This window comes from Enterobacter sp. AG326 (assembly GCF_004362415.1).
Lineage (GTDB): Bacteria > Pseudomonadota > Gammaproteobacteria > Enterobacterales > Enterobacteriaceae > Enterobacter > Enterobacter asburiae.
Genome location: NZ_SNXG01000001.1, coordinates 1158596 through 1273938, shown reverse-complemented (window position 1 = coordinate 1273938; position 115343 = coordinate 1158596). Strand labels below are relative to the sequence as shown.

At 56.8% G+C, this 115343-nt stretch carries 104 protein-coding genes and 1 tRNA gene (2 of these 105 running past the window's edge); 76 read left to right on the top strand and 29 right to left on the bottom strand.

Annotated features, from left to right (window positions below; all coding sequences use genetic code 11):
- The 6 genes in view from prmB to DFO52_RS05955 are tightly spaced (at most 60 nt apart) and all read left to right on the top strand, a layout consistent with a single transcriptional unit that may run on beyond the window.
- Positions 1-405, top strand: partial view of a 50S ribosomal protein L3 N(5)-glutamine methyltransferase gene (prmB, locus tag DFO52_RS05980; RefSeq protein ID WP_008502612.1) — the 3' portion only. The gene continues 528 nt to the left of window position 1, outside the view; 405 of the gene's 933 nt are visible here — the last part of the coding sequence; its start codon lies beyond the left edge, outside the window; the stop codon is at positions 403-405.
- A gap of 60 nt (positions 406-465) precedes the next feature.
- On the top strand, positions 466-1551 hold the full coding sequence (aroC, locus tag DFO52_RS05975) for a chorismate synthase (protein WP_133549710.1): 1086 nt from the start codon (positions 466-468) through the stop codon (positions 1549-1551).
- 2 nt (positions 1552-1553) lie between these two features.
- Positions 1554-2378: a penicillin-insensitive murein endopeptidase gene (gene mepA / locus DFO52_RS05970; RefSeq protein WP_133549708.1), complete on the top strand. Its 825-nt coding sequence runs from the start codon at positions 1554-1556 to the stop codon at positions 2376-2378.
- A complete protein-coding gene (locus tag DFO52_RS05965; protein WP_038417370.1) occupies positions 2378-3187 on the top strand; it encodes a sulfite exporter TauE/SafE family protein in 810 nt (269 codons plus the stop codon). The genes mepA and DFO52_RS05965 overlap by 1 nt, the downstream gene beginning before the upstream one ends.
- On the top strand, positions 3187-3732 hold the full coding sequence (locus tag DFO52_RS05960; protein ID WP_029740205.1) for an elongation factor P hydroxylase: 546 nt from the start codon (positions 3187-3189) through the stop codon (positions 3730-3732). Before DFO52_RS05965 ends, DFO52_RS05960 begins: the two co-directional genes overlap by 1 nt.
- A 13-nt stretch (positions 3733-3745) precedes the next feature.
- Complete coding sequence (locus DFO52_RS05955) at positions 3746-4024, top strand: YfcL family protein (protein WP_029740204.1); 279 nt, start codon at positions 3746-3748, stop codon at positions 4022-4024.
- A gap of 57 nt (positions 4025-4081) precedes the next feature.
- Here the strand turns inward: DFO52_RS05955 and mnmC are convergent, their stop codons facing one another.
- Positions 4082-6079 (bottom strand): bifunctional tRNA (5-methylaminomethyl-2-thiouridine)(34)-methyltransferase MnmD/FAD-dependent 5-carboxymethylaminomethyl-2-thiouridine(34) oxidoreductase MnmC, encoded by a 1998-nt coding sequence (gene mnmC / locus DFO52_RS05950; protein WP_133549706.1) that lies wholly within the window; start codon positions 6077-6079, stop codon positions 4082-4084.
- Positions 6080-6237: 158 nt separating this feature from the next.
- On the opposite strand from mnmC, the gene fabB reads away from it, so the two are divergent.
- Entirely contained in the window at positions 6238-7455 is a 1218-nt protein-coding gene (fabB, locus tag DFO52_RS05945; protein ID WP_023312571.1) for a beta-ketoacyl-ACP synthase I, read from the top strand.
- A gap of 208 nt (positions 7456-7663) precedes the next feature.
- Positions 7664-8842, top strand: a complete 1179-nt coding sequence (locus DFO52_RS05940; protein ID WP_063441422.1) for an MFS transporter — start codon at positions 7664-7666, stop codon at positions 8840-8842.
- A gap of 83 nt (positions 8843-8925) precedes the next feature.
- Here DFO52_RS05940 and flk read toward each other — a convergent pair whose 3' ends face one another.
- Positions 8926-9930, bottom strand: a complete 1005-nt coding sequence (flk, locus tag DFO52_RS05930; RefSeq protein ID WP_029740201.1) for a flagella biosynthesis regulator Flk — start codon at positions 9928-9930, stop codon at positions 8926-8928.
- A gap of 113 nt (positions 9931-10043) precedes the next feature.
- On the opposite strand from flk, the gene pdxB reads away from it, so the two are divergent.
- From pdxB to hisP, 15 genes are all read left to right on the top strand, one after another.
- Complete coding sequence (gene pdxB / locus DFO52_RS05925; RefSeq protein WP_023294134.1) at positions 10044-11180, top strand: 4-phosphoerythronate dehydrogenase PdxB; 1137 nt, start codon at positions 10044-10046, stop codon at positions 11178-11180.
- 67 nt (positions 11181-11247) lie between these two features.
- Positions 11248-12261 (top strand): aspartate-semialdehyde dehydrogenase, encoded by a 1014-nt coding sequence (locus tag DFO52_RS05920; RefSeq protein ID WP_039263237.1) that lies wholly within the window; start codon positions 11248-11250, stop codon positions 12259-12261.
- A complete protein-coding gene (truA, locus tag DFO52_RS05915; RefSeq protein WP_133549704.1) occupies positions 12261-13073 on the top strand; it encodes a tRNA pseudouridine(38-40) synthase TruA in 813 nt (270 codons plus the stop codon). Before DFO52_RS05920 ends, truA begins: the two co-directional genes overlap by 1 nt.
- Positions 13074-13101: 28 nt before the next feature.
- Positions 13102-13761, top strand: coding sequence for a DedA family protein (locus DFO52_RS05910; protein ID WP_133549702.1), 660 nt, complete (start codon positions 13102-13104; stop codon positions 13759-13761).
- Between the two features lie 154 nt (positions 13762-13915).
- Positions 13916-14821 (top strand): acetyl-CoA carboxylase, carboxyltransferase subunit beta, encoded by a 906-nt coding sequence (gene accD / locus DFO52_RS05905; protein ID WP_023336427.1) that lies wholly within the window; start codon positions 13916-13918, stop codon positions 14819-14821.
- 70 nt (positions 14822-14891) lie between these two features.
- Entirely contained in the window at positions 14892-16160 is a 1269-nt protein-coding gene (gene folC, locus DFO52_RS05900; RefSeq protein ID WP_133549700.1) for a bifunctional tetrahydrofolate synthase/dihydrofolate synthase, read from the top strand.
- Complete coding sequence (gene dedD, locus DFO52_RS05895) at positions 16150-16842, top strand: cell division protein DedD (protein WP_047647187.1); 693 nt, start codon at positions 16150-16152, stop codon at positions 16840-16842. The genes folC and dedD overlap by 11 nt, the downstream gene beginning before the upstream one ends.
- A gap of 165 nt (positions 16843-17007) precedes the next feature.
- Entirely contained in the window at positions 17008-17496 is a 489-nt protein-coding gene (gene cvpA / locus DFO52_RS05890) for a colicin V production protein (protein ID WP_000262116.1), read from the top strand.
- Positions 17497-17529: 33 nt separating this feature from the next.
- A complete protein-coding gene (purF, locus tag DFO52_RS05885) occupies positions 17530-19047 on the top strand; it encodes an amidophosphoribosyltransferase (protein ID WP_024908947.1) in 1518 nt (505 codons plus the stop codon).
- Positions 19048-19136: 89 nt separating this feature from the next.
- Positions 19137-19706 (top strand): UbiX family flavin prenyltransferase, encoded by a 570-nt coding sequence (locus tag DFO52_RS05880; protein ID WP_133549698.1) that lies wholly within the window; start codon positions 19137-19139, stop codon positions 19704-19706.
- A 291-nt stretch (positions 19707-19997) separates the two neighbouring features.
- Positions 19998-20780 carry a lysine/arginine/ornithine ABC transporter substrate-binding protein ArgT gene (argT, locus tag DFO52_RS05875; protein WP_023312560.1) on the top strand — a complete coding sequence of 261 codons (783 nt, stop codon included), beginning with the start codon at positions 19998-20000 and terminating at the stop codon, positions 20778-20780.
- Between the two features lie 226 nt (positions 20781-21006).
- Positions 21007-21789: a histidine ABC transporter substrate-binding protein HisJ gene (gene hisJ, locus DFO52_RS05870; RefSeq protein ID WP_023336423.1), complete on the top strand. Its 783-nt coding sequence runs from the start codon at positions 21007-21009 to the stop codon at positions 21787-21789.
- An 88-nt stretch (positions 21790-21877) separates the two neighbouring features.
- Positions 21878-22564 carry a histidine ABC transporter permease HisQ gene (locus DFO52_RS05865; protein ID WP_014832782.1) on the top strand — a complete coding sequence of 229 codons (687 nt, stop codon included), beginning with the start codon at positions 21878-21880 and terminating at the stop codon, positions 22562-22564.
- Positions 22561-23277: an ABC transporter permease gene (locus DFO52_RS05860; protein ID WP_133549696.1), complete on the top strand. Its 717-nt coding sequence runs from the start codon at positions 22561-22563 to the stop codon at positions 23275-23277. Before DFO52_RS05865 ends, DFO52_RS05860 begins: the two co-directional genes overlap by 4 nt.
- Positions 23278-23285: 8 nt before the next feature.
- Positions 23286-24059 carry a histidine ABC transporter ATP-binding protein HisP gene (gene hisP / locus DFO52_RS05855; RefSeq protein ID WP_023312558.1) on the top strand — a complete coding sequence of 258 codons (774 nt, stop codon included), beginning with the start codon at positions 23286-23288 and terminating at the stop codon, positions 24057-24059.
- 48 nt (positions 24060-24107) lie between these two features.
- Here hisP and DFO52_RS05850 read toward each other — a convergent pair whose 3' ends face one another.
- The 4 genes from DFO52_RS05850 to yfcG all read right to left on the bottom strand — a co-directional run bounded on the left by DFO52_RS05850 (position 24108) and on the right by yfcG (position 26642).
- Entirely contained in the window at positions 24108-24617 is a 510-nt protein-coding gene (locus tag DFO52_RS05850) for a GNAT family N-acetyltransferase (RefSeq protein ID WP_133549694.1), read from the bottom strand.
- Positions 24618-24661: 44 nt separating this feature from the next.
- Positions 24662-25555 carry a TIGR01777 family oxidoreductase gene (locus DFO52_RS05845; RefSeq protein WP_033146089.1) on the bottom strand — a complete coding sequence of 298 codons (894 nt, stop codon included), beginning with the start codon at positions 25553-25555 and terminating at the stop codon, positions 24662-24664.
- 13 nt (positions 25556-25568) lie between these two features.
- Positions 25569-25937: a dihydroneopterin triphosphate 2'-epimerase gene (gene folX / locus DFO52_RS05840; protein ID WP_023336419.1), complete on the bottom strand. Its 369-nt coding sequence runs from the start codon at positions 25935-25937 to the stop codon at positions 25569-25571.
- A 75-nt stretch (positions 25938-26012) separates the two neighbouring features.
- Positions 26013-26642, bottom strand: a complete 630-nt coding sequence (gene yfcG, locus DFO52_RS05835; protein ID WP_029741922.1) for a GSH-dependent disulfide bond oxidoreductase — start codon at positions 26640-26642, stop codon at positions 26013-26015.
- 140 nt (positions 26643-26782) lie between these two features.
- On the opposite strand from yfcG, the gene yfcF reads away from it, so the two are divergent.
- The 3 genes from yfcF to yfcD are packed head-to-tail and all read left to right on the top strand — an operon-like array spanning position 26783 to position 28645.
- Complete coding sequence (yfcF, locus tag DFO52_RS05830) at positions 26783-27427, top strand: glutathione transferase (protein WP_133549692.1); 645 nt, start codon at positions 26783-26785, stop codon at positions 27425-27427.
- 56 nt (positions 27428-27483) lie between these two features.
- The gene (gene yfcE, locus DFO52_RS05825; RefSeq protein WP_047647195.1) at positions 27484-28035 is read left to right on the top strand and encodes a phosphodiesterase; all 552 of its coding nucleotides are present in this window, start codon (positions 27484-27486) and stop codon (positions 28033-28035) included.
- 55 nt (positions 28036-28090) lie between these two features.
- A complete protein-coding gene (yfcD, locus tag DFO52_RS05820) occupies positions 28091-28645 on the top strand; it encodes an NUDIX hydrolase YfcD (protein ID WP_023312551.1) in 555 nt (184 codons plus the stop codon).
- Between the two features lie 3 nt (positions 28646-28648).
- Here the strand turns inward: yfcD and DFO52_RS05815 are convergent, their stop codons facing one another.
- Positions 28649-29668 carry a LacI family DNA-binding transcriptional regulator gene (locus DFO52_RS05815; RefSeq protein ID WP_029741925.1) on the bottom strand — a complete coding sequence of 340 codons (1020 nt, stop codon included), beginning with the start codon at positions 29666-29668 and terminating at the stop codon, positions 28649-28651.
- 235 nt (positions 29669-29903) lie between these two features.
- On the opposite strand from DFO52_RS05815, the gene DFO52_RS05810 reads away from it, so the two are divergent.
- The 5 genes from DFO52_RS05810 (at position 29904) to DFO52_RS05790 (ending at position 33886) form a co-directional block, all read left to right on the top strand.
- Entirely contained in the window at positions 29904-30347 is a 444-nt protein-coding gene (locus tag DFO52_RS05810) for a PTS sugar transporter subunit IIA (protein WP_133549690.1), read from the top strand.
- 80 nt (positions 30348-30427) lie between these two features.
- On the top strand, positions 30428-30700 hold the full coding sequence (locus DFO52_RS05805; protein ID WP_003861447.1) for a PTS sugar transporter subunit IIB: 273 nt from the start codon (positions 30428-30430) through the stop codon (positions 30698-30700).
- A 21-nt stretch (positions 30701-30721) separates the two neighbouring features.
- The gene (locus DFO52_RS05800) at positions 30722-32113 is read left to right on the top strand and encodes a PTS ascorbate transporter subunit IIC (RefSeq protein ID WP_133549688.1); all 1392 of its coding nucleotides are present in this window, start codon (positions 30722-30724) and stop codon (positions 32111-32113) included.
- Positions 32110-32940: a transketolase gene (locus DFO52_RS05795; RefSeq protein ID WP_133549686.1), complete on the top strand. Its 831-nt coding sequence runs from the start codon at positions 32110-32112 to the stop codon at positions 32938-32940. The genes DFO52_RS05800 and DFO52_RS05795 overlap by 4 nt, the downstream gene beginning before the upstream one ends.
- Positions 32933-33886 carry a transketolase family protein gene (locus DFO52_RS05790; protein WP_121931906.1) on the top strand — a complete coding sequence of 318 codons (954 nt, stop codon included), beginning with the start codon at positions 32933-32935 and terminating at the stop codon, positions 33884-33886. The genes DFO52_RS05795 and DFO52_RS05790 overlap by 8 nt, the downstream gene beginning before the upstream one ends.
- 72 nt (positions 33887-33958) lie before the next feature.
- Here the strand turns inward: DFO52_RS05790 and pta are convergent, their stop codons facing one another.
- Together pta and ackA are read right to left on the bottom strand one after the other, a co-directional pair.
- Positions 33959-36100: a phosphate acetyltransferase gene (gene pta / locus DFO52_RS05785; RefSeq protein WP_023312545.1), complete on the bottom strand. Its 2142-nt coding sequence runs from the start codon at positions 36098-36100 to the stop codon at positions 33959-33961.
- Positions 36101-36176: 76 nt separating this feature from the next.
- On the bottom strand, positions 36177-37379 hold the full coding sequence (ackA, locus tag DFO52_RS05780; protein ID WP_133549684.1) for an acetate kinase: 1203 nt from the start codon (positions 37377-37379) through the stop codon (positions 36177-36179).
- A gap of 337 nt (positions 37380-37716) precedes the next feature.
- On the opposite strand from ackA, the gene yfbV reads away from it, so the two are divergent.
- The 4 genes from yfbV to DFO52_RS05760 all read left to right on the top strand — a co-directional run bounded on the left by yfbV (position 37717) and on the right by DFO52_RS05760 (position 41338).
- The gene (gene yfbV / locus DFO52_RS05775) at positions 37717-38172 is read left to right on the top strand and encodes a terminus macrodomain insulation protein YfbV (RefSeq protein WP_133549682.1); all 456 of its coding nucleotides are present in this window, start codon (positions 37717-37719) and stop codon (positions 38170-38172) included.
- A gap of 92 nt (positions 38173-38264) precedes the next feature.
- On the top strand, positions 38265-38759 hold the full coding sequence (locus tag DFO52_RS05770; protein ID WP_023312542.1) for a YfbU family protein: 495 nt from the start codon (positions 38265-38267) through the stop codon (positions 38757-38759).
- 11 nt (positions 38760-38770) lie between these two features.
- Entirely contained in the window at positions 38771-39430 is a 660-nt protein-coding gene (locus tag DFO52_RS05765) for a sugar phosphatase (RefSeq protein WP_045402709.1), read from the top strand.
- Between the two features lie 75 nt (positions 39431-39505).
- Positions 39506-41338, top strand: a complete 1833-nt coding sequence (locus DFO52_RS05760; protein WP_063145417.1) for an SLC13 family permease — start codon at positions 39506-39508, stop codon at positions 41336-41338.
- An 81-nt stretch (positions 41339-41419) separates the two neighbouring features.
- Here DFO52_RS05760 and yfbR read toward each other — a convergent pair whose 3' ends face one another.
- Complete coding sequence (gene yfbR, locus DFO52_RS05755; RefSeq protein WP_029741932.1) at positions 41420-42019, bottom strand: 5'-deoxynucleotidase; 600 nt, start codon at positions 42017-42019, stop codon at positions 41420-41422.
- Between the two features lie 94 nt (positions 42020-42113).
- A complete protein-coding gene (gene alaA, locus DFO52_RS05750; protein WP_008500204.1) occupies positions 42114-43328 on the bottom strand; it encodes an alanine transaminase AlaA in 1215 nt (404 codons plus the stop codon).
- A gap of 937 nt (positions 43329-44265) precedes the next feature.
- Here alaA and lrhA point away from each other — a divergent pair.
- The 14 genes from lrhA to nuoN all read left to right on the top strand — a co-directional run bounded on the left by lrhA (position 44266) and on the right by nuoN (position 60776).
- The gene (gene lrhA / locus DFO52_RS05745) at positions 44266-45204 is read left to right on the top strand and encodes a transcriptional regulator LrhA (protein ID WP_029741933.1); all 939 of its coding nucleotides are present in this window, start codon (positions 44266-44268) and stop codon (positions 45202-45204) included.
- Between the two features lie 631 nt (positions 45205-45835).
- Positions 45836-46276, top strand: coding sequence for an NADH-quinone oxidoreductase subunit NuoA (gene nuoA / locus DFO52_RS05740; protein WP_014171000.1), 441 nt, complete (start codon positions 45836-45838; stop codon positions 46274-46276).
- A 15-nt stretch (positions 46277-46291) separates the two neighbouring features.
- Entirely contained in the window at positions 46292-46966 is a 675-nt protein-coding gene (gene nuoB / locus DFO52_RS05735) for an NADH-quinone oxidoreductase subunit NuoB (protein WP_003861482.1), read from the top strand.
- Positions 46967-47055: 89 nt separating this feature from the next.
- Positions 47056-48858, top strand: a complete 1803-nt coding sequence (gene nuoC / locus DFO52_RS05730; protein ID WP_023312537.1) for an NADH-quinone oxidoreductase subunit C/D — start codon at positions 47056-47058, stop codon at positions 48856-48858.
- A 2-nt stretch (positions 48859-48860) separates the two neighbouring features.
- Positions 48861-49361, top strand: a complete 501-nt coding sequence (gene nuoE, locus DFO52_RS05725; protein ID WP_006176513.1) for an NADH-quinone oxidoreductase subunit NuoE — start codon at positions 48861-48863, stop codon at positions 49359-49361.
- Positions 49358-50695 carry an NADH-quinone oxidoreductase subunit NuoF gene (gene nuoF, locus DFO52_RS05720; RefSeq protein WP_023312536.1) on the top strand — a complete coding sequence of 446 codons (1338 nt, stop codon included), beginning with the start codon at positions 49358-49360 and terminating at the stop codon, positions 50693-50695. The genes nuoE and nuoF overlap by 4 nt, the downstream gene beginning before the upstream one ends.
- A 55-nt stretch (positions 50696-50750) precedes the next feature.
- Entirely contained in the window at positions 50751-53474 is a 2724-nt protein-coding gene (nuoG, locus tag DFO52_RS05715) for an NADH-quinone oxidoreductase subunit NuoG (protein ID WP_133549680.1), read from the top strand.
- Positions 53471-54448, top strand: a complete 978-nt coding sequence (gene nuoH / locus DFO52_RS05710) for an NADH-quinone oxidoreductase subunit NuoH (RefSeq protein WP_008500211.1) — start codon at positions 53471-53473, stop codon at positions 54446-54448. The genes nuoG and nuoH overlap by 4 nt, the downstream gene beginning before the upstream one ends.
- A 13-nt stretch (positions 54449-54461) precedes the next feature.
- Positions 54462-55004 (top strand): NADH-quinone oxidoreductase subunit NuoI, encoded by a 543-nt coding sequence (gene nuoI / locus DFO52_RS05705; protein WP_003861491.1) that lies wholly within the window; start codon positions 54462-54464, stop codon positions 55002-55004.
- A 10-nt stretch (positions 55005-55014) separates the two neighbouring features.
- On the top strand, positions 55015-55569 hold the full coding sequence (gene nuoJ / locus DFO52_RS05700; protein WP_029741935.1) for an NADH-quinone oxidoreductase subunit J: 555 nt from the start codon (positions 55015-55017) through the stop codon (positions 55567-55569).
- Entirely contained in the window at positions 55566-55868 is a 303-nt protein-coding gene (gene nuoK / locus DFO52_RS05695) for an NADH-quinone oxidoreductase subunit NuoK (RefSeq protein ID WP_003861496.1), read from the top strand. Before nuoJ ends, nuoK begins: the two co-directional genes overlap by 4 nt.
- The gene (gene nuoL / locus DFO52_RS05690) at positions 55865-57706 is read left to right on the top strand and encodes an NADH-quinone oxidoreductase subunit L (protein WP_133549678.1); all 1842 of its coding nucleotides are present in this window, start codon (positions 55865-55867) and stop codon (positions 57704-57706) included. The genes nuoK and nuoL overlap by 4 nt, the downstream gene beginning before the upstream one ends.
- Positions 57707-57782: 76 nt before the next feature.
- Entirely contained in the window at positions 57783-59312 is a 1530-nt protein-coding gene (gene nuoM, locus DFO52_RS05685) for an NADH-quinone oxidoreductase subunit M (RefSeq protein ID WP_023312532.1), read from the top strand.
- 6 nt (positions 59313-59318) lie between these two features.
- A complete protein-coding gene (nuoN, locus tag DFO52_RS05680; protein WP_029740937.1) occupies positions 59319-60776 on the top strand; it encodes an NADH-quinone oxidoreductase subunit NuoN in 1458 nt (485 codons plus the stop codon).
- Between the two features lie 93 nt (positions 60777-60869).
- On the opposite strand, the gene DFO52_RS05675 is transcribed toward nuoN, so the two are convergent.
- Both DFO52_RS05675 and rbn read right to left on the bottom strand, forming a co-directional pair.
- On the bottom strand, positions 60870-61874 hold the full coding sequence (locus DFO52_RS05675) for a chemotaxis protein (RefSeq protein ID WP_033146077.1): 1005 nt from the start codon (positions 61872-61874) through the stop codon (positions 60870-60872).
- A gap of 64 nt (positions 61875-61938) precedes the next feature.
- On the bottom strand, positions 61939-62856 hold the full coding sequence (gene rbn, locus DFO52_RS05670) for a ribonuclease BN (RefSeq protein ID WP_133549676.1): 918 nt from the start codon (positions 62854-62856) through the stop codon (positions 61939-61941).
- 71 nt (positions 62857-62927) lie between these two features.
- Here rbn and DFO52_RS05665 point away from each other — a divergent pair, with 71 nt between their 5' ends.
- The 10 genes from DFO52_RS05665 (at position 62928) to DFO52_RS05620 (ending at position 72806) form a co-directional block, all read left to right on the top strand.
- On the top strand, positions 62928-63389 hold the full coding sequence (locus DFO52_RS05665; RefSeq protein ID WP_133549674.1) for a GNAT family N-acetyltransferase: 462 nt from the start codon (positions 62928-62930) through the stop codon (positions 63387-63389).
- Positions 63390-63442: 53 nt separating this feature from the next.
- The gene (elaB, locus tag DFO52_RS05660) at positions 63443-63748 is read left to right on the top strand and encodes a stress response protein ElaB (RefSeq protein WP_008500219.1); all 306 of its coding nucleotides are present in this window, start codon (positions 63443-63445) and stop codon (positions 63746-63748) included.
- Between the two features lie 96 nt (positions 63749-63844).
- Complete coding sequence (gene menF, locus DFO52_RS05655) at positions 63845-65140, top strand: isochorismate synthase MenF (RefSeq protein ID WP_133549672.1); 1296 nt, start codon at positions 63845-63847, stop codon at positions 65138-65140.
- An 88-nt stretch (positions 65141-65228) separates the two neighbouring features.
- The gene (gene menD, locus DFO52_RS05650; RefSeq protein WP_133549670.1) at positions 65229-66899 is read left to right on the top strand and encodes a 2-succinyl-5-enolpyruvyl-6-hydroxy-3-cyclohexene-1-carboxylic-acid synthase; all 1671 of its coding nucleotides are present in this window, start codon (positions 65229-65231) and stop codon (positions 66897-66899) included.
- Positions 66896-67672, top strand: coding sequence for a 2-succinyl-6-hydroxy-2,4-cyclohexadiene-1-carboxylate synthase (menH, locus tag DFO52_RS05645; protein WP_133549668.1), 777 nt, complete (start codon positions 66896-66898; stop codon positions 67670-67672). The genes menD and menH overlap by 4 nt, the downstream gene beginning before the upstream one ends.
- Positions 67669-68526 (top strand): 1,4-dihydroxy-2-naphthoyl-CoA synthase, encoded by an 858-nt coding sequence (menB, locus tag DFO52_RS05640; protein WP_029740930.1) that lies wholly within the window; start codon positions 67669-67671, stop codon positions 68524-68526. Before menH ends, menB begins: the two co-directional genes overlap by 4 nt.
- Entirely contained in the window at positions 68526-69491 is a 966-nt protein-coding gene (gene menC / locus DFO52_RS05635; protein WP_133549666.1) for an o-succinylbenzoate synthase, read from the top strand. Before menB ends, menC begins: the two co-directional genes overlap by 1 nt.
- A complete protein-coding gene (gene menE, locus DFO52_RS05630; protein ID WP_133549664.1) occupies positions 69488-70849 on the top strand; it encodes an o-succinylbenzoate--CoA ligase in 1362 nt (453 codons plus the stop codon). The genes menC and menE overlap by 4 nt, the downstream gene beginning before the upstream one ends.
- A gap of 124 nt (positions 70850-70973) precedes the next feature.
- Positions 70974-71513, top strand: coding sequence for a YfaZ family outer membrane protein (locus DFO52_RS05625; protein ID WP_029740927.1), 540 nt, complete (start codon positions 70974-70976; stop codon positions 71511-71513).
- Positions 71514-71606: 93 nt separating this feature from the next.
- Entirely contained in the window at positions 71607-72806 is a 1200-nt protein-coding gene (locus DFO52_RS05620; protein WP_133549662.1) for a nicotinamide mononucleotide deamidase-related protein YfaY, read from the top strand.
- Positions 72807-72839: 33 nt separating this feature from the next.
- On the opposite strand, the gene glpC is transcribed toward DFO52_RS05620, so the two are convergent.
- Genes glpC through glpA form a run of 3 tightly spaced genes read right to left on the bottom strand, consistent with a single transcriptional unit; the run spans position 72840 to position 76862 of the window.
- Positions 72840-74030, bottom strand: a complete 1191-nt coding sequence (glpC, locus tag DFO52_RS05615) for an anaerobic glycerol-3-phosphate dehydrogenase subunit GlpC (RefSeq protein ID WP_121931916.1) — start codon at positions 74028-74030, stop codon at positions 72840-72842.
- Positions 74027-75244, bottom strand: coding sequence for a glycerol-3-phosphate dehydrogenase subunit GlpB (gene glpB / locus DFO52_RS05610; RefSeq protein WP_133549660.1), 1218 nt, complete (start codon positions 75242-75244; stop codon positions 74027-74029). Before glpB ends, glpC begins: the two co-directional genes overlap by 4 nt.
- Entirely contained in the window at positions 75234-76862 is a 1629-nt protein-coding gene (glpA, locus tag DFO52_RS05605) for an anaerobic glycerol-3-phosphate dehydrogenase subunit A (RefSeq protein ID WP_133549658.1), read from the bottom strand. The genes glpB and glpA overlap by 11 nt, the downstream gene beginning before the upstream one ends.
- A gap of 252 nt (positions 76863-77114) precedes the next feature.
- Between glpA and glpT the strand changes: the two genes are divergently transcribed.
- The gene (gene glpT, locus DFO52_RS05600) at positions 77115-78467 is read left to right on the top strand and encodes a glycerol-3-phosphate transporter (RefSeq protein ID WP_133549656.1); all 1353 of its coding nucleotides are present in this window, start codon (positions 77115-77117) and stop codon (positions 78465-78467) included.
- Between the two features lie 11 nt (positions 78468-78478).
- The gene (gene glpQ, locus DFO52_RS05595) at positions 78479-79537 is read left to right on the top strand and encodes a glycerophosphodiester phosphodiesterase (RefSeq protein WP_133549654.1); all 1059 of its coding nucleotides are present in this window, start codon (positions 78479-78481) and stop codon (positions 79535-79537) included.
- Positions 79538-79642: 105 nt separating this feature from the next.
- Here glpQ and yfaE read toward each other — a convergent pair whose 3' ends face one another.
- The 4 genes from yfaE to ubiG form a co-directional block, all read right to left on the bottom strand.
- A complete protein-coding gene (gene yfaE, locus DFO52_RS05590; RefSeq protein ID WP_023294104.1) occupies positions 79643-79897 on the bottom strand; it encodes a class I ribonucleotide reductase maintenance protein YfaE in 255 nt (84 codons plus the stop codon).
- Positions 79897-81027 (bottom strand): class Ia ribonucleoside-diphosphate reductase subunit beta, encoded by a 1131-nt coding sequence (nrdB, locus tag DFO52_RS05585; RefSeq protein ID WP_029740920.1) that lies wholly within the window; start codon positions 81025-81027, stop codon positions 79897-79899. The genes yfaE and nrdB overlap by 1 nt, the downstream gene beginning before the upstream one ends.
- A 49-nt stretch (positions 81028-81076) precedes the next feature.
- A complete protein-coding gene (gene nrdA / locus DFO52_RS05580) occupies positions 81077-83362 on the bottom strand; it encodes a class 1a ribonucleoside-diphosphate reductase subunit alpha (RefSeq protein ID WP_023312513.1) in 2286 nt (761 codons plus the stop codon).
- Between the two features lie 347 nt (positions 83363-83709).
- The gene (ubiG, locus tag DFO52_RS05575; protein ID WP_029740919.1) at positions 83710-84438 is read right to left on the bottom strand and encodes a bifunctional 2-polyprenyl-6-hydroxyphenol methylase/3-demethylubiquinol 3-O-methyltransferase UbiG; all 729 of its coding nucleotides are present in this window, start codon (positions 84436-84438) and stop codon (positions 83710-83712) included.
- Between the two features lie 146 nt (positions 84439-84584).
- Here ubiG and gyrA point away from each other — a divergent pair, with 146 nt between their 5' ends.
- A complete protein-coding gene (gene gyrA / locus DFO52_RS05570) occupies positions 84585-87221 on the top strand; it encodes a DNA topoisomerase (ATP-hydrolyzing) subunit A (RefSeq protein WP_029740918.1) in 2637 nt (878 codons plus the stop codon).
- Positions 87222-87356: 135 nt separating this feature from the next.
- The gene (gene rcsC, locus DFO52_RS05565) at positions 87357-90203 is read left to right on the top strand and encodes a two-component system sensor histidine kinase RcsC (protein ID WP_133549652.1); all 2847 of its coding nucleotides are present in this window, start codon (positions 87357-87359) and stop codon (positions 90201-90203) included.
- Positions 90204-90292: 89 nt separating this feature from the next.
- Here rcsC and rcsB read toward each other — a convergent pair whose 3' ends face one another.
- Together rcsB and rcsD are read right to left on the bottom strand one after the other, a co-directional pair.
- The gene (gene rcsB, locus DFO52_RS05560) at positions 90293-90943 is read right to left on the bottom strand and encodes a response regulator transcription factor RcsB (protein ID WP_003859405.1); all 651 of its coding nucleotides are present in this window, start codon (positions 90941-90943) and stop codon (positions 90293-90295) included.
- A 16-nt stretch (positions 90944-90959) separates the two neighbouring features.
- Positions 90960-93632 carry a phosphotransferase RcsD gene (gene rcsD / locus DFO52_RS05555; protein ID WP_058841535.1) on the bottom strand — a complete coding sequence of 891 codons (2673 nt, stop codon included), beginning with the start codon at positions 93630-93632 and terminating at the stop codon, positions 90960-90962.
- Positions 93633-94374: 742 nt separating this feature from the next.
- Between rcsD and DFO52_RS05545 the strand changes: the two genes are divergently transcribed.
- The 6 genes from DFO52_RS05545 to mgtE all read left to right on the top strand — a co-directional run bounded on the left by DFO52_RS05545 (position 94375) and on the right by mgtE (position 101745).
- On the top strand, positions 94375-95490 hold the full coding sequence (locus tag DFO52_RS05545; RefSeq protein WP_047647228.1) for a porin OmpC: 1116 nt from the start codon (positions 94375-94377) through the stop codon (positions 95488-95490).
- A gap of 114 nt (positions 95491-95604) precedes the next feature.
- Entirely contained in the window at positions 95605-96660 is a 1056-nt protein-coding gene (apbE, locus tag DFO52_RS05540) for an FAD:protein FMN transferase ApbE (protein ID WP_133549648.1), read from the top strand.
- 72 nt (positions 96661-96732) lie between these two features.
- Positions 96733-97791, top strand: a complete 1059-nt coding sequence (gene ada / locus DFO52_RS05535) for a bifunctional DNA-binding transcriptional regulator/O6-methylguanine-DNA methyltransferase Ada (protein WP_133549646.1) — start codon at positions 96733-96735, stop codon at positions 97789-97791.
- Positions 97791-98447: a DNA oxidative demethylase AlkB gene (gene alkB / locus DFO52_RS05530; protein WP_133549644.1), complete on the top strand. Its 657-nt coding sequence runs from the start codon at positions 97791-97793 to the stop codon at positions 98445-98447. Before ada ends, alkB begins: the two co-directional genes overlap by 1 nt.
- A gap of 69 nt (positions 98448-98516) precedes the next feature.
- Positions 98517-100160: a multidrug ABC transporter permease/ATP-binding protein gene (locus tag DFO52_RS05525; RefSeq protein ID WP_059347832.1), complete on the top strand. Its 1644-nt coding sequence runs from the start codon at positions 98517-98519 to the stop codon at positions 100158-100160.
- Between the two features lie 148 nt (positions 100161-100308).
- A complete protein-coding gene (gene mgtE, locus DFO52_RS05520) occupies positions 100309-101745 on the top strand; it encodes a magnesium transporter (RefSeq protein ID WP_023312503.1) in 1437 nt (478 codons plus the stop codon).
- On the opposite strand, the gene DFO52_RS05515 is transcribed toward mgtE, so the two are convergent.
- Positions 101708-102997 (bottom strand): SulP family inorganic anion transporter, encoded by a 1290-nt coding sequence (locus tag DFO52_RS05515; protein WP_133549642.1) that lies wholly within the window; start codon positions 102995-102997, stop codon positions 101708-101710. The genes mgtE and DFO52_RS05515 overlap by 38 nt on opposite strands.
- Before the next feature lie 187 nt (positions 102998-103184).
- On the opposite strand from DFO52_RS05515, the gene mqo reads away from it, so the two are divergent.
- Complete coding sequence (mqo, locus tag DFO52_RS05510; protein WP_032646585.1) at positions 103185-104834, top strand: malate dehydrogenase (quinone); 1650 nt, start codon at positions 103185-103187, stop codon at positions 104832-104834.
- Positions 104835-104968: 134 nt separating this feature from the next.
- Here mqo and eco read toward each other — a convergent pair whose 3' ends face one another.
- Positions 104969-105472, bottom strand: a complete 504-nt coding sequence (eco, locus tag DFO52_RS05505) for a serine protease inhibitor ecotin (protein ID WP_029740951.1) — start codon at positions 105470-105472, stop codon at positions 104969-104971.
- Positions 105473-105681: 209 nt separating this feature from the next.
- On the opposite strand from eco, the gene DFO52_RS05500 reads away from it, so the two are divergent.
- Both DFO52_RS05500 and DFO52_RS05495 read left to right on the top strand, forming a co-directional pair.
- Positions 105682-105942: a DUF2534 family protein gene (locus DFO52_RS05500; protein ID WP_008500962.1), complete on the top strand. Its 261-nt coding sequence runs from the start codon at positions 105682-105684 to the stop codon at positions 105940-105942.
- A 138-nt stretch (positions 105943-106080) separates the two neighbouring features.
- Positions 106081-107268, top strand: a complete 1188-nt coding sequence (locus DFO52_RS05495; RefSeq protein ID WP_133549640.1) for an MFS transporter — start codon at positions 106081-106083, stop codon at positions 107266-107268.
- A 35-nt stretch (positions 107269-107303) separates the two neighbouring features.
- Here DFO52_RS05495 and DFO52_RS05490 read toward each other — a convergent pair.
- From DFO52_RS05490 to DFO52_RS05480, 3 genes are all read right to left on the bottom strand, one after another.
- A tRNA-Pro gene (locus DFO52_RS05490) sits at positions 107304-107380 on the bottom strand.
- 72 nt (positions 107381-107452) lie between these two features.
- Positions 107453-109213, bottom strand: coding sequence for an LPS biosynthesis-modulating metalloenzyme YejM (gene yejM, locus DFO52_RS05485; RefSeq protein ID WP_029740953.1), 1761 nt, complete (start codon positions 109211-109213; stop codon positions 107453-107455).
- Between the two features lie 19 nt (positions 109214-109232).
- The gene (locus DFO52_RS05480) at positions 109233-109460 is read right to left on the bottom strand and encodes a YejL family protein (protein WP_008500958.1); all 228 of its coding nucleotides are present in this window, start codon (positions 109458-109460) and stop codon (positions 109233-109235) included.
- 134 nt (positions 109461-109594) lie between these two features.
- On the opposite strand from DFO52_RS05480, the gene yejK reads away from it, so the two are divergent.
- Positions 109595-110602: a nucleoid-associated protein YejK gene (yejK, locus tag DFO52_RS05475; RefSeq protein ID WP_029740954.1), complete on the top strand. Its 1008-nt coding sequence runs from the start codon at positions 109595-109597 to the stop codon at positions 110600-110602.
- 51 nt (positions 110603-110653) lie between these two features.
- Here yejK and rplY read toward each other — a convergent pair whose 3' ends face one another.
- Both rplY and DFO52_RS05465 read right to left on the bottom strand, forming a co-directional pair.
- A complete protein-coding gene (gene rplY / locus DFO52_RS05470) occupies positions 110654-110938 on the bottom strand; it encodes a 50S ribosomal protein L25 (protein WP_029740955.1) in 285 nt (94 codons plus the stop codon).
- 125 nt (positions 110939-111063) lie between these two features.
- A complete protein-coding gene (locus DFO52_RS05465) occupies positions 111064-112824 on the bottom strand; it encodes a DEAD/DEAH box helicase (protein WP_133549638.1) in 1761 nt (586 codons plus the stop codon).
- Between the two features lie 152 nt (positions 112825-112976).
- Here DFO52_RS05465 and rsuA point away from each other — a divergent pair, with 152 nt between their 5' ends.
- The 3 genes from rsuA to DFO52_RS05450 all read left to right on the top strand — a co-directional run.
- Positions 112977-113684, top strand: coding sequence for a 16S rRNA pseudouridine(516) synthase RsuA (gene rsuA / locus DFO52_RS05460; RefSeq protein ID WP_029740957.1), 708 nt, complete (start codon positions 112977-112979; stop codon positions 113682-113684).
- A gap of 15 nt (positions 113685-113699) precedes the next feature.
- Positions 113700-114896 carry a Bcr/CflA family multidrug efflux MFS transporter gene (locus DFO52_RS05455; RefSeq protein ID WP_029740958.1) on the top strand — a complete coding sequence of 399 codons (1197 nt, stop codon included), beginning with the start codon at positions 113700-113702 and terminating at the stop codon, positions 114894-114896.
- 279 nt (positions 114897-115175) lie between these two features.
- A protein-coding gene (locus tag DFO52_RS05450) for a YejG family protein (protein WP_028013883.1) crosses the window boundary here: on the top strand, positions 115176-115343 show its beginning. 177 nt of this gene lie beyond the right edge of the window; 168 of the gene's 345 nt are visible here — the first part of the coding sequence; the start codon lies at positions 115176-115178; its stop codon lies beyond the right edge, outside the window.

Genomic DNA, 115343 nt, shown 5'->3' with positions numbered 1-115343 from the left:
GAAGAGCACGGCCTGATCCATCACGTTACGCCAATTCGCTCCGACCTGTTCCGCGATCTGCCGACGCTGCAGTACGATCTGATCGTCACCAACCCGCCGTACGTCGATGCGGAAGACATGTCCGATCTGCCGAACGAATACCGTCACGAGCCGGAGCTGGGTCTGGCGTCAGGCTCTGACGGCCTGAAGCTGACGCGCCGCATTCTGGCCTGCGCGCCGGATTACCTAACCGACGACGGCGTTCTGATTTGTGAAGTGGGCAACAGCATGGTACATCTGATAGAGCAGTACCCGGATGTGCCGTTCACCTGGCTTGAGTTCGACAACGGCGGTGACGGCGTCTTTATGCTGACCAAAGCGCAGCTGCTCGACGCGCGCGAACACTTCAGCATCTATAAAGATTAATCCAGCGGGCTTCGGCCCGTTTCACAACGCTCAAACACAAACAACAACATCGGAGCCGTGATGGCAGGAAACAGTATTGGACAGTTATTCCGCGTGACCACCTTTGGCGAGTCGCACGGGCTGGCGCTGGGCTGTATCGTTGATGGCGTACCGCCAGGCATCGAACTGACCGAAGCCGATTTACAGCACGACCTCGACCGCCGTCGTCCGGGCACCTCGCGCTACACCACGCAGCGTCGCGAGCCGGACCAGGTCAAAATTCTCTCCGGCGTCTTTGAAGGTCGCACCACCGGGACCAGCATCGGTCTGCTGATCGAAAACACCGATCAGCGCTCCCAGGACTACGGCGCCATCAAAGACGTCTTCCGTCCGGGCCACGCTGACTACACCTACGAACAAAAGTACGGCTTCCGCGACTATCGCGGCGGCGGACGTTCTTCCGCGCGTGAAACCGCGATGCGCGTGGCGGCAGGGGCGATTGCTAAGAAATACCTGCAGCAGAAATTTGGCATCGTTATCCGCGGCTGTCTGACCCAGATGGGCGACATTCCGCTGGCGATCAAAGACTGGGATCAGGTTGAGCAAAACCCGTTCTTCTGCGCCGATGCCGACAAGCTTGAGGCGCTGGATGAACTGATGCGTGGCCTGAAAAAAGAGGGCGACTCCATTGGCGCGAAAGTGACCGTGGTGGCCGGCGGCGTCCCGGCTGGCTGGGGCGAGCCGGTATTTGACCGTCTCGACGCTGACATTGCCCACGCGCTGATGAGCATCAACGCGGTGAAGGGCGTAGAGATTGGCGACGGCTTTGACGTGGTTCAGCTTCGCGGCAGTCAGAACCGTGACGAAATCACGAAGGCGGGCTTCCAGAGCAACCATGCGGGCGGCATCCTGGGCGGTATCAGCAGCGGGCAGCAGATTGTTGCCAATATCGCGCTGAAGCCAACTTCCAGCATTACCGTGCCGGGCCACACGATTAACCGCGATGGCGAAGAAGTTGAGATGATCACCAAAGGACGTCACGATCCGTGCGTGGGGATCCGCGCGGTGCCGATCGCAGAAGCGATGCTGGCGATCGTGCTGATGGATCACTTCCTGCGCCAGCGCGCGCAGAATGCGGATGTGACGACCACCATTCCACGCTGGTAAACATGAAAAAAACCGCAATTGCTCTGCTGGCGCTGCTTGCCAGTGGAGCCAGTCTGGCCGCGACGCCATGGCAAAAAATCACCCATCCGGTGGCGGGGAGCGCGCAGTCCATTGGCGCCTTTTCCAACGGCTGTATCGTCGGTGCCCAGGAGCTTCCTCTCCAGTCTGATACCTATCAGGTGATGCGCACCGATCAGCGACGTTATTTCGGCCACCCGGACCTGGTGCTGTTCATCCAGCGTCTGGGCAATCAGGTGCATAACCTGGGGCTGGGCACGATGCTGATTGGCGATATGGGAATGCCTGCCGGCGGTCGTTTTAACGGTGGGCACGCCAGCCACCAGACCGGACTGGATGTTGATATCTTCCTGCAGCTGCCGAAAGCGCGCTGGACCTCCGCCCAGCTGCTGAAACCGCAGGCGCTGGATCTGGTGGCGAGCGACGGTAAGCGCGTTGTGCCATCACTCTGGACGCGAGATGTTTCCAACATGATCAAGCTGGCGGCTGAAGATAACGATGTCACGCGGATTTTCGTCAACCCTGCCATCAAGCAGCAGCTCTGCCTGGATGCCGGAACCGATCGTGACTGGCTGCGCAAAGTGCGCCCGTGGTTCCAGCATCGTGCGCACATGCACGTTCGTCTGCGCTGTCCGGCGAATAGCCTGGAATGTGAAGATCAGCCGCTACCACCGCCAGGCGATGGCTGCGGTGCGGAACTGCAAAGCTGGTTTGAGCCGGCAAAACCTGGAACCTCTAAGCCTGAGAAGAAGACACCGCCTCCGTTGCCGCCTTCCTGCCAGGCGCTACTGGATGAGCATGTACTTTAATGGATAATTTCGTCGATCTGTTTATGGTGTCACCGCTGCTGCTGGTGGTGCTGTTCTTTGTGGCCATGCTGGCCGGTTTTATCGACGCGCTCGCGGGCGGCGGCGGGTTGTTAACCGTGCCCGCTCTGCTGGCGGCGGGCATGAGCCCGGCGCAGGCGCTTGCCACCAATAAGCTTCAGGCCTGCGGCGGCTCGCTCTCGGCGTCGCTCTATTTTATCCGCCGTAAGGTGGTGAGCCTGGCCGATCAGAAGCTCAATATCCTGATGACCTTTATCGGCTCCACGTCGGGCGCGCTGCTGGTTCAGCACGTGCAGTCCGATATTTTGCGCCAGATCCTGCCGATTCTGGTCATCTGCATCGGGCTTTACTTCCTGCTGATGCCAAAGCTCGGTGAAGAAGACCGCCAGCGTCGCCTGTACGGCCTACCGTTTGCCCTTATTGCCGGTGGCAGCGTGGGTTTTTACGACGGTTTCTTCGGGCCGGGGGCGGGTTCATTTTATGCGCTGGCGTTCGTGACGCTGGCCGGGTTTAACCTCGCCAAATCCACCGCCCATGCCAAAGTGCTCAACGCGACCTCAAACGTCGGCGGTCTGCTGCTGTTTATCATCGGCGGTAAGGTCATCTGGGCAACCGGATTTGTGATGATGGCAGGGCAGTTCCTGGGCGCGCGCGCGGGCTCGCGACTGGTGTTAAGCAAAGGACAAAAACTTATTCGCCCGATGATCGTCATCGTCTCGGCCGTAATGAGCGCCAAACTTCTTTATGACAGCCATGGACAGGAGATCCTCACCTGGTTGGGGATGCACTAATGAACAGTACGCATAAATACGAACAGCTGATTGAGATTTTCGACGGCTGTTTTGCTGACGATTTTAATACCCGTCTGATTAAAGGCGACGACGAACCGATCTATCTTCCTGCTGATGAAGAGGTTCCGTATAACCGCATCGTCTTTGCCCACGGCTTTTATGCCAGCGGCTTGCACGAGATTTCGCACTGGTGCATTGCGGGGAAAGCGCGGCGCGAGCTGGTGGACTTCGGTTACTGGTACTGCCCCGACGGACGTGATGCCGCCACTCAGGGCCAGTTTGAAGATGTGGAAGTGAAGCCGCAGGCGCTGGAATGGCTATTCTGCGTCGCGGCGGGTTTCCCGTTCAACGTCAGCTGTGACAACCTCGAAGGCGACTTCGAGCCGGACCGTATCGTCTTCCAGCGCCGCGTTCACGCGCAGGTGATGGAATATCTTGAGAAAGGCATCCCGGAACGTCCGGCACGCCTGATCGAGGCCTTACAGAATTATTACCACACGCCGGTTATCACGGCGGAATGCTTCCCTTGGCCGGAAGATCTTTAACAGAGGAAAGAAGATGATCGCAGAATTTGAATCACGCATTCTGGCGTTAATTGATGACATGGTGGAACACGCCAGTGATGATGAGCTGTTCGCCAGCGGTTATCTGCGTGGTCACCTGACGCTCGCGGTAGCCGAGCTGGAAGCGGGGGACGATCACTCTGCCGACGCCGTTCACGCTGAAGTCACTCGCAGCCTGGAAAAAGCCATTCTGGCCGGGGAGCTCTCTCCGCGCGACCAGTCGCTGGTGCTGGGCATGTGGGACACTTTGTTCCAGCAGGCTAAAGCGAAGTAAGTGTTTCCTCCCCTCTCCCTGTGGGAGAGGGTTAGGGTGAGGGCACCAGACCGCACCCTACTTGACCTTCTTCCCCTTCAGCAGTTTCCGTACCCACAATCGATTCGGATTCAGCCCTGCAAGCGTAACCCTGTCCAGCGGAATCGGCTCGTCGCTCATTTGCGCGGCTAACACTTCCGCCAGCAGCGGTGCGGAACACAGCCCGCGAGACCCTAATCCACCCAGCATATACAGCTCAGGATAAACCGGCGCGCTTACCGCGTTATCCCGGTTATCAGCAAGATCCTGATAGGCCTCAAGCGTCGCGTCGTAGTCAGGCACATTTCCCGCCATCGGCAGATGATCGCGGGTGGCACAGCGCACGCCGCAGCGCGCGTTACCCTCGCTGACGTCAACCTCTTTCGCCCACGCCGCATCCGGGAAACAGTCAATCAGGCGCTGGCGGTTCTGCGCCTGATCCGCGTCGCTGTAGCGCATATCCGCTTCGCCACGATGGTAGCTGGCCCCGATGCAGTGATGGCCGTTAGACGGATTTTGCGGCGTAAGATAGCCGTCATAGCACAGCACCTGACGCAGTTTGCTCAGTTCAGACGCGGAAGGAATATGGCTTACCTGGCCGCCGACCGGATAAACCGGCAACGTCTCTGTCTGGATAAACTGGCTGATGTTATGCCCGTTTGCCAGCACAACGCTGGCATGGCTCGCCTCTTTGCCATCAGCAAAACGCAGATTCCAGCGTTCTGTCCGGCTCAACGATTCAACCTTGTGAGCATAATGCGCCGTCAGCCCGCGCGACTGCGCCAGGGCAATGGCTGCGGCGGTCAGTTCAGCCGGACACAGCCAGCCGCCGAGCGGATACTGAATGCCCCCACAGCCGGTTTCAACGCCAGCGGTGTCTGCCACCTCTTGCGCACTTACCGCACGGGCAATCTCGTCAGGCAGACCCAGCGACAGCATCTGCGTGATTTTTTGCTGGCTCTTTTCATCCCAGCCGAGCTGCGTCACGCCGCACCAGTCATGGTCGAACGCCACCGGCACGGCGTCGTACAGGCGACGGGCGAAGGTAAATGCCGCCGGGAAAAACCGGAACAGGGCCGGGTCGTGCGCGCTTAAAAGCGGATAGAGCGCTCCCTGGCGGTTGCCGGACGCGCCGCTTGCTGGCGCGTCGTCAGCACAGTAGAGCGTGACCTGCCAGCCGCGGTGGAGAAGCGCGAGGGACAGCAGGGCGCTGGCAATCCCCCCGCCGACTATCGCTACCTCACGTGATGCGCTGGCGCGGCGCGCAAACCAGGGCGCCTGTGCGGGAACGTCCAGCGTCTGCTCCATTCTGCCGACCAGCATGTCGCGCTTGCGGCCAAAGCCTTTGGTTTTCTGCATGGTAAAGCCCGCCTCCTGGAGTCCGCGACGGACAAAGCCTGCCGAGGTGAAGGTGGCAAGCGTTGCGCCCGGGCGCGCCAGCCGCGCCATCGCGCTAAACAGATGCTGGCTCCACATGTCCGGGTTTTTGGCGGGGGCAAAGCCGTCAAGGAACCACGCGTCCACCGTCTGATTCATCGAATCGTCGAGCGTATCGGTCAGGTCATTGATGTCGCCAAGCCATAAATCCAGCGTCACGCGTCCGCCGTCCAGAATCAGACGATGGCAGCCGCCGATGTGGGGCGGCCACTGCGCCTGAAGCTGCTCCGCCCAGGCGGCAAGCTCTGGCCAGCGCTGATGAGCGAGCCGCAGATCGTGCGCGGTGAGCGGGAATTTTTCAAAACTGATGAAATGTAATCTTTGTAGCGTAGCCTCAGGGTGGGCAGCGTGAAACTGGTCAAACGCCTGCCAGAGGGTCAGAAAATTGAGCCCGGTGCCGAATCCGCTTTCCGCGACCACAAACAGGCTCCGCGGATGCTCCGGGAAGCGGGTGCTGAGCTGGTTTCCGTCGAGGAAAACATAGCGAGTTTCTTCGAGTCCGTTATCATTAGAAAAATAGACGTCATCAAAATCTCGGGAAACAGGTGTACCCTCAGCGTTGAATTCGAGGTTGGCGGGTTGTATAGCGTTTTGTTTCACGTAAGTTACTCGTCTGACAGGCAGTGGCACGATCTTAACGATGTGAGTCCATCGGTGCAAATTTCCGCAGAAAATGTCTGATCGGACTTGTTCGGCGTACAAGTGTACGCTATTGTGCGACTCGAAACTTACTATAGTGCGACTTACAGAGGTATTGAATGAAACGTGCAGTGATTACTGGCCTGGGCATTGTTTCCAGCATCGGTAATAACCAGCAGGAAGTCCTGGCATCTCTGCGTGAAGGACGCTCCGGGATCACTTTCTCTGAAGAGTTTAAAGATTCAGGTATGCGTAGCCACGTATGGGGTAACGTCAAACTGGACACCACCGGTTTGATTGACCGCAAAGTGGTTCGTTTCATGAACGATGCCTCTATTTATGCTTATCTCTCCATGCAGGAAGCGATCAAAGATTCCGGCCTGAGTGAAGAGGTTTATCAGAACAACCCGCGCGTGGGTCTGATCGCCGGCTCCGGCGGCTCATCAAAAGCGCAGGTATTCGGCGCTGACGCAATGCGTAGCCCGCGTGGTCTGAAAGCAGTAGGTCCGTACGTGGTCACCAAAGCCATGGGTTCTGCGGTTTCCGCGTGCCTGGCGACCCCATTCAAAATCCACGGTGTGAACTACTCCATCAGCTCCGCGTGTGCGACTTCCGCACACTGTATCGGTAATGCTGTTGAGCAGATCCAACTGGGTAAACAGGACATCGTATTTGCTGGCGGCGGCGAAGAGCTGGGCTGGGAAATGGCCTGTGAATTCGACGCGATGGGCGCACTGTCCACCAAGTACAATGAAACCCCGGATAAAGCCTCCCGTACCTATGATGCGCACCGTGACGGTTTCGTTATCGCGGGCGGCGGCGGTATGGTTGTGGTTGAAGAGCTGGAGCATGCCCTGGCACGTGGCGCGCACATCTACGCTGAAATCGTGGGCTACGGTGCAACGTCTGACGGCGCCGACATGGTTGCGCCATCCGGCGAAGGCGCGGTGCGCTGCATGAAGATGGCGATGCACGGCGTTGACACCCCAATCGACTACCTGAACTCCCACGGTACCTCTACTCCGGTAGGCGACGTGAAAGAGCTGGGTGCGATCCGTGAAGTCTTCGGCGACAACAGCCCGGCGATCTCCGCGACCAAAGCCATGACCGGTCACTCTCTGGGTGCGGCTGGCGTGCAGGAAGCGATCTACTCTCTGCTGATGCTGGAAAACGGCTTTATCGCGCCAAGCATCAACATTGATGAGATGGACGAGCAGGCTGCTGGCCTGAACATCGTGACCAAACCAATGGACGCGACGCTGACCACAGTCATGTCAAACAGCTTCGGCTTCGGTGGCACCAACGCCACGCTGGTTATGCGTAAGCTGAAAGCATAAGTTTTACGTTTGATTCCGGAAGGGAGCCATAAGGCTCCCTTTTTTTATGCATTGACAAGCGGCTGATCTCACAGGCAAACTTCACCACTCAACATTATCCTCACGATAATGCGTAAGCGTTTAACGTCAACCAACGCACCTTAATCCTGATTATCAGGTAGAGGGGGCGTGGCATTTCCCCGCCTTACTCTTCATTTCGGAGTAAAGCATGACTGCAGTAACTCAAACAGAAACAACCCCTTCAGCGAACGTCTCGCTGTTCCGTATCGCTTTCGCGGTATTTCTGACCTATATGACCGTTGGCCTGCCGCTGCCGGTGATCCCGCTGTTCGTTCATCAGGAGCTGGGCTATGGCAACACCATGGTCGGCATTGCCGTGGGCATTCAGTTTTTAGCCACGGTATTGACCCGCGGTTACGCCGGACGGCTGGCGGATCAGCACGGTGCAAAACGTTCGGCGTTACAGGGGATGTTTGCCTGTGGGCTGGCGGGCGGCGCATGGCTGCTGGCTGCTCTCCTGCCCGTAGACGCCGCGTATAAATTTGCGCTGCTGGTGCTGGGCCGTTTAATCCTTGGCTTTGGTGAAAGCCAGCTGCTGACCGGTACCCTGACCTGGGGAATGGGGCTGGTGGGGCCAGCACGCTCCGGCAAGGTGATGTCCTGGAACGGCATGGCCATCTATGGCGCGCTGGCCGCAGGCGCACCGCTTGGGCTGCTGATTAATAGCCAGTTTGGATTTGCGGCGCTGGCCGCAACCACGATGGTTTTACCCCTGCTGGCGTGGGCGTTTAACGGCTCGGTGCGTAAGGTGCCCGCGCACAAAGGCGAGCGGCCTTCTCTGTGGAGCGTGGTCGGCCAGATCTGGCAGCCGGGTCTTGGCCTGGCGCTGCAGGGCGTGGGTTTTGCGGTGATTGGTACCTTCGTCTCGCTCTATTTTATGAGCCGCGGCTGGGCGATGGCCGGTTTTACGCTTACCGCGTTTGGCGGCGCGTTTGTGCTGATGCGTGTCTTCTTCGGCTGGATGCCGGATCGCTTTGGCGGCGTTAAGGTGGCGGTGGCGTCGCTGGTGATAGAGACCGTGGGTCTGCTGCTGCTGTGGAATGCACCCGTGGCCTCCGTTGCGCTGCTCGGCGCGGCGCTGACCGGGTGCGGCTGTTCACTGATCTTCCCGGCGCTGGGCGTTGAAGTGGTGAAGCGCGTGGCCCCACAGGTGCGCGGTACGGCGCTGGGCGGCTATGCGGCGTTTCAGGATATCTCATACGGGGTAACCGGGCCGCTGGCAGGGGTGTTAGCCACCTCGTTTGGTTATCCGTCCGTTTTTCTGGCCGGTGCGGTTTCTGCGGTGGTGGGGATCGTGGTCACGCTGGTGGCGTTTCGCAGATCGTAGTTTTGCCCGGTGGCGCTTCGCTTACCGGGCCTACAACCGCACTAGCCGTAGGCCGGGTAAGGCGAAGCCGCCACCCGGCAGTGTTAAGCAACCAGCCAGAAAATCGCCAGCGCAATCAGTAGCGCAATAAACATCAATCCCGGACGCGCAGAGAGCGTTCTGAACGTCTCGACGACTGGCGCAAACAGCGGGCTGTAGATCGGCTGAATGTTTCTCACCTCCGGCACGCCGCCTTCGCGCTCGGCGCGGCGAACGAAGATTTGATTGAGCAGATCCTGCACCTGCGCGGTGGTCAGTACCGTTTGCGGCGTGGCCTGCCAGTTTTGCTGGGCGTAATCCCGGATGACTTCAAACTCGTGCGGCTCAAGCGGCTGCTTCAGTGCCGCCTGGACGGTATGCAGGGTAGGGGCATTCTGGGTGCTGAGCGTCTGGCGCGCCTGGAGCCAGGTCACCAGATGAGTAAACTGTTTGGCCGGGATTAACTCACCCGCCTTCACGCCGGACAGCTCCAGCATGGATTGCCAGATAAGCTTCGTCGGTTCGCCGGTGGCCGCAGCCAGCTTCGTCACCATCTGCTTGAGCGTGTTGTGCTCGGCGGGCAGCAGCGGACGCTCGGTCGCCGGGCGCACCTGAGGCTGCGGAATCGACAGCTCGTTGTTCTGCAGCAGGGTCAGCACGGTTTTGAGCTGGTCGGGCGTCAGCTGCCCCAGCGCGGTCTGACCATACTGCTGGCGAATAAAATCGCTCACCGCCTGCCGGTTATTGCCCTGGCCCAGCAGCTCCGTCAGCTGAGCGACAATCTGGCGCGTGGTATGGTTCTGCTGCGCGGTATTAATACGCTGGTTCAGGTTTTGCTCGGCCGCAGGAAAATGGCGCGACTGCAGCGGTGCGTCGTTCCTCACGCCTAAATCATGCTTTACCCCGGCCCAGACTTCCGCATTTTGCTGTGAAGTCAGCGCAATCAGGCGCGTGATCAGTCGCTCCAGCACGGTGCGCTGTTGCGTGGATAGCGGTTGTTCACCGGCAACGTTTGGCGTGACGGGGCCTTCACCCGGAGGGCGTGGCGGCGTACCTGAAATGGGCTGCATCGTCAAAAATCCTTAAAGTCAAAACTCAGCGTAAACCAGGCATACATATATGCCTGGCGGCCAGATTATGGCACACTTGGCAGGTTTTCTTCCTCTCAAACAGGTACTCAGACGTGAAAATCCTCGTTGATGAAAATATGCCTTACGCCCGTGAGCTGTTTAGCCGCCTGGGTAACGTTAAGGCTGTCCCTGGTCGCCCGATCCCGGTCAACGAACTGGATGACGCAGACGCGCTGATGGTGCGCTCGGTGACCAAAGTAAATGAGGCATTGCTCGCCGGTAAAGCGATTAAGTTTGTCGGAACCGCAACGGCAGGGACCGATCATGTGGATGATAAATGGCTGAAGCAGGCCGGAATCGGTTTTTCCGCCGCGCCGGGCTGTAACGCCATCGCCGTTGTGGAATACGTTTTCTCCTCTCTGCTGATGCTGGCCGAGCGCGACGGGTTTGCGCTGAAGGACCGCACCGTGGGGATTGTCGGCGTGGGTAACGTCGGCGGGCGCCTGCAAAAGCGCCTGGAAGCGTTAGGGATCCGCACGCTGCTGTGCGATCCGCCGCGTAAAGACAACGGCGATGACGGCGATTTCCGCTCGCTGGATGAGCTGGTCGAACAGTGTGACGTGCTGACTTTCCACACGCCGCTGTTTAAAGAGGGGCCGTACAAGTCGCTGCATCTTGCTGACGAGGCGCTGATCCGTCGTCTGAAGGCTGGCACTATTCTGATAAATGCCTGCCGTGGTCCGGTCGTAGATAACGCCGCGCTGCTGACATGTCTGAATGAAGGACAAGACCTCAGCGTGGTGCTGGACGTCTGGGAGCCGGAGCCGGATCTCAACGTTGAGCTGCTTAACAAGGTGGACGTGGGCACGGCGCATATCGCCGGTTATACCCTCGAGGGGAAAGCGCGCGGTACGACGCAGGTCTTCGAGGCCTACAGCGCTTTTATCGGCCATCCGCAGCAGGTAGCGCTCGATACCTTACTCCCCGCGCCTGAATTTGGCCGCATTACCCTGCACGGCCCGCTCGATCAGGCAACGCTGAAAAGGCTGGTGCATTTGGTGTATGATGTGCGCCGCGATGATGCGCTGCTGCGTAAAGTGGCGGGGATCCCGGGTGAGTTTGATAAGCTGCGCAAGAACTACGTTGAGCGCCGCGAATGGTCTTCCCTGTATGTGATGTGCGACGACGCGTCGGCGGCGACGCTGCTGCATAAGCTGGGATTTAACGCCGTTCATCACCCGGCGCATTAATGTCTTCTTAATGCTCCCTGTCGGATACTCCGACAGGGACGCTTTTTTATTTCTGGAGTAAACCACCATGTCTGAAGGCTGGAACATTGCCATTTTAGGTGCCACGGGTGCCGTGGGCGAAGCCCTGCTCGAAACCCTTGCTGAGCGTCAGTTCCCGGTGGGCGATATCTATGCGCTGGCCCGTACCGACAGCGCAGGTGAGCATCTGCGTTTTAACGGTAAATCCGTCATGGTCCAGGACGCGGCCGCGTTCGACTGGACGCAGGCGCAGCTGGCGTTTTTCGCCGCGGGCGCTGAAGCGACTGCTGCTTACGTTGAAGAGGCGACTAACGCTGGCTGCCTGGTGATCGACCTGAGCGGTCTGTTCTCAATGGAGCCGGATGTGCCGCTGGTGGTGCCGGACGTGAACCCGTTTGTGCTGGCTGACTACCGCAACCGTAACGTTATTGCGGTTCCGAACAGCCTGACCAGCCAGCTGCTGACCGCCCTGAAACCGCTGATCGACGACGGCGGCCTGTCGCGCATTACCGTCACCAGCCTGCTGTCGGCGTCCGCGAACGGTAAAAAGGCCGTTGACGCGCTGGCCGGGCAGAGCGCGAAGCTGCTGAACGGTATCCCGATTGACGAAGATGATTTCTTTGGCCGCCAGCTGGCGTTCAACATGCTGCCGCTGCTGCCGGACCGCGAGGGCTCCGTGCGCGAAGAGCGTCGTATCGTCGATGAAGTGCGCAAAATTTTGCAGGACGATGGCCTGATGATCTCCGCGAACGTCGTGCAGTCCCCGGTCTTCTACGGCCACGCGCAGATGGTCGGCTTTGAAGCCCTCCGTCCGCTGGCGGCAGAAGAGGCGCGCGACGCGTTTGGCCGCGGTGAAGACATCGTGCTCTCTGAAGAGAGCGAGTTCCCGACCCAGGTTGGTGATGCCACCGGCAGCGCGCATCTTTCCGTTGGCTGCGTGCGTAACGATTACGGCATGCCGGAACAGGTTCAGTTCTGGTCCGTTGCCGACAACGTCCGCTTCGGCGGCGCGCTGATGGCGGTCAAAATCGCTGAAAAACTGGTGCAGGAGTACCTGTACTGATGTCAGACGTGGAACAAAAGCCGGTCCATAGAATTGCCCTCGGAATTGAGTACGATGGCAGTAAATATTATGGCTGGCAGCGTCAGAACGAGGTGCGCAGCGTCCAGGAAAAGCTGGAAAAAGCGCTCTCTCAGGTGGCAAACGAGCCGATTAACGTCCTGTGCGCGGGACGTACGGACGCGGGTGTTCACGGTACGGGGCAGGTGGTTCACTTTGAAACCACCGCCTTGCGTAAGGATGCTGCCTGGACCCTGGGTGTAAATGCGAATTTGCCTGGTGACATTGCGGTGCGTTGGGTAAAAGCTGTGCCGGATGATTTTCACGCGCGCTTCAGCGCCACAGCGCGTCGCTACCGTTATGTCATCTACAACCAGCGCCTGCGTCCGGCGGTGTTAAGCCAGGGCGTGACGCATTTTTATGAACCGCTTGATGCGGAACGTATGCATCGCGCGGCGCAGTGTCTGATTGGTGAAAATGACTTTACGTCGTTTCGTGCGGTGCAGTGTCAGTCCCGCACGCCGTGGCGCAACGTCATGCACATAAACGTCAGCCGTTTTGGCGCGTATGTGGTGGTGGATATCAAAGCCAATGCCTTTGTACATCATATGGTTAGGAATATTGTGGGCAGCCTGATGGAAGTGGGTGCCGGACACCAGCCGGAGAGCTGGATTGCAGACCTGCTGGCAGCGAAGGACAGAACGCTTGCGGCAGCCACGGCGAAAGCGGAAGGATTGTATCTGGTCTCAGTAGACTATCCGGATCGATTTGACCTGCCGAAACCGCCAATGGGTCCGCTTTTTTTAGCGGACTAAACAAAGGTGCAATTAGGGCTTAGACAATATGGACGTAATTCGTTTTTTGATTGATTTCATTCTGCATATTGATGTTCACCTGGCGGAGCTGGTCGCGCAGTATGGCGTCTGGGTTTACGCCATTCTGTTCCTCATTCTGTTTTGTGAAACCGGTCTGGTCGTTACCCCATTCCTGCCGGGGGATTCACTGCTGTTCGTTGCCGGGGCGCTTTCGGCGTTACCCACTAACGATCTGAACGTGCATCTTATGGTTGTGCTGATGGTGATTGCCGCCATTGTCGGTGATGCGGTCAACTATACGATTGGACGGGTATTCGGTGAGCGGCTTTTCAGCAATCCTGATTCGAAAATTTTCCGCCGCAGCTATTTAGACAAAACCCATGCGTTCTATGAACGCCATGGCGGAAAAACCATTATCCTTGCGCGTTTTGTGCCTATTGTGCGCACATTTGCACCGTTTGTGGCGGGAATGGGGCATATGTCCTATCGTCATTTTGCGGCATACAACGTGATTGGCGCGCTGCTGTGGGTACTGCTGTTTACCTATGCAGGCTACCTGTTTGGCGATCTTCCGATCGTTCAGGAAAATCTTAAGTTACTGATTGTAGCGATTATTGTGCTTTCCATACTGCCGGGCGTTATCGAAATCATTCGTCACAAACGCGCGGCGGCAAATCAAGCGAAGTAAATGCACGCTGGCGGTTCGACCACTTTTTTATCCAAAGTTTCGGGCTGTTATGTTTTAATGTGCAACATTCATGGTCTGTTGGAGGCAAAAATGGCATTATTCGCCTCTTATAGCAAAACTGGCATACGACCAGGTTCAGGCAGAAAGGTTATCAATGAGCTGGATTGAACGAATTAAAAGCAACATTACCCCAACGCGCAAAGCGAGCATTCCTGAAGGGGTATGGACGAAGTGTGATAGCTGCGGTCAGGTTCTGTATCGCGCAGAGCTGGAGCGCAACCTTGAGGTGTGTCCGAAGTGTGACCACCATATGCGTATGTCGGCGCGCAACCGCCTGCATAGCCTGCTGGACGAAGGCTCTCTGGTAGAGCTGGGTAGCGAACTCGAGCCAAAAGACGTGCTGAAGTTCCGCGATTCCAAAAAATACAAAGATCGTCTGGCCTCTGCACAGAAAGAGACCGGCGAGAAAGACGCGCTGATCGTCATGAAAGGCACCCTGCACGAGATGCCGGTTGTTGCCGCTGCGTTTGAGTTCGCCTTTATGGGCGGCTCTATGGGCTCCGTGGTCGGTGCGCGCTTCGTGCGTGCCGTAGAACAGGCGCTGGAAGACAACTGTCCGCTGATCTGCTTCTCTGCCTCCGGCGGTGCACGTATGCAGGAAGCGCTGATGTCGCTGATGCAGATGGCGAAAACTTCTGCTGCGCTGGCGAAAATGCAGGAGCGCGGTCTTCCGTACATCTCCGTGCTGACCGACCCAACCATGGGCGGCGTCTCCGCGAGCTTCGCGATGCTGGGCGACCTGAACATCGCTGAGCCAAAAGCGCTGATCGGCTTTGCGGGTCCTCGCGTTATCGAGCAGACCGTTCGTGAAAAACTGCCGCCGGGCTTCCAGCGCAGTGAGTTCCTCATTGAGAAAGGCGCTATCGATATGATCGTCCGCCGTCCGGAAATGCGCCTGAAGCTGGCGAGTATCCTGGCGAAGCTGATGAATCTGCCAGCGCCGAACCCGGATGAGCCGCGCGAAGGCGTGGTGGTACCGGATCAGGAACCCGAGGCCTGATAACTGAAAAGGGCAGGGCCGGTTGGCGCTGCCCTTTTGCTTTCTAATCTGTTAATGACAACCGGGCATTATGGAAAATAAAAGCATTCCCCAAGCCACGTCGCCCCTGGCCGCGTGGCTTTCTTATCTGGAAAACCTGCACAGTAAAACCATCGATATGGGGCTTGAGCGCGTAAGCCAGGTCGCCGCGCGTCTTGATGTGCTCAAACCGGCACCTTTCGTGTTCACCGTCGCGGGTACCAACGGTAAAGGCACGACCTGCCGCACGCTGGAATCTGTCCTGATGGCCGCGGGTTACAAAGTTGGCGTGTACAGCTCTCCACACCTGGTCCGCTACACCGAGCGCGTTCGCGTGCAGAACAGCGAGCTGCCGGAATCGGCGCATACGGCGTCGTTCGCGGAAATTGAAGCCGCGCGCGGCGAGATCTCATTAACCTATTTTGAATACGGTACCCTGTCGGCGCTGTGGCTGTTCAAACAGGCGCAGCTGGATGTTGTGATCCTTGAGGTCGGCCTCGGCGGACGTCTTGATGCGACCAATATGGTGGATGCGGACGTGGCGGTGGTCACCAGCATCGCGCTGGACCATATCGACTGGCTGGGACCGGATCGTGAAAGCATTGGCCGCGAGAAGGCCGGTATTTTCCGGGCGAATAAACCCGCCGTGGTCGGCGAGCCGGACATGCCGCACACCATTGCTGACGTGGCAAACGAGAAGGGCGCGCGTCTGCTGCGCCGCGGCGTTGACTGGCAGTATGAGGTTCAGGAAAACGGCTGGCGCTTTAGCGATGCGCAGGGCGCGCTGGACAACCTGCCGCAGCCGCAGGTACCGCAGCCGAACGCGGCAACCGCGCTGGCGGCACTGCGCGCCAGCGGCCTCGTGGTCAGCGAGCGGGCGATCCGCGACGGTATTCAGAGCGCAATTCTGCCCGGGCGTTTCCAGATTGTCAGCGAGTCACCGCGCCTGATTCTGGACGTGGCGCATAACCCGCATGCTGCGGCGTATCTCGCCGGACGTCTCAAATCGTTACCAAAAACCGGGCGCGTGCTGGCGGTTATCGGTATGCTTCATGATAAAGATATCGGCGGGACGCTGGCCTGCATGGAGAGTGTGGTCGATAGCTGGTATTGTGCTCCTCTGGAGGGGCCGCGCGGCGCGACGGCTGAGCAGCTGATGGAACATCTCGGCAAAGGCGCAATCTACAGTAGCGTCGCTCAGGCCTGGCATGCCGCGATGGCGGATGCTAAACCAGAAGATACCGTGCTGGTGTGTGGGTCATTCCACACGGTGGCACATGTCATGGAAGTGATGGACGCGGGGAGAACCGGTGGCGAGTAAGTTTCAGAACCGTTTAACAGGAACCATTGTGCTGGTCGCGCTCGGGGTGATTATTCTCCCGGGTCTGCTCGACGGGCAGAAAAAGCATTATCAGGACGAGTTTGCCGCTATTCCGCTGGTGCCGAAACCGGGTGACCGCGATGAGCCGGATATGCTGCCAGCGGCGACGCAGGCGCTGCCTGCCCAGCCGCCGGAAGGTGCGGCGGAAGAGGTGCGTGCAGGCGATGCCGCCGCCCCGTCGCTCGATCCGTCACGCCTGGCGGCAGCGAGCAACAGCGATATCGATCCGGTGCCGGTAGAGCAGCCTAAACCTGTTGAAAAACCGAAGCCGGTTGAGAAGCCGCAGCCGCAGCCGAAACCGCAGCGGGATAAAGCCGCAGAGCAGCTGGCTGCCGCATCAGAAACCCCACCGCCGGCAAAACAAGACGCGGCACCGACCGGAAAAGCTTACGTTGTGCAGCTCGGCGCGCTGAAAAACGCCGATAAAGTCAACGAGGTCGTGACCAAACTGCGCAGTGCGGGATATCGTGTTTACACTTCACCTTCCACGCCGGTGCAGGGTAAAATTACCCGTATCCTCGTGGGGCCAGAAGCGTCCAAAGATAAGCTTAAAGGTTCGCTCGGTGAGCTGAAGCAGATCTCCGGCCTGAGCGGTGTGGTGATGGGCTACAGCGCGAACTAAGTACGACCTGCTCCTTAAAGAGAGAGGCGATAAGCCACAGCGTTGAACATTTTTTCAGCGCCTTTTTTATTTACGCGCGGGAAGGAAATCCCTACGCAAACGTTTTCTTTTTCTGTTAGAATTCGCCCCGAACTGGATGACAGGGCGTTAAATCGTGGGACACATATGGTCTGGATTGATTACGCCATCATTGCGGTGATTGGTTTTTCCTGTCTGGTTAGCCTGATCCGTGGCTTTGTTCGTGAAGCGTTATCGCTGGTAACCTGGGGTTGTGCTTTCTTTGTTGCCAGTCATTACTACACTTACCTGTCTGTCTGGTTCACGGGCTTTGAAGATGAACTGGTCCGAAACGGAATTGCTATCGCGGTGCTGTTTATCGCAACGCTGATTGTCGGCGCTATCGTGAATTACGTGATAGGTCAGCTGGTCGAGAAAACCGGTCTGTCAGGAACGGACAGGGTGCTCGGGATCTGTTTCGGGGCGTTACGAGGCGTGCTGATTGTGGCCGCGATCCTGTTCTTCCTGGATACCTTTACCGGGTTCTCCAAAAGCGAAGACTGGCAGAAATCGCAGCTCATTCCAGAGTTCAGCTTCATCATCAGGTGGTTCTTTGACTATCTGCAAAGCTCGTCGAGTTTTTTGCCCAGGGCATAAACCCTGAGATGTGGCTTAACGAGGAAAAGACGAATGTGCGGTATTGTCGGTATCGCCGGTTTCATGCCGGTAAACCAGTCGATTTATGACGCGTTAACGGTGCTTCAGCACCGTGGGCAGGATGCTGCGGGTATCATCACCATTGATGCAAACAACTGCTTCCGTTTACGCAAGGCAAATGGCCTGGTAAACGATGTGTTTGAAGCCCGCCATATGCAGCGTCTGCAAGGTAATATGGGGATCGGTCACGTTCGTTATCCTACTGCTGGCAGTTCCAGCGCCTCTGAGGCACAGCCTTTCTACGTCAACTCACCGTATGGCATCACCCTTGCTCATAACGGCAACCTGACCAACGCGCATGAGCTGCGTAAAAAGCTGTTCGAAGAGAAACGTCGCCACATTAACACCACCTCTGATTCTGAAATCCTGCTCAATGTGTTCGCCAGCGAGCTGGATAACTTCCGTCACTACCCGCTGGAAGCAGACAACATCTTTGCTGCCATTGCCGCGACAAACCGCCAGATCCGCGGCGCGTACGCCTGCGTAGCGATGATCATCGGTCACGGCATGGTGGCCTTCCGCGATCCAAACGGCATTCGTCCGCTGGTGCTCGGCAAACGCGACCTCGGCGATGGCCGTACCGAATATATGGTTGCCTCTGAGAGCGTGGCGCTGGATACCCTGGGCTTCGAGTTCCTGCGTGACGTTGCGCCGGGCGAAGCGGTCTATATCACCGAGAAGGGCCAGCTGTTTACCCGCCAGTGTGCCGATAACCCGGTCAGCAACCCGTGCCTGTTTGAATACGTTTACTTTGCCCGGCCAGATTCCTTCATCGACAAGATTTCCGTCTACAGCGCGCGCGTCAACATGGGCACGAAGCTGGGCGAGAAGATTGCCCGCGAGTGGGACGATCTCGACATCGACGTGGTTATTCCTATCCCGGAAACCTCCTGCGATATCGCGCTGGAGATCGCCCGAATTCTGGACAAGCCATACCGTCAGGGCTTCGTGAAGAACCGCTACGTTGGCCGCACCTTTATCATGCCGGGCCAGCATCTGCGCCGTAAGTCCGTGCGCCGCAAGCTGAACGCCAACCGCGCGGAATTCCGCGACAAGAACGTTCTGCTGGTGGATGACTCCATCGTTCGCGGCACCACCTCCGAGCAGATTATCGAGATGGCGCGCGAAGCGGGTGCGAAGAAAGTCTACCTGGCCTCTGCAGCGCCGGAGATTCGCTTCCCGAACGTGTACGGCATCGATATGCCAACCGCCAACGAGCTGATCGCTCACGGCCGTGAAGTGGATGAAATTCGCCAGATCATCGGTGCCGACGGCCTGATTTTCCAGGATCTGAACGATCTCATCGACGCGGTGCGTGCCGAGAATCCGGAAATTCAGCAGTTTGAATGCTCCGTGTTCAACGGTATTTACGTGACCAAAGACGTTGACCAGCAGTACCTCGACTATCTTGATTCGCTGCGCAACGACGATGCAAAAGCCGTTCAGATGCAGAACGATCTTGAAAGCTTAGAGATGCACAACGAAGGTTGATGCTCCGGCAGGTGAGGGCGAATGCCCTCACTTGCAACTCCCCGCAAAATCCTGCACAGTCTGCCCTGAAATCAGTAAGGGCGAAAATCATGAAACGACTCATTGTTGGGCTCAGCGGCGCCAGCGGCGCGATTTACGGCGTACGTCTGTTACAGGTTCTGCGTAACGTGGCGGAAGTCGAGACCCATCTGGTGATGAGCCAGGCGGCGCGGCAGACCCTCTCTCTGGAAACCGATCTCTCCCTGCGCGATGTTCAGGCACTGGCGGACGTGGTTCACGATGCCCGTGATATCGCCGCCAGCATCTCCTCAGGCTCGTTTAAAACGGCCGGCATGGTTATCCTGCCCTGTTCAATTAAAACGCTCTCCGGCATTGTGAACAGCTATACCGACACCCTGGTGACGCGCGCGGCGGATGTGGTGCTGAAGGAGCGTCGTCCTCTTGTACTCTGCGTGCGGGAAACGCCGCTGCACCTCGGCCATCTGCGTTTAATGACCCAGGCCGCTGAGCTTGGCGCCATCATCATGCCGCCGGTACCGGCGTTTTATCATCGCCCGTCCTCGCTGGATGACGTGATTAACCAGACCGTTAACCGCGTGCTGGATCAGTTTGACATCGACCTGCCTGAAGATCTTTTCACCCGCTGGCAAGGGGCCTGATTCTGTGCACAAACAGAGTGCATGAAAAGAGACGTTGCCCTGTTTCAGGGCAATTATGCAACGGCGATCATATCCTCGACATTTAATTCGTTTTTTCCCTTTTTCTCTTTCCGGTTCGTTCGGCAGACCTGCTATCTTTCACCATTAAGGCAATATCGCAACGTTTTATTAACATATTTAACGTCGAAGTTTTGACCAGACGGCAATGTGGCATAAGACCTGCAAGATGAAGCCTGCAACACAACACACAACACAATACATAATAAAATCACGGTACTTGAGGGTAAATGTATGAAGAAGACGGTTCTGGCTCTGTCTTTGCTCGTGGGGTTAAGTGCGGCAGCAGGTAGCTACGCAGCGCTTCCACAAACGGTTCGTATCGGTACAGACGCAACCTACGCGCCATTCTCTTCCAAGGATGCGAAAGGCGATTTCGTGGGGTTTGATATCGATCTGGGAAATGAAATGTGCAAACGCATTGCGGTGAAATGCACATGGGTGGGCAGCGACTTTGACGCGTTAATCCCGTCGCTGAAAGCCAAGAAAATCGACGCCATTATCTCTTCTCTCTCCATCACCGAAAAACGCCAGCAGGAGATTGCCTTCTCTGACAAGCTCTACGCCGCGGATTCTCGCCTGATTGCGCCAAAAGGCTCCCCGATTAAGCCAACCATCGACTCGCTGAAAGGCAAGCATGTTGGCGTGCTTCAGGGGTCGACGCAGGAAGGTTATGCCAATGCGACCTGGCGTGAGAAGGGTGTAGACGTGGTGGCTTACCAGAACCAGGATCTGATTTACTCTGACCTGGCCGCAGGCCGTCTGGATGCGGCATTCCAGGACGAAGTCGCCGCGAGTGAAGGCTTCCTGAAACAGCCTGCGGGTAAAGACTACGCCTTTGCGGGCCCGTCGGTAAAAGACAAAAAATACTTTGGTGACGGCACCGGTATTGGCCTGCGCAAGGATGATACCGAGCTGAAAGCCGCCTTCGACAAAGCCTTTGCAGAGCTGCGTAAAGACGGTACTTACGACAAACTGGCGAAGAAATACTTCGACTTCAACGTATACGGTGAATAATACCTGGCGCTAACGCACCGCAAAGGTGCGTTACGGGAGCGGTTGACTCATTACGGTGCATTTGTTGCACCGTATTGGATCGCTTTGTGCATACTTACGCATTTATAATGCAAAAATTCCCGCCTGAAGGGCATTAGTCTTTGCCTGACAGAGGGGATTGATGGCACATTAGCACCACCCCGTCGTCGTAAAAATCCCGTATGAAGACAGTTTGTTGAGGACAAATATGAAAAAACTCGTGTTGTCACTATCTCTGGTACTGGCCTTTTCCAGCGCCACCGCGGCATTCGCAGCCATTCCGCAGAAAATTCGGATTGGTACCGATCCAACCTATGCGCCGTTCGAATCGAAGAATTCAAAGGGTGAACTGGTCGGTTTTGACATCGATCTGGCCAATGAGCTGTGCAAACGCATCAAAGCACAGTGTACCTACGTTGAGAACCCGCTGGATGCGCTGATCCCGTCCCTGAAAGCGAAAAAAATCGACGTGATTATGTCCTCGCTCTCCATCACCGAAAAACGTCAGCAGGAGATTGCCTTCACCGACAAACTCTACGCGGCAGATTCACGTCTGGTAGTGGCTAAAGCTTCTGATATTCAGCCAACGCTGGAGTCCCTGAAAGGTAAACGCGTCGGCGTGCTGCAGGGCACCACGCAGGAAACCTACGGCAACGAACACTGGGCGCCGAAGGGGATTGAAATCGTCTCCTATCAGGGCCAGGAAAATATCTACGCTGACCTGACGGCAGGCCGAATTGATGCGGCATTCCAGGATGAAGTCGCGGCAAGCGAAGGCTTCCTGAAAACGCCGGTGGGTAAAGATTACAAGTTTGGCGGCCCGTCCATTAAGGACGTGAAGTTGTTTGGTGTGGGCACCGGTATGGGCCTGCGCAAAGAAGACAACGAGCTGCGTGAGGCGCTGAACAAAGCGTTTGCTGAAATGCGCGCTGACGGCACCTACGACAAGCTGGCGAAAAAGTACTTTGATTTTAATGTTTACGGCGGCTAATCGCCCCGTCAAATAACGTGCGGCCCCTCCCACGTTGGGAGGGGAAAAGACACGGTTCCACCACTCACGATACGACAGGGCTCGCGGTATGCTGTACGGATTTTCTGGCGTTATTTTACAGGGCGCGCTTGTCACCCTTGAGCTGGCTATCAGCTCCGTGGTGCTGGCGGTGCTGATAGGTCTGGCGGGCGCAGGGGCGAAGCTTTCGGCTAATAAACCGCTGGCGCTCATATTTGAAGGCTACACCACGCTTATTCGCGGCGTTCCCGATCTGGTGCTGATGCTGCTTATCTTTTACGGTCTGCAGATTGCGCTGAACAGCGTAACGGACGCGATGGGCATGGGACAAATTGATATCGACCCGATGGTGGCCGGTATTATTACCCTCGGTTTTATCTACGGTGCCTACTTCACCGAAACCTTCCGCGGTGCCTACATGGCCGTGCCGAAGGGCCACATTGAGGCGGCAACCGCATTTGGTTTTACCTCTTCACAAACGTTTCGTCGGATTATGTTCCCGGCCATGATGCGCTACGCGCTGCCGGGCATCGGTAACAACTGGCAGGTTATCCTCAAAGCGACAGCGCTGGTCTCGCTGCTCGGTCTGGAAGACGTCGTGAAAGCGACTCAGCTGGCGGGCAAGAGCACCTGGGAGCCGTTCTACTTTGCGGTGGTCTGCGGCGTGATTTATCTGGTCTTTACGACCGTCTCCAATGGTGTGCTGCTTCTGCTCGAGCGTCGCTACTCCGTGGGTGTGAAGAGGGCTGACCTGTGATTGAGATTATTCAGGAATACTGGAAATCCCTGCTGTGGACGGATGGCTACCGCTTTACCGGCGTGACGATTACGCTCTGGCTGCTGATCTCCTCCGTGGTGATGGGCGGCGTTCTGGCGGTGTTTCTTGCCATTGGCCGCGTGTCGAACAATAAATTTATCCAGTTCCCGATCTGGCTGTTTACCTACGTGTTTCGCGGTACGCCGCTGTACGTGCAGCTTCTGGTGTTCTATTCGGGGATGTATACGCTTGAGATCGTAAAAGGCACTGAGATGCTGAATGCGTTCTTCCGCAGCGGTCTGAACTGTACGGTGCTGGCGTTGACGCTCAACACCTGCGCCTATACCACCGAGATTTTCGCCGGGGCAATTCGCTCTGTCCCTTACGGTGAGATTGAAGCGGCGCGCGCGTACGGCTTTTCCTCAGTGAAGCTTTATCGCTGCATTATTCTGCCGTCGGCGCTGCGTATCGCGTTACCGGCGTACAGTAATGAAGTGATTTTGATGCTGCACTCCACCGCGCTCGCCTTTACCGCGACGGTGCCGGATCTGCTCAAAATCGCGCGCGATATTAACTCCGCGACCTATCAGCCGTTTACCGCGTTTGGCATTGCGGCGGTGCTCTATTTAATTATCTCTTATGTTCTGATTAGCCTGTTCCGTAAGGCTGAAAAACGCTGGTTGCAGCATATAAAACCTTCTTCGACGCACTGAGAAAGATGATGGCTGAGAACAAATTAAACGTTATTGATTTGCACAAACGCTACGGCGAACATGAAGTGCTGAAAGGGGTGTCGCTGCAGGCGAATGCGGGCGACGTGATCAGTATTATCGGCTCATCCGGCTCGGGTAAAAGTACCTTCCTGCGCTGCATTAACTTCCTCGAAAAGCCGAGCGAAGGTTCGATTGTGGTGAGCGGGCAGAATATTAACCTGGTCCGTGACAAAGACGGCCAGCTGAAGGTCGCGGATAAACACCAGCTGCGCCTGCTGCGCACGCGCCTGACGATGGTGTTCCAGCACTTCAACCTCTGGAGCCACATGACGGTGCTGGAGAACGTGATGGAAGCGCCGATTCAGGTGCTGGGCCTGAGCAAGCAGGAAGCCCGCGAGCGTGCGGTGAAATACCTGGCGAAAGTGGGTATCGACGAGCGCCAGCAGATGAAATACCCGGTGCATCTCTCCGGCGGTCAGCAGCAGCGCGTCTCCATCGCGCGTGCGCTGGCGATGGAACCGGAGGTGCTGCTGTTCGACGAACCGACCTCCGCGCTGGACCCTGAACTCGTTGGCGAAGTGCTGCGCATCATGCAGAAGCTGGCCGAAGAGGGCAAAACGATGGTGGTGGTGACGCACGAGATGGGCTTCGCCCGTAACGTCTCGAACCACGTGATTTTCCTGCATCAGGGGAAAATTGAAGAGCAGGGCCACCCGGACGAGGTGCTGGCGAACCCGCAAAGCCCGCGTTTGCAGCAGTTCCTGAAGGGGTCTTTGAAGTAGAGTTTGCCCTTCTCCCTCTCCCTGTGGGAGAGGGCTGGGGTGAGGGCATCAAGCCGCACCACACTCCAGCCGATACACCCAGTCGTCATAGCGCACGCCGTCAATTTCATACGCCTTTTCCAGCACCTGCGTACGCACAAACCCTGCTTTCTCCAGCACCCGCACCGAACCGCCGTTATCCGCCAGCACGTACGCGTTAATCGCTTTTACGCTGGTCTTGTTAAACGCGTAATCGCACACCGCGCGCAGCGCCTCGCTGGCAATCCCTTTTCCCTGCGCGGCAGGCACAACCGTATAGCCGATATCGGCCTCTTCACGATTCTCAGGGCTGATTTGCAGGCCAATATCGCCCAGCGGCGTACCGTCCTCCAGAGAGCGGATCACGAAGACATGCTCCGCCATCAGGCGTGCGGCAAACACGCGTCGGGTCTCTTTTTCCGGCGCGATGGCGGCCATGTAGCGCATGATGCTGCGATCTTCACGCAGCGAGCGGAAGAAGGCCCAGTCGGTGGGTTCGAAAGGAGTGAGGTGAAGCCGGGGAGTGGTGATTGTTGCCATTGTTACGCCATATCTTCGGAACATGGCCTGTCACTGTAACATATTCACCGCACCACATCCCCCAGCGCCTCTTCTAATTCATACCAGCGGAACGCAAAGCCGGCTGCTTCCAGCCGTTTTGGCAGCGCCCGCTGTCCGCCTAATACCAGCACAGACGCTTCACCCATCATCAGGCGAATGACCGTGGCAGGCACGCGCAATATCGCCGGGCGGTGCAGGGCATGCCCCAGCGCGTGGGCAAACTGTTCATTACGCACCGGATACGGCGCAACCATGTTAAACGGCCCGCGCAGATCGTTATCCAGCAGCCAGAGAATCCCATTGACCATATCGTCGATATGGATCCACGCCAGGTACTGACGACCATTGCCGATGGGGCCGCCGAGTCCGAGCCGGAAAGGGGGAAGCATCTTCGCCAGAATACCGCCTTTCGGCGCAAGCACGACGCCGGTCCGCAACAGGCAGACGCGGGTACGATCGCTCTGCGCCGCACAGGCGATACGCTCCCACTGGGCGCAGAGCTTATGGGTAAACTCGTTATGGGGCGGCTCTTCCTCGGTCACCACCACCTCGCCGAGATCGCCGTAATAGCCCACCGCTGAACCCGAAATCAGCACCGAAGGCGGCGTGTGGCTATTGCGGATCAGCTCGACCAGCTTTTCGGTAATGTTCCACCGGCTGCTGCATAACAGCTGCTTTTGCTCTTCCGTCCAGCGCTTATCGGCGATGGGTTCACCCGCGAGGTTAATAACGGCGTCGAAGCCGTCCAGATTTTGCTGCTCGGCCAGATTTTTCCAGATATCGATACCCGCCCCCAGCACCTGGCGCGCCTTCTCAGGGCTGCGCGTGACCACGGTAATGTCGTGATGCAATGCCTGCAGACGCGCAATCAGGTGACGACCAATCAGGCCTGTGCCGCCGGTCAGCAAAATCTTCATACAACCTCCAGGTTTACGCCTGGCGTCGCCAGCTTAGCGTCATGGAGACGGAATCGGCGTAGCGCAGGGCGTGAAGTTTATCGATCTCAACTTCAGCATAAGTGACCCAGTGATGTTCGCGTGCGATATCGAGCACATCCTGAGTTAATTTTTCCAGCAGAGAGAAGCGGTTATTCTCCACATACTGAATGATGTTTTTGGTGATTGTGCGGTAGTTCAGCGCGTCGTTGATGTCTTCGCTGGCCCGCGCTTTGTCTGCGGGGTAGTGAATCACCACGTTAATGACAATATCCTGACGGTTGGCGATCTCTTCCTCTTTGATACCGATGAAGGTACGCAAGCGTAAATTTTTTATACGAATAACAGCATCTGGCTGTGACATTGCAGGTCTTCTCCGTGTCAGTATTTCCCGCTCATCATACATGAGAGGCTCGCGGGCACCCAGCCTCATAGAGGGTTAAATTTGCTGGATTTTTTGCATCGCTCGCTCGGTGGCCGGGCGGGTTCGAATGCGCTCAAACCAGTTGTTCACCGCCGGGTAAGAGGCCAGGTCAATGCGGTGTTTTTCATGCGTATTCACCCACGGCCAGCAGGCGATATCGGCAATACTGTAATGATCGCCCCCGAGCCACGGCGTTTTCTCCAGCCGACGGTTCAGAACGTCATACAGCCGTTGAGTCTCAACCTGATAGCGTTCTATCGCATAAGGAATGGGCTGCGGGGCGTAAGCGGTAAAGTGATGATTTTGACCCAGCATGGGCCCCAGCCCGCTAGCCTGCCAGAAGAGCCATTGCAGGGTATGATGACGCTCTCGCAGTTCGCCGCTCAGCAGTTTGCCGGTTTTCTCCGCCAGGTAGAGCAAAATTTCGCCGGATTCAAACAGGCTCAGCGGTCTGCCTCCGTCCGCCGGCTGGTTATCGATAATGGCCGGGATTTTATTATTCGGCGAGATAGCCAGGAAGAGAGGGCTGAACTGATCGCCTTTGCTTATATCAACGCGAATGATCCTGTAATCCAGCTCGGCTTCTTCAAGAAAAAGGGTGATCTTATGGCCGTTTGGGGTAGGGGCGTAATAAAGGTCGATCATTCTCAACTCCTGTCCATGCGAATAGTGGTGCCATGACAAATGAGTATAGGTGGTTGTTGTAAATCGTGAGTTTTCATCAAGTGACAGCGAGGCAAAGAGATTATATGTTGAGTAAAAACCGATCAGCCTATGAGGATGTTATGAACCAGCCCGTCATCACGTTGTGGTCCGATGCGAATTTCTTTTCTCCCTATGTTATGAGCGTATACGTTGCGCTGGCCGAAAAAGGGCTCACTTTTACGCTGAAGACCGTCGATCTTGACGGCGGTGAACATCTCAAACCGCAGTGGCAGGGTTACGACCTGACCCGACGGGTGCCGGTGCTGGAGATTGACGGTTTTGCCCTGAGCGAATCGTCGGCGATTGATGAATATCTCGAAGATCGGTTCGCGCCGCCCGAGTGGGAGCGCATCTATCCTCACGACCTGCAAAAACGCGCGCGGGCGCGGCAGATCCAGGCGTGGCTGCGAAGCGATCTGATGCCGATTCGCGTGGAACGCGCGACGGACGTCGTGTTTGCCGGGGTCAAAAAGCCAGCGCTCAGCGCAGAAGGCCGTGAAAGCGCGCAAAAACTGATTGAAACCGCCACCTCGCTCCTCGCCCATGGCAACCCGAACCTGTTCGGCGAGTGGTGCATTGCCGACGCCGATCTGGCGTTGATGCTTAACCGCCTGATCCTCAACGGCGATGAGGTGCCGCAGCTGCTGGTGGATTATGCCGCGTTTCAGTGGCAGCGCGCCTCCGTGCAGCGCTATGTGGCACTCTCGGCCAAGCGCGCGGGCTGATAAGCCCTGACGCTTCAGGTATGATGGGGGCAGTTTGTTTTCCCGAGGAGTGACTGATGAAACTGATGTTTGCGTCGGATATCCATGGATCGCTGCCCGCTACCGAGCGTGTCCTTTCCCTGTTTGCACAAAGCGGCGCGCAGTGGCTGATTATTCTGGGGGATGTGCTCAATCACGGCCCGCGCAACGCGCTGCCGGAGGGCTACGCTCCGGCTCAGGTCGCGGAAAAGCTCAACCCGGTTGCCTCGCGCATTATCGCCGTTCGCGGCAACTGCGACAGCGAAGTGGACCAGATGCTGCTGCATTTTCCTCTTACCGCGCCATGGCAGCAGGTGCTGCTGGAACAAAGCCGCCTGTTCCTGACGCACGGGCATCTTTTTAGCCCGGATAATCTCCCGGCGCTCGCGGCTGGCGATGTCCTGGTTTACGGTCATACTCATATTCCGGTTGCTGAAAAGCGCGGTGAGATTTATCACTTCAATCCGGGTTCGGTCAGCATACCTAAAGGCGGTTATCCAGCGAGCTATGGCATGCTGGATGGAAATACCCTGCGCGTTATCGCACTTAATGATCAGCAAGTTATTGCGCAGGTAGCGATTAATCCGTAAGTTACACCTCAACTGCAAACGCGCCGAAAGAGCGCTTAGAAGAGAAGGTTTCCCGATGGTGGAGCAGAGTCATTTGGCAAGTACAGAGTGGGTTGACATTGTCAGCGAAGAGAATGAAGTGATCGCGCAGGCCAGCCGCGAACAAATGCGTGCGGAGCGTCTGCGCCACCGCGCAACGTACATCGTTGTGCATGACGGTATGGGCAAAATTCTGGTCCAGCGCCGTACGGATACCAAAGATTTTCTCCCGGGTATGCTGGATGCCACCGCAGGTGGGGTTGTCCAGGCAGATGAAGTGCTGCTGGATTCCGCGCGTCGTGAAGCGGAAGAAGAGTTAGGCATCGCCGGCGTGCCGTTTGCCGAGCACGGTCAGTTCTATTTCGAAGACGAAAACTGCCGCGTCTGGGGCGGGCTGTTTAGCTGCGTCTCCCACGGCCCGTTCGCTCTGCAGGAAGAAGAGGTGAGTGAAGTCAGCTGGATGACGCCGGAAGAGATCACCGCGCGCTGCGACGAGTTTACGCCGGATTCGTTAAAAGCGCTGGCGCTGTGGATGACCCGCAACGCCAAAAACGAATCGACCAAATCAGAAAAAGAGGAAGAGGCTGAGTAAGATTCAGCAACTCTCTCTCAGACACAGACTGGACGCGATGGGCTTTTGATCGCGCCAGTCACCGTCATTCAGACGCTCCAGCAGCGCTTTTCCGGCTTCAATTCCAATCTTACGATGCGGCACCGCCATCGTCGTCAGCGGCGGCTGACAGACGCGGCTCACGTCGCTATCGCCAAAGCCTACCACCGCCAGATCGTCCGGCACCTTGATTCGCCTGCGCTGGCACTCGTACAGCGCGCCGCATGCCAGCTCGTCAGAGACGCATACCAGCGCATCCAGCTCTGGCCATGCCAGCAAAAACTCAGGCAACTGCGCGGCACCCGTGGAGAAGCTCGGCGGCATCGCCGCGTTAATCACACGGTTCGGCGACATATGGTGGCGAAGCATGGCTTTGTACCAGCCCTGCAGATGCTGCTGGAAAATCCACTGCTCCTGGTTGGCGCACAGCAGGCCTATATTTTGGTAGCCGCGCTTAATCACCATTTCCGTGAGCTCATACATGGCCGCTACGTTATCAATCCCGATATTCATATCAATCGGGTCGGCGCGCATGGCGCCCATCTCCATCACCGGAATAGAGGCGTTTTTCAGCCAGTGGCGAACGGTGTCGGTATGTTCAACGCTGAGCAGGATAGCGGCGGCAATATTTGACGCCAGCAGCGTCTCCAGCAATTTCTCCTCCTGCTCAAGACGATGCTGGGATTCTGCCAGCATGATCTGATACCCGGCAGGCTGTAGCACCTGCTGTAGCCCGGCGAACATCTCCGAGCAGCCAGCTTCGGAGAGGTTAGGCACCACCATGGCTATCGTCCACGACGACGCCGAGGCCAGCGCGCTGGCGGCAAGATTAGGCATATAGCCCAGCTCCTGCACGGCAGCTTCAATTTTTTCTCGTAGTTTATCGGAAACCTGCTCGGGTGTGCGGAGTGCACGGGACACGGTCATCGTGCCCACACCGGCAAGCTGTGCGACATCGGCGAGTGTCACTTTACCAGTACTGCGCCGTTTTCGGGTTAGAGACATACACCTTCCTGCTGACCAGACGCGTTCTTCATTTCCTTCGCTTCACGTGACAGGCAGTATACGCCTTAAATCCCTTTTTTTGCTGTGATTTAGCGCCGTGATTGCAATTTGATAGCGCTATCACATTTCTGCATGTTAAGCATTGGTAGCGCTATCTTTGTGATCGCGATCGCAGTCATCCAGCGATGTGTTGAATAAAGTTTGCTCATCTTCAAGCGTGTAGCGGGAGTGAAAAGTGCTCAAAAAATGGATATATGATACAACCATCACGCTGCAGGATAGCGTGGAAACCTGGCCGCAGGCGCTGGAGCTGTGCGCGAAGCCGCTTCTGGATTTGCAGGTGATTGAGCCTGAATACGTCACGGCCATCATCCAGCAGCACCACACGTTAGGACCTTATTATGTGCTGGCACCGGGGCTGGCGATGCCGCATGCGCGGCCGGAGGAAGGCGCCAAAGGACTGGGGTTGTCTTTATTAAAACTAAAACAGGGCGTCTCGTTTGGTGCCGGTGAGTTTGACCCTGTCGATGTCATTATTATGCTCGCGGCACCCGACAAAAATAGCCATATTGAGATGATCTCATCGCTGGCTGAATTATTTTCCAGCGATGCAGATATGGTTGAACTGCATCAGGCGAATACCCTGGAGGAAATTAAAAAGATTATTGACCGCTTCTGATTTAATTCTTTAATCCGATTATTCACAACATTACGCGCCAGCGTGATGGGGCGTGCTCTACTCAAAATAAGGGGACAACAATGAAAATCATGGCTATTTGCGGCTCCGGCCTGGGCAGCAGTTTTATGGTCGAAATGAATATTAAAAAGGTGCTTAAAAAACTGGAGATTGAGGCTGAGGTTGAACATTCCGACCTCTCCTCGGCCACGCCGGGTGCGGCCGATCTTTTCGTGATGGCAAAAGACATTGCGGCCAGCGCCAGCGTGCCGGAAAGCCAGCTGGTGGTGATTAACAACATCATCGACATCAACGAACTTGAAGCGCAGCTGCGCGCCTGGTTCGAAAGACAATAACCCTGATAAGGCGAGGTGGATATGTTTATCCTTGAAACGCTGAATTTCGTTGTTGATATTTTAAAAGTCCCTTCGGTACTGGTCGGTTTAATTGCGCTTATTGGTCTGGTTGCGCAAAAGAAAGCCTTTTCGGACGTGGTGAAAGGAACGATTAAAACCATTCTTGGCTTTATTGTGCTGGGCGGCGGTGCAACGGTGCTGGTGGGGTCATTAAATCCTTTGGGGGGTATGTTTGAACACGCCTTTACGATTCAGGGCATTATTCCAAACAATGAAGCGATTGTGTCAATTGCGCTGGAGAAATACGGCGCAGCGACCGCCCTGATTATGGCTTTCGGCATGGTGGCGAATATTATCGTCGCGCGCTTTACCCGCCTGAAGTATATCTTCCTGACCGGGCACCACACGTTTTATATGGCGTGCATGATTGGCGTGATCCTTACGGTAGCGGGCTTTGAGGGCGTGGGTCTGGTCTTTACCGGCTCGCTGATCCTCGGCCTGATCATGGCCTTCTTCCCGGCGATTGCCCAGCGCTACATGAAGCGCATTACCGGCAACGATGAAATTGCCTTCGGCCACTTCGGCACGCTGGGCTACGTGCTGTCCGGCTGGATTGGCAGCAAGGTCGGCAAAGGCTCCCGTTCAACGGAAGAGATGAACCTGCCGAAGAACCTGAGCTTCCTGCGCGACAGCTCGATCTCCATCTCCCTGACCATGATGATTATCTACCTCATCCTGGCGGTGAGCGCCGGGCGTGAGTACGTGGAGGCCACCTTCAGCGGCGGTCAGAACTATCTGGTCTACGCCATCATCATGGCCATCACCTTCGCGGCGGGCGTGTTCATTATCCTGCAGGGCGTGCGCCTGATTCTGGCGGAGATCGTTCCGGCCTTTACCGGCTTCTCGGAAAAACTGGTGCCGAACGCGCGTCCTGCGCTGGACTGCCCGGTGGTCTATCCGTATGCGCCAAACGCGGTACTGATTGGCTTCCTGTTCAGCTTCCTCGGCGGGATTGTGGGGTTGCTCATCTGCGGTCAGTTTAGCTGGGTGCTGATCCTCCCGGGCGTCGTGCCGCACTTCTTCACCGGCGCAACGGCGGGCGTGTTCGGTAACGCCACCGGCGGACGCCGCGGGGCAATGATTGGCGCCTTTGCTAACGGCCTGCTGATCACCTTCCTGCCGGTCCTGCTGCTGCCGGTGCTGGGCGCCATTGGCTTTGCCAACACCACCTTCTCGGACGCCGACTTCGGCGCGGTCGGGATTGTCCTCGGCAACCTGGCGCGCTTCCTGTCGCCGCTTGCCATCACCGGACTGGTCGTGGCGTTGTTCTCTCTGCTGGTGGCGTACAACGTCTTCGCGAAAAACAAACCTGCAGGCGGTAACGCGCAGGAAAACACCGGAGCCAAATCATGAATGAGAAAGAGATAACCGAACTCGCGCGTCAGATCCGTCTTGAGACGCTGAAATCCCTGACGCAGCTGGGCTTTGGGCACTACGGTGGCAGTATGTCGGTGGTTGAAATCCTGGCCGTGCTGTACGGCGCGGTGATGAAAATCGACCCGGCGGATCCGGACTGGCCGGAGCGAGACTATTTTGTCCTGTCGAAAGGCCATGCGGGCCCGGCGCTCTACAGCACGCTGGCGATCAAGGGCTACTTCCCGGTGGAAGAGCTGAGCACCCTGAACCAGAACGGCACGCGCCTGCCAAGCCACCCGGACCGTCTGAAAACTCGCGGCGTGGACGCCACCACCGGTTCGCTGGGGCAGGGGATCTCCATTGCCGGCGGTATGGCGCTCTCGCACAGGCTGGCGGGGCGGCCGAATCGGGTCTTCTGCATCGTCGGTGACGGCGAGCTGAACGAGGGGCAGTGCTGGGAAGCGTTCCAGTTTATCGCCCACCATCGCCTCAACAACCTGACGGTGTTCGTGGACTGGAACAAACAGCAGCTCGACGGCGAGCTGGACGAGATCATCAGCGCGTTCGACCTGGAGGGGAAATTCCGCGCCTTTGGCTTTGACGTGGCGACGGTGAAGGGCGACGACGTTCCGGGTCTGCTGGCGGTGACGTCGCGGGTCCCGGCTGCCGATGCGCGTCCGTTAGTCGTCATCCTCGACAGCATCAAAGGGCAGGGGGTGCCGTACCTGGAGCAGCTGAGCAACTCGCACCACCTGCGATTGACCGCAGAGAGCAAAGCGGCCCTCAACGAGACGATTCGCCAACTGGAGGCTTCACATGATTAAGGTTGCACCGGCAGGACAGAAAGACGCCGTTGAGATGCGTAAGGTCTACGCGAGCTTCGTGGCAAAGCAGATTGAGGCAGGAAGCGAGATTATCGCCCTGGAAGCGGATCTGATGAGCTCGATGGCGATGGACGGCGTGGCGCGCGATTATCCGCAGCACGTGATTAACTGCGGCATTATGGAGGCCAACGTCATCGGCACCGCGGCGGGGTTGTCGCTTACCGGGCGTAAGCCGTTCGTGCATACCTTCACCGCGTTTGCCAGCCGTCGCTGCTTTGACCAGCTGTTTATGTCCCTGGACTATCAGCGCAACAACGTGAAGGTCATTGCCTCGGATGCGGGCGTGACGGCCTGCCACAACGGCGGGACGCATATGTCATTTGAGGATATGGGCATTGTGCGCGGCCTGGCGCACTCGGTGGTGCTGGAGGTGACCGACGCGGTGATGTTCGATGACGTGCTGCGCCAGCTTATCGACCTCGAAGGCTTCTACTGGGTGCGGACCATTCGTAAGCAGGCGCCGAGCGTGTATGCCCCGGGGTCAACCTTCACCATCGGCAAAGGTAACGTGCTGCGCGAAGGAACCGATATTACCCTGATTGCCAACGGCATCATGGTGGCGGAAGCGCTGGAAGCGGCGCGCCAGCTGGAGCAGGAGGGGGTAAGCGCGGCGGTCATCGACATGTTTACCCTGAAGCCTATCGACCGGATGCTGGTGAAAAACTACGCCGAGAAAACCGGACGCATCGTCACCTGTGAAAACCACAGCATTCACAACGGCCTGGGGTCGGCGGTGGCGGAAGTGCTGGTGGAAACCTGCCCGGTACCGATGCGGCGGGTGGGCGTCAAGGAGCGCTACGGCCAGGTGGGGACGCAGGATTTCCTGCAGAAGGAGTATGGCCTGACGGCACATGACATTGTGTCGGCGGCGAGAGAGCTGCTGTAAATAAAAAAGGCGACCCTTTGTGGTCGCCTTTTTGTTGCCCGGTAAGCGCTAGCGCCACCGGGCTTTTTGACATTACTGCTGCTGCGAAGACTGAATCGCGGTCAGAGCGATGGTGTAGACGATATCGTCAACCAGCGCGCCACGAGACAGGTCGTTCACAGGTTTGCGCATGCCCTGCAGCATTGGCCCGATGGAGATCAGGTCTGCTGAACGCTGCACCGCTTTGTAGGTGGTGTTACCGGTGTTCAGATCCGGGAAGATGAACACGGTAGCGCGACCTGCAACCGGCGAGTTCGGCGCTTTGGATTTCGCAACGTCGGCCATCACGGCGGCGTCATACTGCAGCGGACCGTCGATCATCAGGTCAGGACGTTTTTCCTGCGCCAGACGGGTCGCTTCACGTACTTTCTCTACGTCGCTACCTGCACCAGAGGTACCGGTGGAGTAGGAGAGCATCGCTACGCGCGGTTCGATACCGAAGGCAATCGCGGAGTCCGCGGACTGGATAGCGATTTCTGCCAGCTGCTCTGCGGTTGGATCCGGGTTGATCGCGCAGTCGCCGTAAACGTAAACCTGTTCAGGCAGCAGCATGAAGAACACGGAAGAAACCAGAGAGCTGCCCGGTGCAGTTTTGATCAGCTGCAGCGGTGGGCGGATGGTGTTCGCCGTGGTGTGAACCGCACCGGAAACCAGACCGTCAACTTCGTCCTGCTCCAGCATCAGCGTACCCAGCACCACGTTGTCTTCCAGCTGTTCGCGTGCAACGGCTTCGGTCATGCCCTTGCTCTTACGCAGCTCAACCAGACGGGCAACGTAGCTTTCGCGAACCACTTCCGGGTCAACGATTTCGATGCCAGCGCCCAGCTCAACGCCCTGAGACGCCGCAACGCGGGTGATCTCATCCGGGTTACCCAGCAGCACACAGGTCGCGATGCCGCGCTCTGCACAGATAGCAGCTGCTTTAACGGTACGTGGTTCGTCGCCTTCTGGCAGAACAACGCGTTTGCCCGCTTTACGCGCCAGCTCGGTCAGCTGGTAACGGAATGCTGGAGGAGACAGGCGGCGGCTGCGCTCGGAGGTCGCAGTCAGGGATTCGATCCAGTCTGCGTTGATGTAGCCCGCAACGTATTCCTGAACTTTCTCGATACGCTCGTGGTCATCAACCGGCACTTCCAGGTTGAAGCTCTGCAGGCTCAGGGAGGTCTGCCAGGTGTTGGTGTTCACCATGAAGACCGGCAGACCGGTAGCGAACGCGCGTTCGCACAGCTTGCTGACGCGTGGGTCCATCTCGTAGGCACCGGTCAGCAGGATCGCACCGATTTCCACGCCGTTCATCGCGGCCAGGCAGGCTGCAACCAGCACGTCAGGACGGTCTGCGGAGGTGACCAGCAGGGAACCTGCGCGGAAGTGTTCCAGCATGTGCGGAATGCTGCGCGCACAGAAGGTCACGGACTTCACGCGGCGGGTGTTGATGTCGCCTTCGTTAACGATGGTAGCGTTCAGGTGACGCGCCATATCGATTGCACGGGTGGCAATCAGATCGAAGCTCCATGGCACCGCGCCCAGTACTGGCAGCGGGCTGGATTCCTGCAGCTTAGCCGGGTCAACTTTGATGACTTTCGCTTTGGAAGAGTCGTCGAAGATCTCGGACAGGTCAGGGCGAGTACGGCCCTGCTCATCCACCGGTGCGTTCAGTTTGTTCACGATCACGCCGGTGATGTTGGTGTTTTTCGCGCCGCCGAAGCTGCTGCGCGTCAGTTCGATACGCTCGTTCAGCTGCTCTGGGGTGTCGGTGCCCTGAGACATCACGAAAACAATCTCTGCGTTCAGGGTTTTCGCGATTTCAAAGTTCAGAGACTGGGCAAACTGGTGTTTGCGCGTCGGGACCAGACCTTCAACCAGCACCACTTCCGCGTCTTGCGCGTTAGCATGGTAGTTGGCGATGATTTCTTCCATCAGCACGTCTTTCTGGTTGCTGGACAGCAGAGATTCAACGTGGCTCATCTTCAGCGGTTCAGCCGCTGGCAGATTGGAGTTCTTGCGAACGATGGTGGTGGTCTGGTCTGGCGCATCGCCACCGGCACGTGGCTGGGCGATTGGCTTAAAGACGCTCAGACGAACGCCTTTGCGTTCCATAGCACGGATAACGCCAAGGCTGACGCTGGTCAGGCCGACGCTGGTTCCGGTAGGGATCAGCATAATAGTACGGGACACGGTTTATCCTCTTTCGTTACCGCCGCGATTGGGCGGGTTACAAAACAGCACCGCCAGCATTGCTGGCGGTGTGGAATCAGGCAGTCAGGCGGTGCGCGTCTTGCGCAATGACCAGTTCTTCGTTAGTTGGGATAACGAGAGCAGGGCGGGTGCCTTCTTTGTTGATGAAGCCAGACTTGCCGAAGCGGGCAGCCAGGTTACGCTCGTGATCAACGTCGAAGCCCAGAACGCCCAGTTTGCCCAGGGACAGTTCACGAACCATTGCCGCGTTCTCACCGATACCACCGGTGAAGATAACCGCGTCCAGACGGCCTTCCATCAGCGCAGTGTAAGAGCCGATGTACTTCGCCAGACGGTGGCAGTAAACGTCCATTGCACGTTTAGCGTCTTCTTTCTCTGCGTAGTTGTCTTCAACGTAACGGCAGTCGCTGGTGACTTCGGTCAGACCCAGCAGGCCAGACTCTTTAGTCAGCATTTTGTTGATCTGGTCAACGCTCATGCCCAGGGTGTCGTGCAGGTGGAAGATGATCGCCGGGTCGATGTCACCGGAACGGGTACCCATCACCAGACCTTCCAGCGGGGTCAGACCCATAGAAGTATCAACACATTTACCGTTGCGGATAGCGGAAACAGAACCACCGTTGCCCAGGTGGCAGGTGATGATGTTCAGTTCTTCAACCGGCTTGTTCAGAACTTTTGCGGCTTCCTGAGTCACATAGAAGTGGCTGGTGCCGTGCGCGCCGTAGCGACGTACGCCGTGTTCTTTGTACAGGCTGTATGGCAGGGCATAGAGGTAAGACTCTTCCGGCATGGTCTGATGGAACGCGGTGTCGAATACGGCCACGTTTTTGTCTTTCAGATTTGGGAAGGATTTCAGCGCTTCAGCGATACCGATCAGGTGAGCCGGGTTGTGCAGCGGTGCGAAGGACGCAGAGTCCTTGATGCCCTGGATCACAGATTCGTCGATCACGACGGAGCTGGTGTATTTTTCGCCGCCGTGGACGATACGGTGACCAATCGCAGTCAGCTGAGCAGACAGTTCTGGTTTTTGTGCCAGAATAGTGTTAACGATAAAGTTCAGCGCTTCACTGTGAGCGGCGCCTGCACCTAAAGCCGCTTCTTGTTTGCTGCCGTCCATCTTCCACTTGATACGTGCTTCAGGCAGATGGAAACATTCGGCCAAACCAGAGAGGTATTCGTCACCGTTGAGCGCATCGATGATGGCGAATTTCAGTGAGGAGCTACCGCAGTTCACAACCAGTACTAACTTACTCGACATGGAAGTACCTATTATTGATACGTGGCTAAAAAAACGTCAGTGAGTCTAACAGCGTAACGCATGATGACTCAGACATTTATGATTAACATCATGCCAAACGAACATTGTGGCATGATGGAAGAAATAACTATGATTTTATGCCATTTTGCACAATTTTCAGCCAATGGCATAATATGCAATAATTTGACGAGTTAATGATTCTCGTCTAAGGCCCTATCAGGCTGGCACAGGATACCCGATACGGGGTAGAGATGACAAAATATTTTGAACGTTGTCATAGCTTGTTGTGGTTTTGCACGAAAATTTTAATTTTTATATGTGAAGTTGAGGTACAGCCATGTCGACACCAGAGAACCCGTCCCTAAATTTCTTTAGTCTGTTTCGTCGGGGACAGCATTACGCAAAGACGTGGCCGATGGAAAAGCGCCTTGCGCCGATGTTCATTGAGAATCGCACCATCCGCGCCACGCGCTATGCGATTCGCTTTATGCCGCCAGTCGCTGTCTTTACGCTGTGCTGGCAGATTGCGTTGGGCGGGCAGCTTGGCCCTGCCGTCGCGACAGCGCTCTTCGCCTTAAGCCTGCCGATGCAGGGCCTGTGGTGGTTAGGTAAACGGTCTATCACCCCACTTCCCCCTTCTATTTTACACTGGTTTTATGAAGTGCGCGGAAAACTGGAGGAGGCCGGGCAGGCGCTCGCCCCGGTTGAAGGCAAGCCGGATTACCAGGCGCTGGCGGACACGTTAAAGCGCGCTTTTAAGCAACTGGATAAAACATTCCTCGATGACTTGTGATTGATCATCGAAACGACGACGAAAAGAAGGCACAGTAACAATCAGTTACCGTGTCTTTTTTTTAAAGTGCAATGCGCTACAGGAGTCGAAAGATGGAAATGACCCATGCTCAACGTCTGATTTTGTCTAACCAGTACAAGATGATGACTATGCTTGATCCCGATAACGCTGCGCGCTACAGCCGCCTGCAAACCATCGTAGAACGCGGTTTTGGTTTGCAAATGCGCGAACTGGACCGCGAGTTTGGCGAGCTGAAAGAAGAAACCTGCCGCATCGTGATCGACATTATGGAGATGTATCACGCCCTGCACGTGTCCTGGACGAATCTCAAAGATCAGCAGTCCATTGACGAGCGCCGGGTGACCTTCTTAGGCTTTGATGCCGCAACGGAAGCGCGTTATCTGAGCTATGTTCGCTTTATGGTGAATACAGAAGGGCGCTATACCCACTTTGACGCGGGCACCCACGGCTTCAACGCGCAGACCCCAATGTGGGAGAAATATCAGCGTATGCTAAGCGCGTGGCACGCCTGCCCGCGTCAGTACCATTTAAGCAGCAACGAAATTCAACAAATCATTAATGCCTGACGGAGGTGCGTGTGCAGTGTAGAGGTTTTCTGTTTGATCTGGACGGTACGCTGGTAGATTCGCTGCCGGTTGTGGAGCGTTCGTGGTGCCATTGGGCTGACCGACATGGCATCGACCATCAGGACGTGCTGAATTTTATCCATGGCAAACAGGCCATCACCTCGCTACGGCACTTCCTGGCCGGACGCTCTGAGGACGAAATTCAGGCGGAGTTCAAATACCTGGAACACATTGAAGCCACGGATACGGACGGCATCACAGCCTTACCGGGCGCGCGCGAGCTGCTTGAGCATCTGAACGAGGCGCAGATCCCGTGGGCTATCGTTACCTCAGGCTCCATTCCCGTCGCCCACGCCCGTCATAAGGCGGCAGGTTTACCGAAACCGGAAGTGTTTATCACTGCGGAGCGCGTAAAGCGCGGTAAACCGGAACCCGACGCGTTTTTACTGGGCGCTGAACTGTTGGGCCTCGCGCCCGCAGAGTGCGTGGTGGTGGAAGATGCGGCCGCTGGCGTACTGGCCGGGCTGAACGCCGGAAGCCACGTTATCGCGGTGAATGTTCCGGCGGGATCTCCCCGCCTGGAGGAAGCAGATTTTGTGCTGGATTCACTGACGGCGCTGGCTGTTTCGAAAGCCTCTGACGGGGTTGTAACCGTCTCGCTAAAAATGTAATCACATGATATAGCCCCACATTGCTGGGGCTTTTTTATGGCAAAATTCCTCATCTCCCACTGACAAGGACATGTTGTGAACGGTGAACTGATTTGGGTCCTGAGCCTGCTTTTAATCGCCATCCTTCTTTTTGCAACGGGCAAGGTACGCATGGACGCCGTCGCCTTGTTTGTCATCGTCGCGTTTGTGCTGAGCGGTACGCTCACGCTGCCGGAAGCCTTCTCCGGGTTTAGCGATCCCAACGTTATCCTGATTGCCGCCCTGTTTATTATCGGTGATGGGCTGGTGCGTACCGGCGTGGCAACCATCATGGGGTCGTGGCTGGTGAAGGTGGCGGGCAGCAGCGAAACCAAAATGCTGATCTACCTGATGGTGACCGTCGCCGGGCTGGGGGCGTTTATGAGCTCAACGGGCGTGGTCGCAATCTTTATACCGGTGGTGCTGAGCGTCTCCATGCGGATGCAGATCTCGCCGTCGCGCCTGATGATGCCCCTGAGTTTTGCCGGTTTGATCAGCGGAATGATGACGCTGGTAGCAACGCCGCCGAACCTGGTCGTCAACAGCGAGCTTATCCGGGAAGGATTTCAGGGCTTCAGTTTTTTCAGCGTCACCCCGCTTGGGCTGGTCATTCTGGTCCTGGGCGTGGTCTACATGCTGCTGACCCGCTTTGCCCTGAAAGGTGAAAAACAGGACAAAAATAAAGAAGGGTGGAAGCGACGCACCTTCCGCGATCTGATTAAAGAGTACCGTCTCACCGGGCGCGCGCGCCGTCTGGCTATTCGCCCCGGCTCGCCGATGGTGGGACAGCGCCTGGACGACCTGAAGCTGCGTGAGCGCTATGGCGCAAACGTGATCGGCGTAGAGCGCTGGCGTCGTTTTCGCCGGGTGATCGTCAACGTCAACGGAGTGTCGGAATTCCGCGCGCGGGACGTCCTGCTGATTGATATGTCCACCGCGGACGTGGATCTGCGCGAGTTTTGCAGCGAACAGCTGCTGGAACCGATGGTGCTGCGTGGGGAGTATTTCTCCGATCAGGCGCTGGATGTCGGCATGGCCGAAGTATCACTGATCCCGGAATCGGAACTGCTGGGCAAAACCGTGCGGGAAATGGGATTCCGAACCCGTTATGGCCTGAATGTTGTGGGGCTGAAGCGCGATGGCGTGGCGATGGAAGGGGCGGTGGTGGATGAGCCGATCCTGCTGGGCGATATCTTCCTCGTTGTCGGTAACTGGAAGCTGATTAGTCAGCTCGGGCAGAAAGGGCGTGATTTTGTGGTGCTCAACATGCCTGTTGAGGAGAGCGATGCTTCCCCGGCGCACAGCCAGGCGCCCCACGCGATTTTTTGTCTGGTGCTGATGGTGGCGCTGATGCTGACCGATGAAATCCCCAATCCGGTTGCGGCAATTATCGCCTGCCTGTTGATGGGCAAATTCCGCTGCATTGACGCCGAAAGCGCGTATAAAGCCATTCACTGGCCGAGCATTATCCTCATTGTCGGGATGATGCCTTTTGCCCTGGCGCTGCAAAAAACCGGCGGGGTGGATCTGATCGTTAAAGGCTTAATGGACGTTGGCGGCGGGTATGGGCCGTACATGATGCTGGTCTGTCTGTTTATCATGTGCGCCACCATCGGTCTGTTTATCTCCAATACCGCGACGGCGGTACTGATGGCGCCGATTGCGCTGGCGATGGCCAAATCCATGGGCGTGTCGCCGTATCCTTTTGCGATGATGGTCGCAATGGCGGCCTCCGCGGCGTTTATGACGCCAGTATCTTCACCGGTGAATACGCTGGTGCTGGGGCCCGGGAATTACAGGTTCAGTGATTTCGTGAAGCTGGGCGTGCCGTTCACCGTGCTGGTGATGCTGGTATGCGTGGTGTTGATACCGGTCCTGTTCCCGTTCTGAGCATTTTGCCGGGTGGCGGCTGCGCCTTACCCGGCCAACAACCCGTAGGCCCTGCAAGCGCAGCGCCGCTGGGCAAACAGATTACAACGGTGAATCCTGGCTAATCTCATCCAGCGACAGATGGAAGCTCGGCACAAACACCTGCATAAAATAGTCCATCTCTGCGCTGCGGCGGGATTCCAGCGTTTTTTCCAGACGCGTTTTCGCCAGTAAAAATTCGTTATTCCCTGCAGACAGCTCTTCCAGACACTTCAGGTAGGCGCAGAGCGCGTCGGCCTGTTTGACCAGCGACTTTTCATCTTCCGTGTACTGATGCTCATCGATGAGCGGCTCAAAGATGTCGCGCAACTCGTCCGGCACCATGTCAATCAGCTTCTGCTGGGCAATCTTTTCGATGGCCTTGTATTCCTGCGCAATTTGCGAGTTGAAATATTTCACCGGCGTGGGCAGGTCGCCGGTCAGCACTTCCGACGCATCGTGGTACATCGCCAGCAGTGCGATGCGCTCTGGATTGACCTGGCCGTTGAATTTGCGGTTTTTAATGGCGGCCAGCGCGTGAGCGACCATCGCAACCTGCAGACTGTGCTCTGAGACATTTTCCGTGCGGACATTGCGCATCAGCGGCCAGCGATTGATGAGTTTCAGGCGGGAGAGGTGGGCGAAGAAATGACTCTGACTCATAGGTTACCTTTTGTCTTCACTGCGACAGGCGTTCATTGTGCGGGGAGGGGAGGGAAGATGCAAATCAGGCTACCGAAGTAGCCTGATTTTAAGATTACTGATGGTATCCGGACAGGAAGCGCCCGAAGCGGCTGATGGCCATTTCGAGGTCATCTTCGCGCGGCAGCGTCACGATGCGCACGTGATCCGGCCACGGCCAGTTAAACGCCGTCCCCTGAACCAGCAGCACTTTTTCCTGCAGCAGGAAATCGAGCACCATTTTCTGGTCGTCGTGAATATTAAAGCGCTTCGCGTCAATTTTCGGGAACATATAGAGCGCGCCATTCGGCTTCACGCAGGAGACGCCCGGGATATCGTTGATCAGCTCCCACGCGCGGTTGCGCTGTTCGTACAGGCGACCACCGGGAACGATGAACTCGCTAATGCTCTGATAACCGCCGAGAGCCGTCTGGATCGCGTGCTGCGCCGGAACGTTGGCACATAAACGCATGGAGGCCAGCATCTCCAGCCCTTCGATATAGCCTTTGGCGTGCTTTTTCGGACCGTTCAGTACCATCCAGCCCTGGCGGAAACCGGCCACGCGGTAGGTTTTAGACAGGCCGTTAAAGGTGACGGTCAGCAGATCCGGGGCCAGCGCAGCGATTGAGTGGTGCTGCGCCGCGTCGTACAGGATCTTGTCGTAAATTTCGTCGGCAAAGATGATCAGGTTGTGCTGGCGGGCGAGCTCGACGATCTCCATCAGCAGCTCTTTTGAGTACACTGCGCCCGTCGGGTTATTCGGGTTAATGATCACGATGCCGCGCGTGCGGGGCGTAATTTTGGCGCGAATATCATCGAGGTCCGGGAACCAGTCAGAGGACTCGTCGCAGAGATAGTGCACGGCTTTACCGCTCGACAGTGATACGGCAGCCGTCCACAGCGGATAGTCCGGCGCAGGTACCAGCATTTCGTCCCCGCTGTTCAGCAGCGCCTGCATCGCCTGCACGATCAGTTCGGAAACGCCGTTGCCGATATAGATATCTTCAACGGTAACATCACGCATACCGCGTGCCTGGTAGTGCTGCATGATGGCTTTACGTGCGGAGTAAAGTCCTTTTGAATCGCAATAGCCTTGTGCAGTAGGAAGGTTGCGGATCACATCAACCAGAATTTCATCCGGCGCTTCAAAACCAAATGGCGCAGGGTTACCGATGTTGAGTTTCAGAACCTTATTGCCTTCCTCTTCGAGGCGTTTTGCCTCTTTCAGAACCGGGCCGCGGATGTCATAACAGACGTTATCTAGCTTGCTGGATTTTTCGATAGGGGACATGAACCTTTAACCTTTTTGCTATTATTGCCACTCCCTGCCGTGGAAGTCAGCACGGAATAATGTACTCCCCCCTCGCTTCGTTTTGAAGGGTTTGCAGTAGAAGATTTTGTGTCGGGAACAAAATTCTGATAAATCTTTTTCGCTGTTCGTAAGCTTTTTCACTGTCTTAAAGTTGTGCGCATAGCATGATGACAGGTTAAATGTGCTATTCATTTGTCAAAATACTGTATATTGTGCTGATGAAAATAAGTGGTGAACCTGACAGTGGAAGCAATCACCCTGAGTGACTTTTCGTAAAACCTGAATGCTTGATACATGTTCCTGTAAAAGCGTAATGTGGCTAAAAGTTACTCATGTGAAATTAATGTTAAGTGCCATTAATGAATGGTCTTAATCTAAATTAAAATTTATTTATTATTAACCTATAAAATGCAACTTTAGTTAATTTTAATAAAATTAGTTTAGAAGCTTAACATTCTTCTTTAATCCTCAATATTGCAATAAGACTTATAAATAAAGTGGATTTGGGTTAAGATGTCTTTCAGGAAAGCAGAGAACAGATGCAAGAATTTTGTATATCTGGCACTGACTTTTCGAATTAATTGATTGTTATTGTTGGAGTTATCTCTGGCTGGAATGTGTCAAACATCTCCTGCTACGTTGACAGCGCTGCGATAAAGATGGCAGAAAAGGTGTTATACCTTTAATGTAATTTACATAAACCTGCGAACATCTAAATATCCTGAACGTTTAAGAGAATAAAAATAACGTCATGAAACGTGCTTTCTGACTGTTGATATAAAGCAGCACAATAACTATCTGTCAGGCAGTCTGCCGGGCCGGGATGCGAGGGAAAACCTTCAGAGGGAATTGCTTAACTGTTACACACAGCTTCAACCCGGGCAGCTCCGCACGAGCAACCTGAAAGTGAATAGATATGATAAATGCAAATCGTCCGATAATGAATCTCGACCTCGATCTGCTGAGAACGTTTGTTGCGGTCGCCGATCTCAACACTTTTGCAGCTGCTGCTGCCGCCGTTTGCCGAACTCAGTCCGCCGTTAGCCAGCAAATGCAGCGGCTGGAGCAGCTGGTCGGTAAAGAGCTTTTTGCACGTCACGGGCGTAATAAGCTCTTAACGGAACACGGTATTCAGCTACTGGGTTATGCCAGGAAAATTCTTCGCTTTAATGATGAAGCATGTATGTCATTAATGTTTAGCAACCTTCAAGGGGTGCTAACGTTAGGCGCATCTGATGAGTCAGCGGATACTATATTGCCGTTTCTTCTCAATCGTATTAGTTCGGTTTATCCGAAGCTTGCGCTTGACGTTAGCGTAAAACGTAATGCCTTTATGGTTGAGATGTTAAATGAGCATAAAGTCGACCTGGTGGTGACGACGCATCGTCCCGGGCAGTTTGATTGCCTGACGCTGCGCACATCGCCTACGCACTGGTATTGTGCAGCCGAGTACGTGCTGCAAAAAGGGGAGCCGGTTCCGCTGGTATTACTGGATGACCCGAGCCCGTTCCGCGATATGGTGCTCACGGCGCTGAATGAGGCCAACATTCCGTGGCGTCTGGCGTATGTGGCTTCCACGCTGCCAGCGGTTCGTGCCGCCGTGAAGGCTGGTCTGGGTGTAACGGCCCGTCCGGTAGAGATGATGAGTCCCGATCTGCGCGTCCTGGGGAAATCCGATGGTCTTCCTGCGCTGCCGGATACGGAGTATCTGCTCTGCCACAATTCGTCCAGTCATAACGAGTTGGCAAAAGTGGTGTTCGAGGCGATGGAAAACTACCATAACCCATGGCAGTTCGAGCGCGTTACCTCCGAAGGGGGGGATGATTCCCTGATCGTCGAAGGGGATTTTGAGTGATCGATAGCTCAATATTCTGGTAACAAAATGTAAGTGTAGAAAAAAGCCACTCATGTGATTTTCACATGCAGTGGCTTTTTTTAAGCAATAATACCCGCTTATGGTGCATGGATTTTCAGGATATTATATTACTTATCAATAAGATGAATGCTTTAGCTTAAAACTTGTCCATTTTCCGTTCTAACTTCATCCATATCCTTCTCATGTTAAAAAAACAGGAAATATGTTGCCGTTTTCCATGTTGAATTAACAAAAGCGTGTCGCAGATCAAGAAAATACTCCTATTTGGGGGGAGGAATCGTTGGCAAATCCTGTCAAAATAGGAGGGTTATTTTTTTTACTTCCGAAACGGACACGATTCAACAACATACATTTGACGGAAAGTCATGCACCCACCAGGGTTAAAGGGCACCAAATGTTAATGAGAATCGCTCGATGTAATTTAATGTGAAGAAACCTTTGTTAAAGTTGACAATAGGTTATAGAAAGGAGTAAAAAACCCCATCATTTTGCTGTCTACGTCTCATTTCCGACAGTTAGTGTAAGGTTATTTGTTCCTCCCCATGAATCGATGTGATGCCCATCTGCCAGCAAGAGCAGTGTCGTTGGTATCACTTTTGATGAGTAAGCAATGAGTATGTCAACATCCACAGAAGTCATCGCTCATCACTGGGCATTCGCAATCTTTCTTATTGTAGCCATTGGCCTGTGCTGCCTGATGTTAGTCGGCGGCTGGTTCCTGGGCGGTCGCGCCCGTGCAAGGCACAAAAACACACCTTTCGAATCAGGTATTGATTCAGTAGGTTCCGCTCGCTTACGCCTGTCTGCCAAGTTCTATCTGGTAGCCATGTTCTTCGTCATCTTTGACGTGGAAGCGCTTTACCTTTTCGCATGGTCAACGTCCATCCGCGAAAGTGGTTGGGTGGGCTTTGTCGAGGCCGCAATTTTCATTTTAGTGCTACTGGCCGGTCTGGTTTATCTGGTGCGTATTGGCGCGCTTGACTGGACGCCTGCGCGTTCACGTCGTGAACACATCAACCCGGAAAACAGTATCTCTAATCGTCAGCAGTAACAGCGAGGCAATAAGATGGATTATACGCTCACCCGCATAGATCCTAACGGTGAGAATGACCGTTACCCCCTGCAAAAACAGGAGATCGTAACCGACCCCCTGGAGCAAGAAGTCAATAAAAGCGTGTACATGGGCAAACTCGAACATGCCATGCACGATATGGTCAACTGGGGTCGTAAGAACTCCATCTGGCCTTACAACTTTGGCCTTTCTTGCTGCTACGTTGAAATGGTGACGTCATTCACTGCGGTGCATGACGTTGCGCGTTTTGGGGCCGAGGTACTCCGTGCTTCCCCGCGTCAGGCTGACCTGATGGTGGTTGCCGGTACGTGCTTTACCAAGATGGCACCTGTTATTCAGCGTCTTTATGACCAGATGCTGGAGCCAAAATGGGTTATCTCCATGGGCGCATGTGCAAACTCTGGCGGTATGTACGACATTTATTCCGTCGTACAGGGCGTAGATAAGTTTATTCCAGTGGATGTGTACATCCCAGGTTGTCCGCCACGTCCGGAAGCCTACATGCAGGCGCTGATGCTGCTGCAGGAATCTATCGGTAAAGAACGTCGCCCACTGTCGTGGGTTGTTGGCGATCAGGGTGTGTATCGCGCGAACATGCAGTCTGAGCGCGAGCGTAAACGTGGTGAACGTATTGCCGTCACCAACCTGCGTACGCCTGACGAAATTTAATTTGCGCCTGTAGGCCTGGAGAACACCTTCGCATATCACTACTCAAATAGCGCGAAGCCAGGCTCAACAGTCACCACGGACCATTTGCAATGGTGAACAATATGACCGACTTAACCGCGCAAGAAGCCGCCTGGCAGACCCGGGATCATCTGGATGACCCAGTCATTGGCGAACTGCGCAACCGTTTTGGGCCGGATGCCTTTACTGTTCAGGCTACCCGCACCGGGGTACCCGTTGTTTGGGTGAAGCGTGAGCAATTGCTGGAAGTTGTCGATTTCCTCAAGAAATTGCCAAAACCGTACGTCATGCTGTTTGACTTACACGGCATGGATGAACGTCTGCGTACCCACCGCCAGGGTCTCCCTGCTGCGGATTTTTCCGTTTTCTACCACCTGATCTCAATAGACCGTAATACGGATATCATGCTCAAGGTGGCATTGTCTGAAAACGACATGCATCTGCCGACGATCACCAAACTTTTCCCGAACGCGAACTGGTATGAGCGTGAAACCTGGGAAATGTTCGGCATGACCTTCGACGGCCACCCGCATCTGACGCGCATCATGATGCCGCAGACCTGGACCGGCCACCCGCTGCGTAAAGACTACCCGGCACGTGCAACCGAATTCGATCCGTTTGAGCTGACCAAAGCCAAGCAGGATCTGGAGATGGAAGCGCTGACCTTCAAGCCGGAAGACTGGGGCATGAAGCGCGGTACCGACAACGAGGACTTCATGTTCCTCAACCTCGGTCCAAACCACCCGTCTGCGCACGGTGCATTCCGTATTATTCTTCAGCTTGATGGCGAAGAGATTGTCGACTGCGTTCCTGACATCGGCTACCACCACCGTGGCGCTGAGAAGATGGGCGAGCGTCAGTCCTGGCACAGCTACATTCCGTATACCGACCGTATCGAGTACCTCGGCGGCTGCGTCAACGAAATGCCATACGTGCTGGCCGTTGAGAAACTGGCGGGTATCGTTACGCCGGATCGCGTTAACGTGATTCGCGTTATGCTGTCAGAACTGTTCCGTATCAACAGCCACCTGCTGTACATCTCCACGTTCATTCAGGACGTCGGCGCGATGACCCCGGTCTTCTTCGCCTTTACCGACCGTCAGAAAATCTACGATCTGGTGGAAGCAATTACCGGTTTCCGTATGCACCCGGCCTGGTTCCGTATCGGCGGTGTGGCACACGATCTGCCGCGCGGCTGGGACCGTCTGCTGCGTGAGTTCCTCGACTGGATGCCAAAACGTCTGGCCTCTTACGAGAAAGCCGCGTTGCGTAACACCATCCTGAAAGGCCGTTCCCAGGGCGTTGCCGCCTACGGCGCGAAAGAAGCGCTGGAGTGGGGTACGACAGGTGCAGGTCTGCGTGCGACCGGTATTGATTTCGACGTGCGTAAAGCCCGTCCTTACTCTGGCTACGAGAACTTCGACTTTGAAGTCCCGGTGGGCGGCGGTGTTTCCGACTGCTACACCCGCGTGATGCTGAAAGTAGAAGAGCTGCGCCAGAGTCTGCGCATCCTTGAGCAGTGCCTCAACAACATGCCGGAAGGCCCGTTCAAGGCGGATCACCCGCTGACGACGCCGCCACCGAAAGAGCGCACGCTGCAACATATCGAAACCCTGATCACCCACTTCCTGCAGGTTTCCTGGGGTCCGGTCATGCCGGCGCAAGAATCCTTCCAGATGATTGAAGCGACCAAGGGTATTAACAGTTACTACCTGACCAGTGACGGCAGCACCATGAGCTACCGTACCCGCGTGCGTACGCCGAGCTTTGCGCACCTGCAGCAGATCCCGTCCGCTATCCGCGGCAGTCTGGTCTCCGACCTGATTGTGTATCTGGGTAGTATCGATTTTGTTATGTCAGATGTGGACCGCTAATTATGCACGAGAATCAACAACCACAAACCGAGGCTTTTGAGCTGAGTGAAGCAGAACGTGCCGCCATCGAGCACGAGATGCACCACTACGAAGACCCGCGTGCGGCGTCCATTGAAGCGCTGAAAATCGTACAGAAACAGCGTGGTTGGGTGCCGGATGGGGCGATCTATGAGATCGCGAAAGTGCTGGGTATTCCGGCAAGTGACGTAGAAGGCGTAGCCACGTTCTACAGCCAGATCTTCCGTCAGCCGGTTGGCCGCCATGTGATCCGCTACTGTGACAGCGTTGTCTGCCACATCACCGGTTATCAGGGCATTCAGGCTGCGATTGAGAAGAAGCTCAATATCAAGCCGGGCCAGACCACGTTCGATGGACGCTTTACCCTGCTGCCAACCTGCTGCCTGGGTAACTGCGACAAGGGGCCGACCATGATGATTGATGAGGACACTCACAGCCATCTGACGCCGGAAGCGATTCCTGACCTGCTGGAGCAGTACAAATGAAAACTGTAATTCGTACTGCTGAGACGCATCCGCTGACCTGGCGTCTGCGCGATGACAAACAGCCGGTATGGCTCGACGAATACCAGAGCAAAAACGGCTATGCCGGCGCGCGTAAAGCCCTTGGCGGCATGGCGCCGGACGACATTGTTAACGCGGTGAAAGACTCCGGCCTGAAAGGGCGCGGCGGTGCGGGCTTCTCCACCGGTTTGAAGTGGAGCCTGATGCCGAAAGACGAATCCATGAACATCCGTTACCTGCTGTGTAACGCCGATGAAATGGAGCCGGGCACCTATAAAGACCGCCTGCTGATGGAACAGCTGCCGCACCTGCTGGTGGAAGGCATGCTGATCTCCGCGTTTGCGCTGAAAGCGTACCGCGGCTACATCTTCCTGCGCGGTGAGTACATCGAAGCGGCGGAAAACCTGCGTCGCGCGATTGCCGAAGCTACCGAAGCGGGCCTGCTGGGTAAAAACATCCTGGGTACCGGCTTTGACTTCGAACTGTTCGTGCACACCGGCGCAGGGCGTTATATCTGCGGTGAAGAAACCGCGCTGATTAACTCCCTTGAAGGCCGCCGCGCGAACCCGCGTTCCAAGCCACCGTTCCCGGCAAGCTCCGGCGTATGGGGTAAACCGACCTGCGTAAACAACGTTGAAACTCTGTGTAACGTTCCGGCTATCCTCGCCAACGGCGTGGAGTGGTATCAGGGCATCTCCTCAAGCAAAGATGCCGGTACCAAGCTGATGGGCTTCTCTGGTCGCGTTAAAAATCCTGGCGTCTGGGAACTGCCGTTCGGTACCACCGCACGTGAAATTCTTGAAGACTACGCTGGCGGCATGCGTGATGGCCTGAAATTCAAAGCCTGGCAGCCGGGTGGGGCAGGAACAGACTTCCTGACCGAAGCCCACCTTGACCTGCCAATGGAATTCGAAAGCATTGGTAAAGCAGGCAGCCGTTTGGGTACGGCGCTGGCGATGGCCGTCGACCACGAGATCGGCATGGTCTCGCTGGTGCGTAACCTGGAAGAGTTCTTCGCCCGCGAGTCCTGCGGCTGGTGTACACCGTGCCGTGATGGTCTGCCGTGGAGCGTGAAGATCCTGCGCGCAATCGAACGTGGCGAAGGCCAGCCTGGGGATATCGAGACGCTTGAGCAACTGTGTCGATTCTTAGGCCCGGGTAAAACCTTCTGTGCCCACGCACCGGGTGCCGTCGAACCTCTGCAGAGCGCGATCAAATATTTCCGCGACGAGTTCGAAGCAGGCATCAAGCAGCCGTTCAGCAATACCCATGCGATTAATGGGATTCAGCCGAACCTGCTTAAAGCGCGCTGGTAACGACAAGAATTTTGATTAACGCTCGGTTTCGACCGAGCCAACTGGAAGCATGCTAATGGCTACGATTCATGTAGACGGCAAAGAATACGAAGTCAACGGTGCGGACAACCTGCTGGAAGCTTGTCTGTCTCTTGGCCTCGATATTCCGTACTTTTGCTGGCATCCGGCGCTGGGCAGCGTCGGTGCTTGCCGCCAGTGTGCGGTGAAGCAATATCAAAACGCGGAAGACACGCGTGGTCGCCTGGTGATGTCCTGTATGACGCCAGCCACCGAAGGCACCTTTATTTCGATTGATGACGAAGAAGCGAAACAGTTCCGCGAAAGCGTTGTGGAATGGTTGATGACCAACCACCCGCACGACTGTCCGGTCTGTGAAGAGGGCGGTAACTGCCACCTTCAGGATATGACCGTGATGACCGGCCACAGCTTCCGTCGCTATCGCTTTACCAAGCGTACCCACCGTAACCAGGACCTGGGGCCGTTCATCTCTCACGAAATGAACCGCTGCATCGCCTGCTACCGCTGCGTGCGTTACTACAAAGACTATGCAGACGGTCAGGATCTGGGCGTATATGGCGCGCACGATAACGTCTACTTCGGTCGTCCGGAAGACGGCGTGCTGGAAAGCGAGTTCTCCGGTAACCTGGTAGAAATCTGCCCGACCGGCGTATTCACGGATAAAACCCACTCCGAGCGTTACAACCGTAAATGGGACATGCAGTTTGCGCCAAGCATCTGCCAGCAGTGTTCCCTCGGCTGTAACACCAGCCCGGGTGAGCGTTACGGCGAGCTGCGTCGTATCGAAAACCGTTACAACGGCACCGTTAACCACTACTTCCTGTGCGACCGCGGTCGTTTCGGCTATGGCTATGTGAACCTGAAAGATCGTCCGCGTCAGCCGGTTCAGCGCCGTGGCGACGACTTCATTACCCTGAACGCTGAACAGGCGATGCAGGGCGCGGCAGATATTCTGCGCCAGTCGAAGAAAGTGATCGGTATTGGCTCCCCGCGCGCCAGCATCGAAAGCAACTTCGCGCTGCGCGAGCTGGTTGGCGCGGAAAACTTCTATACCGGTATCGCTCAGGGCGAGCAGGAACGTCTGCAGCTGGTACTGAAAGTGCTGCGTGAAGGCGGTATTCATACCCCTGCGCTGCGCGAAATCGAATCTTATGATGCGGTCCTGGTGCTGGGTGAAGACCTGACGCAGACGGGCGCACGTGCGGCTCTGGCGGTTCGTCAGGCGGTGAAGGGTAAAGCACGTGAAATGGCAGCGGCGCAGAAAGTGGCTGACTGGCAGATTGCGGCGATCCTGAACATCGGCCAGCGCGCGAAGCATCCTCTGTTTGTGACCAACGTCGACAACACCCGTCTGGACGACATCGCGGCGTGGACCTACTGCGCACCGGTTGAAGATCAGGCTCGCCTCGGCTTTGCCATTGCCCACGCGCTGGACAACAGCTCGCCGGCCGTTGAGCTGGATCGTGACCTGCAGAACAAGGTCGACGTAATTGTTCAGGCCCTGGCAGGTGCGAAAAAACCTCTGATTATTTCTGGTACCAACGCCGGCAGCGCGGAGATCATTCATGCAGCAGCCAACGTTGCCAAAGCCCTGAAAGGCCGCGGTGCGGACGTCGGTGTGACCATGATTGCCCGTGCGGTGAACAGCATTGGTCTGGGTATGATCGGCGGCGGCTCGCTGGAAGCTGCGTTAAGCGAACTGGAATCCGGTGCCGCTGACGCCGTTGTGGTGCTGGAAAACGACCTGCATCGCCACGCCTCTGCCGCTCGCGTTGACGCCGCGCTCTCCAAAGCGCCGCTGGTGATGGTCATTGACCATCAGCGCACCGCGATCATGGACAAAGCGCACCTGGTGCTCTCTGCGGCAAGCTTCGCAGAAAGCGACGGTACCGTTATCAACAACGAAGGCCGCGCACAGCGTTTCTTCCAGGTTTACGACCCGGCGTACTACGACAGCAACACCGTGATGCTGGAAAGCTGGCGCTGGCTGCACTCCCTGCACAGCACCGTGCAGAGCCGTGAAGTGGACTGGACGCAACTCGACCACGTTATCGACGCGGTTGTCGAAAAACTGCCTCAGCTGGCAGGCATTAAAGATGCCGCACCTGAAGCAAGCTTCCGCATTCGCGGCCAGAAACTGGCGCGCGAACCGCACCGCTACAGCGGTCGTACCGCGATGCGCGCCAATATCAGCGTGCACGAACCGCGCCAGCCGCAGGATAAAGACACCATGTTCGCCTTCTCCATGGAAGGGAACAACCAGCCGTCTGCGCCGCGTTCGCAAATCCCATTCGCATGGGCGCCAGGCTGGAACTCCCCGCAGGCATGGAACAAGTTCCAGGCTGAAGTGGGTGGCTCCCTGCGTCACGGCGATCCGGGCGTACGTCTGATCGAAGCCTCCGAAACCGGTCTGGACTTCTTCACCACCGTACCGGCGAGCTTCCAGGCGCAGGATGGCAGCTGGCGTATCGCGCCGTACTACCATCTGTTCGGTAGCGACGAGCTGTCCCAGCGTTCACCGGTCTTCCAGACCCGCATGCCGCAGCCTTACATCAAGCTCAACCCGGCAGATGCCGCGAAGCTTGGCGTTAACGCTGGCGCAAACATTGCCTTTAGCTATGACGGCCAGACAATCAGCCTGCCGCTGATTATCTCCGAAGGTCTGACAGCAGGGCAGGTGGGTCTGCCGATGGGTATGCCTGGCATTGCGCCGGTTCTGGCGGGTGCGCGTCTTGATAATCTGCAGGAGGCAAAAGCATGAGTTGGTTAACGCCGGATCTTATCGACATCCTGCTGAGCATTCTGAAAGCGATTGTTATTCTGCTGGTGGTGGTCACCTGCGGCGCGTTCATGAGCTTTGGTGAACGTCGTCTGCTCGGTCTGTTCCAGAACCGTTACGGACCGAACCGCGTGGGCTGGGGTGGTTCACTTCAGCTGGTCGCGGACATGATCAAGATGTTCTTTAAAGAGGACTGGATCCCGCGCTTCTCGGACCGCGTGATCTTTACTCTGGCACCAATGATCGCCTTCACCTCGCTGCTGCTGGCGTTTGCTATCGTTCCGGTCAGCCCGACCTGGGTGGTTGCTGACCTGAACATCGGCATTCTGTTCTTCCTGATGATGGCAGGCCTCGCGGTTTACGCGGTGCTGTTCGCCGGCTGGTCCAGTAACAACAAATACTCGCTGCTGGGTGCGATGCGTGCTTCCGCGCAGACGCTGAGCTACGAAGTGTTCCTGGGGCTCTCCCTGATGGGCGTGGTGGCGCAGGCCGGTTCATTCAACATGACCGACATCGTCAATAACCAGGCCGACATCTGGAACGTTATTCCGCAGTTCTTTGGGTTTATTACCTTTGCAATCGCGGGCGTGGCCGTGTGTCACCGTCACCCGTTTGACCAGCCAGAAGCCGAACAGGAACTGGCCGACGGTTACCACATCGAATATTCCGGTATGAAATTCGGTCTGTTCTTTGTGGGCGAGTACATCGGTATCGTCACCATTTCCGCGTTGATGGTAACGCTGTTCTTCGGTGGCTGGCATGGCCCGTTCTTACCGCCGTTCATCTGGTTCGCGCTGAAAACCGCGTTCTTCATGATGATGTTCATTTTGATTCGCGCAGCGTTACCGCGTCCGCGTTATGACCAGGTAATGTCCTTCGGCTGGAAAGTGTGCCTGCCGCTGACGCTCGTCAACTTGTTGGTAACGGCGGCTGTCATTCTCTGGCAGCAGCCATAAGGGGCTATAGACCATGACCTTAAAAGAATTACTGGTAGGCTTCGGTACCCAGGTACGCAGTATCTGGATGATCGGCCTGCACGCGTTTGCCAAACGCGAAACCCGGATGTACCCGGAAGAGCCGGTATATCTGCCGCCGCGCTACCGTGGCCGTATCGTGCTGACGCGCGACCCGGACGGTTCCGAGCGCTGCGTTGCCTGTAACCTGTGTGCGGTAGCGTGTCCGGTAGGCTGTATCTCTCTGCAGAAAGCAGAGACGGTAGACGGCCGCTGGTACCCTGAGTTCTTCCGCATCAACTTCTCACGCTGCATCTTCTGCGGTCTGTGTGAAGAAGCGTGCCCAACCACGGCGATTCAGCTGACTCCAGACTTCGAGCTGGGTGAGTACAAGCGTCAGGACCTGGTGTACGAGAAAGAGGATCTGCTGATTTCCGGTCCGGGCAAATACCCGGAATATAACTTCTACCGGATGGCGGGTATGGCAATCGACGGCAAAGATAAGGGCGAAGCAGAGAACGAAGCTAAGCCTATCGACGTCAAGAGCCTGTTACCGTAAGGAGAGGGCAATGGAATTCGCTTTTTATATCTGTGGCCTTATCGCCATCCTGGCTACGCTACGAGTGATTACGCACACCAATCCGGTGCATGCGCTGCTGTACTTAATCATCTCGCTGCTGGCCATTTCCGGGGTGTTCTTCGCACTGGGCGCGCACTTCGCCGGTGCGCTGGAAATCATCGTCTACGCCGGGGCCATCATGGTGCTGTTCGTGTTCGTGGTGATGATGCTGAACCTGGGCGGCTCTGAAATTGAGCAGGAACGTCAGTGGTTAAAACCGCAGGTGTGGATTGGCCCGGCAATTTTGTCGGCCATCATGCTGGTGGTGATTGTTTACGCCATTCTGGGCGTAAACGATCAGGGCATCGACGGAACGCCGATTGGCGCGAAAGAGGTCGGTATTACGCTCTTTGGCCCATACGTTCTGGCGGTTGAACTGGCCTCAATGCTGCTGCTGGCAGGTCTGGTTGTTGCTTTCCACGTTGGCCGCGAAGAGCGTGTTGGCGAGGTGCTGAGCAACCGCACTGACGACCGCGCGAAAAGAAAAATGGAGGAGCGCGCATGATCCCCTTAACACATGGACTGATCCTCGCTGCGATTTTATTCGTCCTGGGTCTGACCGGTCTGGTTATCCGCCGCAATCTGCTGTTTATGCTGATCGGGCTGGAAATCATGATTAACGCCTCCGCGCTGGCCTTCGTGGTCGCCGGAAGCTACTGGGGCCAGACCGATGGTCAGGTGATGTACATTCTCGCCATCAGCCTCGCGGCTGCCGAAGCGAGTATTGGCCTGGCGCTGTTGCTGCAGCTCCATCGTCGCCGCCAGAACCTGAACATCGATTCAGTAAGTGAGTTGCGTGGATGAACATGCTTGCCTTAACCATTATTTTTCCGCTGATTGGCTTCGTGCTGCTGGCGTTTTCTCGCGGCCGCTGGTCTGAGAATCTGTCTGCGACCGTGGGCATTGGCTCCATCGGTCTGGCTGCGCTGGTGACGGCGTATGCGGGTATCGACTTCTTTAACAACGGACGCCAGCCTTTCAGCGTGCCGCTGTGGACGTGGATGTCGGTCGGTGATTTCAACATCGGCTTCAATCTGGTGCTGGACGGCCTCTCGCTGACCATGCTCTCCGTGGTTACCGGCGTTGGCTTCCTGATCCACATGTTCGCCTCCTGGTATATGCGCGGTGAAGAGGGTTACTCCCGCTTCTTCGCCTACACCAACCTGTTTATCGCCAGCATGGTGGTTCTGGTCCTGGCCGATAACCTGCTGCTGATGTATCTGGGCTGGGAAGGCGTGGGTCTGTGTTCTTACCTGCTGATCGGTTTCTACTATACCGATCCGAAGAATGGCGCAGCGGCCATGAAAGCGTTCGTCGTGACCCGCGTGGGTGACGTCTTCCTCGCTTTCGCGCTGTTCATTCTTTACAACGAACTGGGCACGCTGAACTTCCGCGAAATGGTGGAACTGGCGCCGGCGCACTTCGCCGCAGGCAACAACATGCTGTGGTGGGCTACGCTGATGCTGCTGGGTGGTGCCGTGGGTAAATCCGCGCAGCTGCCGTTGCAGACCTGGCTGGCCGACGCGATGGCGGGTCCAACCCCTGTCTCCGCGCTGATCCACGCCGCAACCATGGTAACCGCCGGTGTCTACCTGATTGCTCGTACCCATGGCCTGTTCCTGATGACTCCGGAAATTCTGCATCTGGTGGGTATCGTTGGTGCGGTCACGCTGGTGCTGGCAGGCTTTGCCGCGCTGGTGCAGACCGACATCAAACGCGTCCTCGCGTACTCCACCATGAGCCAGATTGGTTACATGTTCCTGGCGCTGGGCGTTCAGGCGTGGGACGCAGCCATTTTCCACCTGATGACGCACGCGTTCTTTAAAGCGCTGCTGTTCCTCTCATCCGGTTCCGTGATTCTGGCCTGCCATCACGAGCAGAACATCTTCAAGATGGGCGGACTGCGTAAATCCATCCCGCTGGTTTATATCTGCTTCCTGGTAGGCGGCGCGGCGCTGGCGGCACTGCCGCTGATCACCGCGGGCTTCTTCAGTAAGGACGAAATCCTTGCGGGTGCCATGGCGAATGGTCATATCAATCTGATGGTTGCGGGTCTGGTCGGTGCGTTCATGACCTCCCTGTATACCTTCCGTATGATTTTCATCGTATTCCACGGTAAAGAACAAATTCACGCTCACGCAGGGAAGGGGATCACCCACCACCTGCCGCTGATTGTGCTGCTGGTACTGTCCACCTTCGTTGGCGCGATGATTGTGCCGCCGCTGCAGGGCGTACTGCCAGACACCACCGAGCTTGAGCACGGTCGCGTTCTGACGCTTGAAATCACCTCGGGCATGGTCGCTATCGCGGGCATCCTGATCGCTGCATGGCTGTGGCTGGGCAAACGTACGCTGGTGACTGCTGTTGCCAACAGCGCGCCAGGCCGTCTGCTGGGCACCTGGTGGTACAACGCGTGGGGCTTCGACTGGCTGTACGACATGATCTTCGTTAAGCCGTTCCTGGGTATTGCGTGGCTGCTGAAGCGCGACCCGCTGAACAGCCTGATGAATATCCCGGCGATCCTTTCCCGCTTTGCAGGTAAAGGCCTGCTGTACAGCGAGAACGGTTACCTGCGCTGGTATGTGGCGTCCATGAGCATCGGTGCGGTTGTCGTGCTGGCGCTGCTGATGGTGTTGCGTTGATCGTTAAGTGAATTTTATTCGAATTCGTTGAAAATCAGGCCCCTGCTGGGGGCCTTAAAAAGGAATGTAAATCGCCATGTTACTACCCTGGCTAATATTAATTCCCTTCATCGGCGGCTTCCTGTGCTGGCAGACTGAACGCTTTGGCGTGAAGATGCCGCGCTGGATCGCGCTGATCACCATGGGATTGACGCTCGCGCTTGGCCTGCAACTGTGGTTGCAGGGCGGTTACTCACTGACCCAGTCTGCGGGCATTCCGCAGTGGCAGTCTGAGTTCATCCTGCCGTGGATCCCGCGTTTCGGCATTACGATCCACCTGGCGATTGACGGTCTGTCGCTGCTGATGGTGGTGCTGACCGGTCTGCTCGGCGTTCTGGCGGTACTTTGCTCCTGGCGAGAAATCGAAAAATACCAGGGCTTCTTCCACCTGAACCTGATGTGGATCCTGGGCGGCGTGATCGGCGTGTTCCTTGCCATCGACATGTTCCTGTTCTTCTTCTTCTGGGAGATGATGCTGGTGCCGATGTACTTCCTGATCGCGCTGTGGGGCCACAAGGCGTCCGACGGTAAAACGCGTATCACGGCGGCAACCAAGTTCTTCATCTATACCCAGGCGAGTGGTCTGGTGATGTTGATTGCCATTCTGGCGCTGGTGTTTGTTCACCACAACGCGACCGGTACCTGGACCTTCAACTACGAAGATCTGCTGAAAACGCCAATGTCCCACGGCGTTGAATACCTGCTGATGCTGGGCTTCTTCATCGCGTTCGCGGTGAAAATGCCGGTCGTTCCGCTGCACGGCTGGCTGCCAGACGCGCACTCTCAGGCACCAACGGCGGGTTCCGTTGACCTGGCGGGCATCTTGCTGAAAACGGCGGCCTACGGTCTGCTGCGTTTCGCACTTCCGCTGTTCCCGAATGCCTCCGCAGAATTCGCACCGATTGCCATGTGGCTGGGTGTGATCGGTATCTTCTACGGTGCCTGGATGGCCTTCACGCAGTACGACATCAAGCGTCTGATTGCCTACACCTCCGTTTCCCACATGGGCTTCGTGCTGATTGCTATCTACACCGGCAGCCAGCTGGCGTACCAGGGCGCGGTGATCCAGATGATTGCGCACGGTCTGTCCGCAGCCGGCCTCTTCATCCTGTGCGGTCAGCTGTATGAACGTCTGCATACCCGCGACATGCGCATGATGGGCGGTCTGTGGAGCAAAATTAAGTGGCTGCCAGCGCTGTCTATGTTCTTCGCTGTTGCCACTCTGGGGATGCCAGGTACCGGTAACTTCGTCGGCGAATTTATGATTCTGTTCGGCAGCTTCAAAGTGGTACCGGTGATTACCGTGATCTCTACCTTTGGTCTGGTGTTCGCTTCCGTGTACTCGCTGGCGATGCTGCACCGCGCTTACTTCGGTAAAGCGAAGAGCGAAATTGCTGCACAAGAACTGCCGGGGATGTCGCTGCGTGAGCTGTTCATCATCCTGCTGCTGGTCGTACTGCTGGTGCTGCTGGGCTTCTTCCCGCAGCCGATTCTGGATACCTCGCATAGCGCGATGGGTAACATCCAGCAGTGGTTTGTTAATTCTGCTTCTACTACAAGGCCGTAATTCGCCATGACAATAACTCCACAACAACTGATCGCGCTGCTACCGCTGCTGATCGTCGGATTGACGGTGGTGGTTGTGATGCTCTCCATTGCGTGGCGACGCAATCACTTCCTGAATGCCACGCTGTCGGTCATCGGCCTGAACGCCGCGTTAGTCTCTCTCTGGTTTGTTGGCCAGGGTGGGGCGATGGACGTCACCCCGCTGATGCGCGTTGACGGTTACGCCATGCTGTATACCGGTCTGGTGCTGCTGGCGAGCCTGGCAACCTGTACCTTTGCGTACCCGTGGCTCGAAGGCTACAACGACAACAAAGAAGAGTTTTACCTGCTGGTTCTGATTGCCGCGCTGGGCGGCATTCTGCTGGCGAATGCGAACCACCTGGCCGCGCTGTTCCTCGGTATTGAGCTGATCTCTCTGCCGCTGTTCGGCCTGATTGGTTACGCCTTCCGTCAGAAGCGCTCCCTGGAAGCAAGCATCAAGTACACCATTCTGTCTGCTGCTGCGTCCTCGTTCCTGCTGTTTGGTATTGCGCTGCTGTACGCACAGTCCGGTAACCTCTCTTTCATGGCGCTCGGCAAGAGCCTCGGTGACGGCATGCTGCATGAGCCGCTGCTGCTGGCTGGTCTGGGCATGATGATTGTTGGCCTCGGCTTCAAACTCTCTCTGGTGCCGTTCCACCTGTGGACGCCAGACGTATACCAGGGCGCTCCGGCTCCGGTGTCGACCTTCCTGGCGACGGCGAGCAAAATCGCTATCTTCGGTGTGGTCATGCGTCTGTTCCTGTACGCGCCGGTTGGTGACAGCGAAGCGGTTCGCGTGGTGCTGGGCATTATCGCGTTCGTCTCCATCATCTTCGGTAACCTGATGGCGCTGAGCCAGACCAACATCAAGCGTCTGCTGGGCTACTCGTCTATCTCTCATCTGGGCTACCTGATGGTGGCGCTGATTGCGCTGCAGAGCGGTGAGATGTCGATGGAAGCCGTGGGCGTGTATCTGGCCGGCTACCTGTTCAGCAGCCTCGGCGCCTTCGGCGTGGTGAGCCTGATGTCCAGCCCGTACCGTGGCCCGGATGCCGATTCACTGTTCTCCTACCGTGGTCTGTTCTGGCACCGTCCGATCCTGTCTGCGGTAATGACCGTGATGATGCTCTCTCTGGCAGGTATCCCGATGACGCTTGGCTTCATCGGTAAGTTCTACGTGCTGGCCGTCGGTGTGCAGGCGCACCTTTGGTGGCTGACTGCGGGCGTGGTTATCGGCTCCGCGATTGGTCTCTACTACTACCTGCGCGTGGCCGTGAGCCTGTACCTGAGCGCGCCTCAGCAGCTCAACCGTGATGCCCCAACCAACTGGCAGTACAGCGCCGGTGGTATCGTCGTGCTTATCTCCGCGCTGCTGGTGCTGATCTTCGGTATCTATCCGCAGCCGCTGATTGATATCGTGCAGCGAGCGATGCCGCTGATGTAAAAACAAAAAACCCGCCTCGGCGGGTTTTTTTTATGGTTTTCTCCCTCTCCCCGTGGGAGAGGGCTGGGGTGAGGGCACCAGCCCGCACCATGCTTAAGCCAGCTGCTTGCGGCTAATTAACGGCCCGTCAATCTTCTTCATCGAGCGGTCCAGCACTTCCTCAATCACCGACGATAGCTCGTTCAGCTCAAACTTCGCGACGTACCCGTCCGCCTTCACCTTGCGAATATGGTCTTCGTTGGCGTTGCCGGAAAGGGAAGAGTGGATCACTACCGGAATGTCCTTCAATATCGGGTCGGTTTTGATTTTGCGCGTCAGCGTAAAACCGTCCATCTCCGGCATTTCGAGGTCGGTCAGCACCAGAGCGATCTTATCGGTGATGGGAACCCCTTCAGCCTGGGCCTGTGCCGCCAGCACGCCGATTTTTTCCCACGCGTCTTTGCCGGTGATATGCAGCTGCGCGGGGATCTCCATCGCCTGCAGACCTTTCTCCAGCATCGAGCGCGCCACCTTGGAATCTTCCGCAACGATGGCGACAGCGCCCGGCTTGATATGGAATTTGGTGGTCTTCAGATTCGTGGCGTGCAGATCGTGATTGGCCGGGGTGATGTCATACAGGATCTGCTCAACGTCCAGCACCATCGCCAGATCGTTGGTATCGGTCTTCTCGTCAAGACACGCGATGCTGGTGATGTAGCGACCGCTGACGGCGGTTTCCGCCGCATGCACCTGCTTCCAGTCCAGACGCATGATGTTCTCAACCGATTCCACGGCAAACGCCTGCACGCTGCGCGCGTATTCGGTGATCAGCAGGATGTTCAGTCCGGTGGTAGGCTTACAGCCCGCCACGGCGGCCAGGTCAATCACCGGGATCACCTGATCGCGAATATTCACCATTCCCATCAGCGGTGACTTCATCCCAGCGGGTTTCGTGAACTCCGGCATCGGCACAATTTCACGCAGCTTAAAGACGTTAATGCCAAACAGCTCGGATTTATTTTCGTTCAGAGAGGTGCCAAGACGGAACAGCAACAGTTCAAAACGGTTCGACAGGGTCAGATTCGCCCTGTCATCAATATCTTTCTGGAAATTATCCATTCTACCCTCGAGAGAAATGCTGACCTTTTAATCGTTATCGGCATCCTGAGGGAAAAATGAAGGACTAAACGCTAACCTGAGCGAAATCTTCGGCCAGCTCACATTCCGGGAACAGCGCGCGGCACTCTGCCAGCAGGCTTGCGCATCCCCGCGCGTCGTAGCGCGAGCTGACATGGGTGACGATGAGCCGCCCTACGCCCGCGTCACGGGCAAGCTGCGCCGCCTGACGCGTGGAGCTATGGCCCCGGCTGTTGGCTTTCTCTTCCATCGCCGTTTCAAGCGTCGCTTCATGCACCATCACGTCCACGCCCTGAGCCAGCGTGAGCGCCGCCGGGCAAGGGGCAGTATCGCCAAAAATCGCCAGTTTTTTGCCGGGCTGCGGTGCGGAGAGATAATTTTGGCCGTTGATAACGCGTCCGTCCTCCAGCGTGACGGTCTCTCCGCGCTTCAGACGCTGGAACAGCGGCCCGGGTTTTACGCCGTCGGCCATCAGCGCGGCGGCATCCAGCGCGCCGGGTTTATCATGCGCATCAATACGGTAGCCATAGCACTCCACAGGATGATTGAGCGGTTGAGCGGTAACCCGGTAATCCCCGTCATCAAAAACCAGGCCTTCGGCAATCTCAACGACCTCCAGCGGATAATCTGTCCATGACCCGCTCAGGCGTAGCGTAGTTTCAACAAATTCACGAATACCCGCTGGCCCGTAAATCGTTAGCGGGTTGGCGTTACCGGCCATCGAGCGGCTGCACAGCAGGCCGGGAAGGCCAAACAGATGGTCGCCATGCAGATGGGTGATAAAAATTTTATCCAGCTTGCCGGGGTGGTAAGCGGTGTGTAACAGCTGATGCTGCGTCCCTTCACCGCAGTCAAACAGCCACAGCCCGCCGCGGGTGGGATGCTTAAGATCCAGCAGGATCGCCGTCACGTTCCGTGAGCGGGTTGGCACGCCAGCGGACGTACCCAGAAAAATCAGTTCCATAACGCAATCAGCCCTTTGCCGAACGGGGAGGGGTTTAGTATAACGTGATGAACCCCAGGAAGGAGACTGACATGATCCAGTGGCAAGATTTACATCATAGCGACCTCACCGTTCATTCACTTTACGCCCTGCTGAAGCTGCGCTGTGAGGTGTTTGTTGTGGAACAGACCTGCCCATATCAGGACATCGACGGCGATGACCTTGTCGGTGAGAACCGCCATATCCTCGGCTGGCGGGATAAAGAGCTGGTGGCGTATGCGAGGATTCTGAAAAGCGAAGACGATTTTGAGCCTGTCGTCATTGGCCGCGTCATCATCAGCGGCAAGACGCGCGGTGAAAAACTGGGCTATCAGCTGATGGAAAAAACGCTGGAGGCGTGCCATAAACAGTGGCCTGACAAGGCGTTATACCTCGGCGCGCAGGCGCACCTGCAGTCGTTCTATGCCCACTTTGGCTTCACGCCGGTAACGGAAGTGTATGACGAAGATGGCATTCCGCATATCGGTATGGCGCGAGAAGTGAAACAGGCGTAATGGCATCTCGTTGGCTATAGTTAGCGGACTGGTGTACTAACATGGAGAAAAATATGTCATTTCAATCCTGGGATACCCGTATCGACGACGACCTGGCCTTACTGAGCGAAACGCTGGAAGAGGTGTTACGTTCCTCGGGCGACCCTGCCGATCAGAAATATATTGAGCTAAAAGCCCGTGCCGAGCAGGCGCTGCATGAAGTGAAAAACCGCGTCAGCCATGCGTCTGATACTTATTATTACCGTGCCAAAAAAGCGGTGTATCGTGCCGATGATTATGTGCATGAAAAACCGTGGCAGGGCATTGGGGTGGGTGCCGCCGTGGGGCTGGTACTGGGGCTGCTGTTAGCCCGTCGTTAACAGCGTTTTAAACGCTTAACCACTCCCTATACGTGGGTACTGCTATTTATGGTCAGTACCCCGTATAATACGAGGTTTTAACAGGGAGAGGTTCGCGTGAATTCGATTTTCCTCGCGCTGGAGCAACTGCGTACCCAGCTTTCGCAAGCGTTACCCGCAGCACCCGGCATACGTCATTTCGACGTCTCTTTCCCGTTAAACGACGCCTTCGATCCCCTCGCCTGGCTGGGCGAGCAGAAGTGTTATCCGCAGTTTTACTGGCAGCAGCGTAACGGCGATGAAGAGCTGGCCGCGCTGGGGGCGGTCACCCAATTTTCCTCTCTGGCATTAGCCTCGCAGTTTTTGCGCGCACAAAACGCGGCAAGTGATACCCGCATCTGCGGCCTGAACGCCTTTAATCCGGAGCAGGGCAGCCTCTTTTTACCGCGACTGCTCTGGCGACGCACCGCCGGCAACGCCACGCTGCGCCTGCAGCTCTGGAGCGACCGCTCGCTTGTGGAGGATGCCCGCGCCGCGCTGGATTTTTTACAGCAGCTCCGTCCTGCGAGATCTATCCGTCCGCTCTCCGTGCAGGTTGAGCACGAAACCCATCAGCCGCAGCAGGCCGAATGGCTGAAGCTTATCCGCAGGGCGACGGAGACCATCGCGCGCGGTGTGTTTGAAAAGGTTGTGCTCGCCAGGGCAACCGATCTGCAGTTCACGCAGCGCGTTAACCCTGTCGCGCTGATGGCCGCCAGCCGCGCCCTGAATTTACACTGCTACCATTTCTGCATGGTATTCGACGCCAGCAACGCGTTTCTCGGCTCTACGCCCGAGCGTCTCTGGCGACGGCGCGGCAAGCTGCTGCGCACGGAAGCGCTCGCTGGCACCGTCGCCAGCCATACCGAAGATAGCCAGGCGCAGCGTCTCGGCGAGTGGCTGCTGAATGATGATAAAAACCAGCGCGAAAATATGCTGGTCGTGGAAGATATCTGCCAGCGTCTTCAGCGCTCTACGCAGACGCTTGAGGTACTGCCCCCCCAGGTGGTACGCCTGCGTAAGGTGCAGCATTTGCGCCGCTGTATCTGGACCGAGCTCAAACAGGCCGATGACGAGCAGTGTCTGCTCATGTTACAGCCGACCGCGGCCGTTGCTGGATTACCCCGACAGCCCGCGCGCGAGTTTATCCAGAAGGTTGAACCCTTTAACCGCGAGTGGTACGCCGGTTCGGCCGGGTATTTATCCCCCGAACAGAGTGAGTTCTGCGTGGCGCTGCGCTCCGCGCGCGTTCAGGAGGACTCCCTGCGGCTCTATGCCGGCGCCGGTATTGTCAGCGGATCTGACCCGGAGCAGGAGTGGCAGGAGATTGAAAATAAAGCAGCCGGATTGCGCTCTCTGCTCCTAAGGGATTAATACAGATTCGCGCAATCCCGATTCATATCAAAATTCCAATTTTTTCTATTATTTATACTGTGTCGCATTCTTGATACCGGACAATCTCATGTCAGTAAGTTCTTTTAACCGACGCTGGGCGGCGGTGATCCTTGAAGCCCTGACGCGCCATGGCGTCAGGCACGTGTGTATTGCACCGGGTTCTCGCTCAACGCCGCTGACGCTGGCGGCCGCAGAAAACCGGGCGTTCATTCACCACACCCACTTTGATGAACGCGGCCTCGGGCATCTTGCGCTGGGTCTGGCGAAAGTCAGCAAAGAACCTGTGGCGGTGATCGTCACCTCCGGTACCGCCGTGGCGAACCTCTATCCGGCCCTGATTGAAGCCGGGTTAACGGGTGAAAGACTGATCTTACTGACGGCCGATCGTCCCCCTGAGCTTATCGACTGCGGTGCCAATCAGGCCATTCGCCAGCCTGGGCTCTTTTCTTCGCATCCTTCGCAGACGATTTCGTTACCGCGTCCCACCCAGGATATTCCGGCAAGCTGGCTGGTCTCCACCGTCGATCACGCCATGGAGACGTTGCGCAGCGGGGCGTTGCATATCAACTGCCCGTTTGCCGAGCCGCTGTACGGCGAGATGGACGACACGGGTCTTGACTGGCAGCAGTCTCTCGGCGACTGGTGGCAGAGTGAAAAACCGTGGCTGCGCGAGCAGACGCATCTTGAGAGCGCGAAGCAGCGCGACTGGTTCTTCTGGCGGCAGAAGCGCGGCGTAGTGATTGCCGGGCGCATGAGCGCTGCCGAAGGCAGGCTGGTCGCTGAATGGGCGCAAACCCTTGGCTGGCCGCTGATAGGCGACGTGCTTTCCCAGACCGGGCAGCCGCTGCCGTGCGCCGACCTCTGGCTGGGTAATGCCAAAGCGGTCACCGAGCTTGCGCAGGCGCAGATTGTGGTTCAGCTTGGATCGAGTTTGACCGGCAAACGCTTACTGCAGTGGCAGGCCACCTGCACGCCGGAAGAGTACTGGCTGGTGGATTCGCTGGAAGGACGGCTTGACCCGGCGCACCACCGCGGCCGTCGTCTGGTCAGCAGTATCGACGCCTGGCTGACGCTTCATCCGGCTGAAAAACGCAAGCCCTGGGCTGTGGCCATCCCGGACCTTTCGCGTCAGGCGTGGGAGCTGACCAAAGCGCACTGTGAAGCGTTTAGCGAGGCCGGGCTGGCGCACCGCATTCGCCAGTGCCTGCCTGAACAGGGGCAGCTGTTTGTCGGCAACAGCCTTGTCGTGCGGCTGATTGACGCGTTTTCGAAGCTGCCCGCGGGCTACCCGGTGTACAGCAATCGCGGTGCCAGCGGCATCGACGGGCTGATCTCCACGGCGGCGGGCGTGCAGCGCGCCAGCGCGAAATCGACGCTGGCGATCGTGGGCGATCTCTCCGCGCTCTACGATCTCAACGCGCTGGCGCTGCTGCGTCAGGCGTCAGCCCCGTTTGTGCTGATTGTGGTCAACAACAACGGCGGGCAGATTTTCTCCCTGTTGCCAACACCCCAGAGCGAGCGCGAGCGCTTCTATCTGATGCCGCAGAACGTGCAGTTCGAACACGCCGCGGCGATGTTTAGCCTGAAATACCATCGCCCGGAAAGCTGGGAACAGCTGGACGCGGCGTTAAGCAGCGCCTGGAAGCAGCCGGGCGCAACGCTGATTGAGCTGGTGGTGAACGAGGCTGACGGTGCGCAGGCCCTGCATAGCCTGCTGGCGCAGGTGAGCCACCTGTGATCCTCTCTGGCGTGCAGCAGGCTGGCAAACCAGGCTATCCCTTGCTGGTCTTTTTGCACGGTTTTTCAGGCGACCGCCGCGAGTGGCAGAGGGTCGGTGAAGGGCTCAGCGATTATCCCCGGCTGTATCTGGATTTGCCGGGTCACGGTGGATCCCGAAATCTGGGCGTGACGGGGTTTGACGAGATGAGCGCGTTGCTCACCCGAACCCTTCTTAGTTACAACATACTTAAATTCTGGCTCATCGGGTACTCCCTCGGCGGCCGCATTGCGATGTTCCATGCCTCCCAGCAGCCGAAGGGGCTGCTCGGGATGATTGTTGAAGGTGGACATCCGGGCCTGCAGGATGCCGATGCGCGAAATGCGCGGCTGGCGTCTGACCGCCGCTGGGCAACGCGTTTTCGCACCGAACCGCTGGAGAAAGTGTTCGCTGACTGGTACCAACAGCCCGTGTTCGCCTCCCTTACGGACGCCCAGCGCGAGGCGCTGATTACCCTGCGCAGCCAGAACAACGGCGAGACGCTGGCTATGATGCTCGAGGCGACCTCGCTGGCCGTGCAGCCGGATTTGCGTGCCGCGCTTAGCGCACGCGATTTCTCTTTTGACTATCTCTATGGCGAACGGGATGAGAAGTTCGCGGCCCTTGCCGCGGAAATGAACGCCGTTCGCCATGCAATTCCCAATGCCGGACACAACGCCCACCGGGAAAACCCCGATGCGGTTATCGCGAGTCTGGCTCAGATACTGCGTTATCGAATAAAGGACACTCTATGATCTATCCTGATGAAAACATGCTTTACGCCCCGGTTGAATGGCAGGACTGCTCCGAAGGCTACACCGACATTCGTTACCACAAATCCGCCGACGGCATTGCCAAAATCACCATCAACCGTCCGCAGGTGCGTAACGCCTTCCGTCCGCTGACCGTGAAAGAGATGATTCAGGCCCTGGCGGATGCGCGCTACGACGACAACATCGGCGTGATTGTCCTGACCGGCGAAGGCGATAAAGCGTTCTGCTCCGGCGGCGATCAGAAAGTGCGCGGCGACTACGGCGGATACCAGGACGATGCGGGTACCCACCACCTGAACGTCCTCGATTTCCAGCGTCAGATCCGCACCTGTCCAAAACCGGTGGTGGCGATGGTGGCTGGCTACTCCATCGGCGGCGGTCACGTGCTGCACATGATGTGTGATCTGACCATTGCCGCCGAGAACGCCATCTTCGGCCAGACCGGTCCGAAAGTAGGCTCCTTCGACGGCGGCTGGGGCGCCTCGTATATGGCTCGCATCGTCGGGCAGAAAAAAGCCCGCGAAATCTGGTTCCTGTGCCGTCAGTACAATGCCCAGGAAGCGCTGGATATGGGCCTGGTGAATACCGTGGTGCCGATTGCCGATCTCGAAAAAGAGACCGTTCGCTGGTGTCGCGAAATGCTGCAAAACAGCCCGATGGCGCTGCGCTGCCTGAAGGCCGCTCTCAACGCCGACTGCGACGGTCAGGCGGGTCTGCAGGAGCTGGCGGGCAACGCCACCATGCTGTTCTACATGACCGAAGAGGGTCAGGAAGGGCGCAACGCGTTTAACGAAAAACGCCAGCCGGACTTCAGCAAATACAAACGGAATCCGTAATGCGTCGCGCGCAGGTTTACCGCTGGCAGATACCGATGGACGCGGGCGTGGTGCTGCGTGAACGGCGGTTGAAAACCCGTGACGGCTTATTCGTGCATCTGCAGCAGGACGAGCGGGAAGGCTGGGGCGAGATTTCGCCTCTGCCGGGCTTTAGCCTGGAGTCGCTGGATGACGCGCAGTCAGCATTGCTGGCGTGGGCGGACGCGTGGCGTGAGGGCGCGGCTCCGGCGTTGCCGGACGTGCCTTCCGCGGCTTTTGGCATCAGCTGCGCGCTGGCGGAGCTGGACGGCAGCCTGCCTGAAGAGGCTAACTATCGCGCGGCACCGCTCTGCACGGGCGATCCTGACGAGCTGTTCGCGCTGCTCTCCGCCATGCCGGGCGAGAAAGTGGCGAAGATTAAAGTCGGTCTCTACGAAGCGGTGCGCGACGGTATGGTCGCCAACCTGCTGCTGGAGGCGATCCCCGATCTGCATCTGCGTCTGGACGCTAACCGCGCCTGGACGCCGCTCAAGGCGCAGCAGTTTGCAAAGTACGTCAACCCGGCGTACCGCCGCCGCATTGCCTTTCTCGAAGAACCCTGCAAAACCCGCGACGATTCGCGCGCGTTTGCCCGCGAAACGGGGATAGCCATCGCCTGGGATGAAAGCCTGCGAGAGGACGATTTTGAATTTATCGCCGAGCCCGGCGTCAGCGCGGTGGTGATTAAACCGACGCTGACCGGCAGCCTGGCGAAGGTGCGCGAGCAGGTCGCGGCAGCGCACGCCTCGGGGCTGACGGCGGTCATCAGCTCGTCGATTGAGTCCAGCCTTGGGCTGACCCAGCTGGCGCGCATTGCCGCCTGGTTAACGCCGGATACGATCCCCGGCCTCGACACGCTGAACCTGATGCAGGCCCAGCTTATCCGCACGTGGCCGGACAGCGCGCTGCCGTGCCTCGACGTCACGGCGCTGGAGCCGTTGTTATGAGTTTTACCGACTGGCCGTGGCGGCACTGGCGCGCGCAGTTTGCTGATAAACCGGCCCTGAGGCTGAACGACGAGGTGCTCAGCTGGCAACAGCTGTGCGCCCGCGTCGACCGCCTTGCGGCAGAGTTTCACCTGCAGGGCGTGGAGGAGGGCAACGGCGTGCTGCTGCTGGCCCATAATCACCCGCAAACCCTGCTGGCGTGGCTCGCGCTGCTCCAGTGCGGGGCGCGTATTCTTCCCGTTAATCCGCAGCTGCCTCGCCCGCTGCTGGACGTGTTGCTTCCGCAGATGACGCTGCGCTTTGCGCTGGTGCTGGACGGTACCTTTGACGGTCTTCCTGGTCTGAGCATGCGCGAGCGCGCGGGTGAATATCGCGTTGCGTGGCAGCCGGCGCGGCTGGCGTCCATGACGCTGACCTCCGGCTCCACCGGGCTGCCAAAAGCGGCGGTGCATACCTGCGCCGCCCATCTCGCCAGCGCGCGCGGCGTGCTGGCGCTGATGCCCTACGGTGAAGACGACGACTGGCTGCTTTCGCTGCCGCTGTTTCACGTTTCCGGGCAGGGGATTTTATGGCGCTGGCTGCAGGCCGGGGCGCGGTTAACCGTGCGCGAGAAACAGCCGCTGGCGCAGGCGCTGCTCGGCTGTACGCACGCCTCGCTGGTGCCGACCCAGCTCTGGCGCCTGCTTAATACCCACCAGCCTGTCGCACTGAAAGCGGTGCTGCTGGGCGGGGCCGCCATCCCTGTTGAATTGACGCAGCAGGCGCGCGAGCAGGGGATTCGCACCTTCTGCGGCTACGGCCTGACCGAGTTTGCCTCTACCGTCTGCGCGAAAGCGGCGGACGGCGAGCCGGACGTAGGCTATGCGCTGCCGGGCAGAGAGGTGCAGGTGGTTGACGGTGAAGTCTGGATCCGGGCAGAGAGTATGGCCTCAGGCTACTGGCGGGACGGCGAATTGGTTCCGCTGATCAACGCGCAGGGATGGTTCGCCACCCGCGATCGCGGTGAATGGCATGACGGTCGCCTGACGATCCTGGGCCGCATGGACAACCTCTTCTTTAGCGGCGGAGAAGGGATCCAGCCGGAGAGCCTTGAGCGCGTTATCGCCGGCCATCCGCAGATTAACCAGGTGTTTATCGTCCCGCTGGACGACGCCGAGTTTGGACAGCGTCCGGTGGCGGTGGTGGAGTGCGAGCCGGGAACGGATATCAGCTGTTTACCTGACTGGGTCAGGGATAAGGTGGCGCGTTTTGAGCAACCCGTCCGCTGGCTGCTGTTGCCGACCGAACTCAAAAATGGCGGCATTAAAGTCTCGCGCCGCGCGTTGCAGCAATGGGTGAACGCCTCGCTGAAGGGATAATAGCCGTTTCAAATAATTACAATCTACTGACCTGCCGCACGCAGAGTGCTTGATCCCCGGGAGACTCCGGTTAAAATCTCGCGGTTTTGGGACTTCTTTATAATAATTGTGTGGGATCACGACAATGAAAAAAGTGGCATTAGTGGGCTTCGGCCTGATGGTTGTATCTGCGGCGGCTAACGCCATCAGCATTAACGGCTCGGCGGGTCAGGATTATACCCACCTGGGCTTTGGCATGGGTACCGAGACATCCGGTCTGGCGATGACCGGCGGCTGGACGCACAACGATGACGACGGCGACGCGGCGAGCCTCGGCCTGGGTCTGAACGTTCCTCTTGGCCCGTTCCTGGCCACCGTCGGCGGTAAAGGTATCTATACCAACCCAAATGACGGTGACGAAGGGTACGCGGCGGCAGTGGGCGGCGGCCTGCAGTGGAAAATTGGCGACAGCTTCGGCCTGTTTGGTGAGTACTACTATTCGCCGGATTCCCTCTCAAGCGGTATCGAAAGCTATGAAGAGGCCAACGCCGGCGCGCGCTGGACCATCATGCGTCCGATTACCATCGAAGCGGGCTATCGCTATCTGAACCTGGCCGGTAAAGACGGCAACCGCGACAACGCGCTGGCCGATGGCCCGTACGTGGGCGTCAGCGCAGGCTTCTAATCACTCCGGCGCGGCGTTCTGTCGCGCCAGTTTCTCTCTTCTCCACCCCGCGTTTGCGCTATAGTGTTTTGACCAAATAAGCGGGAGAACATAATGATTAACGTGGAGATGTTATCCACCGGCGACGAAGTGCTGCATGGACAAATTATCGATACCAATGCTGCCTGGCTTGCCGATCTTTTCTTTGAGCAAGGATTACCGTTAACGCGCCGCAATACCGTGGGCGACAATCTTGAGTCGCTGGTCGCTATTCTGCGCGAGCGCAGCGAACAGTGCGACGTGCTGATTGTGAACGGCGGACTCGGCCCCACTAGCGACGATCTCAGCGCGCTGGCCGCCGCAACCGCAAAAGGCGAAGGGCTGGTGCTGCACGAGGCGTGGCTTTCGCAGATGGAGCGCTTTTTCTCCGAACGTGGCCGCGTCATGGCCCCCAGCAACCGCAAACAGGCTGAAATTCCCGCCAGCGCCGAGCTGGTCGATAACCCGGTGGGTACCGCGTGCGGGTTTGCCATGCAGCTGAACCGCTGCCTGATGTTCTTCACGCCGGGCGTGCCCTCAGAATTTAAAGTGATGGTCGAGCAGCAGATCCTGCCGCGCCTTCGCGATCGTTTTACCCTGCCTGAACCGCCGCTGTGCCTGCGTCTGACCACCTTTGGCCGCTCGGAAAGCGATCTGGCCCAGAGCCTTGACCCTCTCCCGCTGCCGCCGGGCGTCTCCATGGGCTACCGCTCCTCCATGCCGATCATTGAACTCAAGCTGACAGGCCCGGCCGAGCAGAAAGAGGCGATGCTGGCCCTGTGGCCCGAGGTGCAGCGCGTAGCGGGCGAAAGCCTGATCTTTGAAGGGACGGAAGGACTGCCCACGCAGATTGCGACGCATCTGCAGTCGCGTCAGCTGAGCGTGACCTTAAGCGAGCAGTTCACCGGTGGCCTGCTGGCGCTGCAGCTGTCGCGCGTCAACGCGCCGCTGCTGGCCAGCGAAGTGGTGCCGTTTCAGCAGGAGACGCTGGCGCAGACCGCCCGCTGGGCTTCCGAGAGAAGGGTGAAGCATTTTGCCGGTCTGGCGCTGTTTGTCGGGGGGCTGGACGAGGAATACCTTAACTTCGCGCTGGCGACGCCGGAAGGCACCTGGGCCCTGCGGGTAAAAATGAGCATCACCCGCCACAGCCTGGCGGTGCGCCAGGAGGTTTGCGCCATGATGGCGCTGAACATGCTGCGCCGCTGGCTGAATGGCAAAGAGGTTGCCAGCGAGCACGGCTGGATTAACGTTGTCGAGTCGCTGTTCATCGAGTAAAACCTGTGCCGGGGCCTTTCGCCCCGGCACTGTTTAGCCCAGCGCCTTCGCCAGCAGGGTGATTGGATGTTCGCAGCGCTTGCTGGTGGACATCTCAATCTGCCACTTGCAGGTTTCGCAGTCCGTTACCACGATATCCGCGCCGCTCTCTTCAATCTGACGGAACAGCGGGGCGCCAATTGCCTGTGACGTTTCGTAGTTTTCACGCTTAAAGCCGTAGGTCCCCGCAATCCCGCAGCAGCGCGAATCCAGCACCGTCAGCTCCAGGCCTGGAATTAATCGCAGCAGCTCAAGCGTATAGAGCGACCAGCCCATCTTCTCCATATGACACGGCGTGTGATACACCACTTTCAGCGGTAATGTCTTCAGCGGCAGCGTTTGTCCGCCGTCCAGCTTGCGCCACAGGAAGCGCGTCGCCAGCTCGATGTGCTCGCGCAGGCCGGCGTTATCCACGTCCAGCAGATGCGGGTACTCGTCGCGCAGGGTGAAGGTACAGGTGGACGAGGTCGCCAGCACCGGAATACCTTTATCGACAATCGCTTCACGCAGTGACGCGACATTGCCTTGAGCCTGCCTGCGCGCTTTATCGGTAAACCCGTTGGCGATAAGCGGTACGCCGCAGCACTTCTCTTTGTTCAGTAGCTGAACGCCCGTTCCCATGGCGTTCAGCACCTTCAGCAGATCTTTGCCCAGCTGCGGGTGGTTGTAGTTCACATAGCAGCCGTGGAAGAAGGCCACCTGATCGGCGTACTGCGCCTGTTCCGCCGCGACGGATTTGTACCAGCGGCGGAAGGTGCCGTGAGAATATTTTGGCAGGCTGCGGTGATGATCTATCTTCAGCGTCGCATCCAGCAGCTGGCGCACCGGCTTGAGAGAGGTCGCGGCATTCACCAGCGGGGCAAATGGCGTCGAGACGCTGCCCATCAGATCGGTATGGCTCAGGATCGCGTCCCGCAGCGTCGGCTTTTGCGTGCTGTAGCGCGCCCGGGCGCGCTGGATGATATCGCCGATTTTAACATCCGACGGGCAGGCGACTTCGCAGCGTTTGCAGTTGATGCAGTATTTCAGCGCCTCGTCGTACAGCTTGCCGTCCTTCAGACGCAGACGCTCGCCGTCCGGCCCGGCCTGTTTCGGGCCAGGATAGCGTGGGTTCACGCCGCTGACCGGACAGACGGTGGTGCACACCGTGCATTTAATGCAGCTTTCAAAACGGGTGTCGTTCATTGTTCAGCCTCCGTGCGCTGGCTAATCTGCTCTGCCACATACAGCGCCGTGACGGCGCAGACCCCGCCACCGCATCCCTGAGCAATGGGATCGTACCCGCCCAGCAGCGAGCCGATGGCAAAGAGATTACTGACGGGCTTACCGGAAAGTTGCGGATGCAGCTGGCTATCGACAATCACGCCGAACTGCTGCCAGGGCTGCGGCGAGAAGAAATCACTCTGATACCAGTCCGCGCGGGAGGCTCGCTGGCGAACATCCAGCCCCATAATGGCTTCCCGGATGCCCTCCCGGCTGCTCAGCAGCCCGTTGCTGAAGAAGCTGCCGCTTGCCAGCACCGTATAGCGGGCACGAAGCGGAATATCGTCGTGGTTGCGCGTCCAGATCTCGCTCACCGCGCCGTCGGTCAGGGTGATTTTTTTCACCTCATCACCCGCCATCCACACGCCGCCCTGCGCGACAAACTGGCGCTGGAGCTGGGTATGCAGGCGAATGCCGGGTACGGAAGGGGGCAGCGTGGGCAGCAGGCCGAGCGAGCATGGCAGACGATCCGAGAGCCAGCGCCAGAGCCGGTTGTCGCGTAAACCAAAGCAGGCGGGCATCAGCAGGGCGTCGCAGCCGTCGCTGAGCGGCCTGAGCGCGTCATACAGCAGCGGCCATTTGTCTTCGTTATCCAGAAAACGTGCAATATTCACTGCGCGAAACTCACTCGGGTTGTCGCGCAGGACATCAAGCTCAGGCAGCTCTATCTCTGCCGTTTCGGCATTGACGCCCTGGCGACAGAGCGACGCCGCCGTGAGATGGGGCTGAAAATCCAGAAAACCGCTAATACCCACGACCCGCACGCGCGCGGCATTGAAGGGTGCAACGGGTACCTCCTCCGGGCTGAGCCAGGCAGAGCGTAGGGTGCCGAGCGGCGTGACGCGCTGGTGATTGAGCCGGGCGCTTCCCTTCAGACGCGCGCCGCAGTCCGCCAGCAGCGCTTCGGTTTCCAGCGCAAAGCGGTCAATATGCTGGGCGCCAATCAGGTGATACGGGTGCTCCGGCGGCAGCTTATCGCGGTACGCTTCGTCCACCAGATCCAGCGAGCCCGACGAGAAGTGCAGGGCGCTCTGGCCCCGGGTGATAATGGCGCAGCGCAGCCCCTGCTTCGAGAGCTTGATGCCGCAGAGCAGGCCTGCCAGCCCGCCGCCGACGATGACGGTATCAAATTTCATCGCGTTGCTCCTTCTCAAGACCGCAAAGCCCCTGGTAGACCCAGCGGGTAAATTCGCTTTCGCGCAGGGCATCGCCCCAGGCGACAGGCTGAATGCCTTTCCAGCGCTCGTTTAAAAACGCGCTGAGCTGATCGAGCGACTGGGTGGCGGTAGTGGTGTGAAAACGCTGCAGCAGCCCGGCGGCACGACAGGCGCACAGCTCGCCCTGACAGGTCCCCATTCCCACGCGGGTGCGGCGGCGAAGATCGAGCAGGCTTGTGACCGTCAGGCTCTCCACCGCGTACTGCACCTCACCGGCGGTGACGGCTTCGCACTCGCACACCAGGCTGCGGCTCAGTCGTCCTTCACCGAGCCACTGTGGCGTTCTGTCGCCGTGGCGGTAAATCGCGGATCCGCGCAGCGGCGCGGGCAGGGAGATAATTTTTTGCAGCGTTTTTTCGGTGGACTGCCGCGAGCCGGGCAGCGGCTGGTCTGCCGTCACGCATGTTTCGGTATTCCCCAGCTTGCGGCAGACGGCATCGGTCGCCCACTCGGCCATCAGGCGGTAGGTCATCAGCTTGCCGCCGGTGATGGTGATAAAACCGTCCATGCCGTCGCGCTCGGCGTGATCGAGCAGCACGATGCCCCGGCTGACGTTACGCCCGCTCGGGTCGTTGTCGCTGGCGACCAGCGGACGCACGCCCGCATAGGCGCGCAGAATACGCGTCTGGGCCATCACAGGGGCCAGCTTTTCCCCTTCACGCAGCAGGACGTCGACCTCTTCGGCGGTCACGCGGTTGTAGTCAATCTCGCTGTAGTCCACGTGGGTTGAGGTAGTACCGATTAACGAAATGGTGTCGCCCGGGACGAGGATATCGGCGTCGGACGGTTTGCGGCAGCGGTTGATCACGTGGTTATTGATGCGGTGGTCGAGGATCAGCAGCGAGCCTTTTGCCGGGAACATGCGCACCGACAGATCCGCGTATTCCGCGATGCGCTGCCCCCAGATCCCCGCCGCGTTGACCACCACGGCGGCATACAGCTCGCTGTGTTCGTTATATTGCGTATCGAGGATCCGCACGCCGCAGATGCGATTCCCCTCGCGGATAAGCCCGGTCACTTCGTGCCCGGTCAGGATGCGCGCGCCATGCTCGCGGGCGTCCAGCATATTGGCGGCGGTCAGGCGGAAGGGGTCAACGGTGCCGTCAGGCACTTTCACCGCGCCGATAAGCGCCGGGTTAACAGACGGTTCCAGCCGCCGCGCCAGCGCCGGGTCCATTGCCTCCGCCTGAATGCCCGCCGCAGTGCAGGCGGTAATAAAGGTGTCCTGAAAGGCGAGGTCATCTTCGGGAAGGGTAATAAAGAGGCCGTCGGTCGGCTCAATGCAGTGGCGGGCGATACGCTTGAGGATCTGGTTTTCAGCAATACATTCGCGCGCGGATTCACCGTCGGTAACCGCGTACCGCGCGCCGCTGTGCAGCAGGCCGTGGTTACGCCCGGTTGCGCCCGTGGCGATGTCGTGGCGCTCCAGCAGCGTGACGCTTAAGCCGCGAAGGGCGCAGTCGCGTGCGATCCCGGCGCCGGTTGCGCCACCGCCAATGATTATCACATCGCTGTAGCGAGGATCGTGAATGGTCATTGTTTACCCTCTATGTTCGTTTTTTTATCATTTAGCCATATCAATAGTGTGGTTTGTTTGATTTCGAACATAAACGCGCGAAATTCGAAAGTGAAACGTGATTTCATGCGCTTTTTTGCGCATTCTGTCATATTTCTGTAACAATCTGTGCGTTGATTCACAGTAACAATCACCGTGATTTCTTAACATCCCCGCCTCTGGAATTCAGGTGCGAGCCACCTGCTCATTCAATTCAAGGCCACGGAGGCTGTTATGCTCAGTATCTTCAAACCTGCGCCGCATCGGGCGCGTCTGCCAGAGGCAGAAATTGATCCGCTATACCGCCGTCTGCGCTGGCAAATTTTCCTGGGGATCTTCTTCGGGTACGCGGCGTACTACCTTGTACGTAAAAACTTTGCGCTCGCCATGCCGTATCTGGTGGAGCAGGGCTTCTCCCGCGGCGATCTGGGGTTCGCGCTGTCGGGGATCTCAATCGCCTACGGTTTTTCCAAATTCATCATGGGTTCCGTATCGGATCGCTCGAATCCGCGTGTGTTCCTGCCCGCCGGCCTGATCCTGGCGGCCGCGGTCATGCTGTTCATGGGCTTTGTGCCGTGGGCGACGTCCAGTATTGCGATTATGTTCGTCCTGTTGTTCCTCTGCGGCTGGTTCCAGGGGATGGGGTGGCCGCCGTGCGGACGCACCATGGTGCACTGGTGGTCGCAGAAGGAGCGCGGCGGCATCGTGTCGGTGTGGAACTGCGCGCATAACGTGGGTGGCGGTATTCCGCCGCTGCTATTCCTGCTGGGGATGGCCTGGTTCAACGACTGGCACGCTGCGCTGTATATGCCAGCCTTCGGCGCCATCGTCGTGGCGATTATCGCCTTCGCGCTGATGCGCGACACGCCTCAGTCCTGCGGCCTGCCGCCGATTGAAGAGTACAAAAACGACTATCCGGATGATTACAGCAAAGAGCACGAAGAAGAGCTGACCGCAAAACAGATCTTCATGAAGTACGTCCTGCCGAACAAGCTGCTGTGGTACATCGCGGTGGCGAACGTGTTCGTTTATCTGCTGCGCTACGGCATTCTGGACTGGTCCCCGACCTACCTGAAAGAGGTGAAGCACTTCGCGCTGGATAAATCCTCGTGGGCCTATTTCCTGTATGAATATGCCGGGATCCCGGGCACGCTGCTTTGCGGCTGGATGTCGGACAAGGTGTTTAAAGGTAACCGCGGCGCGACGGGCGTCTTCTTTATGACCCTGGTCACTATCGCGACCGTCGTGTACTGGCTCAACCCGCCGGGTAATCCGGGTGTAGACATGGCCTGCATGATCGTTATCGGCTTCCTGATTTATGGTCCGGTAATGCTGATCGGTCTGCACGCGCTGGAGCTGGCACCGAAAAAAGCGGCAGGCACGGCGGCAGGCTTTACCGGTCTGTTCGGCTATCTGGGCGGTTCGGTCGCGGCGAGCGCCATCGTGGGCTACACAGTAGACTTCTTCGGCTGGGACGGCGGCTTTATGGTGATGATCGGCGGCAGCGTGCTGGCGGTACTGCTGCTGATTGTTGTGATGATCGGTGAGAAACGCCACCACGCGGAAGTGCAGGCGCGTCGTCAATAAGGAGCATTGCGATGAAATTATCTTACGTAACAACCGGCCTGCTGCTGGCGGGCCTGATGACAGGCTCCGCGCTGGCGGCGGATAAAATCGTTATCGCCCACCGCGGCGCCAGCGGCTATCTGCCGGAGCATACGCTGCCGGCGAAAGCGATGGCCTATGCCCAGGGCGCGGATTATCTGGAGCAGGATCTGGTGATGACCAAGGACGACCAGCTGGTCGTCCTGCATGACCACTATCTGGACCGCGTGACGGACGTGGCGGAGCGATACCCGGACCGCGCGCGAAAAGATGGCCGCTACTACGCCATTGATTTCACCCTGGCGGAGATCCGTTCCCTGAAGTTTACCGAGGGCTTCGAGATTGAAAACGGCAAGAAGGTGCAGGTCTATCCGGGACGTTTCCCGATGGGCAAATCTGACTTCCGGATCCATACCTTCCAGGAAGAGATTGAGTTTGTTCAGGGGCTGAACCACTCAACCGGTAAAAATATCGGCATCTACCCGGAGATCAAAGCGCCGTGGTTCCACCATCAGGAGGGGAAGGACATTGCCGCGAAGACGCTGGAGGTGCTGAAACAGTACGGCTACACCAGCAAGAAGGACAAAGTCTACCTGCAATGTTTTGACGCCGCAGAGCTGAAGCGCATCAAAACCGAGCTGGAGCCGAAGATGGGCATGAACCTCAATCTGGTGCAGCTGATTGCCTATACCGACTGGAATGAAACCCAGGAGAAGCAGCCGGACGGCAAGTGGGTGAACTACAGCTACGACTGGATGTTTAAGCCGGGCGCGATGAAGCAGATCGCGCAGTACGCCGACGGCATCGGGCCGGATTACCACATGCTGGTGGCGGAAGGCTCAGCGCCGGGCCACGTGAAGCTGACGGCGATGGTGAAAGAGGCGCAAGCCAGCAAGATGCAGGTGCATCCGTATACCGTGCGTGCAGACCAGCTGCCGCCGTATGCCACGGACGTGAATCAGCTTTATGAGGTGTTGTATAACCAGGCGGGCGTGGACGGACTGTTTACGGATTTCCCGGATAAAGCGGTCGAATTCATTCACCGGAAGTAGGTTTAGTAGGTCGGGTAAGGCGAAGACTCCACCCGACAATCAGGCTCTGCGGCCTGATGCCCTCACCCTAACCCTCTCCCACCGGGAGAGGGGATACGGACAACATCACATTTCGATCTCAATATCGCCTTTTGCCCGGCAGCAGCAGGGCAAAATTTCCCCTTCGTTGATAAAGGCCAGCGGCTCGGTCAGCCAGTCCACCTGGCCGGCGACCAGACGGCAGCGGCAGGATCCGCAGTAGCCGGAACGACACTGGTACTCTACTTCTACCTGATGCGCCTCAAGCGCCACCAGCAGAGAAGGGTGCTCCTCCCGACACAGCACCTCAGTGCCGGAAAGACGTAGCGTGACGCGTGACATCAGAGCTGGAAGTTGCTCAGGTCGTCGGTGTTGACTTCAGAATCAATCTGACCGACCAGATAAGAGCTGACTTCCACTTCCTGCGGCGCAACCTGCACGTTATCGGACACCAGCCAGGTGTTGATCCATGGAATCGGGTTAGAGCGCGTCTGGAACGGCAGGTCGAGACCGACGGCCTGCATACGGATGTTGGTGATGTACTCAACGTACTGGCACAGGATGTCTTTGTTCAGGCCAATCATGGAGCCGTCGCGGAACAGGTAGTCTGCCCACTCTTTCTCCTGCTGAGCCGCCAGCACGAACAGGTCGTAGCACTCCTGCTTGCACTCTTCGGCGATTTCCGCCATCTCCGGATCGTCCGTACCGCTGCGCAGCAGGTTCAGCATGTGCTGGGTACCGGTCAGGTGCAGGGCTTCATCGCGGGCAATCAGACGGATGATTTTGGCGTTGCCTTCCATCAGCTTGCGCTCGGCAAAGGCGAAGGAGCAGGCAAAGCTCACGTAGAAGCGGATCGCTTCCAGCGCGTTGACGCTCATCAGGCACAGGTACAGCTGCTTTTTCAGCGCGCGCAGGTTAACGGTAACGGTTTTACCGTTCACGTTGTGGGTGCCTTCGCCCAGCAGATGCCAGTAGCTGGTCATCTGGATCAGCTCGTCGTAGTAGTGGGCAATGCCTTCCGCGCGCTTCTGGATCTGCTCGTTGGTAACGATATCGTCAAACACCACCGCCGGATCGTTCACGATGTTGCGGATGATGTGGGTGTAAGAGCGGGAGTGGATCGTCTCGGAGAACGCCCAGGTTTCCACCCAGGTTTCCAGCTCAGGAATGGAGATCAGCGGCAGCAGCGCCACGTTCGGGCTACGACCCTGAATGGAGTCCAGCAGCGTCTGGTACTTCAGGTTGCTGATGAAGATATGTTTTTCGTGATCCGGCAGCGACTGGTAGTCAATACGGTCGCGGGAGACGTCCACTTCTTCCGGGCGCCAGAAGAAGGAGAGTTGCTTTTCGATCAGCTTTTCGAAGATGTCATATTTTTGCTGATCGTAGCGTGCCACGTTGACCGGCTGGCCGAAGAACATCGGCTCTTTGAGCTGGTCGTTTTTCGTCTGTGAAAAGGTGGTATATGCCATGAGTGTGTCCTGTCTTACGAAATAAAGGCGGGGATATCCCCGCCCTTCATTAGATCTTACATGCGCCGCTTTCGCAGCCATCGTCCTGAATTGACGGTACCATGTCGTCCTGCGCGTCTTCCGCACCGTCACGGGTGTTGTGATAGTACAGCGTTTTCACGCCAAATTTGTAGGCGGTGAGCAGGTCTTTCAGCAATTGCTGCATCGGTACCTTGCCGGAAGGGAAGCGCGTCGGGTCATAGTTGGTATTGGCAGAGATCGACTGGTCGATAAACTTCTGCATGATACCTACCAGCTGCAGGTAGCCGTCGTTGTTTGGCATTTCCCACAGCAGCTCGTAGTTGTTGCCCAGCGTTTCGTAGTCCGGTACCACCTGACGCAGCACGCCGTCTTTCGACGCTTTAATGCTGACGTGGCCGCGCGGCGGTTCAATACCGTTGGTGGCGTTAGAGATCTGCGAAGAGGTCTCGGACGGCATCAGGGCAGAGAGCGTGGAGTTACGCAGGCCATGGGTCTTGATGGACTCGCGCAGGCCTTCCCAGTCGAGGTGCAGCGGCTCGCTGACGATTGCATCCAGGTCTTTCTTGTAGGTGTCAATTGGCAGAATGCCTTTCGCGTAGGTGGTTTCGTTGAACCACGGGCACGCGCCTTGCTCTTTCGCCAGCTCGTTAGAGGCTTTCATCAGGTAGTACTGAATGGCTTCGAACGTCTGGTGCGTCAGGTTGTTGGCGCTGCCGTCAGAGTAGCGCTTGCCGTTTTTCGCCAGCCAGTAGGCGAAGTTGATCACGCCGATACCCAGGGTACGGCGGCCCATCGCACCGCGTTTAGCGGCCGGGATTGGGTAATCCTGGTAGTCCAGCAGGGCGTCGAGCGCGCGAACCGCCAGCACCGCCAGCTCTTCCAGCTCGTCCAGGCTCTTAATTGCGCCCAGGTTGAACGCGGACAGCGTACACAACGCGATTTCGCCGTTTTCGTCGTTCACGTCTTCCAGCGGTTTGGTCGGCAGGGCGATCTCCAGGCACAGGTTAGACTGGCGCACTGGCGCAACTACTGGATCAAACGGGCTGTGGGTGTTGCAGTGGTCCACGTTCTGGATGTAGATACGGCCGGTAGAGGCACGTTCCTGCATCATCAGGGAGAAGAGGTCTACCGCCTTCACGCGCTGCTTACGGATGCTGTCGTCTTTTTCGTATTTGGTGTACAGACGCTCGAACTCGTCCTGATCGGCAAAGAACGCGTCATACAGGCCCGGAACGTCGGACGGGCTGAACAGCGTGATGTCTTCGCCTTTCAGCAGACGGGTGTACATCAGCTTGTTGATCTGCACGCCGTAGTCCATGTGACGCACGCGGTTGCCTTCAACGCCGCGGTTGTTTTTCAGGACCAGCAGGCTTTCCACTTCCAGGTGCCACATCGGGTAGAACAGGGTCGCAGCACCGCCGCGCACGCCGCCCTGAGAGCAGGATTTTACTGCCGTCTGGAAGTGTTTATAGAACGGAATACAGCCGGTGTGGAACGCTTCACCGCCGCGAATCGGGCTGCCCAGCGCACGAATGCGACCGGCGTTGATGCCGATACCGGCACGCTGGGAGACGTATTTCACGATGGCGCTGGAGGTGGCGTTGATGGAATCCAGGCTGTCACCACACTCGATCAGTACGCAGGAGCTGAACTGACGGGTTGGGGTACGCACGCCAGACATGATTGGCGTCGGCAGAGAAATCTTGAACGTGGATACCGCATCGTAGAAACGCTTCACGTATTCCAGACGGGTATCACGCGGGTAGTTAGAGAACAGGCAGGCGGCCACCAGAATATAGAGGAACTGGGCGCTTTCGTAGATCTCACCGGTTACACGGTTCTGAACCAGGTATTTGCCTTCGAGCTGCTTCACCGCCGCGTAGGAGAAGTTCATGTCGCGCCAGTGATCGATAAACCCGTTCATCTGCTCGAACTCTTCTTCCGTATAGTCTTCCAGCAGATGCGTGTCGTATTTGCCCAGCTCAACCATTTTCACTACGTGATCGTAAAGCTTCGGCGGCTCAAACTGGCCGTAGGCTTTTTTACGCAGGTGGAAAATCGCCAGACGTGCAGCGAGGTACTGATAATCCGGTGCTTCGCGGGAGATGAGGTCTGCCGCTGCTTTAATGATTGTTTCGTGGATATCAGACGTTTTGATACCGTCGTAGAACTGAATGTGAGAACGCAGTTCAACCTGGGAGATAGATACGTTGTTCAGTCCTTCTGCTGCCCAGTCGAGAACTCGATGGATTTTGTCCAGATTGATACGCTCGGTAGTACCGTCGCGCTTTGTCACCAGCAGACTCTGATTCATGTGGGTTTTACCTGTCCGTGAAATAAAAAATATCCCCCGCTTATCCACAGATCCGTCTTGTGACTAACTCTGTGGATAAATACTACATATAGGGGGTTTGCGATAAGATAAACGCTATATGGTGAGTATTCTAGTATCGAATCATTTCAGCACAAGGGTTGATTTTGACGTTAAATTGAGGTTGTGAAAGGGTAAAAAAGGCTAAGTCCTCGTACCGTAAGGCCTGGAAGACATGTCAATAATTAAGAAAAAAAATTCAAAATTTGATCGAGTGCTGATTTCTTCAACGGGAGGTCAGAATTGCGCAACATGATGTCGCGCAATCTTTATAAGAATAACGAATGACGTTAGTCGTTTTTGGCGGTTGTGTGCAACATATAGTTAACATCAACGCCCGGTGCGAGTTTGAATTTATCGGTCAGCGGATTGTAGTGCAGGCCGGTGATGTGCTGCTCTTTGAGCCACGTCTGGTCAACCCAGCCTAACAACTCCGCAGGCTTGATGAATTTCTTCACGTCGTGCGTCCCTTTCGGCACCATGCGCAGCACATACTCCGCGCCGACAACGGCCATCAGCCAGGCTTTACCGTTACGGTTGATGGTTGAGAAGAAGACCTGGCCGCCTGGTTTCACCAGTTTTGCACAGGCGTGCACCACCGACTGCGGATCGGGAACGTGCTCCAGCATCTCCATGCAGGTCACCACATCGTACTGATGGGCGTGTTTTGCCGCGTGCTCTTCCACGGTTTCCTGCACATATTCCACCTGTATGCCGGACTCCAGCGCGTGAAGGCGGGCAACCTGCAGCGGTTCAAAGCCCATATCCAGGCCAGTGACGTTCGCCCCTTCGCGCGCCATGCTCTCAGCCAGGATGCCGCCGCCGCAGCCGACGTCGAGCACTTTCTTACCGAACAGACCGCCGGAACGCTCCGCGATATAGCCCAGACGCAGCGGGTTAATGCGATGCAGCGGTTTGAACTCACCTTCGAGATCCCACCAGCGGGACGCCACCGCTTCAAATTTGGCAATCTCTTCGTGGTCAACGTTGTGAGCCACCGGGGATTTTTCGGCATTCATGGGCGCTTTTACTCCTTATTTAGCAAGACAAAGGAGTATATCAGGCAATCCCCGTGAATAAAGCGTATAGGTTTACCTCAATCACCTCGGCTGTGTTATAATTTGCGACCTTTGAATCCGGGATACAGTAGAGGGATAGCGGTTAGATGAGCGACCTTGCGAGAGAAATTACACCGGTTAACATCGAGGAAGAGCTGAAGAGCTCCTATCTGGACTATGCGATGTCGGTCATTGTTGGCCGTGCGCTGCCGGACGTCCGCGATGGCCTTAAGCCGGTACACCGTCGCGTACTATACGCCATGAACGTATTGGGCAATGACTGGAATAAAGCCTATAAAAAATCTGCCCGCGTCGTCGGTGACGTTATCGGTAAATATCACCCGCATGGTGATACCGCCGTTTATGACACCATCGTTCGTATGGCGCAGCCATTCTCCTTGCGTTACATGCTGGTAGATGGTCAGGGTAACTTTGGTTCAGTCGACGGCGACTCCGCTGCGGCGATGCGTTATACGGAAATCCGTATGTCGAAAATCGCTCATGAGCTGATGGCCGACCTGGAAAAAGAGACCGTTGATTTCGTCGATAACTACGACGGCACCGAGCGCATCCCAGATGTGATGCCAACCAAGATCCCGAACCTGCTGGTTAACGGTTCGTCCGGTATCGCGGTCGGTATGGCAACCAACATTCCGCCGCACAATATCACCGAGGTGATCAACGGCTGCCTGGCCTATATCGACGATGAAGACATCAGCATTGAAGGGCTGATGGAACACATCCCGGGCCCGGACTTCCCAACGGCGGCGATCATTAACGGTCGTCGCGGTATTGAAGAAGCGTACCGCACCGGCCGCGGCAAGATTTACATCCGTGCCCGCGCCGAAGTGGAAGCGGACGCTAAAACCGGCCGTGAAACCATCATTGTTCACGAGATCCCGTATCAGGTGAACAAAGCGCGTCTGATTGAAAAAATCGCCGAGCTGGTAAAAGAAAAACGCGTTGAAGGCATCAGCGCGCTGCGTGACGAGTCTGACAAAGACGGTATGCGCATCGTGATTGAGATCAAACGCGACGCGGTGGGTGAGGTTGTGCTGAACAACCTGTACTCCCAGACTCAGCTTCAGGTCTCCTTCGGTATCAACATGGTTGCACTGCACCATGGTCAGCCGAAGATCATGAACCTGAAAGAGATCCTGAGCGCGTTCGTGCGTCACCGCCGTGAAGTGGTGACCCGTCGTACCATCTTCGAACTGCGCAAAGCGCGCGACCGTGCGCACATCCTTGAAGCGCTGGCGGTTGCGCTGGCCAACATCGACCCGATCATCGAGCTGATCCGTCGTGCGCCAACCCCGGCGGAAGCGAAAGCCGGCCTGATTTCCCGTCCGTGGGATCTGGGTAACGTCGCCGCGATGCTGGAACGTGCGGGCGATGACGCAGCGCGTCCAGAGTGGCTGGAACCTGAATTCGGCGTGCGTGACGGTCAGTATTACCTGACTGAACAGCAGGCCCAGGCGATTCTGGATCTGCGTCTGCAGAAACTGACCGGCCTTGAGCACGAAAAACTGCTCGACGAATACAAAGAGCTGCTGGAACAGATTGCTGAACTGCTGCATATCCTGGGCAGCGCAGAGCGTCTGATGGAAGTGATCCGTGAAGAGCTGGAGCTGGTCCGCGATCAGTTCGGCGATGCGCGCCGCACCGAAATCACCGCGAACAGCTCTGATATCAACATTGAAGATCTGATCAACCGCGAAGACGTGGTGGTCACCCTGTCTCACCAGGGCTATGTGAAGTATCAGCCGCTGACCGACTACGAAGCACAGCGTCGTGGCGGTAAAGGCAAGTCTGCAGCTCGTATTAAAGAAGAAGACTTTATTGACCGCCTGCTGGTGGCCAACACCCACGACACGATCCTCTGCTTCTCCAGCCGCGGTCGTCTGTACTGGATGAAGGTCTATCAGCTGCCGGAAGCGAGCCGCGGCGCGCGTGGCCGTCCAATCGTTAACCTGCTGCCGCTGGAAGCGAACGAACGTATCACCGCCATCCTGCCGGTACGCGAGTACGAAGAGGGCGTGAACGTCTTTATGGCGACCGCCAGCGGTACCGTGAAGAAAACCGCGCTGACCGAGTTCAGCCGCCCACGTTCCGCCGGTATTATCGCGGTGAACCTGAACGAAGGCGACGAGCTGATCGGCGTGGATCTGACCTCCGGTTCTGATGAAGTGATGCTGTTCTCTGCGGCCGGTAAAGTGGTGCGCTTTAAAGAGAACGCCGTCCGTGCGATGGGTCGTACCGCTACGGGCGTTCGTGGTATCAAACTGGCTGGCGAAGACAGCGTTGTTTCTCTGATTATTCCGCGCGGTGAAGGGGCTATCCTGACCGTGACGCAGAATGGTTACGGTAAACGTACGGCGGAAGGGGAATACCCAACCAAGTCTCGCGGCACGCAGGGCGTTATCTCTATCAAAGTGACCGAGCGCAACGGTTCCGTTGTGGGCGCGGTGCAGGTGGACGATGCCGACCAGATCATGATGATCACCGATGCCGGTACGCTGGTGCGTACCCGCGTGTCTGAGATCAGCGTGGTGGGGCGTAACACCCAGGGCGTGATCCTCATCCGTACAGCGGAAGATGAAAACGTGGTGGGTCTGCAGCGCGTTGCTGAGCCGGTGGATGACGAAGAGCTCGATTCCATCGACGGTAGCGTTGCGGAAGGCGATGATGATATCGCGCCGGAAGCCGACACCGACGATGACGTAGCGGATGACGCTGACGAGTAATGTCTCCTGATGCAAAAAAGGGCCGGTTTCCGGCCCTTTTCTTTTGCACAAGCAGATAAGTCAACGTTGCGACCTGGCGCGTTTACCGCTACCTTAACCACATTCTTTTTACCCCGACGGCGGAGCCTCGCCCCCTTGAAATACCTCGTCTCCTTTCGTACTACGCTGAAAGTTTCTCGCTATCTGTTTCGGGCGCTGGCGCTCCTGCTTTGGCTGCTGGTGGCCTTGTTCTCGGTGTTTTACATCGTTAACGCGCTGCACCAGAAAGAAGCAGAGATCCGCCAGGAGTTTAACTTAAGCTCCGACCAGGCCCAGCGCTACATTCAGCGAACGTCTGACGTGATGAAGGAGCTGAAGTATATTGCCGAAAATCGTCTGACGGCGGAAAACGGCATCCTTGCGCTTCGCGGGCGGAATGACAATACCGAAGTCCCGGACTTCCAGCCGCTGTTCCCGGACTCCGATTGCTCCACCATGAGCAATACCTGGCGCGGGTCGCTGGAATCCCTTGCCTGGTTTATGCGCTACTGGCGCGACAATTTCTCCGCCGCCTATGATCTTAACCGCGTATTCCTGATTGGCAGCGAAAATCTCTGCATGGCTGACTTTGGCCTGCGCGACGTGCCCGTTGAGCGTGACGATGCGCTGAAAAGCCTGCATGAACGTATTGTGAAATATCGCAATGCGCCGCAGGACGAGCGCGGGAATAACATCTTCTGGGTTAGCCAGGGCCCGCGCCCGGGCGTGGGCTATTTCTACGCCCTGACGCCGGTGTATCTGGGCAATCGCCTGCAGGCGCTGCTGGGGATTGAGCAGACCATTCGCATGGAAAACTTTTTCACCCCGGGCAGCCTGCCTATGGGGGTGACCATTCTGGATGAAAACGGTCATCAGCTGATCTCACTCGCCGGGCCGGATAACCGGTTAAACGTCGAACCGCACTGGATGCAGGAGCGGTCGTGGTTTGGCTATACCTCGGGCTTCCGTGAACTGGTGCTGAAGAAGAGCCTGCCGCCTTCGTCGCTGAGTATTGTCTATTCGCTGCCGGTGGATATAGTGCTTGAGCGGATACGCATTCTCATCATGAATGCCATTCTGCTGAACCTGATTGCGGGTGGGGCGCTGTTCACCCTGGCGCGCATGTACGAGCGGAAAATCTTTATTCCGGCCGAAAGCGACGCCCAGCGGCTGGAGGAGCACGAGCAGTTTAACCGCAAGATTGTCGCGTCGGCGCCGGTGGGGATCTGCATTCTGCGTACCCAGGACGGAACCAACATCCTGAGTAACGAGCTGGCGCATAACTACCTGAACATGCTGACGCACGAAGACCGCCAGAGGCTGACGCAAATTATCTGCGGTCAGCAGGTTAACTTTGTCGACGTGCTCACCAGCACGCACACCAACCTGCAGATCAGCTTTGTGCATTCCCGCTATCGCAATGAAAACGTGGCGATTTGCGTGCTGGTGGATGTCTCCGCGCGCGTGAAGATGGAAGAGTCGCTGCAGGAGATGGCGCAGGCCGCGGAGCAGGCCAGCCAGTCGAAATCCATGTTCCTTGCCACCGTCAGCCACGAGCTGCGAACGCCGCTGTACGGGATCATCGGTAACCTCGATCTGCTGCAGACGAAAGAATTACCGAAAGGAGTCGACAGGCTGGTGACGGCAATGAACAACTCCTCCAGCCTGCTGCTGAAAATCATCAGCGATATTCTCGACTTCTCTAAAATCGAGTCTGAGCAGCTGAAAATCGAGCCGCGGGAGTTCTCGCCGCGCGAGGTCATGAACCACATCAGCGCCAACTATCTGCCGCTGGTGGTGCGTAAACAGCTGGGTCTCTACTGCTTTATTGAACCTGACGTGCCGCTGACGCTGCACGGCGATCCGATGCGCCTGCAGCAGGTCATTTCTAACCTGCTCAGCAACGCCATCAAATTCACCGACGTTGGCTGTATCGTGTTGCACGTTTGCCGGGCGGGGGATTACCTGAGCATTCGCGTGCGCGACACGGGCGTCGGCATCCCGGCGAAGGAAGTGGTTCGCCTGTTTGACCCGTTCTTCCAGGTCGGGACCGGCGTGCAGCGTAACTTCCAGGGCACCGGACTGGGGCTGGCGATTTGTGAGAAGCTCGTCAGCATGATGGATGGTGATATTTCCGTGGATACCGAGCCCGGCATGGGCAGCCAGTTCACCATCCGTATTCCGCTCTATTCGGCGCAGTATCCGGCAAAAGCGACGGTGGACGGGCTGAGCGACAAGCGCTGCTGGCTGGCGGTGCATAACGCCTCGCTGAATGACTACCTGACGGCGCTGCTTGCCCACAGCGGCGTGCGGGTGTGCCGCTATGAAGGTCAAACGCCGGACGTGGACGATGTGCTGATCGCCGACGAGATGCCGGAGCAGCCGTGGCAGGGGAGAGGGTCGGTGCTCTTCTGCCGTCGCCACATCGGTATTCCTGTCGAGCGTGCGCCTGGGGAATGGGTACACAGCGTTGCAACGCCGCACGAGCTGTTAAGCCTGCTGGCGCGCATCTACAAAGTGGAGCTGGAAGAGCGCGACGGCGCGGGCGGATTGCCGTCACCGGAGTCTCTGGCGTCGGTAAATGACGATATGATGATTCTGGTGGTGGATGACCATCCGATTAACCGTCGCCTGCTGGCTGACCAGCTTGGATCGCTGGGCTACCAGTGCAAAACCGCTAATGACGGCGTGGATGCGCTGAATGTGCTGAGTAAAAATCATATTGATATCGTGCTTAGCGACGTCAACATGCCAAACATGGACGGCTACCGTCTGACGCAGCGCATCCGACAGCTTGGCCTGACGCTGCCGGTAGTGGGCGTAACGGCGAACGCGCTGGCGGAAGAGAAACAGCGTTGTCTGGAGTCAGGCATGGACAGCTGTTTGTCGAAACCGGTGACGCTGGACGTGCTGAAGCAGACGTTGTCGATTTACGCGGATCGCGTGAGAAAAACCAGAATATAAAAAAGGCCCGCAAGGGCCTTTTCGCTTTTCATCCTCTCCCCGTGGGAGAGGGACGGGATGAGGGCATCAGGCCGCACACCCGTCCGGGATCAATCCTTGTCCGTTGCGCTCAGCGTAACGGAGGAGAGATAGTTCAGCAGAGCAATATCGTTGTCCACGCCCAGCTTCATCATCGCTGATTTCTTCTGGCTGCTGATGGTTTTAATACTGCGGTTCAGCTTCTTGGCAATCTCGGTCACCAGGAAACCTTCTGCGAACAGGCGCAGAACTTCACTCTCTTTCGGGGACAGGCGTTTGTCACCGTAGCCACCCGCGCTGATTTTTTCCAGCAGACGAGAGACGCTCTCAGGCGTGAACTTCTTGCCTTTCTGCAGCGCAGCGAGCGCTTTTGGCAGATCGGTCGGTGCGCCCTGTTTCAGCACAATCCCTTCGATGTCCAGATCCAACACCGCGCTCAGGATCGCCGGGTTGTTGTTCATGGTCAGAACAATGATCGAGATATCCGGGAAGTGACGTTTAATGTATTTGATGAGCGTGATCCCATCACCATATTTGTCTCCAGGCATGGAGAGATCGGTAATGAGCACGTGTGCATCAAGCTTTGGGAGGTTATTGATCAGTGCTGTAGAGTCTTCAAATTCACCGACTACATTCACCCACTCGATCTGTTCAAGTGATTTGCGAATACCGAACAGTACAATCGGATGGTCATCGGCAATAATTACGTTCATATTGTTCATGTATAAGGCTACCTTGCTACAGCAAGCTTTTGACGTAGGCGTCAATGTCGCTGATGTATTTTTCAATGCCAGAGGCATCTTTCTCACGAATTAGATGTTCCAGCGTTTCACATAACTGCTTGCCGGGAACCAGATTAAGCATGGCAAACACCCCTTTAAGCCGGTGTGCTGTCTGTGCCAGCGCTGCAAAATCATTCGCAGCGGACTCAGTATACAACCGCTTAACATCATCTGGTACTGTATCAACAAAGAGTGAATAGTATCCGCTGGCGTGAAGCTCGGCATTTTCATTGCCGCCTAACGGTGACTCCGTTATCTCTTCCTGCGCCAGCTGCTCTTCTATTAGTTGTAGTACAGCTTCCTGCATCGCATTGCTTATATTAAAGTTGACGCGCAGCTGGCCAGGGCCGATTTTCCGCACGCCTGACTCATCATCGCTTAAAAGCAAGCCGGAGGCAGTAAGATTAGACGGATTATCAGTTAAAAACAGATCAAATTCTTGACTTGCAAGTCTTTCATCCGGGGTGATGCAGGCTGCTCCCCAGTTTTCTAACTGACGAACGACAATATTGCGGATCTCGTTCGAGGTCACATCGACCATCACCACGACGTCATCCAGCAGACGTTCTTCATCCTCTTCCTGCGGATTGGCCGCCATTTTCACATGCAGAGAATAGCGGGTGCCGAGGGATTCACGGGCTTTGATGTTCAGGTGGCCGCCGAGCTTACGCGCCAGCTGATCGCACAGCCAGAAGGTCAGGGCATTGGCCTTGCCGTAGCGATCGCTCTGCGTGTCATTCAGGAACGGGAAGTGCAGATTATCAATTTCACTTGTTGTGACGCCTTCCCCGGTGTCCAGGATGCGGAACGTCAGACGGTCTTCTGCTGACTCCTCGGTGCTGACTTCAAGAGTGATCTTGCCGATCTGCGTGGTGGTGACGGCGTACTGAATAATCATCAGCAGAATGCGGCGCAGCGCTTCGCGATCGCCGTGGCGTTCGTCATTCGCAGGGAGATTGTTATTGATCAGCAGCTGCAGCCCTTTGCGCTTAATAACGGGCAGCACTTCCGGCACCACTTCATCGATCAGATCCTGAATGGAGAAGAGGGCTGGCGTTCCCTTCCAGAAATCATTCTCCAGCATGTTTGCCAGCTGGATCTCATCAACCATTCTGACCAGCGAATCGGCCTGGCAGGCAAGCTGGTGGCTTTCAGAGGTGTTTAACGCCGCCGCCTGGGTCGCCAGCGTTTTTAACGGCTGCTTGAAGGCATCGCCAATGTTCTGCATAAATGCGGCGCGCCCCTGCTGGTTTTTCTCATACAGCCTTTGCGCCTGCTTGAGCTTTTTATTGACCAGCACTTCGCGATCCTGGTCGCGAATAATGAAGATTTGCGTGCGGGGAGCCACCTGGCTGCGGAACTGACGGATCTCGTACAGTTCATTGTTGATGGTGGCCTGAATCACCCCCTGGTGTTGATCCGCCATGGTGGTGATGTTCTGCAGGTTAAGATGCGGCAGCAGATGGTCGGCAATTTTGTTGCTCATCACCGTACGATTCGCCTCCTGGTCGTGAACCAAGACCCCAAGCGGCAGCACGGAAACAATCTCTTCATTCAATGCACGTAATACGCGCAGCTCATTGCTGGTGCCGGCCGGAACCGCAGAGGCGTCGCTCTGACGCCCCGTCTGGAAACGGAAGGTGCTATAGCCAAACAGCGCCAGCGCCAGCAGACCGATATTCAGCAGCAGAGGCAGCAGAATATTTTGCAGGGTATCGAGCAACAGCGTGCCAAACGGCACCTGCCACACCAGACGCATGCCGGTCGAGTTCAGCGATGAGGCAATTTCGATTTTCGAGCCGTTAAAGGAGATCGATACGCTCTCTGCGGCCTCTTTGTCGGACGCCGCACGCATGTTTTGGGTGCTGCTGTCTGGCTCCAGGCGGAAGCTGTCGAGCGGCATATCCGGCGGGATTAAATCATTAATCGGTAAATCGAAGGCCACCACCGTCGCCAGATGCCCTGGCTGGTTGAACGTGGTGCGCAGGGTAAAATAATGGCCGTTTTGCCAGGCCAGACGACGCAGGGAAGAGAAGCTCTCACGTTCATCAAGGGCGTTCGCCTGCTGCAGCATCTCTGCCCGGCGGGAATCGACGATGCTGCCCACGGTTGTCTCTTTAAACCCGGATGAGAGATCTTTTAACGGCAGCGTTGAGATCAGGATCATGCTGTTGTCCTGACCGTTCAGATAGTACATCGACCACGGTACCGTTTCGGCGCCCCAGAGGGTATCCAGATAGGTCGAAATACGCTGCGTCATCTCAAGCGTCGCGCTGTCGTGAGAGCCAAAGATGAGGGCCTCGGTCTTACGCTGCGGTTTTTCGAGATAATAGACATCCTGCTTAAGCCGCGTCTCCTGAAGTCCATCTCCGGACGAGGAGGTCGGGGCTGCCGCGATATTGTCGTAAATCTGCCAGGTGGCGTAGCGCCAGGTATCTATGCGCTTGTGCACGGCGTGGGTGATATCCACGACCTGATAGCTCTTATCCTTCAGCCAGGCGTTAACCGCGCTTTGTACCATCACCCCCATGGTGACTAACAGCACAACGATCAAAAGAAGAAAGAAACGGGTGATGCTCCCGGGGAGAAGGGAGAATTTGCTCGGGGCGGTAGTTTCAGTCTGACTCATTGATATCTTTAACCCGTTATGGTCGTGCTCTGTGGCGATAGGGCAGTATAAAGGGTAATAACTGAATTTCCAGCGCGACTGTCCGGGATGAGGCGACTTTTTCACGGGACAATATCGGCGGTGATGCATGCAGTAAACATGTACAAACTCGCCATACGCGTACAAATAATCAGCCCGCGCAGTCAAAGAATAGCACGAATTAACAAGAAATTAAGTTTTGTACCAATGGATGGATTTCGAAAGATACCCGACGTGAATTTAGTTAATAGTCGTTACAATTACGGTGCGGTAGCACAAAAAAAGAGAAGTTACGTAAAGAAAGGTAAAAAAAACCGAATGCGGAGCATCCGGTTCAATTAGGGATAAACAGACATTCAAAACTGAATGACGGTAATAAATAAAGTTAATGATGATAGCGAGAGTTATTTTAGAGATTAGGCGAGATCTTGTTTTGTCATTCAGTGCTGTAACGGATTTTATTGTAACTCATTGATGTTTATATGGTGATTTTCCTGTTTGATTATAAGTGCTAATTTTCTAAGCTATTTGTGCTTTGTAAAAGTTCCTTGATATTTACATTTTGAAACATGTTGATGGTTAAATGAAACATCTTCAAAGTTTTCGTATCATATTCGCATTGGATTATTCTGTAATTTTGCGGAGAATGAAATTGCCGACTGGTTAATGAGGGTTAACCAGTAAGCAGTGGCAATTATAAGGCATATAACAGAGGGTTAATAAAATGAAAGTTAAAGTACTGTCCCTCCTGGTACCAGCACTCCTGGTAGCAGGCGCAGCAAATGCGGCCGAAATTTATAACAAAGATGGCAACAAATTAGATCTGTACGGTAAAGTCGATGGTCTGCACTATTTCTCTGACGACAAGAGTGCCGACGGCGACCAGACCTACATGCGTCTTGGCTTCAAAGGCGAAACTCAGGTTAACGATCAGCTGACCGGTTACGGCCAGTGGGAATACCAGATCCAGGGCAACACCTCCGAAAGCGAAAATGATGCCTGGACGCGTGTGGCGTTCGCGGGTCTGAAATTCGCTGACGCGGGTTCTTTCGATTACGGTCGTAACTACGGCGTAATCTACGACGTAACCTCCTGGACTGACGTTCTGCCAGAATTTGGCGGCGATACCTACGGCGCAGACAACTTCCTGCAGTCCCGTGCTAACGGCGTGGCGACCTACCGTAACCAGGACTTCTTTGGTCTGGTGGATGGCCTGAACTTTGCCCTGCAGTATCAGGGTAAAAACGGCAGCGTAAGCGGTGAAAACGACACCGGTCGTAGCCTGCTGAAACAGAACGGCGACGGCTACGGTGCATCCGTGACCTATAACCTGGGTGAAGGCTTCAGCATCGGTGGTGCAATGTCTTCTTCCAAACGTACCGCTGACCAGAACAACACCGCTAACCTGGCGCTGAAGGGCGAAGGCGATCGTGCTGAAGTCTATTCTGGTGGTCTGAAATACGACGCCAACAACATCTACCTTGCGGCGCAATACTCCCAGACCTACAACGCAACGCGTTTCGGCAACTCTCAGAGCAGCAGCGACATTTACGGCTTCGCTAACAAAGCGCAGAACTTCGAAGTGGTTGCTCAGTACCAGTTCGACTTCGGCCTGCGCCCATCCGTGGCTTACCTGCAGTCTAAAGGGAAAGACATCGAAGGTTACGGCGATCAGGATCTGCTGAAATATGTTGATGTTGGTGCGACTTACTACTTCAACAAAAACATGTCCACCTACGTGGATTACAAAATCAACCTGGTTGATGAAAATGAATTCACCCGTCAGGCGGGTATCGGTACTGACGATATCGTCGCGCTGGGCCTGGTTTACCAGTTCTAATCGCTTCATCGTGTGACGTAAGGGGCCTGCTGGCCCCTTTTTTGTGTCTCGCAGATTCTCACAACTCACCCGTTTTGGTGTACTCTTGCCGCCCTGGCATGAGGATAATAATGAATGGACATGACTTTTTTACGCGCCAGCTTTCTGGCTATGCTTTTTTTCCTGGCCGCGTGTGACGATTCCGCGCCCGTGGCGAAAGCCGACGCACCCGCCGCGACGGTGCTCGAAGGCAAAACGATGGGCACCTTCTGGCGCGTTAGCGTAATGAACCTCGATAAAACACGCACAGATGAGCTTCGCGGCAAAATCCAGTCTCAGCTGGATGCCGACGATCAGCTGCTCTCAACCTATAAAAATGACTCGGCGCTGATGCGCTTTAACCTCTCCACCAGCACCTCCCTGTGGCCGGTGAGCGAGGCGATGGCCGATATCGTGACCGAATCTATACGCGTGGGTTATAAAACCAACGGCGCGATGGATGTGACCGTCGGACCGCTGGTAAACCTCTGGGGATTTGGCCCTAACAAACAGCCGGTGACCACCCCTGAGCAGGCGGCCATTGATGACGCCCGCGCCAGGACAGGGCTGCAGCATCTGACGGTGATCAATCAGTACGGACAACAGTACCTGCAAAAAGATATCCCCGATCTGTTTGTCGATCTGTCGACGGTTGGGGAAGGCTATGCGGCGGATCATCTTGCAGCGCTGATGGCCCAGGAAGGCATTTCCCGCTATCTGGTCTCCGTGGGCGGCGCGTTAGTCAGCAGGGGGATGAACGCCAGCGATAAGCCGTGGCGCGTAGCGATTCAAAAGCCGACCGATCGGCAAAATGCCGTGCAGGCGATAGTGGATATCAACGGACATGGCATCAGTACCTCCGGAAGCTACCGAAACTATTACGAGCTTGACGGGAAGCGTATTTCACATGTTATCGATCCGCAGACCGGCCGTCCCATCACGCATAACCTGGTCTCGGTGACGGTCATTGCCCCCACCGCGCTGGAAGCGGATGCCTGGGATACTGGCTTAATGGTTCTCGGCCCGGAAAAAGCCAAAGAGGTGGTTCGTCAGGAAGGGCTGGCGGTTTATATGATCACCAAAGAGGGCGACGGGTTTAAAACCTGGAGCTCGCCGCAGTTCAACAGCTTCCTGGTGCGCGACAAAAATTAAAAAGCAAGGTTGCGGGTTTTTTATCAGTGGCACTCAGGCAGGCTCTATGTATGCTTACAAGAGGAGCCGATAATGAGAAACTCAACCTTTATTACCGATGAGGATCGCTGGCAGGCCGTGCTGGCCCGCGATCCGCTCGCTGACGAACAGTTTGTCTTCGCCGTGCAGACCACGGGTATTTTCTGCCGCCCGTCATGCCGCGCCCGCCACGCGCTGCGTAAAAACGTCCGCTTTTATCCCGATGCCCGCCATGCCGTTCAGGCAGGGTTTCGCCCGTGCAAGCGCTGCATGCCGGACAAACGCGATCCGCAGGCGCAGAAGCTGGCAAAAGTGGAACACGCCTGTCGTCTTTTGGAGCAGGAAGCCACGCTAACCCTGGAGGGGCTGGCGCAGCAGGTGGCCATGAGTCCTTTCCATTTCCATCGTCTGTTTAAGTCCGTGACCGGCATGACGCCAAAGGCCTGGCAGCAGGCGGCGCGAGGCCAGCGCCTGCGCACCGCGCTTGCAAAGGGAGACAAAGTTACCGACGCCGTTCTGGCGGCGGGGTTTCCCGACAGCAGCAGCTATTATCGCAAAGCCAACGATGCGCTGGGCATGACGGCCAGGCAGTACCGCAAAGGGGATGCGGCAGTGCGTTATGCCATTAGCGACTGTTCGTTAGGACGCTGTCTGGTTGCAGAAAGCGAGCGGGGGATCTGCGCGATCCTGCTGGGTGACAGCGATGCGGAATTAGCCGAAGAGCTTGCCGCGCATTTTCCAAAAGCAGCGCATGCGCCGCTGGAAGAGGATTTCGCGCGGCGGATCCAGCAGGTGATTGCCAGTATTGATAACCGCGATGTACCGCTTGCGCTGCCGCTGGATATTCGCGGAACCGCCTTCCAGCAGCGCGTCTGGCAGGCCCTTCGCAACATCCCCTGCGGCGAAACGGCAAGTTACCGGCAGGTGGCGCAGGCGATTGGTCAACCCAATGCGGTACGCGCCGTTGCCGGAGCCTGTGCGGCAAACACGCTGGCGATTGTGATCCCCTGTCATCGCGTGGTTCGTAACGACGGCGCGCTGTCGGGTTACCGTTGGGGGACGGCGCGAAAAGCGCTATTACTGAAACGTGAGGCGAAACGCCAGGAGGGATAATGCTCGATCTTTTTGCGGATGCTGAACCCTGGCAGGAGCCGCTTGCGCCGGGGGCGGTGATCCTGCGCCGCTTTGCACTCTCCCGTGCGGCGGCGCTGCTTGCCGGTATCGACGAGGTGACGGCGGTTTCGCCTTTTCGCCATATGGTGACGCCGGGCGGCTACACCATGTCGGTGGCCATGGCAAACTGCGGCGAACTGGGCTGGGCGACGAACGAGCGGGGCTATCTGTATGCCCCGAACGATCCCGCTACCGGCCAGCCGTGGCCCCCGATGCCTGCTGTTTTTCAGGCGCTCTGCCACGAGGCCGCCGTAGCAGCGGAGTATCCTGACTTTCGGCCGGATGCCTGCCTGATTAACCGCTACGCCGTCGGCGCGAAGCTCTCGCTGCATCAGGACAAGGATGAACCCGATCTGCGCGCGCCTATCGTCTCGGTATCGTTAGGTCTGCCTGCCGTCTTCCAGTTTGGGGGATTGCGCCGTAACGACCCGCTCAAGCGCATCATGCTGGAACATGGCGATGTGGTGGTGTGGGGCAGGGCGTCGCGACTTTACTATCACGGCATTCAGCCGCTGAAGCCCGGGGTTCACCCGCTCACGGGTGAGTACCGTTATAACCTGACCTTCCGTCAGGCGGGGTACAGTAAACTAAAATAAGAATTATTCTTGATGTCCGCGCAGGGCAGTTTACACTGCTGGCTGATTTTTATTGTCCGGATTGCCTGCATGCAACTACTTCTCCTTGTCTGGCGTCAGTATCGCTGGCCCTTCATCGCAGTAATGGCGTTAAGCCTTGCCAGCGCCGCGCTGGGTATTGGCCTGATCGCGTTTATTAACGTGCGGTTGATTGAAATGGTCGACACCTCGCTCTCCGTATTGCCGGAGTTTCTCGGCCTGCTGCTCCTGTTGATGGCGGTTACGCTCGGTTCCCAGCTGGCGCTGACCGCGCTCGGGCACCATTTCGTTTTCCGTTTGCGCAGTGAGTTTATCAAGCGGATCCTCGATACTCAGGTAGAGCGCGTTGAGCAGCTCGGCAGCGCTTCCCTGCTGGCGGGGCTGACCAGCGACGTGCGCGCCATTACCATTGCGTTCGTTCGTCTGCCGGAGCTGGTGCAGGGGATCATTCTGACCTTTGGTTCGGCCGCTTATCTCGCCTGGCTCTCCAGCAAAATGCTGGCGGTGACCGCGCTGTGGATTGTCATTACCATCTGGGGCGGCTTTATGCTGGTGTCGCGCGTCTACAAACACATGGCGGTGCTGCGCGAAACCGAAGATAAGCTCTATAACGATTACCAGACGGTACTGGAAGGACGCAAAGAGCTCACCCTGAACCGCGAGCGCGCCGAGCATATCTTTAATCATCTCTATATCCCGGACGCGCGCGAGTACCGCCATCATATTATTCGCGCCGATACCTTCCACCTGAGCGCGGTGAACTGGTCAAACATTATGATGCTGGGCGCCATTGGCCTGGTATTCTGGATGGCAAACGGCCTGGGCTGGGCGGACACCAACGTCGCGGCAACCTACTCGCTGACGCTGCTGTTTTTGCGCACGCCGCTGCTCTCGGCGGTCGGCGCGTTGCCCACCCTGCTGAGTGCGCAGGTGGCATTTAATAAGCTCAAAAAATTCGATCTCGCGCCGTTTAAAGCCGAATTCCCGCGCCCGCAGGCCTTCCCGAACTGGCAGACGCTGGAGCTGCGTAACGTCACGTTCCGCTATCAGGACAGCGCCTTCTCCGTGGGGCCGGTCAACCTGACGATCCGGCGCGGTGAACTGCTGTTCCTCATCGGCGGCAACGGCAGCGGTAAATCTACGCTGGCGATGTTGCTGACCGGACTCTATCAGCCGCAGTCGGGCGAGATTTTGCTGGACGGCAAGGCGCTGAGCGCGGAGAAGCCCGAGGATTACCGCAAGCTTTTCTCGGCGGTGTTTACCGACGTCTGGCTGTTCGATCGGCTGCTGGGGCCGGAAGGGCAACAGGCCAATCCTGCGCTGGTGGAAAAATGGCTGGCGCAGCTGCAGATGTCGCACAAGCTGGAGTTACAGGACGGGAAGATCCTCAATCTGAAGCTTTCCAAAGGGCAGAAAAAGCGCGTGGCGCTGCTGCTGGCGCTGGCGGAAGAGCGTGACATCATCCTGCTGGACGAGTGGGCGGCCGATCAGGACCCGCATTTCCGCCGCGAGTTTTATCAGGTGCTGCTGCCGCTGATGCAGGAGATGGGCAAAACCATTTTCGCCATCAGCCATGACGATCACTACTTCATACATGCTGACCGCCTGCTGGAGATGCGCGACGGCAAGCTGAGCGAGCTGACCGGTGAAGAGCGCGATGCGGCATCGCGTGATGCGGTAGCGCGTACGGCCTGATGCCCTCACCCTAACCCTCTCCCACAGGGAGAGGGGATAGATCGTGGCCGTAATGACGCTTTTTTCTCCATCCCGTCCCGTTGTTTATTCTTATTTACATATCCCCGCGCTATGCTTAACCCCAACTCATTTAATGGATTTATGATTGATGTCGGTATTAAAGAAAAACAGCGCCAGACAGCGTGACCAGGAGCGCGCGCGACTCATCTGGCTTCTCACGACCGATAAAGCGGTCACTTCTACACTATTAGGCAAACTCACCCTGGCTGAGCAATATGATGTCGGCACCCTGGCCGACGATATTGCTGAGGTAGGTGCGCTGGTTGCTCATTTACCCCCGCCGGATCTGGCGGATACCCTTGAAGCGCTTCCCTCAGAAGAACGTCACGCCCTGTGGCGTCTGGTGCAGGATCACGAGCGCGGGCAGGTGCTGCTTGAGGCCTCCGAAAACGTCTGGGACGACCTGATCGACGAGATGAGCGACCGGGATATTCTCGACGCGGTGCAAACCCTGGATATCGACGAGCAGATTTACCTCGTTCAGCACCTGCCGCGAAACCTGACCGGTCGCCTGCTGGCGTCGCTGCCTGCGGAGGAGCGGGCGCGCGTGCGTCAGGTGATGCACTACGAGAAAAACAGCGTCGGCGCGATCATGGAGTTCGGCGTTATCACGGTGCGACCGGACGTGACGCTCGGTACCGTGCAGCGCTATCTGCGTCGCCTGGGCAAGATGCCGGATAACACCGATAAGCTGTTTGTCACCTCCCGGGATAAAACCCTGCTCGGCGAGCTGGAGCTGAAAACCATCCTGCTCAACAGCACCCAGCGGAAGGTGAGCGAGGTGATGGAAAACGAGCCGATGGTCTTCTCCCCGGAAGACGACGCTGAGAAAGCGGCGCGCACCTTCGAACGTGACGACCTCGTCAGTGCCGCCGTCGTGGATTCCGTCGGCAAACTGATGGGGCGTCTGACCATCGATGAGATCGTTGATGTGGTATACGAAGAAACCGACAACGACCTGCGCGCGCTCGGCGGGATCAGCGCCGAAGATGACGTCCATGCCTCCGTCGGCAAGGCGGTGAAAACGCGCTGGGCGTGGCTGGCCATTAACCTGTGTACCGCGTTTATCGCCTCCCGGGTGATTGACGGGTTTGAACACACCATTTCTCAGCTGGTGGCGCTGGCCTCGCTGATGCCGATTGTCGCAGGGATTGGTGGCAACACCGGAAACCAGACTATAACCATGATCGTCCGCGCCCTTGCGCTGGAAAATATTCAGCCAGGTAACTTTTCGTGGCTCATTTTTAGAGAGATGGGCGTCGCGCTAATTAACGGCCTGGTGTGGGGCGGGATTATGGGCGGCATCACCTGGTGGCTGTACGACGATATGGCCCTGGGCGGCGTGATGATGCTGGCGATGGTGCTGAACCTGCTGGTAGCGTCGATAATGGGCGTGATTATTCCGCTGACGATGACCAAACTGGGGCGCGACCCCGCGGTGGGGTCGAGCGTGATGATCACCGCCATCACCGATACCGGCGGTTTCTTTATTTTTCTTGGGCTGGCGACGATTTTTCTGCTTTAAGCCGACGCTTAATACGGGCGGGGAGGAGTGCCATGACGATAATCCCGCCCAGCACGCCAATCGCCAGATTGCCGGTTGATACCGTGGCGGCTACGGTGACCAGCATGACGACCGTTTCTGCAATCGGGGCCGTTTTCACCGTGGCTGGCTGAAGGCTGTGCCAGCTGAAGGTTTTGACGGCGACAATTGCCATAATACCCGCTAGCACCGCCATCGGGATATTGGCCATAACTTCGCTGAGCGCCGTCACCAGGATCAGCAGCACAATGCCCGCCGCAATCGTTGAAATGCGGCTTCGACCTTTCCCCATCTCCACGTTGACGATGGTTTGTCCGATCATCGCGCAGCCTGCAATCCCGCCATAAAATCCGGCCAGAATATTGCCGACGCCTAATCCAATGCTTTCGCGGCGTTTACCTGACGGTGTCGCAGTCAGCTCATCCACCAGCTTTGCCGTCAGCAGGGATTCCAGCAGGCCGACAAAGGCGATGCTCAGCGCGCACGGCCAGATAATGCTCAGCGTCTGCACATTGAGCGGGACCAACAGCTCGGTAAGACCCGGCAAACCGCCGCTCATGGAGCCTTCATCGCCCACGGTCGGCAGGATTTGACCGGTTGAAACGGTGAACACGGTAAGCACAACAATCGCAATCAGCGGGGAAGGGATGCTTTTGATATAGCGCGGCACCCACAGCACGATCAGCAGCGTCAGCACGAACAGGCCTACAATCAGCGGGCTTCTGCTCCAGAAATGCGGCACCTGAGCGAAGAAGATCAAAATGCCCAGGGCGTTAACAAACCCGGTCATGACCGACTGAGGTATAAAGCGCATCAGCCTTGCCATGCCCAGCACGCCAAACAGAATCTGAATCACGCCCGCCATCAGCACGGCGGGAAGAATGTACTGTACGCCGTGCTGATGCACCATTGGTCCAATAACCAGCGCCACGGAGCCGGCCGCTGCCGTGACCATCGCCGGGCGACCACCGAGTACCGACAGGGCAAGACACAGCACCACGGAGGCGATCAGGCTGACCTTCGGGTCAACGCCCGCCACCACCGAAAATGAGATGACTTCGGGGATCAGCGCCAGGGCGGTAATCACGCCTGCCAGCGTTTCACGCGTCAGCTGCTTAGGGGAACGCAGCACGCTGGCTACGCGGTCTTCGGGGGATACGGCAGAATGGGGTAAGGACATAACAGTTCGCTGGTTAGGGCAGGCTTCCGTGCGCGCGATCGCAAAACGCAACATACTAGCCAGTAAAACCGTGCTTTACCAGACGCATCGATAATTCCTCACAAACAATCCATCATTAAATTTCACAATTACAATAATTTCGTAACCTTTAAACAATATTTAAAAGTTGTTACCGTGCCCCCGCAGCTTTTTTCACCTGCAATTTCCACGCATCAAGCACTTTTACACTAAGGCATAAATTATGAAAAAAATGACTGCCATGCTCTTTTCTCTGGCCGTGGGGCTTAACACCGTCTCCATGGCGGCGAAAGCTGACGCACCAAAAGAGCAGGAAACGGACGTCCTTTTAATTGGTGGCGGTATCATGAGCGCCACGCTGGGAACCTATCTGCAAGAACTGCAGCCGGACTGGTCTATGACCATGGTCGAGCGCCTTGATGGCGTGGCGCAGGAGAGTTCGAACGGATGGAATAACGCCGGTACCGGACATTCGGCACTCATGGAACTGAACTATACGCCGCAGAAAAAGGACGGTTCCATTAGTATCGAGAAGGCGGTAGAGATCAACGAAGCATTCCAGGTTTCTCGCCAGTTCTGGTCTCATCAGGTCAACAGCGGCGTGATGCACGACCCGCACTCCTTCATCAACACCGTGCCGCACATGAGCTTTGTGTGGGGTGAGCAGAACGTCAACTTCCTGCGCGCGCGCTACGCCGCTCTGCAGCAGAGCACGCTGTTCCGCGGGATGAAATACTCTGAAGACCACGCGCAGATTAAAGAGTGGGCTCCGCTGGTCATGGAAGGTCGTGACCCGAACCAGAAAGTGGCGGCGACCCGTACCGAAATTGGTACCGACGTTAACTATGGTGAAATTACCCGTCAGCTGGTGACGTCTCTGAAGAAAAAAGAGAACTTCAACCTGCAGCTCAGCACCGAAGTGCGCGGTTTCAAGCGCAACGCGGATAACAGCTGGAGCGTGACCGTCGCCGATCTGAAAAACAACGAAGCCGAGCACGTCATCAAGGCGAAGTTTGTCTTTATCGGTGCGGGCGGCGCGGCGCTGAAGCTGCTGCAGGAGTCCGGTATTCCGGAAGCGGACGACTACGCGGGCTTCCCGGTGGGCGGCCAGTTCCTGGTGTCCGATAACCCGGAAGTGGTGAATCGTCATCTGGCAAAAGTGTACGGCCAGGCTTCCGTTGGCGCACCGCCGATGTCTGTTCCGCATATCGACACCCGTATGCTTGACGGCAAACGCGTGGTGCTGTTTGGGCCGTTCGCGACCTTCTCCACCAAGTTCCTGAAAAATGGCTCCCTGTGGGATCTGCTCAGCGCCACGACCACCTCTAACGTCAAGCCGATGATGGACGTGGGTCTGGATAACTTCGACCTGGTGAAATACCTGATTAGCCAGGTGATGCTCTCTGACGACGACCGCTTCGAGGCGCTGAAAGAGTACTATCCGCAGGCGAAAAAAGAAGACTGGCGTCTGTGGCAGGCGGGTCAGCGCGTACAGATCATCAAGCGCGATCCGAAAGAGGGCGGCGTGCTGCGTCTGGGTACCGAAGTGGTGAGCGATAAGGATGGTACCATCGCCGCGCTGCTGGGTGCGTCACCGGGCGCGTCTACCGCTGCGCCAATCATGCTGCACCTGATGGAAAAAGTGTTTAAAGACAAAGTCGCCAGCCCGGAATGGCAGGCGAAGCTGAAAACTATTATTCCATCCTACGGCACGAAGCTGAACGGCAACGTGAGCGCGACGGAGCAAGAGCTTGAATACACCAGCCGCGTACTGCAGCTGCAATACATCAAGCCACAGGCTGCGGATGCTGCGCCAAAAGCGGAGCTGAAGCCTCAGCCGGAAAACAAACCGGTTGCGGATATCGCGCTGTAAGGTAAAAGCAAAACGGTAACATCCGTTACCGTTTTTAGTGTTTTCTCCCTCTCCCAGAGGGAGAGGGGGGGGTGAGGGCACCAGAGCGCACCCTTTCCGGGTCGGGTAAGGCGAAGTCGCCACCCGACTTATTTTTAACGTACTACCGCTTGTCCGACGTTCTCGTCCGCCTTCCACACGCGATACTTCACTTCCACGTTTTCAGGCGTATAGACCACGATCGGCAGCTTGCTGTTGTAGCGCAGCAGGCTGTTGTTGCCCAGATACGCAGTCACAAATTTCTTCTCTTTCTTGCCGTCCGGGCAGGCCATCATGGTGGAGACCGGAGAGGTCACTTTGTCAAAGACGTAATAGTCGTAACCCCAGCCTTCCAGGGTTTTACTTTCCAGCTGACCGCCCAGACGGTGCTGGTTGCAGTCCACTTCCAGCGTCTTGCCAATTAACAGTTCCACTTTAAAGTTCGCTTCATCCTGCTGAACCGGCAGTTGAATCACCTGACGCTTCATCCCTTTGTCCGCCTGCGGGTACGGAGCCACTTTTTCCAGCGGCTGCTGTTTTGGGGTTTCGCTGGCGAAAGCGCTGCTGCTGACGCACGCGGCGGCGATGAGGGCGATGGCAAATTTAGGTGCGTTTTTCATTGTCATTCCTTTATGTCAAAACGATCCTGCGCAGGTTAACATAACAACGATGAATGACCGGTGTTATTTACTTACATTTTCACTGTCAGTAGCGTTATGCGCTTTTAATTTGCCTTTTTAGTGGTTGTTTATGCTGGTGTGGAGTCGGGTGCCAGTTCGTGTTATTTTAGACCATATATATTGTTATTCATCTGTAAAAGGGAAGAGAGATGGTTCGTGCAAAACTGAAAACGCCTGAAGGCCGCAAGTTCCTCCTGGCGCTGCTGGTCGTATTTATGATTGCTGCCGCGTGCGTGGGGCGGGCAACCATTGTTGGCGTTATCGAACAGTACAATATCCCCCTCTCTGCCTGGACAACCAGCATGTATGTTCTGCAGTCGGCGATGATCTTCGTCTACAGCCTGGTGTTCACCGTTCTGCTGGCCATCCCGCTGGGCATTTTCTTCCTGGGCGGACGTGAGAAGCACTAAGCGCGGACTCGCAATAGCTAAGCCATCCTGCCGGATGGCTTTTTTTATGGTCTCATCCCACTCTCCTCAGGTTTTTTTAATTCGCGATATTCTATCCTGTAAGCATTCAGGCAACTGTTTTTAAAGCAGGAGCGGTAGATGCGTTCCAGATTTCCAGTGCTCAGTCAGATCCCCAAAGGCGTCTGGGTTGTGGGGGGGGGCAGTATGCTGATGGATATCTCGTCAGAGAGTATTCACAGCCTGCTGCCACTTTTTATGATGACCACCCTCGGTACGAGCGTGCTGTTTATCGGCCTGATTGAAGGGCTGGCGGAGGCCACTGCGCTTTTTATTAAGGTCTTTTCGGGGGCGATCAGCGACTACCTGGGTCAACGTAAGGGGTTGGCCCTGTTAGGGTATGGCCTGGGGGCGCTAAGCAAACCTCTTTTCGCATTAGCGTCCTCTTCCGGGATGGTTTTAGGCGCACGTCTCATGGACCGTACGGGGAAGGGAATACGGGGTGCACCGCGGGATGCGCTGGTTGCAGACGTCACGCCGCCGGAAATGCGTGGTGCGGCATATGGTCTGCGTCAGTCAATGGATACCACAGGCGCATTTCTTGGTCCATTACTGGCCGTGAGCTTAATGCTGTTGCTGGACAATGATTTTCGCACTGTTTTCTGGATAGCTCTTATCCCCGGTCTGCTTTCAGTTGCCTTGCTCTATTTTGGCCTTCAGGAGCCGAAAACTCCCCTCGAACATAAACGTACTAATCCCATTAAACGAGAGAATTTAAGGCGGCTGGGGAAAGCGTGCTGGTGGGTGATTGGCCTTGGTGCAGTGTTCACGCTTGCCCGGTTTAGCGAGGCTTTTCTTGTACTTCGCGCGCAGCAGTCGGGCGTTCCTCTGGCCCTTATTCCGCTGGTGATGGTGGTCATGAACGTACTCTATTCCCTCTCGGCTTACCCTTTTGGCAAACTTTCTGATGGCATGAGCCACACCCGACTTCTGCAGTGGGGGCTAATGGTGCTGATTGGTGCAGATGTTGTTCTGGCGCTGAGCAGCCACTGGATGGGAGTCATTTTAGGCGTCGCGCTTTGGGGGATACATATGGGTATGACCCAGGGATTACTGGCGGCAATGATCGCTAAAACCGCACCGCCCGATCTGCGCGGCACGGCTTTTGGTATTTTTAGTCTGGTAAGCGGCGTGGGATTATTAATCGCCAGCGTGGGGGCAGGCGCGATATGGGAATCGTTTGGCGCGGAATATACGTTTTATGCCGGAGCGGTGATTTGTCTGGCTACGCTAGTGTATCTGCGCAAAACGCCGGACGAGGCGAAATAAAAAACCAGCCATCAGGCTGGTTTTCAGTGTGTTTTTGGTCGGCACGAGAGGATTTGAACCTCCGACCCCCGACACCCCATGACGGTGCGCTACCAGGCTGCGCTACGTGCCGACGCATAAAAAGAATACTACTCGATTCCGTTTTGAATGCAAGGGAATCTGTCGCTAACTGGTTTATTATTAATCAGTTAGCGATGAAGCGCTTCTCATCCGTCAGGACCTGAAGCAGCAGGCTCAGCTGCGGTTTCTGATCTTTCAACCGTTCACCCTGCAGATTATACGTCTGATAATTCCCGTTGCTGTTCAGAACCAGCGTCAGCTTCGGCGTGGTGACTACCAGCGTATTATTCCCCGCCGCCGTCACCCAGCTGTGGCGGCGCGCGGCGCTGAAGAGATCCTGCCCCTGCGAATATTCGTTTGCTGGCGTGCTGACGTGCAGCAGGCGTTGCATCAGGGTAGTCATCACATCTTTATGCTCGGTGAGCATATTGATGCGCTGCGCCGGGGTGCCAGGCCAGTGGATCACCAGCGGAACCTGCAGATTCGGGCGAGACCAGCTCATACTCTTCGTCTCGTCACCTAGCGGGATGCCATGGCCCGCGGTCACGATCACCACGGTGTTGTCCAGCTTGCCCGACTCGCGAAGCGCGTCAAGCACGCGGCCTATCTGCGTATCAACGTCGCCAGCCGCGCGACCGTAGCGGCGCGCAAAGTCACTCTTATTGCTGTCAGCAAGCGTTGTGCCGTTAAAGGCAACCCATGAGAACCAGCGGTTATCTTCCTGGGCGTAGCGCTGCAGCCAGTTTATCCATTGGCTGGCGGTCTGCGCATCGGACTGTTTTTGCGCCGTCGGCAGTGAGAAATCGGACAGCAGCGCCTGGCGGTAGAGCGGGCTGTTAAAGCCATCGGAGGAGAACAACCCTAACTGATAGCCTTGCTGATTCAGCCCGGTAATCAGCGCCGCAGGCGTGCGGGTAGACAGTACGCCGTCCATATAGCCGGCTGAAATGCCATAGAAGAGGCCAAAGATGCCCGCATCGGCGGTGTTACCGGAGCTCATATGCTGAGTAAACGAGACGTTTTGACTCGCGAAAGCGGCCAGCGCTGGCATCTGCTTCTCGAAACGGGAATAGTTCAGGCCATCGACGGTGATCAGCAGGACGTTTTGCCCGCGCCCCATATCGCGGTAGTTCAGGTCGCTCAGAGGATACTGAACGCTGACGGCTTCCGGGTTACCCTGCTCGATAAGACGGCGCTGGTACTCCTGCGCATCAAGCAGGCCGTGTTTCTCGAGGAAGCGACGGGCCGTCATCGGGTACGAGAGCGGCAGGTTCGCGCGCTGCATGGTAATAGGGCGATAGAAGTTCGCATCCGCCCAGATATACATGATGTGCGAACTGATAAAGGAGACGAAAAAGAGCGCGGCGACGGGCTTCGCATAATGGCGTCGCCGGGTCAGGCTGCGGAGCTTTTGCCAGCTCCAGGTAGCGAACAGCATCTCAATCAGCAGGATCACCGGGACGCTGATAAACATCAGCTGCCAGTCACGGGCCGTTTCGTTCTGGTCGGGGTTAATCACCAGTTCCCAGACGATGGGGTTGAGGTGCAGGTGGAAGCGGGTGAACACTTCACTGTCGATAAGCAGCAGCGTCATCCCCACCGTCGCAAGAATGGCGGACAAGAACCGCATCAGACGCTGCGACATGACGATAAACGTCAAGGGGAACAGGATCAGCAGATAGGTGGCGAAAACCAAAAAGCTAAAGTGACCGACAACGCTCATCCAGGAGTAGATACGCCCGGTTAGCGTTGTTGGCCAGTCTGCGACAAACAGATAACGACAGCCAATGACCGTCGCCAGCAGAATGTTGAACAGGGCAAACCAGTGCCCCCAGCTGACCATCTGGGAGACTTTTTCACGGTAGCGCTGACGATTCGTCACCATAAACTGTTGTTCGTATCCCTTAATGGGCCGGGTCGTTGCTGACGGACGACTGTAAAGCCTGAGCGAACGATTTTGCGATCGCCTGACGCTGAGCCGGAGCAACGCTGGTGTTAATCAGGTTGGTGACCATATTTCCCAAAACCATCAGGGAGAGATCGGTCGGCGTTTTATGTTTTTCCAGTACGTTGACCAGCTCACTGAGCAGTTGTTCAACGTGTTCATCACTGTAGCGGGAATGTTGTGGCATAAATCAAAATCAGTTTGTTGATGAAAGGGCAACATATTACCGTAGCAACAGCTTTTTTTCCCCTTTTTTATCTGTTGTTGCACACATGTCCTGGTGGTGGTTGAATACCGCCCGGTCTAAAAGGAGAGTTTATCATGAGTCTGGAAATCAACCAGATTGCCTTGCACCAGCTTATCAAGCGTGATGAGCAAACCCTTGAAGTGGTGCTGCGCGATTCGTTACTGGAACCCACGGCGACCGTGGCGGAGATGATGGCAGAGCTGCATCGCGTCTACAGCGCCAAAAATAAAGCCTATGGCCTGTTCAGCGAAGAGAGTGAACTGGCTGAGAGCCTGCGCCTGCAGCGTCAGGGCGAAGAGGATTTCCTGGCGTTTAGCCGCGCCGCCACAGGGCGTCTGCGCGACGAGCTGGCGAAATATCCGTTCGCCGACGGCGGGATCGTGCTGTTCTGCCACTATCGCTACCTGGCGGTAGAGTATCTGCTGGTTACCGTGCTGAATAACTTAAGCAGCATGCGCGTGAACGAGCAGCTGGATATCAGCTCAACGCATTATCTGGATATCAACCATGCGGATATCGTGGCGCGTATTGATTTGACCGAATGGGAAACCAACCCGGAGTCGACCCGCTACCTGACTTTCCTGAAGGGGCGCGTGGGCCGCAAAGTGGCAGATTTCTTTATGGATTTCCTCGGTGCCAGCGAAGGTCTTAACGCCAAAGCACAGAACAAAGGGCTGCTCCAGGCGGTTGACGACTTCACGGCTGAAGCGCAGCTCGATAAATCTGAGCGCCAGACCGTGCGCCAGCAGGTTTACAGCTACTGCAACGAACAGCTGCAGGCAGGGGAGGAGATCGAGCTGGAGTCCCTGTCAAAAGAGCTGGCCGGCGTCAGCGAAGTCAGCTTCCAGGAATTCACCGCGGAGAAAGGCTATGAGCTTGAAGAGAGCTTCCCGGCGGATCGCAGCACGCTGCGTCAGTTAACCAAGTTTGCCGGCAGCGGCGGCGGGTTAACCATCAACTTTGACGCGATGTTGCTGGGTGAACGCATCTTCTGGGATCCGGCCACCGATACGCTGACCATTAAAGGCACGCCGCCGAACCTGCGCGATCAGCTTCAGCGCCGCACCTCGGGCGGGAAATAGCAGCCATAAAAAAACCCCGCAGAAGCGGGGTTTTTTTCGACGTGTTTGCGATTACGCGCGAACGAAGTCGATGTGAGACAGTTTTGGCTTGAACGGGTGACGCTGAACAGCCTGAACTTTCACTTTTTCTTCTTTACCGCCAACAACGATGGTCAGAACTTCGCTGTAGAATTCAGCTTTGGTCTGCAGGTTCCACAGTTTGTCGTGATCCAGTTCGATTGCAACTGGAGCAGCTTCGCCACCGTAAACGATAGCCGGGAACTTGTTAGCGTTACGCAGGCGGCGGCTCGCACCCTTACCCTGCACGTTACGTACTTCTGCTTCGATAGTGAACATTGATTTCTCTCTGTATTTAAAACCCTGCTACAGGCGACCCAGCAGCAGGTGAGTGTTCTGCCTCACGGATGTGAAGCGGGCGGCATTTTATACTCAAATGCCCCTCACATCAATGAAAAGTCCCGCTAACCGCGCAATTCGTTGGCGCGACGAAAGCGACCTTCGTAGTCAAAGAGCTTCTCGCGCACCTGCCAGAACTGGCCTTTCTTACGGGCGACGACAAAATCCGGATGGCGCAATAGCACCTGCTGGCGCACGATATCGGCCACGGTTATCCAGCGCAGGGGCACGCCCGGCGTGCGGGTATGCGGGCGGATAAACAGCTGCTCGAAGGCCATTCGCTGGGCAGGCGTCTGAACCCGGAAGCGCTCGCTGACGTCCGCCCCGTCTTCATCGTAATAGGTGATTTTCAACCACTCGCCTTTTTCATCGGCGCCGGGCTGCAGCGCCATGCCGGAACAGCGCAGCACCAGGGCATCTTTCAGCTTTAGCGCCGCTTTCAGCATGTCGTCCGGGTCAACCAGCACCGTGTCGCATTCCCGGCAGCGGCGGGCGGCAATGTCGTTTTCGGCGTTGCACTGCGGGCAGTTTTTGAACCGAAAGCGGAAATCGCACTGCTCGCGATGCCCGTCATCATCTTCAAACCAGCCCTGACAGCGGCGGCCAAAGTGTTCGATCAGCGTACCGTCGGCGGTGGTTTTTCCCCAGAAGGTGTTGGCAAAACCGCAGGCAGGGCAAAAGACCTGCACGGGCACGTTGTCGCTTTTTCCTTTTGGCGCGCCGACCTCAGGCGTATAGAGATCGTGCGGGTTACCGGCATAATCCAGAATCAGGCAGTCTGTTTTTCCCGGGGCCAGACGCAGGCCGCGGCCAACAATCTGCTGATACAGACTGACCGATTCGGTCGGGCGCAAAATGGCGATAAGGTCGACGTGCGGGGCGTCAAAGCCGGTGGTCAATACCGACACGTTTACCAGATAGCGGAACCGCTGGGCCTTAAACGCGTCAATCAGGCCGTCGCGCTCCGGGCCGGGCGTCTCGCCGGTGATTAACGCCGCGTCACCGGCGGGCAATAACCCGGTGATTTCTCGCGCGTGCTCAACGGTGGCGGCAAAGATCATCACCCCTTTGCGCGTCGCGGCGAACTCCTCTATCTGGCTGATGATATGCGGCGTAATACGCTTCTGCTTTTTCAGCTCCTGGTTGAGATCCGCTTCGCTGAATAAGCCGTTGCTCTGCGCCTGCAGACGGCTGAAATCGTACTGCACCACCGGCATATCCAGCCGTTCAGGCGGCGTCAGGTAGCCATGTTTGATCATGTAACGCAGCGGAAGTTCGTAAATGCAGTCGCTGAACAGGGCCTTGTCATCGCCGCGCACCATGCCGTGATAATGGTAGCGATAGATCCAGCCTTTCCCCAGGCGAAACGGGGTCGCCGTCAGGCCCAGCAGGCGCAGGTGAGGGTTCACCGCTTTCAGGTGAGCCAGGATCTGCTGATACTGGCTGTCGTCGTCATCGCTGATGCGGTGACACTCGTCGACAATCAGCAGCGAAAATTCGCTGCGAAACAGGTCCAGATTGCGCGCCACCGACTGCACGCTGCCAAAGACCACTTTACCGTGGCTCTCTTTGCGCTTCAGCCCGGCGGCGAAAATATCGGCTTCCAGCCCAAGCGCACAATACTTGGCGTGGTTTTGCGCGACGAGCTCTTTGACGTGCGCCAGCACCAGCACGCGACCGCGCGCCAGACGCGCCAGTTCGGCGATGACAAGGCTTTTGCCTGCGCCGGTCGGGAGCACAATCGCCGCTGGCTCGCGATGTTTACGGAACCAGGCGAGGGTGGCGTCAACGGCTTCCTGCTGATAGGGGCGAAGTGTAAAAGTCATGGGGTCTCGGTTTCGTTATTCCGCACATAGTATGCCACGAAACTTTTTCCCTTGAGTGGCGCAACCAGACCATTATACTGAACCGTTCCAGACTGCTTCTTTTTTCGGACCTGTTGTCCGACTTCCAGCACCATTAAGGCTAAAAAGATTTCATGCGACTTGATAAGTTTATCGCTCAGCAACTCGGCGTAAGCCGCGCTATTGCCGGGCGTGAAATTCGCGCCAGCCGCGTTACCGTGGATGGCGACATTGTGAAAGACACCGCTTTCAAACTTCAGCCTGACCATCAGGTGGAGTATGACGGCAATCCGCTGACCCAGCAGCACGGTCCGCGCTACTTCATGCTCAATAAGCCGGAAGGCTACGTCTGCTCAACGGACGATCCGGATCATCCGACGGTACTCTATTTCCTCGACGAACCGGTGGCGCACAAGCTGCACGCCGCAGGCCGCCTCGACATCGACACCACGGGTCTGGTGCTGATGACCGACGACGGGCAGTGGTCGCATCGCATTACTTCCCCGCGTCATCACTGCGAGAAAACCTATCTGGTCACGCTGGAGTCGCCGGTGTCGGATGACACGGCAGAGCAATTCACGAAGGGCGTTCAGCTGCATAATGAAAAAGATCTGACCAAACCCGCCGTGCTTGAGGTGATTACGCCGACGGAAGTCCGTCTGACCATCAGCGAAGGGCGCTACCATCAGGTGAAACGTATGTTTGCCGCCGTGGGGAACCGCGTTGTTGGCCTGCATCGTGAGCGGATTGGTGCGATCGAACTCGATCCCGACCTGGCGCCGGGCGAATATCGCCCGTTAACGGAAGAAGAGATCGCCAGCGTCGGTCTGCCTTCGCACTAATTTCAGGAGAGCTCTGTGACCACCAGGCCACACTCGTCGTTCAAAATTGTCTTCATTCTTGGCCTGCTGGCCATGCTGATGCCGCTGTCTATTGATATGTACCTGCCCGCGCTGCCGGTGATTTCTGCGCAGTTTGGCGTCCCGGCGGGCAGCGCGCAGATGACGCTCAGCACCTATATTCTCGGCTTTGCCCTCGGCCAGCTGTTTTATGGCCCGATGGCGGACAGCCTTGGACGCAAGCCCGTTATTCTGGGCGGGACGCTGGTCTTTGCGGCCGCAGCGGTTGCCTGTGCGCTGGCGCAGACCATCGATCATCTGATTATCATGCGCTTCTTTCACGGTCTGGCGGCGGCTGCGGCAAGCGTGGTGATTAACGCCCTGATGCGCGATATCTACCCGAAGGAAGAGTTCTCCCGGATGATGTCGTTCGTGATGCTGGTGACGACGATTGCGCCGCTGGTGGCACCCATGGCCGGTGGTGCGGTGCTGGTGTGGTTTAGCTGGCACGTGATTTTCTGGATCCTGGCCCTGGCCGCGCTGCTGGCTTCGGCGATGATCTTCTTCTTTATTGATGAAACGCTCCCCGTCGAGCGCCGTCAGAAATTCCACATCCGAACCACAATCGGCAATTTTGCCTCGCTGTTCCGCCACAAGCGCGTGCTCAGCTATATGCTGGCAAGCGGGTTCAGCTTCGCCGGGATGTTCTCCTTCCTGAGCGCCGGGCCGTTTGTCTACATCGAGCTGAACCACGTTTCGCCGCAGCACTTCGGCTATTACTTTGCGCTCAACATCGTCTTCCTGTTCATCATGACCATCATCAACAGCCGTTTTGTCCGGCGGGTGGGGGCGCTGAACATGTTCCGCGCCGGGCTGTGGATCCAGTTTGTGATGGCTATCTGGCTGGTGGTGAGCGCGTTTCTGGGCGTGGGCTTCTGGGCGCTGGTGGTCGGCGTAGCGGCCTTTGTCGGCTGCGTGTCGATGGTGTCATCTAATGCGATGGCGGTGATCCTGGATGAGTTTCCGCATATGGCGGGTACCGCCTCTTCCCTGGCGGGGACGTTCCGCTTCGGCATCGGCGCTATCGTTGGCGCGTTGCTTTCGATGGCTACCTTTATGACGGCATGGCCCATGCTGTGGGCGATGGCTTTTTGCGCAACCAGCTCGATACTCTTCTATCTTTACGCCAGTCGACCGCGAAAAGCGGCCCACTAAAACACAGAGAAGGCCCGGCAGGGCCTTTTTTGTTGATGCATATCAACCAAACTCCCGTTCGTTTATTCCGTGTTTGTTTATTTTATGTAAAATCTATTTGTGTAAAAAGTCACATCATTGTATTCAAAAAGGTTGAGTTAGATCGCAGAAACGGGTACATATAGCGCCGACGCGAGCCAGGAAACGGATAAAAAAGCGCTGAATAGTGCAGGCTGGCGATGATGTGTTACTATAAATGTAAATAAATTGTGAAGTAAATTTTGCTTCCGGGGAACGAACGTGAATACATTACAACTCTCCATTGTCCATCGCTTGCCCCAGAGCTATCGCTGGTCGGCGGGTTTTGCAGGTTCGAAAGTTGAACCGATTCCGCAAAGCGTCGCGGGCTGTGAAAACTGCCTGGTGGCACTCAAGCTGTTGAGCCCGAGCGACGAAAATGCATGGCGG

Coding starts and splice junctions, on each gene's coding strand:
- nuoK (WP_003861496.1), top strand. CDS start 55,566: ATGATCCCCTTAACACATGGACTGATCCTCGCTGCGATTTTATTCGTC.
- DFO52_RS05955 (WP_029740204.1), top strand. CDS start 3,746: ATGATCGCAGAATTTGAATCACGCATTCTGGCGTTAATTGATGACATG.
- DFO52_RS05770 (WP_023312542.1), top strand. CDS start 38,265: ATGGAAATGACCCATGCTCAACGTCTGATTTTGTCTAACCAGTACAAG.
- fabB (WP_023312571.1), top strand. CDS start 6,238: ATGAAACGTGCAGTGATTACTGGCCTGGGCATTGTTTCCAGCATCGGT.
- glpB (WP_133549660.1), bottom strand. CDS start 75,244: ATGAAATTTGATACCGTCATCGTCGGCGGCGGGCTGGCAGGCCTGCTC.
- rcsD (WP_058841535.1), bottom strand. CDS start 93,632: ATGAGTCAGACTGAAACTACCGCCCCGAGCAAATTCTCCCTTCTCCCC.
- DFO52_RS05480 (WP_008500958.1), bottom strand. CDS start 109,460: ATGCCACAACATTCCCGCTACAGTGATGAACACGTTGAACAACTGCTC.
- rbn (WP_133549676.1), bottom strand. CDS start 62,856: ATGGAACTGATTTTTCTGGGTACGTCCGCTGGCGTGCCAACCCGCTCA.
- glpC (WP_121931916.1), bottom strand. CDS start 74,030: ATGAACGACACCCGTTTTGAAAGCTGCATTAAATGCACGGTGTGCACC.
- DFO52_RS05790 (WP_121931906.1), top strand. CDS start 32,933: ATGATTAAGGTTGCACCGGCAGGACAGAAAGACGCCGTTGAGATGCGT.
- menB (WP_029740930.1), top strand. CDS start 67,669: ATGATCTATCCTGATGAAAACATGCTTTACGCCCCGGTTGAATGGCAG.
- nuoJ (WP_029741935.1), top strand. CDS start 55,015: ATGGAATTCGCTTTTTATATCTGTGGCCTTATCGCCATCCTGGCTACG.
- yfcD (WP_023312551.1), top strand. CDS start 28,091: ATGGTGGAGCAGAGTCATTTGGCAAGTACAGAGTGGGTTGACATTGTC.
- nrdB (WP_029740920.1), bottom strand. CDS start 81,027: ATGGCATATACCACCTTTTCACAGACGAAAAACGACCAGCTCAAAGAG.
- folC (WP_133549700.1), top strand. CDS start 14,892: ATGGAAAATAAAAGCATTCCCCAAGCCACGTCGCCCCTGGCCGCGTGG.
- ada (WP_133549646.1), top strand. CDS start 96,733: ATGAGAAACTCAACCTTTATTACCGATGAGGATCGCTGGCAGGCCGTG.
- DFO52_RS05845 (WP_033146089.1), bottom strand. CDS start 25,555: ATGAAGATTTTGCTGACCGGCGGCACAGGCCTGATTGGTCGTCACCTG.
- DFO52_RS05865 (WP_014832782.1), top strand. CDS start 21,878: ATGCTGTACGGATTTTCTGGCGTTATTTTACAGGGCGCGCTTGTCACC.
- rplY (WP_029740955.1), bottom strand. CDS start 110,938: ATGTTCACTATCGAAGCAGAAGTACGTAACGTGCAGGGTAAGGGTGCG.
- nuoG (WP_133549680.1), top strand. CDS start 50,751: ATGGCTACGATTCATGTAGACGGCAAAGAATACGAAGTCAACGGTGCG.
- rsuA (WP_029740957.1), top strand. CDS start 112,977: ATGCGACTTGATAAGTTTATCGCTCAGCAACTCGGCGTAAGCCGCGCT.
- nuoL (WP_133549678.1), top strand. CDS start 55,865: ATGAACATGCTTGCCTTAACCATTATTTTTCCGCTGATTGGCTTCGTG.
- flk (WP_029740201.1), bottom strand. CDS start 9,930: ATGCAGCCCATTTCAGGTACGCCGCCACGCCCTCCGGGTGAAGGCCCC.
- purF (WP_024908947.1), top strand. CDS start 17,530: ATGTGCGGTATTGTCGGTATCGCCGGTTTCATGCCGGTAAACCAGTCG.
- DFO52_RS05515 (WP_133549642.1), bottom strand. CDS start 102,997: ATGTTGCGTTTTGCGATCGCGCGCACGGAAGCCTGCCCTAACCAGCGA.
- DFO52_RS05815 (WP_029741925.1), bottom strand. CDS start 29,668: ATGTCTCTAACCCGAAAACGGCGCAGTACTGGTAAAGTGACACTCGCC.
- mqo (WP_032646585.1), top strand. CDS start 103,185: ATGAAAAAAATGACTGCCATGCTCTTTTCTCTGGCCGTGGGGCTTAAC.
- yfcE (WP_047647195.1), top strand. CDS start 27,484: ATGAAACTGATGTTTGCGTCGGATATCCATGGATCGCTGCCCGCTACC.
- DFO52_RS05625 (WP_029740927.1), top strand. CDS start 70,974: ATGAAAAAAGTGGCATTAGTGGGCTTCGGCCTGATGGTTGTATCTGCG.
- mepA (WP_133549708.1), top strand. CDS start 1,554: ATGAAAAAAACCGCAATTGCTCTGCTGGCGCTGCTTGCCAGTGGAGCC.
- lrhA (WP_029741933.1), top strand. CDS start 44,266: ATGATAAATGCAAATCGTCCGATAATGAATCTCGACCTCGATCTGCTG.
- nuoA (WP_014171000.1), top strand. CDS start 45,836: ATGAGTATGTCAACATCCACAGAAGTCATCGCTCATCACTGGGCATTC.
- aroC (WP_133549710.1), top strand. CDS start 466: ATGGCAGGAAACAGTATTGGACAGTTATTCCGCGTGACCACCTTTGGC.
- DFO52_RS05850 (WP_133549694.1), bottom strand. CDS start 24,617: ATGGCAACAATCACCACTCCCCGGCTTCACCTCACTCCTTTCGAACCC.
- yfcF (WP_133549692.1), top strand. CDS start 26,783: ATGAACCAGCCCGTCATCACGTTGTGGTCCGATGCGAATTTCTTTTCT.
- DFO52_RS05920 (WP_039263237.1), top strand. CDS start 11,248: ATGTCTGAAGGCTGGAACATTGCCATTTTAGGTGCCACGGGTGCCGTG.
- DFO52_RS05800 (WP_133549688.1), top strand. CDS start 30,722: ATGTTTATCCTTGAAACGCTGAATTTCGTTGTTGATATTTTAAAAGTC.
- nuoI (WP_003861491.1), top strand. CDS start 54,462: ATGACCTTAAAAGAATTACTGGTAGGCTTCGGTACCCAGGTACGCAGT.
- DFO52_RS05910 (WP_133549702.1), top strand. CDS start 13,102: ATGGACGTAATTCGTTTTTTGATTGATTTCATTCTGCATATTGATGTT.
- yfcG (WP_029741922.1), bottom strand. CDS start 26,642: ATGATCGACCTTTATTACGCCCCTACCCCAAACGGCCATAAGATCACC.
- nuoF (WP_023312536.1), top strand. CDS start 49,358: ATGAAAACTGTAATTCGTACTGCTGAGACGCATCCGCTGACCTGGCGT.
- DFO52_RS05880 (WP_133549698.1), top strand. CDS start 19,137: ATGAAACGACTCATTGTTGGGCTCAGCGGCGCCAGCGGCGCGATTTAC.
- glpA (WP_133549658.1), bottom strand. CDS start 76,862: ATGACCATTCACGATCCTCGCTACAGCGATGTGATAATCATTGGCGGT.
- nuoM (WP_023312532.1), top strand. CDS start 57,783: ATGTTACTACCCTGGCTAATATTAATTCCCTTCATCGGCGGCTTCCTG.
- elaB (WP_008500219.1), top strand. CDS start 63,443: ATGTCATTTCAATCCTGGGATACCCGTATCGACGACGACCTGGCCTTA.
- yfaE (WP_023294104.1), bottom strand. CDS start 79,897: ATGTCACGCGTCACGCTACGTCTTTCCGGCACTGAGGTGCTGTGTCGG.
- eco (WP_029740951.1), bottom strand. CDS start 105,472: ATGAAAAACGCACCTAAATTTGCCATCGCCCTCATCGCCGCCGCGTGC.
- cvpA (WP_000262116.1), top strand. CDS start 17,008: ATGGTCTGGATTGATTACGCCATCATTGCGGTGATTGGTTTTTCCTGT.
- rcsB (WP_003859405.1), bottom strand. CDS start 90,943: ATGAACAATATGAACGTAATTATTGCCGATGACCATCCGATTGTACTG.
- DFO52_RS05495 (WP_133549640.1), top strand. CDS start 106,081: ATGCGTTCCAGATTTCCAGTGCTCAGTCAGATCCCCAAAGGCGTCTGG.
- DFO52_RS05965 (WP_038417370.1), top strand. CDS start 2,378: ATGGATAATTTCGTCGATCTGTTTATGGTGTCACCGCTGCTGCTGGTG.
- DFO52_RS05665 (WP_133549674.1), top strand. CDS start 62,928: ATGATCCAGTGGCAAGATTTACATCATAGCGACCTCACCGTTCATTCA.
- apbE (WP_133549648.1), top strand. CDS start 95,605: ATGGACATGACTTTTTTACGCGCCAGCTTTCTGGCTATGCTTTTTTTC.
- argT (WP_023312560.1), top strand. CDS start 19,998: ATGAAGAAGACGGTTCTGGCTCTGTCTTTGCTCGTGGGGTTAAGTGCG.
- ackA (WP_133549684.1), bottom strand. CDS start 37,379: ATGTCGAGTAAGTTAGTACTGGTTGTGAACTGCGGTAGCTCCTCACTG.
- DFO52_RS05675 (WP_033146077.1), bottom strand. CDS start 61,874: ATGGATAATTTCCAGAAAGATATTGATGACAGGGCGAATCTGACCCTG.
- alaA (WP_008500204.1), bottom strand. CDS start 43,328: ATGTCCCCTATCGAAAAATCCAGCAAGCTAGATAACGTCTGTTATGAC.
- truA (WP_133549704.1), top strand. CDS start 12,261: ATGTCAGACGTGGAACAAAAGCCGGTCCATAGAATTGCCCTCGGAATT.
- gyrA (WP_029740918.1), top strand. CDS start 84,585: ATGAGCGACCTTGCGAGAGAAATTACACCGGTTAACATCGAGGAAGAG.
- DFO52_RS05500 (WP_008500962.1), top strand. CDS start 105,682: ATGGTTCGTGCAAAACTGAAAACGCCTGAAGGCCGCAAGTTCCTCCTG.
- accD (WP_023336427.1), top strand. CDS start 13,916: ATGAGCTGGATTGAACGAATTAAAAGCAACATTACCCCAACGCGCAAA.
- DFO52_RS05525 (WP_059347832.1), top strand. CDS start 98,517: ATGCAACTACTTCTCCTTGTCTGGCGTCAGTATCGCTGGCCCTTCATC.
- hisP (WP_023312558.1), top strand. CDS start 23,286: ATGGCTGAGAACAAATTAAACGTTATTGATTTGCACAAACGCTACGGC.
- nuoN (WP_029740937.1), top strand. CDS start 59,319: ATGACAATAACTCCACAACAACTGATCGCGCTGCTACCGCTGCTGATC.
- yfbR (WP_029741932.1), bottom strand. CDS start 42,019: ATGAGTCAGAGTCATTTCTTCGCCCACCTCTCCCGCCTGAAACTCATC.
- nuoH (WP_008500211.1), top strand. CDS start 53,471: ATGAGTTGGTTAACGCCGGATCTTATCGACATCCTGCTGAGCATTCTG.
- yejK (WP_029740954.1), top strand. CDS start 109,595: ATGAGTCTGGAAATCAACCAGATTGCCTTGCACCAGCTTATCAAGCGT.
- DFO52_RS05465 (WP_133549638.1), bottom strand. CDS start 112,824: ATGACTTTTACACTTCGCCCCTATCAGCAGGAAGCCGTTGACGCCACC.
- hisJ (WP_023336423.1), top strand. CDS start 21,007: ATGAAAAAACTCGTGTTGTCACTATCTCTGGTACTGGCCTTTTCCAGC.
- nuoB (WP_003861482.1), top strand. CDS start 46,292: ATGGATTATACGCTCACCCGCATAGATCCTAACGGTGAGAATGACCGT.
- DFO52_RS05960 (WP_029740205.1), top strand. CDS start 3,187: ATGAACAGTACGCATAAATACGAACAGCTGATTGAGATTTTCGACGGC.
- glpQ (WP_133549654.1), top strand. CDS start 78,479: ATGAAATTATCTTACGTAACAACCGGCCTGCTGCTGGCGGGCCTGATG.
- yejM (WP_029740953.1), bottom strand. CDS start 109,213: ATGGTGACGAATCGTCAGCGCTACCGTGAAAAAGTCTCCCAGATGGTC.
- DFO52_RS05545 (WP_047647228.1), top strand. CDS start 94,375: ATGAAAGTTAAAGTACTGTCCCTCCTGGTACCAGCACTCCTGGTAGCA.
- glpT (WP_133549656.1), top strand. CDS start 77,115: ATGCTCAGTATCTTCAAACCTGCGCCGCATCGGGCGCGTCTGCCAGAG.
- menE (WP_133549664.1), top strand. CDS start 69,488: ATGAGTTTTACCGACTGGCCGTGGCGGCACTGGCGCGCGCAGTTTGCT.
- nuoC (WP_023312537.1), top strand. CDS start 47,056: ATGGTGAACAATATGACCGACTTAACCGCGCAAGAAGCCGCCTGGCAG.
- nrdA (WP_023312513.1), bottom strand. CDS start 83,362: ATGAATCAGAGTCTGCTGGTGACAAAGCGCGACGGTACTACCGAGCGT.
- DFO52_RS05620 (WP_133549662.1), top strand. CDS start 71,607: ATGATTAACGTGGAGATGTTATCCACCGGCGACGAAGTGCTGCATGGA.
- alkB (WP_133549644.1), top strand. CDS start 97,791: ATGCTCGATCTTTTTGCGGATGCTGAACCCTGGCAGGAGCCGCTTGCG.
- DFO52_RS05940 (WP_063441422.1), top strand. CDS start 7,664: ATGACTGCAGTAACTCAAACAGAAACAACCCCTTCAGCGAACGTCTCG.
- menC (WP_133549666.1), top strand. CDS start 68,526: ATGCGTCGCGCGCAGGTTTACCGCTGGCAGATACCGATGGACGCGGGC.
- ubiG (WP_029740919.1), bottom strand. CDS start 84,438: ATGAATGCCGAAAAATCCCCGGTGGCTCACAACGTTGACCACGAAGAG.
- mgtE (WP_023312503.1), top strand. CDS start 100,309: ATGTCGGTATTAAAGAAAAACAGCGCCAGACAGCGTGACCAGGAGCGC.
- DFO52_RS05805 (WP_003861447.1), top strand. CDS start 30,428: ATGAAAATCATGGCTATTTGCGGCTCCGGCCTGGGCAGCAGTTTTATG.
- DFO52_RS05795 (WP_133549686.1), top strand. CDS start 32,110: ATGAATGAGAAAGAGATAACCGAACTCGCGCGTCAGATCCGTCTTGAG.
- menD (WP_133549670.1), top strand. CDS start 65,229: ATGTCAGTAAGTTCTTTTAACCGACGCTGGGCGGCGGTGATCCTTGAA.
- nuoE (WP_006176513.1), top strand. CDS start 48,861: ATGCACGAGAATCAACAACCACAAACCGAGGCTTTTGAGCTGAGTGAA.
- yfbV (WP_133549682.1), top strand. CDS start 37,717: ATGTCGACACCAGAGAACCCGTCCCTAAATTTCTTTAGTCTGTTTCGT.
- folX (WP_023336419.1), bottom strand. CDS start 25,937: ATGTCACAGCCAGATGCTGTTATTCGTATAAAAAATTTACGCTTGCGT.